A 115,343-nucleotide genomic window follows, 5' to 3' on the forward strand; every position below is an offset into this window, starting at 1 on the left:
CGAACAGCAAAACAAAAATCTGAAACTTTACAAGGGCTGGAAGACGGTAAAATGGATATCGTTATTGGTACCCATCAATTGGCTTCAGATAAAGTAAAGTTTAAAGATTTAGGCTTATTAATTATTGATGAAGAACATAAGTTTGGAGTTTCTGTAAAAGATAAACTCAAAACAATGAAAACTAATGTTGATACCTTGACATTGACTGCAACGCCGATTCCGAGAACTTTACAGTTTTCTCTAATGGCTGCACGAGATCTTTCGGTGATCAAAACGCCACCACCAAACAGACAGCCGGTTGATACGAATATTATTGGATTTAGCGAAGAAATTATTCGTGATGCGGTTTCTTATGAATTGCAGCGTGATGGGCAGGTTTATTTCATCAATAACAGAATTGAAAACCTGAAAGATATTGCAGGTTTGATTCAAAGATTGGTTCCTGATGCAAGAGTTATTACCGCACACGGACAAATGGAAGGGAAGCAAATGGAACAGAACGTCCTGGATTTTATGGATGGAAAATATGATGTTTTGGTCGCAACTACGATTATTGAAAGTGGAGTAGATGTTCCGAATGCGAATACAATTTTCATTAATGATGCGCAACGTTTCGGAATGGCAGACCTACATCAGATGAGAGGAAGAGTTGGGCGAAGCAACAGAAAAGCATTTTGCTACCTTATTACGCCGCCTTTTGATATGATGACTTCCGATGCTAGAAAACGTTTGGAAGCAATTGAACAATTTTCAGATTTAGGAAGTGGTTTCCAGATTGCAATGAAAGATTTGGAAATTCGTGGAGCAGGAGATTTATTAGGAGGCGAACAAAGCGGATTTATTAATGAAATGGGATTTGAAACCTATCAAAAAATGATGCAGGAAGCGCTTGAAGAATTGAAAGATGATGAAAATTTTGAAAATCTTTTTGAAAATGAAGAAGACCGAAATAAGCTTTTCAAATCGGTAAAAGAAGTCAATATCGATACTGATTTGGAACTGATGCTTCCAGATTTTTATGTTTCGAGTACTGAAGAAAGGTTGTCGCTTTATCAGAAATTAGCCGAAATTGATAATGAAAAAGATCTGGAGAAATTTGAATCTGAGCTGAAAGACCGTTTTGGGAATTTGCCAAGTGAAGCTGTTAACTTACTGAAAAGTGTCGCACTGAAATGGTTGGCTGCCGAAATTGGTTTCGAAAAAATTGTAATGAAAAACGGAATTTTCTTAGGCTATTTTCCAAGTAACCCGCAAGATAAGTTTTATCAGACCGATAAGTTCAGACATATTATTTCTTATTTAACTCAAAATCCTGCACAAGCCCAGTTGAAAGAGAAAGCAGGCAAAGACGGAAATAATCTGATGATGCGAAAAGATAAAGTGAAAAATGTAGATGAGGTGAATGTTTTGCTCAAATCTATTTTAGGAATTTAATACTATAAAATATCAATTGTGAAAGTCTAAAAGCTATTTTAGACTTTTTTTTGTTAAAATATTAAAATAAATCCTTTAGTGTTGAAAATGATTTATATTTGTGATACTAATAACTATATAATTTATGACTAAAAATTTATTAAGAGGTTTCACCGTTTTACTTCTTGGTTTTATGTTTTCATGCGATAACACAACCGCAGATCCAATTAATAATACACTTAATAATCCTGGAGGTTCGGGAAGCAGTGGTGGAAGCGCACCAACAATTACCGGACCTCGAATTTTACACAAGGTTATTGTAAATAATGTGACGAATCATGAATTTGTAACTACTGGAAATGTTTTGGAAAAAGCTATTTTTAAAGAAGAAAGCGGCCCTAATTCTTTCTTAGTTGCAACAACGACATACACTTCAGGAAAGATTACAAGAGTGAAGTTTACGCAGGAAGTTAACGGAGCTGTTCCTACGAATGGTTTGTCATACGATTATAATATTACTTATGATTCAGGTGGGAAAATCAATTATACAACTTGTAATACAATGTTGGGAACTATGCCACATTTCAACATGGAATATACTTATACCTATGATAGTTCCGGAAAAATGACGAAGATTGTGGAAAAGAAAAAAATGGGCTCTACTTACACTCACTTTATTAATTATAACCTTACCAATACAGCAGACAATATTACAAAGCTTGTAACAGAAAACGGAGCGACAAGTGATACAGGTGTTCCCGATATGTCTACAGTGATAAGCTACACATATAATTTCTCTTCTTATGACACAAAAATAAATCCTTATACGACTTTACCTAAAACATTTTTTGTGATGTGGAGTTTGCTGCATCCTAACAATTTTTTTGCTTTATCGGCCAATAACCTTATAGATTTTAGTCTCATATTTCCAGCTCCGGCTCCTGTAATTTCTGGAACATATTTCTATTTATATGATACACAGAATTATCCGGTTTCAGCTCAGTCTCAGACTCAGAAGTATATTTATAAGGCTTTATAATGAGTTTTTTATTGTTAGTTTTGCTAGAATATCAATTAAAATATGATTTTTATACAAAAAAAAATTATATTTGTGAAAAAATAAATAATCCCATTACATAATGAAAAGACTTTTCTATTTTATTTTGCTAATAGCAGGTTTTTCTTCAATACATTCTTGTAAAGATTTGACTGATGAAGAAGGAAATCCACTTTTGGATTTGAATGAAAATACAGGTTTGATTGGGCCAAGAGCTTTATCAAGAGAAGTGACCAATGTTGGAATGATTGCCCAATATCAGTATACAGGTTTGCTTCTTACAAAAGTTATTACAGAAAAGGCGTCTATAACCGATGTAGAATGGAGTGGTGATAAAATCAGCAGGCTTACATTTAATGGTTTTCTAGATTTGGATAACGATGGCACAATAGATTCAGATAGTGTTTCTTATACTCAGCAATATACATATGGTAATTTGAGTAAATTAACAATGATTTCTGAAAATAGAACAGTATTTAGAAGAACTCCACCGCCTGTAGGATCTCCACCAGGTACTCCCTCAGGTCCTTATGTTGTTTTTGCAAAAACAAAATCGATGTATAATTTAACGTATAGCTCTACAACATCAAAATTAGCTTCTATTGTAATGAAAAGGGGTGAAGATATTACTTCTTTTGCTTACACAGATTATACTAAAGCGGTGTACAGCTATTTAGGAGATAATGTATCTTCAGTAGCTAAAGAGGTAGGTAAACTTACTGGTGGTACTGTATTTGAAGATCCTGACAAAAAGTTCGTATTCAATTTTAGCAGTTACGATTCTCAAATCAGCGGATATACTTTATTGCCATTCGAATATAAAGTTTCAGTACTTATATCTACGGATATTAATGATGACAGAGGTTTAATCTTGTCACCAAACAGTCCTAAAAGAGCTTCTGCAACAGATATGATACCAGCGATTCCTGTTACTGTTGTAGTTTCTACTAATTATAAGTATGATCCGCAGACGTATATGACTCAAGGATTTGGAATTAATTATTTCTACAAACCTTTGTAATAAATAATTTTTTAAAATATTTAAACTCAATCCTTTTTAGGGTTGAGTTTTTTATTTTAGAACCCTTAATTTTGCAAAAAAATTCTCATGAAATATTTAATTGTAGGTCTTGGAAATAAAGGCCCGGAATACGAAAATACACGTCACAATATAGGTTTTAAAGTTGCAGAAAAAATTGCTGAAACTTTAGAAGCCCCATTCAATACCACCAATTTCGGTTGGATGGCAGAAGGAAAGTATAAAGGAAGGAAAGTCTTCGTTTTAAAACCGGATACTTATATGAACCTTTCCGGAAATGCTGTAAAATACTGGATGCAGAAAGAAAATATTCCTTTAGAAAATGTCATGATTATTACCGATGATCTGGTTTTGCCTTTCGGAACATTAAGAATGAAAATGAAAGGTTCTGATGCCGGTCACAACGGACTTAAAAATATTCAGGAAGTATTGCAGACTCAGAATTATGCAAGGCTCCGTTTCGGTATTTCTGCCGAGTTTTCTGAAGGAAGACAGGTTGATTATGTTCTTGGAACTTGGAATGAAGAAGAACGTGAAAAACTTCCTGAAAGAATAGAGAAATTTTCGAAAGCTTGTCTTTCTTTCGTTTTTGCAGGAATTAATAATACAATGTCTGCTTTTAACGGAAAATAAAAAACAAGTTCGGGCGGAAGCTTTGCTTCCGCCCGAACGATTAATGAAAGATGAATGTTTATTATAACCAAGTTACAACGCCGGTTTCAACGTCATAGTTAGCTCCAACTATTTTAATTTTGCCTTCTTCTTCAAGTCTTTTTAAAGTAGAACTTTGCTTGCGGATCTCATCAATCGCGTTTTTTACATTATGTTGGTTCAGTCGTTCCAAAAGATCCGCATTCGCAGAAGAACGTTCTTCACCATCTTCAATGATTGTATTAATGATTGGATCGAAATGACCGATCAAATGGTTCAGGTTATCCATTCCCAATCCTTCGATTTTAGCAGCATCAAGTCCGCCTTTTAAAGCTCCGCATTTTGTGTGACCTAAAACGACAACCAATTTAGAACCTGCTACGTTACAGCCAAATTCCATAGATCCTAAAATATCCTGATTCACAAAATTTCCTGCTATTCTGATACTGAAAACATCACCCAATCCCTGATCAAAGATTAATTCTGCAGAAGTACGGCTGTCGATACAGCTTAGAACCACTGCAAAAGGCCATTGTCCTTCGCGTGTAGCATTTACCTGCTCCAAAAGATCTCTGTTTGCCTTGAGGTTACCTACAAATCTTTGATTTCCTTCTTTTAAAAAGTTTAATGCTTTTTCAGGAGTAATCGTAGATTGAGTTTCAGATGTATGTGCTTTCATATATTGATTTATTTTTTGAATTATTATTAAAATTAAAGTTAAAAAAAATTGATGAGCTTACATTGCTCTTTTATGGGTAATGACGATGTGAGAGTCTTCATCGGTTTCGTAGTCTCTGTACGAAGTTTTGAAGCCTAATAGTTCCACATTAATATCTTCTTCTTTCGCTCGGATGTTGGCAAAATCCTGAATCATTTCCAGTACATCTGTTGCGATATATGATGTTCCTCTCGCATCAATCTTTACCGTTGAGTTTGATTTTATGTTTTTCAATGTCTTTTTAATAGCAGCTTTATTCAGGAATGATACCTCTTCTGCCAATTTCATCGTAATGCCATCTGCATCAATCAGTTTTTCTCGGCTTAAATAATAAGCACGTTTCATATTTCCTTGCAAAATATAGAAAACCGAGATTGCCAAACCAATTCCTACTCCTTTCAGCAAATCTGTAGCAACAATAGCAACTACAGTCGCTACAAACGGTATAAACTGGAATTTTCCTAAATGCCAGAAATGTTTGAATGTAGCCGGTTTTGCCAATTTATATCCTACCAAAAGTAAGACTGCTGCAAGCGTTGATAAAGGGATTAAATTTAAAATAAAAGGAATGGTCAATACACAAACCAATAGCAAAACTCCGTGAATCATTGCTGAAACTTTCGAAGTCGCTCCTGCATTAGCGTTTGCTGAACTTCTTACCACAACCGATGTCATTGGCAATCCCCCAATAAATGAACTGATTAAATTTCCGATTCCTTGAGCTTTTAATTCTAAATTGGTATCAGTAATTCTTCTCTGAACATCTAATCGGTCTGAAGCTTCTATACAAAGTAGCGTTTCAATTGATGCAACAATTGCAATAGTTGCTCCTACGATCCAGACTTTAGGATTAAGAAAACCGTTAAAATCGGGAAGTATTACCAAATTTTTAAAATCATCAAGACTTTGAGGAACGGGTAAAGAAACCAAATGCTCTGTACCAATTGCTAAAGAACTTCCTGACATTTTAAATGCTTCATTCAGTAAAATTCCCATTGCAACGGCAACTAATGCACCCGGTAGCATTTTTAATCTTTTTAATGCTGGAATCTTATCCCAAGCTAAAAGTACTCCAACAGAAACCAAAGTAACGATGATTGCTCCGGGATGTACAGCGCCCATTAATTCACTGAAATAATTAAAATTGATTCCGTTGGAAAATAATGTTTCATTTCCTTCATAGTCGTTATCAAAACCTAATGCATGCGGAATTTGTTTGATAATGATAATAATTCCGATAGCAGCAAGCATTCCCTCAATTACATTATTTGGAAAATAATTGGAAATACTACCTGCTCTGATGAAGCCTAAAACTAATTGTATAAGACCAGCGATAATACCGGCACAAAGGAATAATTCGAAAGCTCCAAGATCTGTAATTGCAGTTAAAACGATTGCAGTAAGCCCTGCAGCTGGTCCTGAAACCGAAATATTAGAATTACTGAGTGCTCCAACGACTAAACCTCCTACAATACCCGCAATTACACCGGACAATGGTGGTGCACCAGAAGCTAAAGCAATTCCTAAACATAGCGGAAGGGCTACTAAAAACACAACGAGGCCTGAAGGGAAATTTTCCTTTATTCCTCCAAATAATGACTTTGATTTTTTCATGATATTGAAAAATGATAAATGTAACCGATTGATATTTAATTATAAAAAGTATAATTAAAGACATCAGTGATAAAAATTGAATTAATTAAAAAGGGCATCTATTCAACATCAAATCTGATATGAACAATTGCTAATGTATTTCAATTAAGCTTCCGGAGGTGGAGAAAATATGGTAAGAAATGGCGAAAGATGAAAAGAATCATCAATCAGCACAAAAGATCTGCGCTCGAGATCAGGCTCGAAAAACTTCAGAAAATCATGTACGTTTAAAGTCTTTGGTAAAGTCTTTTCGTAAACCGTAAATGATGAATAATGAGAGTGGGTTTCTTCTTCATTTAAAATTACATTCGTTCTCTGTATCTCCCAACCAAAAACCGCAGCGATGCTCGGCAAGGCTGTGAAGTTTAGGATAAACAGTAATGTAATAATACTCCAGAATTTCATTCACTCAATTTTTTAAAGAAAGATTATTTCTTTCTGTTCATAACCCAATCAGAGCTTGTAAGATTGTAAATCTTCTGAATGTCTTTTAAGATTTCCTCAAAATCAATTTCAAGATCGATAATTTTACCTGTTCTTAGGTCAAAAACCCAGCCGTGAACAATAGGATACTCTTCTAAGATATATCGTTCCTGTACACAGGCCATTTTAATTACGTTGATACATTGCTCCTGAACATTAAGTTCTACAAGCCTGTCATAACGTTTACTCTCATCATCGATAGAATCTAGTTCTGCTTGGTGCAGTCTGTAAACATCACGAATATTTCTCAGCCAAGGATTCAAAAGTCCTAAATCCTGAGGCGTCATCGCTGCTTTTACACCGCCGCAATTGTAATGTCCGCAAACTATAATGTGTTTTACCTTCAAGTGCTCTACTGCATATTGTATAACAGCTGTGGAGCTCATGTCTAGGGTATTAACAACATTGGCAATATTTCTGTGGACAAAAACTTCTCCCGGTTTTGCTCCCATGAGTTCTTCTGCTGTCGCTCTGCTGTCTGAACATCCTATGTAAAGGTATTCAGGATTCTGAGTTTTTGCTAGATCCTCAAAGAAGTGGGGATTGTCTGCTACTTTAGATTCTACCCATTTTCTGTTGTTCTCAAAAATAACTTCGTACGAATTCTTCATTAATTAAATTTTAAAGATTATAATTATTTATTTCGTTTAAATTATTTTCGAATTCAATAGACTGAATCAATAATTATGCAAAAATATTAATTTTATAGAATTATCAATCATTTTTAACAAAGTTTAATATAGATAAAAATATGATAAAATTCAGGTTTATACCCTATTGTTAATATATCCTTCGGTAGCATTTTCATTTGGATAAACCTTTGCAGGATTGCCTGTAACCACCGAATTATCCGGAATATCAAAATTCACATACGCATTCGGAGCGATTAAAACATTGTTACCGATATTTATTTTTCCTACAATCACTGCGTTCGGACCAATCCAAACCTCATTGCCAATTACAGGATGACCTTCATTTTTACCTCTGTTTTGCTGTCCGATTGTTACACCTTGAGCAATATTACAGTTTTTCCCTATTATCGTTTTAGGATTAATTACTAAACTTCCCCAATGTCCTAAATAAAAACCTTCTCCAATCTGAGTTTCAGGATAAATCTGAAAACCATATTTGATTTGGAAATGTCTTAAAACAACTTTCCAATAAAGTCCTAAAATAGGGGTCTTACTATACTTTTGAGTTTTTCTTAAAATATAAATAAAATGTAAATTAGGGTTGACACATTTCGTCAAAATTTTAAAAGTAGAAAGCCATTTTCCACTTTCCCGGTAGAAATCTTTTTGTATAGTAGAGTAGTCTGCCATAGAACAAATTTAAAAAATCTAAATGGTCTTAAAGGCAAAAAAGAACAAAAATTAATCTACAAGTCATCAATAATTGAAATGATTTTCTGCACTGAGTTTTCAAGATTAAATGGCATCTCATAATCTTTAAGATTCTCTGTGTATTTTTCAAAATCCTGAGATTCTATCAAAGCTTTTTTCATCCCTGAATAAATTCCTTCTTCAGAATTTTCAACAATTAAGCCTAATTCACCATCATTCAGCATTTCTCTTACGCCTGAAACTTCTGTAGCAACAATTTTCTTTTTTAAAGTAATAGCCTCAAACAAAACGGTCGGGAAACCTTCGTATCTTGAACTTAAAATATAAAAATCAGCCTTGTTAAAATACGGATAAGGATTATCTGTAAAACCCAGCATTGTTGCAGTTTGATCAAGATTGAACTCGGTTTTAAGGTTTTTGATATTTTCAAAATCATATCCGTCGCCAATAATCAGTATTTTGTGTGTAAAACCTTCGTCTAAAAGTTTTTTATGCACTCTCAAAAGCCTGTCAAAACCTTTTTGAGGAAATACAGTTCCTACTGAAATAAAAGTAGGAATTGTCTCGTCAAACTCATAATTGATAACAGGTTTTTCGGCTTTTGTTAAAATTTCTTCAGTATCTAAAGGATTGTAGATTTTAACGATTTTTTGTTTCTCGGTTTCGTTTTCGGCTAATTCAAGAAAAAGTGTTTCTATTTTTTTGGAAATCACCATGATTTTATCAAAAGCGAAGAATTTTTTAATCTCAGTTTTTGTGTATTCTTTCACTTGGGAAAGGTCATTATGAATCCAGACTATTTTTTTTGAAGATTGAAGCGGAGAATTAAGAATTTCATCTCGCATTCCGTGAATCGCTGCAAACTCGATATCGTATTTTTTTCCTTTTAATTTTCCGTTATAAAGAAGAGTAGGGAATTTTTTTAACGCAGTCTGATAAATAACTCTTGCTGTCTTTTTCGGAATATCCTGAATTCTGTTGGTGGTGATCATTTCTCCTTTGTTCAGATAAATGATGTTAATCCAATTGGGAACTTCGCTCAGATATTTCCCGGAATATAAATTTAAAAGCAAATCAATCTCATATTGATCCTGCGGTAGATTTTTCAGAAAAGTTACCAATACTTTTTCTGCACCACCGTGACGAAGTGAACCAATACGAATGAGGATTTTCTTTTTCATTAAAATCTTAAATATTGAATGATTTTTTTCTCGAAGAACTGATGAAGTAAATAACTAAACCCAAAGATTATAGAAAGCATAAAGATATAAAACAATAAATTATAAACCGGATTCTCTAAAAAACCGGGTTTTAGATTAAGATATTCCATCAAAAATTTGTGTACAAACGGATGGAATAAGTATAAAGAAAATGAAATGTTTCCTAAAAAATAAAGAGGTTTAATAACCTTATCTTCTGCATGAAGATCGTAAGCAAATATTATAAAACAGCAAATTCCTATAATTATCATCTGGAGATAAAAATTTGGAATCTTAAAAATTTCTAGCTGAATGAGTAAAAGGATAATAAAACCTAATATTCTTAAATATGGATGTACAGCGAAAACTTTGAAAGAATTTAAAAGAAGACCAATGAGTACCCCAACAAAAAAATAAGAAATAATAGGACTTGCAATAAGTTTCATATAAGAATGGTCAAAACTTAAATGATGGAGGGTGATTTGAATAACAAAAAATAAGCATAATGCCCAATATCTATATTTCTTAAAGAAAAAGCATAAGGCAAAAACGAGATAAAAAAACATTTCAAAATTTAATGTCCATCCCAGGTAGAGAATAGGGAAATTGCCAAAAGGAATAAAAAGTAGAGATTTAATAATTTTTATACAGCTTACATAATTAATAGAGTAAAGAGGATAAATAAAAAGAAAAAACCAAGCTAATGTAAGAACAGTATAAAGTGGTGAGATTCTTATAATTCTTTTTTTTAGGAAAGAAACGACGTTTTTAAATGGGTTTTCAATATTTAAATTTTGCGTTGTATAAACCATAATAAATCCACTGATAACAAAAAAAAATTGCACTCCATATTCACCTGATGGAAAAAGCATCTCCCCAAAATTGCTTGTAATCGTATTATCTAGCCAGCCTTTTGTATGGAAACCGCAAACCATGAATGCGGCAATTCCTCTTAGGTATTGAATATTAAGTAGTTTTTTGTTATTCATCGATAGTATGTTTTCAGATGGCTTTTCTTAGTTTACTTAATTTGAGTAAAAAAGACTTGTACATTTTTAAGATAAGCAAATTCTTGATTTTGATGAAAAAATACAGAATTTTTTGTTTTTTATTGCCATACTTATAGTGAAGTGAGGTAATCGATTTTTCTAAATTGGAAAAGTCTTCTTTTTGGTTTTTAAGATTTTTGTGGATGTTTTGATCTATTCCGGCTTCTAAAATATCCCAGTCGATAGCGTAGAAGTATTTTAACGTAGAGTCTTTTGTAATTTTTGCCCAATTTATGAATTGAGATATTGCATGATGTACTTCAATGTAGTTTTTTACAGGATAATTTCTTTTAGTGCTTAAAGATCCTTCCGTAATTCTGTAATGGTACTTCGCATCGGGTAAAAATCGAATAAAATCTGAGTGCTTTATGTATTCAAGAAAAAAGATAAGATCTTCACCATAGGTTACATTTTTATCAAAAAGAATATTGTTTTTCTGAATGACAGATTGATCATAGAACTTGGCCATTGGCCCGCCACAATATAACAAATCATTATCAGTAAAAAGAGGATCTATATCTGTTTTTATGCTATAGCTTTTGTATTTATAAATGTTTTTTAAAGTGCCGTTTCTATTCAGACTTTGAATAAGCAAAGTATTATTGTTTTCAAAATTGGATGTAAAAATCTCTAAGTAATCAGAATCTACCCAATCGTCAGAATCTATAAAGCAAATCATCTGACCGGAAGAAGCTTTAATACCTGTATTTCTAGAATCGCTTACTCCGGTATTGATTTTATTGATTAAAACAATCCGGGCGTCTGATTTTTTATAGGTTTCCATTATTTCTCTAGAACTGTCGGTTGATCCATCATTAATTAAGATTAATTCAAGATTGCTGTAGGTTTGAGATAATATAGAATCGATACATTTCTCTAAATATAAAGCACTATTATAAACAGGAACAATTATTGAAATGAGCATATTAAAAATTTAAAATTGTTTTCCATTCCTTCAAAGCTGTTTCTTTTTTCCATTTTTCCGAATCTTTAAAGCTTGTTTTTATTAAATTGTTGAGTCTTGTGTTGTTTTCAATTACAGAGGATAATTTTTCAATAAAAAGCGATTGATTATTTAGCGGAATTAAAAAGCCGTTGTTTTGATTAATAATATCTGATGGGCCATAATTACAATCGTAAGAAATAAGTGCATTACCACAGAACATTGCCTCTAGTAATACCATTCCAAATGCTTCATTTACACTTGTAAATAGGAAGATTTTACTTTTTAAGAGTTCGTTTTTGATTTCGTTAATTGGCAAACGACCTGTAAAAGTAACTTTTGATGCTAACCTTTTTTCTTCAACTTGTTTTTTCAAATTTTCCATTTCAGGGCCTTCACCAATAATTTTAAGATGAAAGTCATTTAAATTTATTTGTGAAATTATAGTAATGATTGCACTCACATTTTTTTCTTGATCCAATCTTCCCACATAAATCAACTGGTTTATTTTACTTTCAAAATCAACATTTTTGATGCTTTCAAATGGTTCACCTATAATATTCGGAATTAAATAGGAATTGGGGTTGAGTGTTTTGTAATAATTAAAAGATGCTTTATTAATGCAAACAATTCCAGCTAAGTTTTTATATTTGGGTCTTAATAAATCTCCCCAAATTTTACCACCCACTTCAAAATTAGAGTGCTCCCAAGCAAATGTTTTAGATGCGATTGTTTTATTTACAGAGATTTGTGCAGATAATTTGTACCAGCATGAAATGATAACATCAAATTGAGAGTGATTTTTTTTCAGCCATTGGTTCATCATATCCCATTGCCCAAAATCATAAACATATTTTTTAAGATTGTATCTGTACCTGAATTTTTTTAAATATTTATCCAATAATGGATTGACCTTGTCAAAACCCCAATGTCTAAAAGAATCAACCGTATGAATTTTAATTTTTGGATTAATTTCATAAAAAGTGTGGTCTCCTTCCATCAAAAATAAAATACTTATATCATAATCGTTTTCACAAAGTTCATTTGCAAGATTGATCATAACTCTTGCAACACCACCCGGTTTCAAATTTTGATAATAAATAAAAAGTATTTTTTTTTGCATTCTAAATGAGTTTTGAGAATGGGTAAAGCAGATTTGCCAATACTTTCATTTCAGTGGATTTCAATTCTGAAGTTATTTTTTTTAAAGATCTGCCGTCAACTTTTGAAAATTTCAGATAACCTCCCAGATTTCTTAGAACCGGCATCGGATTGCTCCAAATTTTTGAACTGTACGTATTCAGAAATGCTTTGTAATTTTCGGCAAGGCCAAATGCATTTTTCTTATCATAAAACTGATTAGCGAGGGACTGCTCGTCATCTTTGTCCCGGAAATAAATTCTCGTTACTTCATTAGTGCAGTAATGAAAACCCAGTTTATCAAACTGAAACTGGAAAACTCCTTCAGGAATAAAACCTTTTCCTGAGAGATTTTCAAAATTCAGCTTCATCTTTTTATAAATATCTGTTTTTCCCATTCCCCATTTGTCACCTTTGATTTTGTATTTATATCGCATATCAAAAATACTACAAATGAATGGATCTTTAGGAAATCGGTCTCCAACTATATTTCCAAATTGATCTTCACAAAGTGTTGATACAAATACAATATTTTGATCGTCGTTAATCTGCTCCCATGTATTGACAAGAATTTCCATAGAATCTTTTGGCAAGGCATCATCAGAATCTAAAGGTGAAAAATATTTGCCTTCTGCAAGGTCAATTCCACGGAAAAAAGTTAAAAACTTATGTTGATTTTCCTGATGATAATATCGGATTTTGAAATCAGATATTATCTGAAATTCTTCAACGAGTTCTTTCGTTTTGTCAGTAGAGCCATCATCGATGATGAGCCATTCGAAATCTTTAAAAGTCTGATTCTGTAAAGATTCAAATACCCTCGGTAAAGTATGCGCTCGGTTATAAGTAGGCGTAAGAATGGTGACTAATGGTTTTTTCATCCTTTAAGTTGATATTGTTTCTGAAAAACAGAAGTTACCTGATTGTAAATCTTTTCATTATCAAATTTCTCCACAGACTTCTCCATATTTCTTTTATATTTCTCTGTCATCTCAGTGTTTATGAGAAATAGTTTCATGCCTTCATAAATAGAGTTTTCATCTGGTTCTACAAGATAACCATCAAAATTATGCTCAATCATTTCTGGAATTCCGCCTACGTTTGTACTTACAATCGGAATATTTAATCCCATTACTTCTCCGATGGTTAAAGGATAAGATTCAGACTCTGAAGGTAAAACAAAATAATCAGAATTTTTTATATAAGGATAAGGGTTTATCTGGCTGTCGAGAAGAAGAAATGTACTTTCCACATTAAGATCTTTTGCCTGCTTTTTTAAATTTTCCATCTCTGCTCCACCACCAATTACGACAATAGAATGTAGAAAACCTTCGTCTAAAAGCCTCTTGTGTACTTTCATCAAGGTGTGATAGTTTTTACGACTATGCAGTCTTCCCATAGATGAAAATACAGGAGCTGTATCGTAATGAACAGGAAATTCTAACGCTTTTACCTTGACTTCATCTATTTTTATAGAATTATAAATGATAGAACTTTTAGGATATTCAATCTGATATAAATCTTTGATAACATCGCGGGTTTGCTTAGAACCAAAAATCACCCAGTCAAATTTTTTGAGCGCATTAATTCTGCTTAAAACTCTTTTCTGGTCAGGATCGTAGCCTACATCGGTATGAAACCATGCTATTTTTCTTGATTTTAAAGGGCTTGATAGGATGTTTTCAAATTCTGCATAGGTAGGAGCAATTTCAAGGTCAAAATCCTTTTTAATGATTCTGCGGTATAGTATTTTAGGATTATTTCGGTAAAAAGAGAGAATTATATTTCTTTTAATAAGCTGTAAGGTTCTAAGAAATTTATTGCTGCTCATATCTTCTCTTCCTTTTTGCAGAGTGATGAGATCAATGTCTTTAGGAATACTTTTTCGAAGTTCTCCCTGGTCAATCGTCAGAAAAAAAGTAATGTCAAACAAGTCTCTTGGTAGATTCTCCAACAAATCGAGAAGTACTCTTTCTACTCCTCCCATTTCCATGGAGCGATGACGGAACAGAACTTTTATTTTGTGAGGCATTTGTGTATTTTAAAAAAAATTAATCCTTAAAGAAACAAATATAAGACTGTTTGTGCAATTCTTTTGTATTTTTACCCCTTAAAACATAACTGTATGAGTAAAGTTTCAGAAATTACAAGCACATTTGTCGCTTATCTTAAACGCCCAGATCTTTATCCCGAACTAAGACGGAAGATATGGAAAAATATATTCAACCGTTCATCTGGTTTACGAGGTAAAGAAGAAGCAGAAAAATGGTGCCAAAGCATTGCTGTTTCTGAAAAAGATTTCATAGAAAATATATTGAAAATAAGCTTTGTTCCTTTTGAGAATATTTTCCCTCAAGAATATCAAAATGCATTAGAAATACAGGAAAAAACACCTGTGAAAATGGGAGGTGCCGGTTCTTTGAGTGTTATTTATTACATCAATGAGTTTGCAAAAGCTCAGAGTTCTATTGAAACAGGAGTTGCTTATGGTTGGTCTTCTTTTGCGGCTTTGGCATCTTTAGTTTCTAGAAATGGCACACTTTACAGTTCAGATATGCCTTATATTCTACAAAATCAAAGTGAAGATTTTGTAGGATGTGTAATTCCTGAAAAATACAAAAGCAACTGGGATCTTTACGGATTTGCAGATAAAGAATCTCTTCCTAGAATTTTTGAAAAAGCAAAAACTTTTGATGTTGTACATTACGATAGCGATAAAACCTATGACGGAAGAATGTGGGCTTACAAGATTCTATGGGATAGATTGAGAAATGGAGGCGTTTTTATGAGTGATGATGTGGGAGATAATGCGGCATTTAAAGATTATTGTGAACAAAATAACCACAAACCTCATATTATTGAGTTTGACGGTAAGTTTGCCGGAGTTATTATAAAAGAATAAAGAAAAACCACAGATGATTCTGTGGTTTTTTAGTTTATAAAAATTTTCGTTGAATTTTTTTGAAAATGCTATTTTGTTTTACTTTCAAAAATCCTGGGAGATTTTCAATGTCGGTTATTTTTTCGCCATATAAACTATTAATTTTCCTCCTTTTTGTAGTATCTAAAATAGTTTGATGCCAGTTTTTGTGCAGTTTTTCTTTCTTGGAAGATTCCTGGGAAACTCCTTTTTCATGTATGCGATAATAGTAAAGCGGCGCTTTTACGAATTTAAAATTACCAATTTCGTAAAGTTTTAAATACAAATCCTGATCGACAGCTGAGGTCAGTTTATCATTAATCCCCGAAGTTTTATAATACGCTTCTCTTTTGAATGTGAAAAAATGAGTCGCTTCAAAAAAAACATTAAAAAATAATTTATTACCGTTTTTAATTGCACGAGAATGTGAAAATAATTTAATAGGGTTTAGTTTTGCATCGCATTCATAGAATTGAGAATACACCACAATATTATTTTCAGTGTAGTTTTCTATAATAGTCTGTAGAGCATTTTCTGTTAAAGTATCGTCGGGATCAACAAATCCGCAGATTTCTCCTGAGGCTAAGTCAATACATCTTTTTTTTGTAAGACCTACACCGCTGTTTTCTTCATTTTTAAAAACTTTAACTTTTGAATTATCTTTTGTAAGTTCTATTATTTTCTCATAAGAATCATCTGTAGAACAGTCGTCAACAAGTATAATTTCGTATTCCTGATAGGTTTGTTTTAGAATACTGTCATAGCATTCTGTAAAATAGTTATAATTGTTATAATGTGCGACAAGAATGGAAAATTTAATCATAGGAGAAGACAATAAATGGTTACTAAATTATGGTGCAACTGCTTTTAGTATCGTTTGGGTAACGGTATCAAGATGTTTATTCAATGAAAAATTTTGGTGAATGAATTCTTTGCCATAATCTCCAAATTCTCTCATAACATTTTGGTTTTCTAAAAGAAAAATCATCTTTTCTGCCATTGAATCTAAATCGTGTTCATCAACTAAAAACCCCGTTTTACCATCAATTATTGTATCGATAATTCCGCTATGTTTGGTTGAGACTACAGGCAATCCGGCTGCAGAAGCTTCTATAATTACTACAGGTGTACCTTCTGCATCTCCATTGGCTGCAGTTACAGAATGCTGTATAAAAACACTACTTTTTCGGAAGAGTTCCAATTGGTCTTCCTGATTAATCCAGCCTACTAATTCTACTCGCTCTCCAATTTTTAATTCTTCAATTAATGTTTTGCATTCTTCGAATAATTCTCCGTCACCTGCAAAAACTAATTTTGCATGAGGAAATTTTTGAAGAACTTTTGCAAAGGCCTTAATGCTTATTTGAGGAGCTTTTGTTGCTGTAAAACGGCCAATTGCTAAAAATTGGTATGCATCATATGTCGGATTAATTTTAAAAAAATCCTCTTTTGCTCCAATAGGAGAATATATTATTTGTTCATCTTCGAATCCAAAATTCTTCAGCTTAGGAATCATGTTTTTTGCTACAGGAATTACGTAAGATTTATAATTTGCCAGACTTTCGTAATTTTTTTTATTACCATCTACCACATCCTTTTTATTAATCTCATATCCTAAAACATTAGCAACTATCGGGATATTTAATTCTTCACAGATGCTTTTTACAGCGGCGGCGGTATTTAAATAATCTGCAACAACACAGTCAATTTTTTCTTTTAAGAGAATTTTCTTAAAACGTTTTTTGATAAGTATTTCCAGCCTTTTTTGATTCATTAAAGACAGAACGGTAAATAAATATCTTATTATTTTTTGCCTCTTAAGACTCGTGTTTAAATAAAAATAAGGAACAAAACCTCCAAAAAGAACAACTTTCTCAAATGGTAGTTTATCAATGTAATTTTTCACAAAAGGACCCATAGGTTTATTTAGACCTGGGGTGACAATTAAAATTTTCAGATTTTTCATTGTGTTTTATTAGATATCAAGAATTTGCCTGTAATAATCTTTAGTCATTATCATTTATTCTTTTGAATATGTTTATATCTTTTGCATTAAAATTACAATAATTTGTAAAAATATCAAAATTGAGGGACAAGTACTATTTATTGATAGTAGATGACAAATTTTCAGATAAGCAGTTCCCAGTTTCGAAAATATGACTAAAACATATTGATTTTAAGAGAATAATTACAAAAAATCATGTAGGTTTGTTTTAGCAGCAGAAATAAAATTTAGATTTATTTCTATATTTTTGTCTACAATCATTTATTAAATTCCCTCTATGCAACCATTAGTAACCGTTTCTATTCCCGTTTTTAAATGTGAAAAGTTTATCATCAGATGTCTGGAGTCTGTCAAAAATCAAACATATAAAAATTTAGAAATTGTTCTTGTTAATGATTGTACACCAGATAACAGTATGTTTCTTATCAAAAGTTTTATGGATGCCAATCTGAATCTCAATATTAAAATTATAGAACATCAGGAAAATTCGGGACTTTCTGTCGTAAGAAACAATGGGATAAAAGCAGCTACAGGAGAATATCTGTTTTTTTTGGATAGTGACGACGAAATTACAGCAGACTGCATAGAATTATTAGTTGAAAGAGCGTTGAAGACCGATGCTCAAATTATTATAGCGCAGAATCGATGGATTAACACTTTTGATAATACCACAAAAGATTTCGGGTTTCCTACCATCGCAGAAAAAAAATATTACGATAATCATCTTGAAATATTTTCGGTTTATAGTAAAGGAGGATTTCCTTCATCCTCATGGAATAAACTATATAAAAGAGACTTTATTGCCGACAACGAAATTTATTTTGTGCCGGGATTATTTGCGCAGGATGAGTTGTGGTTTTTTCATTTATTACTCAAAACAGAAACTTTGGCAATTATTGACAATATCACTTATCTGTATTATCTTCATGGTGAATCGGTTATTTTTAACAGGAAAAAGAAAAATTTTGAAAACTACCTTACCATTCTTGAACATCTGACCAAATCTTATAAAGAGGAAAAGAATCTGTTATTAAAAAGTCTTATTAAAAGTAAAATTGTTCTTTTCAAAGAGATGGTTCTAGTGATGCAATGGAAAGCATTAAAAGACAGAGAATATCTGAAAACCAACATTTCCAGAATGCAAAAACTAACAAGGTTAAATCTTGTGGATTATTTCAGTTCAAAATTCACTGTAGATGTTAAAAAGAAAAATTTTTTCCAAAACTTACCAGCTGATTTTTCTTTAAAGCTTTTTATCTGGCGTTTTGAGAGATAAAGTTCTATTTTTTGTACTTATAAAAAGTAAATAGCAGGGAAAAATCTGATAACAATAAAGTGTTGTAAATTTTTGCAAAACTGCGAAACTGAAAAGTAACAATTTTCTTATCTAATTCGGTATAAGATTCCTGAAGTCTCTTTTTTTGCAGTAATTTTTCTTCAGAATTCATGTTTTTAGAAAAGTGATGAAAGATTTTAATTGCGTTGACTAGGTTTTTATATGCAGTAAATTCAAAAATAGGACGGCGATCATCATAAATCCCTTTTTCTTTAAATAGTTTACGAAGTAAATAATCTGTTCGGGCAAAATCAATTTTTTTAGGAGAAATCAGTTTTGATGATGAATCAGAATGTATGTAATGAGTATAGACAGCATCACAACTTCCTATAAATCTCGCTTCTTCCAAAATAAGTCTTTCAACAATTTCGTCACCATTCAAAAGGGGTTCTGTAAAACGATAAGAGTGAGATTTAAAAACTTTTTTTCTGTACAATCCTCTGATATGATTGTCATATCTACCTACAGTGTCTTTCATAATCTGAGATCCTGTAAATTTTTTAAATTCAATTTTTTTTAAGTCAGATTGATAAATATTGTGTGTGTTTTTTATTTTTCCGTCAGTAAATTTTGTAATAACAATAGGACTTACAATATCAAGCTCGGGGTGAGTTAAAAATGTTTGGTAACATTTTTCGATGGTATCAAAATCAATGAGATCATCATGGTCAAACAGGAAGATAAATTCTCCTGTTGCCTTATCCTGACCGTAGGCTTTAGAATATTGTGCATACCTCTGATTTTCTTTTGTGTAAATTTTAATTCTTGAGTCTTTTTTTGCAAAATATTCAAGATCATCTAATGTAGAATCTGTAGAACCATCATTTACACAAATGAATTCAATATTTGAATAAGTCTGATTCAGAAGGCAATTCATAGAAGATTTTACAAAATCTCCCAACTGTACAGAGTTGTAATATGTTGTGATAATTGAAATTAAAGGTAATGCTTGCATATTTGTACAAATATCTAAAATTAATTGATTACTCATGTAAAATTAAACTGTTTTAATTGATATAAAAAGCTTTACATCGGTTCCTGTTCTATAAATAAGTTTTAAATTTGTGATATAGTAATGATCTATGTGTGGAATTTCGGGTATCGTAAAAAATAATATTATAAATGATGATTTTTATAGAAAAAGTCTAAAAAACATGACCAATTCTATGATTCATCGCGGTCCGGATGATGAAGGACATGAATATTTTCAAAACTGTTTTTTAGGTTTCAGAAGATTGGCAATTGTTGATCTTTCAAAAGACGGGCATCAACCCATGTATTCAAATTCAAAGAATGAATGCATTGTTTTCAACGGAGAAATCTATGGGTATCGCAATTTAAAAAAGGAGATGAAAGGATATCCTTTTAAAAGTAATACAGATACAGAGGTTATTTTATCATTATATCAAAAATACGGTTATGATTTCCCAAAACATCTCAACGGAATGTTTTCTATGGCAATCTGGGATGAAGAAAAACAACAATTATTCTGCGCTCGAGACAGATTTGGTGAGAAACCTTTTTATTATGCACTAGGGAAAAACGGAGAATTTATTTTTGCTTCAGAAATTAAAGCAATTTTGGAGACTGGTTTGGTAGATGCCGAATTAAATGATGAAGCAATCTTTCATTTTCTTCGCCATATGTATGTTGATAGCCAACAGAGTATTTATAAAAATATTAAAACATTAGCACCAGCTCATCAACTCATCTACAGAAATGGAGAAATTGAAATTTTTGAATACTGGAATTTTCCAAAAGAAGAATTGCAGATCTCTGAAGAAGACGCAATTATTAAATTTAAAAGTTTAGTTGAAGAGTCTGTCGAAAAACAATTGATTGCCGATGTGAAAGTGGGCGCATTTTTAAGCGGAGGCTTAGATTCCGGAACGTTAGTCGCGCTATCTTCTAAGCATCATCCCAACCTTACCACTTTAGGTTTTGAATATCAGGGAGAATGGAACGAAATGCCTGAAGCAAGAAGTATTTCACAGAAATATAATGCCAATCATCTTGAAGTTTCTTTGAAAGATGATGAAATCCCTAAAATATTGATTGAGGTTTTAAAAAAACTCGACGAGCCACTGGCAGATACCGCTATTTTAGCCACATACACTATTTGTAAAGAAGCTGCAAAAAATATGACCGTTGTAATCACAGGAAATGCCGGTGATGAGCTTTTTGGGGGGTATAAATGGTATCAGAAAGAAAAAGAAATTTTAGATAAAGGGAAGGCAAGTAAAGTATTGCTTCCTTTGTATAAAGTGGGCTCTACTGTAAGTGAAAAGGTAGGCTTCTCAAAAGGACAAGATTATTTTTTAGATAAAATATTCAGAGCAAAGTTCCCGGATATTATTTCTTATCAGACAGAAAAAGTGCATAATAATTTCACAAAAAAAGAAACAAATTTACTTTTAAAATCATATTCAGATTATCAGCATTCATACAATTTTAGAATGGATAAAACCAATCTGAATATTGCGATGAAAATGGATCTTACCAATATAGTACCGGGAGATTATATGGTAAAAGATGATCGTATTGCGATGATGCATTCTATAGAACTAAGAACTCCTTTTTTAGACAAAGATTTAGTTGAATTCTGCTCTGTACTTCCTGCGAAATATAAAGTTGATGCTCAGCAGACAAAAATTATTCTTCGAAAAGCTTTTGGTACCTTGTTGACAGAGAACATTCTTAACAAAAAGAAACAAGGCTTTGGTGCTCCTGTTGAAAAATGGTTGAAAATTCCTGCTATGGAACAGCTTTCATCAAAAATATTAAAAAACCCGGCATCAAAAATTTTTAATAAGCTCGATTTTTTACAGGTTCAAAAAAACTTAAACTATAATTATAAACATTGGTCTCTACTTGTACTAGGAATCTGGATGGAAGAGCATTGATTTTTACATTACAGCGTAATATTTTTTTAATATTCCTAATAAATAAGTTTCCTTGTCGATAAGATTATTTTCATTAAAATAACTTTCAATATCAGGAATATTAATGTCATAGCCTGAACCACTTTTTAAGAGATTGCTCTTGATTTTTTTGTCGTAAAATTTTTCTACGATCTCCAAAATTTCAATGATTGAATAATTTTTCGGATAAGCAACATTGATAATTTTATTCAAAGATTGATTTTTTAGTAAATCAAAAGTGACATTTCTGATGTCATCAACATCGATGAGGTTGCGTGTTGCTTTGGTATGAACGTTAATTGTTTCATCATTCTTAACGGCTTTCACAATATAATTCATGAGAAGATTGGGGTTTCCGCCTCTTCCTACGGCATTGCTTACTCTTAATATTAAAAACTGATTACATGATTTTTTAATCAGCTGCTCCATTTTCAATTTATGAAGAACATAATCGCTTCCGGTTTTAGAAGAATCATAAATGCTACAGGTAGAAAAATAAACAAATATTTTATCTGAATTTTCTGTAATCGTATTTTTAATAAGATTTTCCTCACGTAAAAATTCTTCGATTCTTGTTTCTAAAGAGTTTGAAACTCCGGATGCAAAGAAAATCGTGTTTTCTCTGTCATGAGCTGTAAATAATGATGCAATAAGGCCTTTTCCGACAATCATTCTATTATTTTTTTTACGATTCGTTCCGAAGATTTTCCGTCGCCGAAAGGATTGTTTTCACTTTTAAAAATATATTCTTCAGGATGATGATAAATTGCGTTGAAGCTTTGTTTAATTTTTTGAATATTGCTTCCTACCAAAATACCACATTTACAAGTAATAACTTCAGGCCTCTCAGTCTCTTCTCTCAAGATCAATATGCGTTTTTGTAAACTTGGTGCTTCTTCCTGGATACCTCCGGAATCTGAGATAATGATTTTAGACCTTGCCATTTTTGTGATGGCTTCCAGATAGGAGAGGGGCTCTGTAAAATTGACATTTTCCGGAATACCGTTCTCAAAAACTTCTAAAATGATTTTTCTAGTATTGGGGTTAGGGTGCAAAGCCCAGTCAAATTGAATGACCGGATTTTCTTCAGCTAATTCTTTTATTGCCTGAGCGATGTTTCTCAAGGGCTGACCAATATTTTCTCTTCGGTGAGCGGTAATAAAAACACGATTCTGATATTCTATTTGGATCTGTTCTTTTTGAGTTACGTATTTTATCATGTCAACAATGGTATTGCCCACTAAAGAAATTTTATGTTCAGAGATATTTTCGTTCAGAAGGTTTTGCTTTGATAATTCTGTGGGAGAAAAATTAACATGAGTAGTCAAAGAAACAACACGTCTGTTAAACTCTTCAGGAAAAGGTAGATTAATATCAGACGTACGAAGCCCGGCTTCAATGTGATAAAATTTTCTTTGTTCTAAGAAAGCCACCATAGATGATGCCAAGACGGTAAATGTATCGCCTTGCGCAATGATTTTTTGAATGTTTTCCTGATGAACGAGATTTGATATATCGTTGATGAGTTTTGCAATAAGATTAGAATTACTGAATTCTAAAGACTGCACAGATAGCTGGAAATCGGGCATAACTCCGAAGCTTTTTTCCATTTCTGTTAAAAGAGAGTCATGCTGCCCAGTGTTGACAATGGTAATGTTCTGTTGAATTCTATTAAACTCATTGATAATAGGAAATACTTTCAGAAATTCTGGACGCGTCCCATAAATAATTGCAATTTTTTCGGTCATCAATTATATTTTTGTAAAAATACTAAAACTTATGATTTGATACGTTTTAATATATGTTTAGCCAACATTCTTAAAGGAAATTGATTGAGAATTTCATCAGCCGAAAATTTCTTCATATTGTTGACGACATTGTGTATTTCTTTTTTCCCATTTTCCATTTCTACAATATTTTTTAAATGAAAATGAGCGCTTACAAAATCTTTGAAAGGATTAGGAGTATCTCTTTCATGCCATGTTCCCACGAAATGATGACTTGCATAATTCTTAGGCAAATCGAGACAGAAGTAGGTCGATGGATAAATTACAATTCCGTCTTCAAGCTCTTGATATTCGTCCCGATTAGCGTCTACTTTATATTCTTTCACCAAAAGATCCGATACGAAAACTGTATTGGTGGTAAGATCAAAATCTGTTTTTTTGTTGTAGAAGTCTAAAACTTTTTTTGGCCATGGATGTCCTGCTTCTGTACCCCAAAGTGCAGTAAACGGAGATCCTTTAATTTCGAACCCCGAAAAAGCTCGGTGAATGAGAAATTCATCTAAAGAAAACTTTACTTCTACATCGATATCCATGTAAATTCCGCCTTGTTCAAACAATGCTAAAGCTCTTGCATAATCTGATACAAATGCCCATTTTTTCTGTTCGGTAGCTAAACGAACGTATTCACAGCAATTGATGTCAAAATTGGTTTCATTCCATTCTATAATTTCATAATCCGGAAGGTTTTTCTTCCATGAGTCTAAACATATGAAAAAAGAATCTGGTTTTGGTTTTCCACCAAACCAACAGTAATGTATTTTTTTTGGGATCATTGTTATCTTTTTACAGACATATATAAAAATATTCCTGCAGTTATTATTTTATTTCTATTTTTATCAAAAATCCAGCGATGTTTTGGATGACCTCTGAAAGTACCTTTTATCTCAAGACCTTCTAATACATTTTCAATTTTTTTATTTTCTAATATATCATCATAAATAATAGAAAGGTCGTGAGTGTTTTTAAATCTGCTGATAAGATTTCCTAATATTTTATTGTCGTAAAAATGATGAATCTCAACCAAGATGTCTGTATTTTTTTGCCATACAAATTTCTGTGGCTGTAACAAAAAATCTTCTGCACCTTCGCAGTCAATAAGTAAGAAATCTATTTTGTTATTCCATCTAAGTAGAATCTCTTCTGAAGCTTCACCAAAGGTATGATAGGGTTTTAGATTATTTGCTTCAACCCAAGAGTCAATAAGAGGCTGGAAATTTGAATCCATCTCAAAAACATACATGTTTTCTGGTCTTAAGAGATTGCTTAAACCTGCTGGATAATAACCTTTGTGACCACCAATTACCATTATGTTTTTTATGTCTTTATTAATTAGATCAGAGAAAAAACGATGCAGAGCGTATTCATATAAACCAAGTGCTTCTGCTAATTTTAAACTAGGTTTTAAAATATCCGGAATAACTAAACCTGCAAAAGGACCGGTGTAAATCTGATTGCCTGTTTTTTCTAGAACAGTAATAGTTGTAGCATTTTCTGAGAGTGATTTCGAAAATATATTGTCTTTTATTTTTGTTAGAATTTTCATCAGCTTTTGGTAATTTGGTTATTGAGTAAAATTTACTTTCAATATTATTTTAAAAATCTGGTTTCGTAAAGAATGTCTTTTATTAGGCTGTAGTTTTAAAAAAATATTTTTTAAGAAAATAATTAATCATATAAATTTTTATTTTAACTCCTTTAATTTTATTTATTTTAGAAATAAAACTTTTGTTAGTCAAATTTTCATAATCCCAATAGTTCTTTGCAAACATTTTTCTGTTTTCTAACGGGATTTTACAATTGTTCGTCTTTTCTTTATATGCCAACGCCGCTCCTTTAGGATTGTCGATTAATTTCTTCTTTCCCTGCGCTGTCAAACCATCGGGGATGTATTCTGCATTGACAATTGATTCAAGGATATATAAAAATTTATACATTTTATCCATTCGGTTAAATACAACAGATTCTAACATAAATTTCTCTTTTATAAAAGTAGGATATTCAAACCTTTTAGCTAGCTCAGTTTTGAAGATTAGGGTAACTTCACCATGTATTTTATATCTATAAATCATTTCATAAGTGGAGGCAACAGTTTCTGCGGTAATTTTATTATTGGCAGTATTTTGGTTTAAAATATTTATTGGCGAAGCTAATGCAATAATATCTTTTATATTATCTATTGATGGCAGTTTGGTGAAAATTGTTTCGATCGCATTATTTTCTAAAAAATCATCACTGTCAATGGTCGCAAAATATGAAGTGTTAATGTTTCGAAGAGCAGTATTAATGGCAACATGTTTACCCTGATTTTCCTGATATATGTAGGTGATTTTAAAGTTTGCTTTGCTCTTAAAGTCTTCTACTAAATCTTTAGTATTATCAGAAGAACCATCATCTACAATGAGCCATTCAAAATGATTTGAAGTCTGAGCTTGCAGGCTTTCAAATAATTTTGGTAAGGTATATGCTCGGTTATAGGTTGGAGTGAAAATAGTTATCATGACGTTTTAGCCAATAAATTTATAAGTTTTGTCTGAAATAGAATCTTTATATGCTGTCTTAATGCTATGCCTCATATTCTGTAGAAATTTAAGAATTTCTCTAGAGTTTTTAACTTCTTTTCGGTTTCTCAATAAAGTGTATTTTAACGTTTTATTTTTAAACTGCCTAATAAGTCGGTCTATATCTGTCGGTTTATTAGGATTGCTGCACCATACTGTATATTGACGCTGAAGAGAAACTATTTCTTCGTCGAAAGCACTTGCTGGTCTGTCTTCACGATCATGGTAGATATAAGTGTCTGGAACAACGCCTATTTTCATTTTAAAATATTGCACTCGGTGGCAATAATTATCATCTTCACCATAATGAAAAAATGCAGGACTGAAGCCTCCGATAATTTTGAGCGCTTTTTTGGTTAAAAGCCATGCAGCGGCACATATAAATGGAGATTCATAAATAGTTTTTTTGGTATTGCTTAAAACATAATCGTCATAAAAACCATCACAATAATAGGGTGATACAGATTTTGCAAAACTTTTATCGAGCTTTGTTCCGTTACCATTTAGATGAATGGGGCTTATGACGGCATATTCTTGATTTTTTAATGATGTGTTTATTAATTTTTCTATGGTATTTGTTTCTACATAAGCATCCTGATTAAGCAGAAAGAAAAATTCACCACCCAACTCTACAGCTTTTTGTAGGCCTAGGTTATTTGCTCCTCCAAAGCCTAGATTTTCAGAGCTTTCAAGAAGTATAACAGAAGGGAAATTTTTCTTGATGTACTGAACACTTTCATCACTTGAATGATTGTCGACAGCTATAATCTCAACCGATGTAGAAGAACTTAATAAACTGGTAAAACATTGATGTATCCAGTTGTTTTTCATCCCATTGTAAATGACTACCACAGTAAAAATTTTCATGCAATTATTATTTGTATGATTGAGTGTAAATTTTGTTCATTTTTCCGCTATTATCAAAATTCCAGGAGCTTGATGAATTCGCCGTTTTTTGATAAAATTCTTCTTCTTCCGTAAGATTATTCATGTCTTTATACCATCCACCGTGCATTGAGGTATATAATCCTGCAATACGTATTCCTTTAATAAAATCTTTTTGCTCTTTGTAAAAATAGCCGGGTTTGTATAGCGCAAAAGTAGTGTCAATAGACGCTTTGTAAACTTGCGGCTCCAGTTCTGACTGCCAAAATTGTTGTTCCCAAGAAAGGACTTCATTTTTTAATGGAAAAGAATCAGGAATATCATCAATTCTTAATGCCATCCCTACTTTTGTAGTCGCTCTGAAGTATTTATCTAGAATAGTTAACATTTTTGATGGAAATTTTTCTGGAAGGTTTTCATTCGGAACAATATCTGCGTCTGTAAGAAAATAATATCCTTTGGCATACTGATTAAACAGTTCAGGTTTCTGATAGAATACTTTGTGACCTAAATTTTCATCAAGGTAGTGTATCGTTATTTGATTTGCTATGCTTTTGTAATATTCTAAAAGAGGAGGGTAAGATGATTGATTATCAATGATGATAATGTTTTCAAATTTTCTATCCAATAAGAAAGAAATAAGCTTTTCTAAATAATATAATTGATTAAAATTAATAATAATAACAGGAATTGATAAAGGGTTTTTTCTCTGTTTTTTTAATAATGAATCAGTAAGAATAGAATATTTATAAAATAGATATTTGTAATAATTTTTTAACCTGTTCATCATCACTATTTGTTTTTCAGATTGACCTGCTTTACTATTTATTAACCAAGTGAGTAAAGGGTGTTTCTTTACAAAGGTATTAATTAAAGATTTTTAAAAAGTAAAATATCACTTTCTATCATTTCTTTACATAAAGATTTTACATCATATTTAGGAGCCCACCCCAATTTGGTATTGGCTTTAGTAGGATCACCGAGCAATAGGTCTACTTCCGTAGGTCGATAATAATTAGAATCTATTTTTATAATTTCTTTTCCTATTGGAAGCTGGTATTCTGGGTTAGAACAAGACTTTACTTTTCCCACTTCGTTTTCAGCTTCTCCGGCAAATTCTAATTCAATTCCTAATTCTGCAAATGTCATTCTTACAAAATCTCTGATATAAGTTGTTTTACCTGTTGCAATTACATAATCTTCTGGAGTATCTTGTTGCAACATAAGCCACATGGCTTCAATATAATCTTTTGCATGTCCCCAATCTCTCTGTGCATTAAGGTTTCCTAGGTATAAGATATCTTGTAAGCCCAAAGCAATTTTTGCGGCACCCATGGTGATTTTTCGGGTAACAAAAGTTTCTCCTCTTCTTGGAGACTCATGGTTGAATAATATTCCATTGCAAGCGTACATTCCATAAGCTTCACGATAGTTTACTGTAATCCAATAGGCATATATTTTTGCAACGCCATAAGGTGAACGAGGGTAAAACGGAGATTTTTCGTCATAAAAACCTTTTTCATTTTTGTTCTCAGGTAATCCACCATAGAGTTCAGACGTTGAAGCCTGATAAATTCGTGTTTTGTGAGTAAGTCCTAAAATTCGTATGGCTTCTAGAAGCCTTAGGGTACCGATGCTATCTGTGTTGGCAACATATTCGGGAGAATCAAAACTTACTTTTACGTGGCTCATGGCGCCAAGATTATAAATCTCGTCGGGTTGTACTTCTTGTATGATTCTGATAAGGTTGGTAGAATCTGTAAGGTCACCATAATGTAGTTTAAATTTGACATCTTTCTCATGAAGATCTCTGAATATATGATCTATTCTTTGTGTATTGAATGAAGATGCTCTTCTTTTGATTCCGTGAACTTCATAACCTTTTTCGAGCAGAAATTCTGCCAAATAAGAACCATCTTGCCCTGTTACGCCTGTTATTAATGCTACTTTCATAAGGTTTTATTGTTTTAAAATCATTTTCCCCAGCATTTTTATATTGGTGATTATGTTTCTTTGGGTAATTATTTCTCTCCTGTTTTTTAGCAGAAAAGAAAAGGTTGATAATTTTTTATTTACGGTTTTGCGAAGAGCTTGCAATAATTTTTGCTGTACAATTTTATGCAATTCTTCAATATCATAGATTTTTTGTTGCCCATTCTTAGACTCCAGGTGATTTGCAAAAATAATGAGTTTTCTCAATTCATCATCACTTAGCCTAAATCTATCAACTGCGCCCAATAAAATTTGGCATTGTTCAATATTAAAATCAGAGTTCTCAATACCGATATTTTTCAATTGATTGCCTGTAATTTTCTTGGCATTGTTTACTTGCGTAGAATTTTCAAGTACCGACATATTGGTGTCATGAATACGGTATTGAAGTAAAGATTCTTGAATATTGTAAAACTGTGTAGATGTTACCAGCCTTGTCCATAATTCATAATCCTCAGCAGCCTGAAAGCTTTCATCATACCTGAAATTGCCTACAGCATTTTTTCTCATCATTATTGTAGGATGTCCTACAATACATAAGGCCAATAATTGGATTTTTATACTTTTATGTAACTCAGGATGCTCTATGGTATTATATTCCTTGTTGTTGCTATTGTTAAATGGTGTAAATAATGTTCCGCAAACACCTATTTCAGTATTTTTTTCAAATATAATTAATTGTTTTTCAAATCTTTCAGAATGTGAAATGTCATCCTGGTCCATTCGTGCAATAAATTCTCCCTTGGCAAGATCTAAACCTTTATTTAAAGTTTTTATTAAACCTAAATTTTTTTCGTTTTTGATGTAAACTATTCGTTCATCATCATAAGACCCAATAATAGCTTCAGTTAAGTCTGTTGAACCATCATTGATCAGCAATAATTCAAAATTTGCAAAGGTCTGTTTTAGAATGCTATCAATCGCTTCCTTCAAGTATTTTTCACCATTGTATACCGGCATGATGACTGATATTTTCGGAACTTTTAAATTTTCAGCCATGATTCCGGGATTATATCTTTACAATTATGAATATCAGTTTTAAACCATTTGGATGGAGCAATTACCATCTTAGATTTATAAGAATTTAACCAAGCCCCCCACCAGCTAAAACTACTGTTAGCAATGATATTATGTTTACAATTACTCATAAGTTTAAGGTCTTCATAATTGGTAGAAGCATTATTAAAGTCGACAAAATGAGTAATACTGTTAATTTTCAAATTTTCTTTTGCCCAATCAATATCATCAGAAAAAATAAAAAATACCGGATTTTCTATCTCTTTTTTTATTATTTCAATCGCTTTGTGGTAATAGTTGAGGTCACAAGTTCCATGTACAGCGTTTGCTTCCGGATTACTGACATAATCACCACGTCTTATATGTAAAGAAACAGAATTTTGAGCATTAATCAATTCTAGCATTTCAGTCGTTTCCTTTTTAAGAGGAGAAATAATTTGAAAATCTCTTCGAAGCTGATTTTCAAATCTGATAAAATATTTTTCTGATTGAAAATAGCCTTTTAAGAATATGTTTTTGTGCGTAAATTCAAAAAGTTCTTTATCGTAAGTTAAATCTTGTTCTATATACGGATGGTAAATTTTCTTTTGAGATAAAATAGCTTTTACTTTTTCTAGGATTCTTAAAGGTTCGACAACGCTTTTATTTTTTTCAAGAAAAGCAGAGTCTATGTTGAAATGATTCAAACCATAATCATGAAGTGCATAATTGGTGAAGAGTTGATGATCTAGCACAAGTTTTTCGTGACGAGACAATGCCAAAGCTCTTGCTGTAGCATACTGAAACATTTGATTTCCTAAACCGCCAATGAGTTCTATCGCAACCATTTAATTTATTTACGAAGTAAGTTTTCAAAAACAACAAGGTCTTCTTCTAAAAGCTCAGGATAATTTCCACAATAAAAACCGTTATTATGCATCATATCTGCTCCGGGCATATCGTAAACTTCTTTTACGTATTTTTTGTAGAATGGCTGACTCTGCATATTGCCGGCAATCATTGGGCGAATTTCTACTCCAGCATCAATAAATTTCTGTAAGTAATGGGCTCTTAATTCTGCTGTTTTGCATACAAAAGGAAATGCAAAAGTTGATAAAACATTGATGTGACTGTGTTCAAGAATAATAAAATCGGGGTTTTCGTGAACTATTTTTTCTATTCTTAGATAATTTTGTTCTCTAGAACTGATGTTTTTTTCTAAAAACTGCATTTGGTACTGACCTAGAAACCCTGTAATCTCTGTAGGTCTGAAATTGTATCCAAGGTCATAAAAAGTATATTTAGCTTCAAACTCAGATTGTATTCCAAATTGAGTTCTCCATTTTTTTTGTTGTTCGGCGTTCAGATTTCTGTCCCAACCATTTGCTCTTACAATGCGAAGCATTTCCGCAAAATCATCATCACTTGTGCAGACCATTCCGCCTTCAATAGTACTCATATGATGGGCTACGAAAAATGAAAAACTTGCCCCGATACCGAAATTTCCTGTTCTTCCTTCGGGTAATTCTGTACCTAGAGATTCACAATTATCTTCAATTAATATAATGTTTCTTTCTTCACATATTTGTCTTATTTTATCGATATCTCCGGTAAATCCTAAAATATTGGTGATAAAAAGAGCTTGTAAATTTGTAGTTTCTAATCTTTCTAAAAGATTTTTAGAAGTTGTATTGATTACTTCAGGTGTAACATCAATTACAACGGGTGCCATATTCATTTGAATAATCGGCATGGTATTGGTCGACCATGTCAATGCTGAAAATCCTATTTTGTCACCATCTTTCAGCTTTCCCATATTTTTCAAAGCTTGAAGCATTGCAAGATTGGCACTTCCACCACTGTTGAATAAAACAGCATGTTTGCATTGTTGATATTCAGCAAACTTTTTTTCAAATTTTCCACATTCTACATCCATGCTTAGACGATCTGCCTGAAGGATAAATTCTGCTAAAGCTTTTTTAGTTTCTACTTCATTTAAGAAGGCTTTACGCATTAATGGTATTTTCATCAGTATTATTTTTTTGAATGTCTAGATGAAGCCCAAAAGCAGCATCTTTAATTTCTTTATATCTTTTTATAACCTGGTCGATTCCTTGATCTAAACTAATTTCAGGTTGGAAGCCGGTTTCTGTCATCTTATTTACATCCATGCATTTTCTCAGCATTCCATTGGGTTTTGTGTGGTCCCAAAGCAATTCTCCTTTGTAATCTATTTTCTTCGCAATAGTTTCTGCGAGCTCTTTGATTTCAATGTCGTTACCAGGACCAATATTGATAAATTCGTGCGAGCTATAATTTTCGAACATAAATAAAATGGCCTTTGCACAGTCATTTACATGTAAAAATTCTCTTCTTGCAATGCCTGTTCCCCAAAGGGTGACCGAAGGTGCATTTTCTTCCTTAGCATCAACAAATCTTTTGACGAGTGAAGATAAAACATGAGCATGAGCCAAATCGAAGCTATCATTAGGTCCATAAAGATTACTCGGCATAAGGCTGATGCTGTTGAAACCATATTGCTGATAATAAGTTTCTAATAATTTGATTCCTGCAATTTTTCCGATGGCGTAACCTTCGTTGGTGGGTTCCAGCTTTCCGGTGAGAAGGTATTCTTCTTTCATCGGCTGTGGCGATTCTTTAGGATAAATGCATGAACTCCCTAAAAAAACAAATTTTTTAACATCGTTTTTATATGATGAATTGATGACATTCGTTTGCATGATGAGGTTGTCATACAAGAAAATAGCAGGATTGTCGATGTTGGCTTTTATACCACCTACTTTCGCTGCAATATGAATCACATATTCAGGTTTTTTTCTTTGGAAAAATTCTTCAACCTTCTGTTGATTGGTTAAATCTAATTCCGAATGCGTTGCAGTAATAATATTGGTGTAACCCGCTTCTTTAAATAAATTCAAAGTAGTACTTCCCAACATCCCGCGATGTCCTGTGATGAATATTTTTGAGGATTTATTCATGACTTTCTAGTTTTTATAAAAATCTAGCCTTTTTGTTTACTAACGATTTTTATCGTTTAATTTTGTTTACTATAGATTTGATAAGTGCAGTTGTTGTTTTTTTAATTCTTTCTCGAAATATCCTTAATAAAATTTTATTTAAATCAATAGGGACTGGATTTTCATATCCTAATTTTCTAATTTGATAAATACTATAAATATTAAATTTCTTTAATAATTGAACGGTACTGTGCTCAGATTGAGAGCCTATTATTTTTCGAATATTCCATTTGTTTAAAAAATAAAAATGTTCGAAAATATTTATTTTTTTGTCTTTTTCTACGCTTTTCGTAATTTGAGAAGTGCTTATTCCAATGCTTATGGCATCTGTAGCATCATATTTTAGATTGTTGTTTTTATTAAGTATTTGTACATAAAAATCGATATCTACAAACCATATTGTTTTTGCATCAAATAAAAGAGAATCGGCTTTTCTAAAGATGACAGCACTGGGAGCTCCAATAATATTACCATTAAGAAGGATAACTGGAAACTGTCTTACTTTATTTATTTGTTCTAAAGACGGATTATTGTAATTTATAATTGTTTTTTTATCTACATCATAATTTTTCGACGCAACAAATGCAAGATTACAATCAGGGCTTTCGTCTAGCAAACGCACAAAAATCTCTAACGAATTTTTGTAGGTAAACCAATCATCATGATGAAGTATTTTGATATATTCTCCCTTAGATTTTCTTATTGCCTCGTTCCAGTTTTCAGGAGAACCTAAAGATTTTTGATTTTTAAAATAAAAAATGTTTTCCAGATTAATATTATCAGCCAAATAGTTTTTAATATCTTCGTTCGAAGAATCGTCTGTCACCACCACTTCATAATCCTTATAAGTCTGCATGAGAACAGAATCTAAGCACCTTTTGAACGCTTCAAGATTATTGTAGGTAGGTATGCAAATAGATACTTTAGGCATTTTTTTTGGCGATACAGATAATAAATTCTTTATCATCTAGATTTTCGTGGATGGTATGTGTTTTATAATTTTGATAATAATTTTTTTCAACAGTAAATCCTATTTCGCTTAGCCAGTTTGAAATTTTATTTTCATTGATTTCAAAAGTTAAATGAAAGCCAAGTTTTTTAGCATTTTCAGATTCTTCCTGCATATACGGAACTGAAAATATCAGTTGCCCTTTATTTTTCAAAGCTTTATGATAAAGACTTATTAATTTAAGGATATTTTCTTCAGTGAAATGTTCTATTGTTTCAAAAGAAACGATGGTGTCAAATTTATTTTTAAAATCAATTTCTAACAAGTTTTTGTTTTCAAAAGAGACGTTTTGAATATTTTGATATCTTTTTTTTATCTCAGAAATCACTTTTTCGTTGAGGTCAATTCCGAGTACACTGTTTGCTTTTTTACTTAAAATAGCACTTCCATATCCGGTGCCGCATGCAAAATCTCCGCAATCACAACCTTGCTGGATTATTTTTTCTGCGAATAGATACCTTTGAACATGGTTCTGCTGATACAAATCTAGTTTTGAAATATCTAAATTGTCAGAATATGTAAAATCTACTCTTTCACCACCGTCGCCCAAAGGATTGTTTTTGTCGAAATCGTATGGTTCGTTTTTTTGATCTAACCTTAAGATGGATTTTATAATTTTTTTTATTTTATTCATTACTTTACTTTTTTCAGGTATCCGTTTGTGTTAAAAGTGGCATTTTTACCAAAAAAACTTGTCCATTTAAGATCGATTTCAAAACTTTTATTCTTCTTAAGAAATTCTTTTATTGCTTTATTGGGGCCTCCCTGATAATCTTTACTCATTCCAAGTTTATCAATTATCCCATCCTCAACAATAAAGTATGAGTTTAAATTTACTAAGTCATTAAATTTATCAAGAGATTTTTTCACATCTTCATAGGTATGAGAACCATCATCGATTACTAAAATCTTTGAGAATTTTTTGGCTTCCTCAATATCATATTGTTCAAATCCTTCGGTAAATAATTTAATTCTAGGATGATCAATAATTCGTTGATCTTTTTCCATCTCAATAATATCTATTGTATGAATTGTACCATTACCTAATGCATCCAAAATAGTCGCATAGTAATAAGCAGACCCACCCCTGTTGGTGCCTATTTCTATGATTAAGTCTGGCTTTACTTCCCAAATCAACATTTGATAAATTACATAATCAAATGGACACCTAATCATAGGGATGCCATGAAACAAAACTTTGTGATGTCCTTTTTCAATACTTTTTACCGAAAAATCTATCTTATCACTATAATTTTCAATTTTCTTTGTAAACATATGTGGTTATTTAATTTGAAGAATTTAAGATTTTATCCATTCTTGTGGCAATATTATGCTTCCTTGAGCTTGCTCATTAAGTATTTTCACATAATTTTCATCGAAAGATTCTACCTTAATAATTAATCCCTTATCGTAGTAATCGAAAGTTTTGTCACCATTTCCGATATAAATCTCAACTTGATAAGTACCTAGTCTGAGTGGAAATTTCGGAATACTACAAGATATTATATTTTCTCCTACATTTAGATTGAATTTTTTATCAAAATGCATTGAAAATGGAGTCATAATTCGAGTTCCCATATTGTCATTTATTCCGAGACCAATTACAATATTCTCTAAATTTTGTTTAGAAAATATTGTAAACTCGAATTTTACATCTGCTCCACAAATGATACCCAATTTGTCGTTGGAAAATATTTTGAGTCCAGTCAAATAAGCTATGTTTTCAGTATTTGGAGTGATTTCTTCTGACAAATCACTCGTGGTAGAATAATATGATATAACATCATTGATTTCGCCTGAGAATTTTGATTTTCCATTTTCTAAAAGAATACCATAGTTGCATAATGTTTGTATTGCTGCCATATTATGACTCACAAAAAGAATGGTTCTTCCTTCGCCTTTTGTGACATCACCCATTTTCCCCAGGCATTTTTTCTGAAATTCGGCATCACCAACAGCTAAAACTTCATCTACTATCAAAATTTCAGATTCTAGGTGCGCTGCAACGGCAAATGCCAAACGCACATACATTCCTGAAGAATATCTTTTTACGGGAGTATCAATATATCTTTCAACACCAGAAAAATCTACAATCTCATCAAATTTTCGGGTAATTTCTTTACGAGTCATTCCTAAAATTGCTCCGTTAAGATAAATATTTTCACGACCTGTCATTTCAGGGTGAAAACCTGTTCCTACTTCCAATAGGGAGGCAATTCTTCCGTTGGTATATATTTTTCCGGTGGTAGGTTTGGTCACTTTGCTGAGGAGTTTTAAAAGAGTAGACTTTCCGGCTCCGTTTCTGCCAATAATTCCTACGGCGTCGCCTTGCTCAATCTCGAAGTTAATATCACGAAGAGACCATACATAATCTGAGCTTCCTTTGGTAGAACGGTCGTTGGATTCGCCAATTTTAAGATAAGGGTTTTCCTTTCCTCGTATTTTGTGCCAAAATCGGTTGAGGTCATGGGTTAAAGTTCCCGTACCTACTTGCCCTAGTCTGTATTGTTTTGATATATTTTCTGCCTTTAATGCAAGCATGTAATTTGATTTTAAATAAATTTAATTAATCTTCTTTAATAATGTAATTTTCATTACTCATTACTCATTACTCATTACTCATTACTCATTACTCATTACTCATTACTCATTACTCATTATTCATTATTCATTTTAAACCGTATCAATGAAAGTTTTCTCAGATTTATTAAAAACGACGATTCCCAACATTAATATTATGATGATAAAAGAAAAGCTTATCAATAATCTTGTCAAGTTAAAATCTCCTGAACCGATAAAACCATATTTAAAACATTCAAAAATAGGAGTGAGCGGATTTAGGTCTGCTAAGTAACCATAGCTTCCTAACTTTTGTTTCACCAATGACGTCGGGAGAATGACAGGAGTAAACCACATGAATAAACTTACGCCAAATCCTAATAATAAAGATAAATCTCGATATTTTGTTGTTAATGAAGAAAATATCATTCCTAATCCTAATGAAAATAATGCAAGAAATAAAATTAAAACAGGAAAGAAAAATGCCCAAGAATTAGGTTGTACTTCTCCTCTGTAAATGTAATAAGCGAGTACAATCCAAAATAAAATTAGCTGGATGCCGAGCCGCATAAAACTAGAAATAATCGTAGAAATTGGAGTAACCAATCGGGGAAAATATACCTTACCGAAAATTCCGGCATTTCCTGTAAATACATTAGAAACGCTAAGCATTGTGGTACTGAAGTATCCCCAAAGTGTATTTCCTGCCAAATAAAATAATATAGGTGGAATGCCGTCAGTAGGTAAGCTTGCTATGTTCCCAAAAACAAGTGTGAAAACGATGGTTGTTAAAATAGGATTGATGAAAAACCAAAGCGGGCCTAAAACGGTCTGCTTAAAAGAAGAGATGAAATCTCTTTTTACAAACATAAATACCAAATCTCGGTATTGCCATACTTCTTTTAAATTGAGTTGAAATAAAGAGTGATGAGACCCTATTGTTTCTGTCCACTTTTGCTGTGGTTCATTCATTTGTGGGAGTTTTTACAAATTTAAAATAATTAATTGATTTTCAGTTTGCTGAATCTTAAAATATTCTTCATATTCAAACAAATGTATAGCTAATATATTAATTATTATTCTTTAAACAAAAAAGCTACTAATCTCAGACTAGTAGCTTTATGTATTTTATGATGTTTTTTATTTATTTACCAGCTTTTTAAGATATTCGCCATATCCGCTTTTACCATATTTGGTTGCGGTTTCTAATAGCTTTTCTTCGTTGATAAATCCATTTCTGAAGGCAATTTCTTCAATGCAACCGATTTTGAAATCCTGTCTTTTTTCAATGACGCGTACAAATTCTGAAGCATCATTCAAAGAATCAAAAGTTCCTGTGTCTAGCCAGGCGGTACCTCTGTCGAGTACCCCCACTTCCAATTTTCCTTTCTGTAAGTAAACGTTGTTAATGTCGGTGATTTCAAGCTCGCCTCTTGGGGAGGGTTGGATGTTTTTTGCAATTTCTACCACTTCATTATCATAAAAATACAATCCCGGAACTGCATAATTCGATTTTGGGTGTGTAGGTTTTTCTTCTATAGATACTGCTTTCAGGTTTTTATCAAACTCTACAACACCATATCTTTCGGGATCTGCAACATGATAGGCGAAAACAACACCTCCATCGGGATTGGTCTTGTTTTTTAATAAAGTTCCCATTTCAGAGCCATAGAAAATATTATCACCTAAAACCAAGGCAGCAGAATCATTGCCAATAAATTGATCTCCTAGGATAAAAGCCTGTGCCAATCCATCCGGACTTGGCTGAACAACATATTCTATATTGCATCCCAATTGAGATCCGTCACCTAAAAGTTTGATAAATCCTGCCTGATCATGAGGGGTTGTGATGATTAAGATATCTCTGATTCCTGCTAAAAGCAATGTGGAAAGAGGATAATAGATCATCGGTTTGTCGTAAACAGGCATCAGCTGTTTGCTTACGGCGATGGTAAGAGGGTAAAGTCTTGTTCCGGAACCTCCGGCTAAAATAATACCTTTCATCTTGTGTGTTTTAATTATACTGTTTTTCGTAATATTTCTGGTAATCTCCGCTGGTTACATTTTCAAGCCATTCCTTGTTTTCCAAGAACCAGTCGATTGTTTTTCCTAATCCTTGTTCGAAAGTTACAGAAGGTTTCCAGCCTAATTCTTGATTTAGTTTTGTTGCATCAATCGCATAACGTTTGTCATGACCTGGTCTGTCTTTTACATAAGTGATCAGTTTTTCAGAATGACCTGCAGGGTTTCCAAGCTTTTCATCCATCTGTTTGATTAATTCTTTTACCAAATCAATATTCTGCCATTCGTTGAAGCCTCCGATATTGTAAGTTTCTCCTGTTTTAGCATCATTAAAAATCTGATGAATCGCTTTTGCGTGATCGATGACGAATAACCAGTCTCTTGTATATTTTCCGTCACCATAAATTGGTAAAGGCTTTTCATTAATAATATTAGAAATACAAAGAGGAATCAATTTTTCAGGAAAATGATTTGGACCGTAATTGTTTGAACAGTTAGAAATAATAAACGGCATTCCATAAGTATTTCCGTAAGCTCTTACCAGATGGTCTGAAGCTGCTTTTGATGCTGAATAAGGAGATTGCGGATCGTAAGAAGTGGTTTCTAAAAAGAATCCTGTTTCACCTAGGCTTCCGTAAACTTCGTCTGTAGAAACGTGGTAAAAAAGATTTGTTCTTTTTTCGTTTGGAAATCTTCCGTGTGTGTGATCCGGGTTTAGTGTCCAGAATTCTTTACAAAGATTCAAAAGATTGGCAGTTCCGTTAACGTTGGTATTAATAAATGCCATCGGATCTGTAATGCTTCTGTCTACATGACTTTCTGCAGCTAAGTGGATAACCGCGTCTGGATTATATTTTTCAAAAACCTTTCTTAGCTCTTCAGGTTTTGTAATGTCTGCTTTTTCGAAAACATAGTTAGGCTCATTTTCAATATCCTTTAAGTTTTCAAGATTTCCGGCATACGTTAGCGCATCAAGATTGATGATGGTAGAATCCGGATTGTTTTTTACAAACTCTCTTACAACGTGTGATCCGATAAATCCGGCTCCGCCTGTGATGATGATGTTTTTCATATAGATAAAATGCGTTTCACCGTAAGCTTTTGGCTTTTGGTATTCATTTTTATTTTTATTTGAGTCTTTTTACTTTTTCCTTGGCTTTTATTGAATCGTTTTTCTTCCGATACTTTTATAATAGAATCCATTTTGCTCAGGAACTTCCAGGGGATACATGTTTCTTCCGTCGAAAATAGCTTTATTATTCATCTTCTTAGCCATTATTTCAAAGTTAGGGTTTTTGAATTCCGGCCATTCTGTAGCGATAAATAATGCGTCAGCTTTTTCTAAAGCATCATACATGGTTTTTGCGTAAGATATTTTATCTCCTAATAATTTTCTTACATTTTCTTCTGCAATAAGATCGTAGGCAACAATTTTAGCGCCTTTTTGAAGAAGTAAATTGATGTTATCTAATGAAGAGGCTTCTCTAATGTCGTCGGTATTTGCTTTAAAAGCTAATCCCCACATTGCAATCGTTTTGTCTTCAAGGTTTCCTCCGAAATATTTTTCAATTTCAGAAACCAAAATTACCTTTTGCGAAATATTGACATTTTCTGTTGCTTCCAAAATCTGGAAATTAAAATTATCGTCTTTTCCTGATTTAATTAAAGCTTTAACGTCTTTAGGAAAACAGCTTCCGCCATAACCTATCCCTGGAAATAAGAAACGGTGGCCGATTCTGTCGTCGCTTCCCATTCCTAATCTTACTTTATCTACATCTGCACCTACTTTTTCACAATAATTGGCAATTTCATTCATGAACGTAATTTTTACGGCTAAAAATGAGTTAGATGCATATTTTGTAAGCTCGGAAGATTTCTCATCCATAAAAATAATAGGAATTCCGGTATTGGTAAATGGCTGATAAATTTTTGCCATAATTTCTTTAGCTTTCTCTGAGCTAGACCCTACAACAACTCTTGCCGGATTCATAGAATCTTCCACCGCAAAACCTTCACGTAAAAACTCAGGATTTGAAACCACATCAAAATCAATAGCCGTCTTTGCAGCAATTGTTTCTCTTACTTTGTCGGCTGTTCCTACAGGAACGGTGCTTTTATTAACAACAACTTTATATTCAGTCATGAGTTCACCAATGTCATTGGCTACTTTTAATACGTAAGATAAATCTGCTGAACCGTCTTCTCCGGGTGGAGTAGGAAGGGCAAGATAAACCACTTCACTTTTATCTAAAGCCTCCTTTAGGTTTGTGGTGAAAAACAATCTTTCAGATTGAATATTTCGGTGAAACATTTCTTCAAGATTAGGTTCGTAAATAGGAACGATGCCGTTTTTCATCCCTTCTACTTTTTTTTCATCAATGTCAACACAATAAACCGAATTGCCAAGTTCTGCAAGGGTAGTTCCTGTAACCAAACCCACATAGCCTGTTCCTACTATTGTTATATTCAAAATATATGTTTTTATAAAATTCCTGACAAAAATACTAAAAATTGTTTCACAGTTCTTTTTAATAAACAATATCTTATTTAAAGATGGCAGTTAAATAAGATATTATAGTAAGTATAGGTTTCATGACGATAAAGTGTTGTTGTTTTTGATTAATTCTTATTCTGTTGATTATGAAGTGTATTTGTGTGTTTTATAAAAATGTCATATATTTGCAGGAGATTAACGGAAAAAATGGAAAGGCTTCTAAGAGAAAGCCTTTTTTCGTACTGTTAAATCAGGATTAAATAATATATGGAGTTTAGAAAAAATATTGAAACATTATTAAATGATTTCCTTCAGACAAGAGAAGATCTATTTCTTATTGATTTGAAGTTTTCTGCATCAGATGATATTACAGTGATATTAGACGGTGATCAAGGTGTTACTGTGCAGGATTGTTTGGATGCAAGCCGCGCAATAGAATTTAATATGGATCGTGAAGAGCACGATTTTAGTCTTCAGGTTATGTCTGCAGGGTTAAGCGAGCCTCTATCTACTCCGAGACAATTTCAGAAGAATATCGGAAGAGAGATTGAAGTTTTGTTGACAAATTCTTCAGAGATTGAAGGTGAGCTTGCAAAAGTAGATGAAGAGAAAATTACTCTTGTACTGCGTTACCGAAAACCGAAAGAAGTAGGTAAAGGTAAGGTAGATGTAGAGGAGGAAAAAGAAATTCCTTACTCTGAAATAAAAAAAGCTTTAGTAGTACTTAAATTTTAAAAGAAAAAAAGATAAATGGATAATATAGCGTTGATTGAATCCTTTGGTGATTTTAAAGACGAAAAGGGGATCAGTAAAATTGATCTAATGGCAATCATTGAAGATTCTCTTAAAACTTTGTTGAGAAAAAGATTTGATTCTGATGATCATTTTGATGTAATTGTAAACCCTGATAAAGGTGACTTTCAGATATTTTTAAATAAAACCATCGTTGAAGATGAAATGTCTGAAGATGATGACTTAGAAATTGAAATCACTGAAGCTAAGAAAATAGATCCTACTTTTGAAGTAGGTGAAGATTTTACCATGGAAATTCCGGTAGCGCAGTTGGGAAGAAGAAATATTTTGACGCTGAAGCAGATTTTAGCAACAAAATTGCAGGAGCATAACAATGCGATGTTGTATGATCAGTTCAGAGACAGAATTGGGGAGATTGTAATTGGAGAAATTCACCACATTCGTCATAAGCACGTGATCTTGTTGGATGATGAAGGAAACGAGTTTATCTTGCCTAAAGAAAATCAAATTCCGGCAGACTTCTTCAAAAAAGGAGAAAATATCAGAGCAATCGTTGAAACGGTAGATTTTAAAGGTTCAAAACCGCAAATTATCATTTCAAGAACGGCTCCGAAATTCTTAGAAAAATTATTAGAATTAGAAATTCCTGAAATCCAGGATGGAACAATCATTCTTAAAAAAGCGGTGAGAATTCCTGGTGAAAAAGCGAAAATAGCAGTTGATGCTTACGACGACAGAATCGATCCTGTAGGAGCTTGTGTTGGGGTGAAAGGTTCTAGAATTCACGGTGTCGTAAGAGAATTAAGAAACGAAAATATAGATGTAATTCAGTGGTCTAAAAACCCTGAGATTATGGTGAAGAGAGCTTTAGGAAATGTTACCATCAATAAAATTGACATCAACGAAGAGACCAATTATGCTTTGGTTTATACTCCAGTTGAAGAGATTTCTAAAGTAATCGGGAAGCAAGGACAAAATATCAGATTGGCTTCTTGGCTTTCAGGATACGAAATCGACGTGTTCAGAGAGGCGAGCGAAGATGATGATGTTGACTTGAGAGAATTCAATGACGATATCGAACAGTGGATTTTGGATGAATTTAAGAAAGTGGGTCTTACGACTGCAAAATCTGTCTTAGATAAAGATACAGCAAGTCTTTTGAATATGGTAGACTTAGAAGAGGAAACCATCAATGACGTGAAACGTATATTGAAAGAAGAATTTGAAGATTAATTTTTAGAAATAAATTTTAATAACAGTAAAAAAGAATACTTTAATTTTAAGAATTAAAAAAAACAGTAAATAATATAAATGCCAAAAATAAGATTAAATAAAGCGGTTAAGGAATTTAACATATCGATGTCTAGGCTGGTAGAGTTTTTACAGTCTAAGGATATTGTGGTTGAAAACAATCCTAACGCTCAATTAGAAGAAGCGGCATATTCTGCATTGGAAGCTGAGTTTGCCAAAGACGGTGAACAACGTAAAGCTTCCCATGAGGTGGTTATTTCTAAAGTTCCGGAAGAGAAACTGGAAATGGAAGAAAAGAAAGCACCTGAAGTAATAAGAGCTAAAGCTAATACAAAACCAGAAACCAGAATTTTAGGGAAAATAGATCTTGAACCTAAAAAAGCTGAACCTGTTGCAGTAGAACCAACTCCTGTACCAGCTGTGCCTGTAGAAGAAAAGAAAGAAGAAAAAGTAGAAGTGAAGGAGGTGAAAGAAGAGGCTAAAACTGTAAAAGAAGAAGTGGTACCGGTTTCTGAGGTGAAAACTACTCCTGAAAGACAAGAATTCAAGGTTTTGGATAAAATTGACCTTTCTCAAATTGAAGGAAACAGAAACAGACCTGTAAAAAAAGATAAACCTAAAACAGAAGAGGTGAAAGCTCAACCAAAAGCTGCTGAACCTGTTAAAGAAACACCAAAACCGGTTGAAAAACCTGTAGAAAAAGTGGAAGAAAAAAAACCTGAACCTACTAAAGAGGAGCCTCAGGAACCTCAAAAAATAGAAACTGTTTATCAAAAACTTGATGGTCCTAAGATTGTTGGTGAAAAAATTGACTTAAGTCAGTTTGCACCAAAACCAAGCTCAGGAGCTAAAAAGAAAAGAAAAAGAATTGAAAAGCCAGGTGGTCCTAATCAGAATACGGGGAACAACCAACAAGGTGGAAACAATCAGCAAGGTGGTCAAAACCGTCCACAAGGCCAAAATGGTCCGGGAGGAAATCGTCCACCAGGACAAGGTGGTTATCAAGGGAACAGACCTCCAGGACAAGGTGGTCAAAACCGTCCGGGTGGCCCAGGAGGCAACCGTCCGCCAGGTCAAGGTGGTCCAGGAGGAAACCGTCCACCAGGACAAGGTGGCCCGGGTGGAAACCGATTCGGAAACAATAGACCAGGACAAAGAACTATGCCTGTCGAATTAACCGATGAGCAAGTTAAAAATCAAATCAAGGAAACTCTTGAAAAATTAACCAATAAAGGAGGTAAATCTAAATCTTCTAAGCATAGAAAAGATAAGAGAAGTTTCCGTAGAGAGCAAGACGAGCGTCAGCAGGAAATAGATGCTGCAGACAGAACATTAAAAGTAACCGAATTTATCACTGTTGGTGAATTGGCGAGTTTAATGAATGTTTCTCCTACAGAAGTTATCTCAGCTTGTTTCTCTTTAGGAGTAATGGTTACGATGAATCAAAGGCTGGAAGCTGATACTTTATTGTTGGTAGCTGACGAATTTGGATTTAAAATTGAATTCTCAGACGCTGATCTTGAAGATACAGATTCTGAAGATGATATCGATACAGAAGAAAGCCTTGTTTCAAGAGCACCAATTGTAACGGTAATGGGTCACGTTGACCACGGTAAAACGTCACTACTAGATTACATCAGAAAAACCAACGTTATCGCAGGTGAATCTGGTGGAATTACCCAGCATATCGGTGCATATAATGTGAAATTGGAAAATGGTCAGAGAATTACATTCTTAGATACACCAGGTCACGAGGCCTTTACAGCGATGAGAGCGAGAGGCGCACAAGTTACCGATATTGCAATTATTGTTATTGCTGCGGATGATGATGTAATGCCTCAGACGAAAGAAGCAATTTCTCACGCACAGGCTGCAGGGGTACCAATGATTATTGCAATCAACAAAGTAGATAAGCCAAATGCAAACCCAGACAACATCCGTCAACAACTTTCAGGAATGAATATCTTGGTGGAAGAATGGGGTGGAAACGTTCAGGCGCAAGAGATTTCAGCTAAAATGGGTAACAATATGGATATCCTATTAGAGAAAGTATTGCTACAGGCAGAAATGCTTGAATTGAAAGCTAACCCTACCCGTGCTGCACAAGGAGTTGTAATTGAAGCTTCATTAGATAAAGGTAGAGGATATGTAGCAACGATGTTGGTACAAACCGGAACTTTAAAAGTTGGAGATTATGTAGTAGCAGGTAAAAACCATGGTAAAGTAAAAGCTTTGCTTGACGAAAGAGGGAAAAATCTTGAAGAAGCAGGTCCTTCAATTCCTACAACAATCTTAGGTTTAGATGGAGCACCTACAGCAGGTGATAAATTCCGTGTTTATGCCGATGAGAGTGAAGGTAAAGCTATTGCGAATAAGAGAGAGCAATTACAAAGAGAGCTTTCTATCAGAACGAAGAAGCATACAACACTTGAAGAATTGGGTAGACGTATTGCTTTAGGTGAGTTTAAAGAATTAAACATTATCCTTAAAGGTGACGTGGATGGCTCTGTAGAAGCACTTTCTGATCAGTTACAAAGATTATCTACAGAAGAAATCAGTATCAATATTCTTCACTCAGGTGTAGGACAAATTACTGAATCTGATATCAACTTAGCGGCAGCATCTGATGCGATTATCATCGGATTTAATGTAAGAGCAGGAGCAAATGCTAAAGATCTTGCAGACCGTGAAGAAATTGAAATCAGAACCTATTCTGTAATCTATAAAGCTATTGACGAAGTGAAAGAAGCGATGGAGGGAATGCTTTCTCCGGAAATTCAGGAACAAGTTATTGGTAATGTTGAAATCCGTGAGGTATTCAAGATTTCTAAAGTAGGAACTATTGCAGGTTGTATGGTTCTAAATGGAAAAGTAACAAGACAGTCTAAGGTAAGATTACTAAGAGATGGTATTGTGAAGTTCGATGGTGAGCTTGAAAGTTTAAAACGTTTCAAAGACGACGTAAGAGAAGTTACAAAAGGCTATGAGTGTGGATTAAACCTTAAAGGGTACAACGACATCGAGCAATATGACATTCTTGAAGTATACGAAGAAGTTGCTGTAAAGAAGAAATTAAAATAGTAACTTTCATTTCATAATAAAAAGTCGGTATTCAAAATTTGAATACCGACTTTTTATTAAATATTGTACTTTATTAAGTTTTTAGCTTTGTTGATTTAGAAAATTAACGAGTTTTATTAAATCTTCTTCTTTGTTCAATTTTATTTTATTTTCTTTAATGAATGCATTAATCTGATTCTTTAGATTGGGTAAAGCTTCAATGATTTCTTTTTGATTTTTTGGCTTTTTAATGAATTGATTACCAATACTAATATAGTATACAGGATTTTGTTTTATGAATTCAGCGGGTTTAGAAGAAGCATAAGAATTTATTGCGAGTGCTTCGTCTTTAAAAATCGTTTTTTCTTTTTTATATAGTGCTATTTTTCCGGATACTAATTCAAAGAAATATCCTTGTAAATTATCATTTGTTTCTAAATTTACAATAGTTTGCAATGGTTTTTTAATTGTAATTCTTGAAAGTTCTTTTTGTTTTGGAACTATTTGAATATTTTCACCTTTTTTAAATTCAACTTCGTCTTTGTAACTATTATACCTTACAGGGACTTCTTCATAATTGTCGGCTAATTTTGCCATTTTGAAATCTGTGTCTGCATAAGGAGTTCCAATTATATCCTCATATTTTAAAGTTTTTCCATTGGATGTGACACTTTTTGTTGGGAAAAATTCATAGCCCATACCTTGATTGACTTGTTGAGTTTGCTGACTGTAGACAAATACGCTAGAAGTAATTGCTAAGAATTTAAAAAATGTTTTCATGTTATTTTATTAATACCAATAAAAATAATATAAATAACTATATTATTGATAGGTTTTAATGCGAATTCTTTTAATTTGTATTAATTCTAAATTATTTAATTCGTGTTGTATATAATTTGTTAAAGCTAAGGTGATTTGTCGTTTATTTTATCTTTTGATATGGTTTTTCATGGAAATTTTGTTGAATTGTTTTTGTTTTTACTTGTTTATAGAATTTTACTAAAAAAATAATAAGTGAGTATGTGAAAAAATTTGCATATGTTAATATTTATTAACATATTTGCTAATTAAAAATATTAAAATTTTGTTAATATGAATGTTAAATTACGTGTATTAAGTGCTGGAGCTTTGTTCTTTATCGGGCAAGTAGCTTTTGCGCAGGCAACAAAAAATGATTCCGTTCCTTCAAAACCGTCAAAAGAACAGAAGATTGAAGAGGTTGTTGTTTTAGGGTATAGTAAAACAGCGACGAAAGCTAGCTCAACTGCAGCGTCTACAACTATTAGCGCTGAAGCGTTGGAGAATCGTCCCAATACAACATTTTTGAATTCACTTCAAGGAGCGGCACCAGGTTTGTCAGTTAACTCAAGCTCTGGTTCTCCAGGTTCAGGTAAAATTGATATCTTAATTAGAGGTGTTGGTTCATTAAACGCATCTACAGATCCTTTAGATGGTTTGTCTAGTTCTTCTTCGCAATTTAGAAACTTGAACCCTAACGATATTGAAACTTTGAGTATATTGAAAGATGCTCAGGCAACTTCAATTTATGGTAACAGAGGTGCTAATGGGGTTGTTGTTATTACGACTAAATTCGGAAAGTATAATTCTGGCTTGAAAGTCTCTTATGATGCATTAACTTCATTCTCACAATATCCAAAGCCTTCTTATAATTTGGCTAATGCTAAAGAATTGCTTAAAATTCAACAAATATATGGGCAGGGTGGTAATGGTGTTGGTATGAGTGATGATGATATCAATAACTATTCTACAGATACAGATTGGACGAAAGAGTTGATGAGAGTAGGGATGACACAACAACATAACTTAGGTTTAACTTATGGAGGCGAGAATTTGTCTGTGTTTACCTCAGTAGGCTATTTGAAGAACGAGGGGATTATCAAAGGAACAGATTTTGAAAGATTTACTTTCCGTAATAATATCAATGGGCAATCGAAAAATAAAAGATTTACTTACTCAGCACAATTAGCTGCTGCTTATTCTAAAAGAAATCAGTTAGATCAGGAAGCGAATGCTACTGCTTTAGCAGGGAATATAGCACAAGACGTATTGTTAGGAGCTGTGTTGGGCGATCCAACTTTGCCGAAGTATCCATTTCAGAACGGTGCTGAAATGTTTGCTACTATTGGTCAAAACTCTGCTGTATATAGACCATATGTATTGTATGATAACATGAGAGGTGGTGTGCGAAATTTATATGCAGAAACTTCTGTAAATGCTAACTTACGTGGGAGTTATAAAATTACCGATAACTTAACATTTACCAATAGATTAGGAATAGATTTTAAAGAAGAAGATAGAACTTTTGCTAGATCCCCACTAGGATATTTGTCAAATAGTGTGGCAGCTTCTACAGGAGCTAAATATGGGGGTATTGAAACTCTATCAAATTTTAAAGATTTAACGATTAATAACGTTTCTAACCTTACATTTAATAAATCGTTTGGAGATCACGATTTGACTGTTTCAGCTTACTTAGATTATTATAAAGGACATTATTTGTCTAAGTCTCAAACACAAAATGGTCTAGATCCTCTATTATGGTCATTTGGTGCAGGAAAAGGATATATTCCTTTTAGTGCTGCTAGTCCAAGCTTCTATCAGCCGTCAGTTTCGGCAAGTAAAATTAATGCTGGTACATTTGCAGCGTTTGGTACGGTAGATTACGACTATGCTGGTAGATACGGATTTAGTGGTACATTAAGAAGAGATGCGACTTACAGATTTGAAGATAAAAACAAGTGGGATACTTTCTGGTCAGTTTCTGGTAGATGGAACATCGACAAAGAAGAATTTATGGCTGAATCTAAATTTAGAATGTTAAAGCTTAGAGCTTCTTACGGTACGCAAGGGAATCAAAATATTCAGGTTGCGACAAATAATCAAAACCCTTCTTATCTTAGACCTCTGCAATATATTGATAATTATACTGGTACACCTTCTATTGGAGGATACCAAAACTTGTATGGATATTTATTCTCTAAAGGTAACCCAGATTTAAGATGGGAAAAGCAATCAATGGCGAATATTGGTTTAGACCTTAACTATAATGGAATTGTTGAAGGTACTTTTGATGTTTACCAAAAAACGACAGATCGTTTGATTAATAATATTGCTATTTCAGCCGGTTTAGGTAATGGTTTTAACATCATAGGTAATAACGGTAAGTTAGAAAACAAAGGGATAGAGGCTTCTTTAAGAGGTAATATTATCAGAAAGCAAGATATAAAATTATCTGTTTGGGCAAACGGAGCTTACAACAAAAATACAGTAAAAGCTTTACCGAAAGAAGATTTTACTGGTAACAACGTACAAGCGGTTGGAGGACCAGCATATCAATGGTATTTATATCAGTATGCAGGTGTTAATCAAGAAAATGGAGAACTACTGTTTGTAGGTAAAGACGGACAAATTACTGAAACGCCAACTGTGGATGATAGAGTGGCTACAGGAAAATCTATTTTCCCTAAAGTATCTGGAGGTTTTGGTGTAGACTTAGATGTAAAAGGTTTCTTTTTTAACGCAATGTTCTCTTACCAATCTGGAGGTTGGATCAATGATAATATGGAGAGTTGGTTGTTAAACCCAGCCTATGCTACTCTCGGTATTAATGTTTCTAAAGACTTGTTAAATGCTTGGACACCTGATAATACGAATACAGACATTCCTAGCTTAACTGCAAACAATCAAGGCCAAGAGGATGACTCTGATCGTTATCTACACAAGACAGATTTTGTAAGACTGAAAAACGTTGCTATTGGGTATAATCTTAGTAAAGAAATGCTTAGAAATTTACCTGTGAGAAGTGTAAAAGTATTCTTACAAGCAGAAAACTTATATACTTGGTCTAAATGGAAAGGTTTTGACCCAGAACCAATTACTCAACAATCATTGTCAGTATATCCAAACCCGAAGGTATATTCGGTTGGGGTAAATGTTGAGTTCTAATTAATTTAATAATTTTATCATGAAAAAAAATATAAAATATGCTTTTTTTATTGGAGCAGCACTTTTAGGGGGTAATTCTATACTTACAAGTTGCTCTGATAGTTATGAAATTGTACAGCCGGGAGAAACGCATGGAGAAGACATCACTACTGTTGATGGAATGAATAATTTTCTTATTGGTTCTGTTTACGGTTTGCTAGAGCCCACTAGTGCTAATTATTTAACCGCAGTAGTTACAGACGAAGTGCGTCAAGGTATTGGTAGTGGTGGTCAAGAATGGCAATTACACAGGCATTTTATTGATCCTAGTGATGGCTATACTGGGACGATTTGGGTAAACAACTATACAGTAATCAACAGAGTAAACCGTCTTTTAGAGATGGCTGAGCAAATTACTCCTGCTACAGCAGCACAGGCGACAGCTTACAAGAGAATTCTTGGTGAAGCAAGAGCAGTAAGAGCGTATTGCTATCTTCAGTTAGAAACTTATTTCTCAACGGATATGAAAGATGAGAACGCTTTAGGGGTTATGTTGGTTACAACAGCTCCAAGCGATTTGAATTTTTCGGCACCAAGAGTTACCAACAAGGTTATCTACGATTTTATCAATGCAGATTTAGATTTTGCTAGAGCTAATGTTGTAACTACTGGAAGTAATGTTAATAGGTTTTATATAAACACAAGCACAGTAAATGCTATTGCAGCAAGATTTAACTTGTATCGTGGTAATTATCCTTTGGCTAAACAATATGCTCAGTCTGTATTAACAAGTTCTGGTATTAGTTTAACAACTGCTAATCCAATGACGAATGGTACGTCGGGACCTAACATAGGTTCAAGTGCTTGGAATGCTGCTTGGTACAGTGCTTCTGCTGCATTTACCCCATATAGAAGAATGTGGGCTGATTTAGAAGGTGGCGAGGTTATATTTGGTCTTAACCGTCTTGCTCCAGGTTCAGGTAATGCAATTGGAACCGTCTATAACACTAATACTTCAACTATTTCTGGAGGTGTAATGTGGTTTTGGGGTGTTAATACGTTTAACGAGTTCTATGGAAATACAAACGATGTAAGAAAATATGCATATTTAGATCCATCGTCACTACCATATTTGTCAGCTCATTATTATGTAATCGACAAGTATCCTGGTAAGGTTGGTAGTGCAACAAGAAACGATGTAAAAGTCTTTAGATTATCTGAGATGTATTTTATTCTTGCTGAAGCTGCAGTTGAAGCAGGAGATTTTGCAGGAGCTGCAAACTACATCCAGCAGGTAAGAGTAGCTAGAGCGTATACAGGTACACCTACTACACCTGCGTATACTAGCAAACAAGTAGCATATAAAGATATTCTTAAAGAAAGAAGAATAGAATTGGCTTTGGAAGGTCACCGTTATATCGACTTAAAAAGACTAGCAGCTACTGCTGGTGTTACTATGGATAGAAATGCAGCAGATGATATCGAAGGTTTCGTCTCTCAAAACTTACCAAATGGAAGTTACAAATACACATTACCTATTCCTCTCGCAGAAATAACTGCGAATCAAGGAATATCAGGACAACAAAATCCTGGATATAAATAAATTTGGTTCTACCAAAACCCCGTCAATCGACGGGTTTTTTTTTGCCTTTTATTTCTTACTTTTGCTGTACAAAAAATATTCATGAAATACCTTTTTCTAATCATATTTTTCATCGCTTCCTTTATTAAGGCTCAGGTTATTGTCAATAAAACAGACTCTAACATGCTTGAGAAAAAGCTAAAAGACACCTTAGTAATAGATTCCGGGAAAAAAGATTCTCTTAAAATTTTTAAACCGACGATTAATGATTATCAGTATCAGACTCAGTTTTCTGAAAAGAAAATCTTTGATACAGCGATGACCTTCAACAAATCGTATATTTTTTCTCAGTATAACAACAGAGATAATTTTGGAAGAGTGCAGTTTGCAAACATCGGATCGGGATTCAACCCTTTATCTTATGAAGTGAATGCCGAACAAAATCTTTCTCTATTACCGACAAACAAATCGTACGGTATTTTAGGAATTAACGACATCAAATATTATGATGTAAAAACTCCGACTGCAACTTTTATTTATCATACAGCAATGAAGAATGGCGCTGCTTTGCAGTCAACTTATACCCAAAATATAGGGAAAAGATTCAATTTTGCTTTAGATTATATGGGACTTCGTTCTCAAGGGTTTTACAGAAACTCTTTGTCAGCAAATAATAATACTTTATTCTCGGGACATTATACATCCAAAACCGGAGATTATGAATTGTTTGCCCATTACCTTCATCAGAATATAAACAATCAGGAGAATGGTGGGATTGTTAATGATGATCTTTTCCAATCGGGAGATAGTGAGTTTAAAAACCGTGACAGAGCTCTGGTGAATTTAGCATCATCCAGCTCACAATATTCCTACCGAAGATATTATTTGAGTCACCAGTTTACTCCTTTTAATGCTGAAAAATTTCCTTTTAGAATTCGACATACTATTTTTAATCAAGGGAATAAATATTATTATAACCAAGGTAGTTTAGAGCCATATTGGTATACTTCTGAAGCAGAAATTGTTAATGGTTTTCCTCTTGCAACTAAAAAGTATTCAAATAATTTTAGCAATACTTTCAGTTTGGTTTTTGATAACGAACGTTTCAAATTAGATGCCGGTTTAAGATATCAGATGCTGAAATTCGGAGTAGATCAAATTACATTACCAACTCTTGAAATTCCTTCTGAAATGAAAGAAAACAGATTGGGGGCGGTCGGAAATTTACAGATCAAACTTTTTGATAAATTCCAAGTCAATTCATTCTTGGAAATTTCAAAAGGAAACCAGTTCGGAGATTATTTAAAGACGACAAACAATATCAAATTTGAGCCGATTAAAGATTACTTTGTGAATGCAAAAGTAAATTTCCAAAGCTCATATCCGTCATTTAATTATCTTGCGAACGCTTCGGCGTACAACAATTTTAATTATTTCCTTAGTGATGCAAAAAATCAATCGGTAACGGAAATTGGGGGTAATGTTAATTTAAAATGGTTCCAAACTCAACTTTTTGCCAACTATTTTAGAATAGATAATTATACGTATTTTGATGCTGCAGCAATGCCAAGACAAAGCGCAAACTCTTTAAATATTTCTCAAATTGGAGGTGATGCTACATTCAGCTATGGAAAGTTTCACTTAAATACAAGATTACAGTTTCAAAATGCTTTAACCAATAAAGAGTTGTTGCCAATGCCATCTTTTATAGGGAGAGCCAACTTTTTCTTTCAGTCTAAGGCATTCAAAAATGCGGCAGAAATTCAGGCTGGATTGAAAGTGTATTACTTCTCAAAATTTGCTACACGAGAATATTTCCCGATTCTTAACGAATATATTTTACCAAGCGCAGATTCTTTCTCAATCGGAGGACAGCCAATCGCAGACTTGTATGTTAATATGAAAGTGAAAAGAATGTTTTTCTTTATCGAAGGTCAGCAAATAGGAACGGTCGTTTCACCAAACAAATCATATGCATTCCCACATTATCCGGTCTATGATTTTAGACTAAATATTGGAATTTTATGGTATCTGTTCAACTAAAATTAAATCAGGTTGAAAACAATAAATAAAATAGCATTCAGCGAAATCGAAAGTATTCCAAAATTGGTAAAAGATTTCCTGAATCATGATATAGAGGGATTTGAAGCACATACTTTTTCGCTTGAAAATTTTGCTCAACAAATTCATTTAAAACAAAACTCTTTCGGATTAGAAAAAAGAGAAATTCTATCTGAAACGATAAAATCACAACTTTCAGATTTTAAGTTGTCTTCTAAACAGACAGAAAACTTAGAAAATCTTAAACATAAAAATACATTCACGATTACAACCGGGCATCAGCTTAATCTGTTTTCCGGGCCTGTTTTTTTTATATACAAAATTCTTCAGACGATAAAAACCTGTACGTATTTACAGCAAAATTTCCCTGATTTTAATTTTGTTCCGGTGTATTGGATGGCTTCTGAAGATCATGATTTTGCGGAAATTAATCATTTTAAAACCGAGAATAATTATTACGAAATCAACGAAAAGTCTGGTGGTGCAGTTGGAAAAATTCATGTAAATGATACTTTTTTCATTTCCGAATTTGAGAAAGAATTTAAAGATTCTGTTTTCGGAACTGAGTTGATTTTAATGCTGAAGGAAGCTTACAAAGGTGGTAATACTTTAACGAAAGCAATTCAGACTTTGGTCAACAGATTGTTTTCAGACTTTGGTTTGTTGATTGTTGATGGAGATTCAAAAGCACTGAAAAATCAAATCAAAGATGTTTTTAAAGATGAGCTGGAGAATTTTAGCTTACATAAAAGCTCAAAAGATAAAGTTGATTTTCTGACAGCTAAATACGGTAAAGTTCAGGTAAATCCGCGTGAAATTAATTTATTTTATCTTTCTGAAACTCGCGACAGAATAGATTTTGACGGCAAAAATTATATTGTTGTAGATAAAAATATTCAGTTCACAAAAGAGGAAATTTTAAACGAACTTGAAAACTATCCCGAAAAGTTTAGTCCAAACGCTTTGATGCGACCTGTTTATCAGGAAACGGTTTTACCAAATCTTGCTTATATCGGCGGGAATGCAGAAATTATGTATTGGTTGGAACTGAAAGATTATTTTACTGAACTCAATTTGCCTTTCCCTATTTTAATTCCAAGAAACTCAATGTTGTTTTTAAAAGAAAAGACATTAGGTAAAATTGGAAAACTCAATTTGAAAATAGATGATTTTTTCCAAAATTTCACAAAAATTACCAATGACAAGATTTTAGATAATAATGAAATTCTTAATTTGCTTAATGAAAAAGAAAATCTTCTGACGAAACAGTTTTCAGAATTGAAAAATGCAGCAGAATCAACCGAAAAATCTTTTGGTAATTTAGTAGAAGCTGAAGAAACAAGGCAGCTGAAATCATTCGAAAGAATGAAAAAAAGACTTCTTCGTGCTGAAAAGACAAAACAAAATGAGCTGTTGGAGCGTTTAGAAAATCTGTTTTTAGATGTTCATCCGTCGAAAACGTGGCAGGAAAGGATATATAATTTTTCTGTATTCTTTGCGGATTTCGGATATTCATGGATAGAATTCTGTCTGGAAGAAATGGTGGTAGAAGATTCAAAATTAATAATTGTTGCCATTTAATTTTAAAGAAGTATTTTTGTAAATTATAATATCGAAAATGATTAAGAGGTTTTTTGTACTATCTGGTTTATGTATGTTTCTAAGTTTATCTGCTCAGAAAACACACACGGTTATAAAAGGTGATACTCCCTACAATATTTCTAAGAAATACGGAATTACTGTAGATGAGCTGTTGAAGTGGAATCCTAAAGTAAAAGACGGAAAACTGGCTATTGGAGATGTGGTTACCGTAAAAACGGGAACTGCAAATGCGGTTGCTACAAAAGCTCCTGCTGGAAGCACTTCTTCGCAGACAGGAAAAATCATTCTTCAGCCTAAACAAACTGTTTACGGAATTACAAAACAGTATAGAATTTCTGAAACTGATTTGAGAAAGCTCAATCCAGAGCTAGATTCTCACATGAAAATCGGGGACGAAATCACTTTGCCTCTTGATAGCATCAAAAAATATGGTGGAAATCAGGCAGTAGCTACTACAGTGACAAAACCTGTGGAGACTGTTACTGAAACTGCTCCGGTAAATAATAACAAAACTAAAATAGATTCCGGGAACGAAAGGTCTTCGGCTGAAAATTCTCATTCTAATCAGGATGAATATGCTACGTATACCGTTGAACAAGGCGATACCGTTTTTTCAATTGTCAATAAATTCGGAGTTACAATCGACGAATTAATTGTATTAAATCCTGAATTATCAAAAGGATTAAAAGCCGGAATGATTTTAAAAATCAGAAAGCTGGATGCTGCTTACATCAAAAAGAATGGCGATGCATTAAGTGTTGTTTTGATGCTTCCTTTCGGATACAGTACCAATGAAACTCAGTATCGTGCGATGGCAACCGATTTTCTTACCGGTGCAAAATTAGCAATCGAAAGAAATGCTTCTGCCGGACAGAAATTAGATATTAAAATTGTTGATTCTGGTAATGAAGCTTCATTTAAAAGCTCTTTATCACAAATTAATCCAAATAATACCGATTTAATTATTGGACCTTTCTTCAAATCAAATGTTATTGATCTTTTAGATTTTACTAAAACTCAAAAAATACCTGTTGTAGCTCCATTTGCCAACTCACCAGAATTATATAATTATAGCAATCTGATTATTGTTGAAACCAACAATCAAACTTATGCCGATAAAATTGCTGAAGAAGTAAAATCGGTATACTCTAATCAGAAAATTTATGTTGTTGCAGACACCAAAAAAGAGAATGCCAATTATCTGAAGTCTAGCCTCGAGAAAAATGTTAAAAATGCTCAGGTTACTGTTGTAAATACAGCTTCGGAAATACAATTGGATCAAAATATGATGACAGGGCAATCTGCTCCCGTTATTGCAATTTTGGCAAGTGATAATGATACGGTAGGCGAGGCTTTTTCAAATAAAGTCATTGCTTTATCAAAAGAAGTGCAAGGTATTAAAGCATTCAGTATGTATGCTGTGCCGAGTTTCGATAAAAAAGTTGATGAATTGAGTCAGGCAAGTTTGGTTTATTTAATGGACAGAAAAATCAATACTGACGGAAGTTTTGAAAAAGAAATCTTAGCCGCGTACAAATCAAAATACTGCAAAACTCCAGGTAAATATGCCGTGATTGGTTTTGATGTAGTCAACGATATGCTGACAAGAGAAAACAAAAAAGGAGAAATCTTTAAACAAATCAATAAAGTACAGACTCAGTTGGCTACTAAATTTGAATTTGTAAAGTCTAAATCAAACGGAGCTTATGTAAATACAGGCTTTCGTGTGATCAGACTGGTTCCTTAAAATTCTTTAAGGACTCTATTTTTAAATTATAATTGATATTTAACTTTAAATAAATAAATGAAAGCACTTATATTTCCTGGTCAGGGATCACAGTTTGTTGGTATGGGACAAGAATTATACGACTCCCGTAAAGACATTAAAGACCTGATGGAATCTGCTAACGAAATTTTAGGTTTTGATATTCTTTCCCTTATGTTTAGGGGGACAGATGAGGATCTTAAGAAAACTGAGGTTACACAGCCTTCAATATTCATACATTCTGTTGCGGCATTAAAAGCGGTAAATGGTCTTGGTGCTGAAATGGTTGCAGGTCACTCTTTGGGAGAATTTTCTGCGTTGGTTGCCAACGGAGTTTTATCTTTTGATGACGGTTTAAAACTTGTTTCTGAAAGAGCTAAAGCAATGCAGGCTGCTTGTGATGCAAACCCAAGTTCTATGGCTGCAATTTTAGGATTGGATGATGCTAAAGTAGAAGAAATTTGTGCATCAATCAGCGGAGTAGTAGTTCCTGCAAATTACAACTGTCCTGGGCAATTGGTAATTTCAGGTGAAACGGTTGCGGTAGAAGAAGCTTGTATTAAATTAAAAGAAGCGGGTGCCAAAAGAGCACTATTACTACCGGTAAACGGAGCTTTCCATTCACCATTAATGCAACCTGCACAAGAAAGATTGGCTGCTGCTATTGAAAATACTAAATTCAGAAAAGCAACAATCCCTGTGTATCAAAATATTACGACTACGGCTGTTACAGACCCAGATCAGATTAAAGCTAATCTTATCGCTCAATTAACGGGGCCTGTAAAATGGACGCAGTCTGTTCAGAATATGATTAAAGACGGTGCTACAAATTTTGTAGAAGTTGGTCCCGGAAAAACACTTCAGGGATTAATCAAGAAAATTGATAGCGCAGTAGCATCTGCTTCTGCTATCTAAATAAATAAAATGGGCGAAATATATTCACCAGGAAAGCTTATGCTTACTTCAGAATATTTCGCTGTAGACGGAGCTCTTGTCCTAGCGGTACCCACAAAGCTAGGACAGGAGTTTTTTTTTGAAGAAAAGCAAGACGGGAAATCTATTATTTTCTGGGAAGCTTATCATCAAAACAAATTATGGCTAAAAGCTGTCATTGATTATAAAACATGGCAGATTCTTGAAACCAATATCAATCAAAGTGCAGAGTTTATTCTTAAAACTCTCAAAAACGTTCAGAGTCTTTCTGAAACTAAATTTAAAAGCACCGATACCTATCATTTAAAAACAAATCTTCAATTTCCATCAGATTATGGTCTGGGAAGCAGTTCTACGTTAATGAACAATCTTGCTGAATGGTCAGAGATTGATCCTTTCCATTTAAATTCTATAAGTTTGGGTGGAAGCGGATACGATATTGCAGTTGCTAATGCAAAATCTGCGGTGTTGTTTCAGAATAGACCTGAAATACATTTTGAAAAGATAAATTTCAATCCAAAATTTAAAAATGAGCTGATTTTTATTCACCTCAATCAAAAGCAAGATAGCCGCGAAGCAATTCAGCTTTACAGATCAAAAATAAAGTCTCAAATTGTGGTAGATGAATTTTCAAATCTCACAAGAAATATTTTGTTATGTGATGAATTGGAAAATTTTTCAGAACTAATGATGATACATGAGCAAAAAATTTCTGATTTTATTGAAATTCCGACAGTTAAGTCTAGGTTTTTCTCAGATTGCCCGAGTTTTGTCAAAAGTCTAGGCGCTTGGGGAGGAGATTTTGTAATGAGCTCAAAATTTGTAGGCTTTAAGGACTATTTTTGGGGAAAAGGTTTTACTACTGTTTTTGAGTGGGATGATTTAATCGATTGTTAATCAGTTTTTTATATCTGTCATTTTTTATTTGTCATTTTCGCTTATATGTTTATATTTATCCACGTTTAACAATTTGTTAATATTCATAATGTTAAACAGGCAAAAAGAAAAAGAAAATATAAGTAAAATGAAAAACGCTAAAATCATCCAAGATTTACAAAAATTAGGAATTAAAGGAGATTACGAATTAATTTATAATCCTTCATATGAAGAGTTATATCAAGCGGAAGTTTCACCTGAAAATCAGGGTTTTGAGAAAGCTGAGCTTACAGAATCTGGTGCAGTTTCTGTAAAAACCGGAATTTTCACTGGTCGTTCGCCTAAAGACAGGTATATTGTTCAGGATGATGTTACAAAAGATACTATTTTCTGGGATGGTAAAGTAAATTTGCCTACAACACCTGAAATTTTCGAATCATGTAAAGATTTGGTATTGACTCAACTTTCTGATGCGAAAAAGATTTATGTAGTTGATACTTTTTGTGGAACGAATACCGACACAAGACTAAAAGTAAGATTTATTGTTGAAGTGGCTTGGCAGGCACATTTCGTTACGAATATGTTCATCCGTCCTTCTCATTTTGAGTTGGAAACTTTCGGAGAGCCAGATTTTACAGTAATCAACGGATCAAAAACTACAAACCCTAACTGGGAAGCACAAGAATTAAATTCTGAAAACTTTGTAATGTTTAACCTTACTGAAAAACTTCAGATTATTGGGGGTACTTGGTATGGTGGTGAAATGAAAAAAGGAATGTTTGCAATGATGAATTATTACCTTCCACTAAAAGGAATGGCATCAATGCACTGTTCTGCAAACGTAGGAGAAGAAGGAGATGTAGCGTTATTCTTCGGACTTTCGGGAACAGGAAAAACTACTTTGTCTGCAGATCCTAAAAGATATTTAATTGGCGATGACGAACACGGTTGGGATAACAACGGAGTTTTCAATTACGAAGGCGGTTGTTATGCTAAAGTAATCGATTTGTCAGCAGAAAAAGAACCGGATATTTTCAGAGCGATAAAAAGAGATGCACTTCTTGAAAACGTTGTAGTACACGACGGTGTTGCTGATTATACAGACGGATCTATCACTGAGAATACAAGAGTTTCTTACCCGATCTATCATATCAACAAAATCGTTTTACCGTCTAAAGCAGGTCACGCAAGTAAGATCGTTTATCTTTCTGCTGATGCTTTTGGAGTATTGCCTCCGGTTTCTATTTTAGATGAAAACCAAGCTCAATATCACTTCCTTTGTGGGTATACTTCAAAATTGGCTGGAACTGAAAGAGGAATAACTGAGCCTGAACCATCTTTCTCACCTGCATTTGGAGAAGCGTTCTTAACATTACACCCAACAATGTATTCTAAAACATTGATTGGTAAAATGAAAGAGCACGGTGCAAAAGCTTATTTGGTAAACACTGGATGGAACGGTACGGGAAAAAGAATTTCATTAAAAGATACAAGAGCGATTATTGATGCTATCATCGATGGATCAATCGAAAAAGCTGAAAAAATAACTATCCCTGTTATGAATTTAGAAATTCCAACTTCATTGCCAAATGTTTCTGAAGGAATTTTAGATCCTAGAGATACTTACAGCGATGCTGCAGAATGGGAAGAAAAAGCAAAAGATCTTGCTGCAAAATATATCAAAAACTTCGAGCAGTATTGCAATACTGACGAAGGTAAAAAGCTGATTGCTTCTGGGCCTCAATTGCAGGAACAGACCATTTAGAAATAGTGAAGAAAGGCTCATCAATTTGATGAGCCTTTTTTATTTTTCGTTAAACCAAGTTTTTCCTTTGTTTAACTTTTCGATGAAGTCCGTAAAGGATTTTCCAATTTCAATGTTGTATTCTGGATCTAAATCGATGTAAGTTGATAATATTATCTTGTAATTGCTATTTTCAATAAAGTGAATTCCGATAAATTCTCCATTTCCATTATCACCAATTGCAATTGTATTCGGCAAATTCTCCAAAATTTGATAATCAGTATTCCAATCTATCAAGTTTTCTAAACTCCACAATCTTACAAATTCTTTACCTATAAAGTCTTCATTTTCATCATACTCAATGGAGTAATCTTTGTAGTCTTGTGGTAAATCAAAACCTATTTTATCTTCAATCGTTTTAAAATTAAAATCAAGCATTTCAGCTCGTTTAATCCATTTATATTTCGACAAAATTGTATTAATGAGACTCATTCATTATAAGCTTAAGGTTTCAAACTCAAAACCGCCAATCGATATCCTTCCATCCCAAAGCCTGACAAAACTGCATTCGTATTTGCAGCTGTCACAGATTTCTGACGGAATTCTTCTCTTTTATAAATATTGCTGATGTGAACTTCTACTTTCGGTTTCTGGATATTCTTTAAACAGTCCGCGATTGCATAAGAGTAATGCGTGAAAGCTCCGGGATTAATAACAACTGCATCAAAATCATCTACCTGAAGTCTGTTAATCAGCTCTCCTTCAATATTCGACTGATAATAATTCAATTCGTGAGAAGTAAATTCAGACTTTAGTTTTTCTAAATAATCTTCCATAGAAACACTCCCGTAAATTTCAGGTTCTCTCGTGCCTAACAGATTCAGATTAGGACCATTTATAATTAAAACTTTCATAGTATAAATTTAGAAAGTTTTTTTAATAAGTCGAAAGCTTTTCTATTTTAAATCATTTTTTAGAATTACATTATTTTTAATGATATTTGTCATATTTAAGAATTTGATAATTTGTATAACTTCCTATTTTGGTGTTTTTTAAGAATTAATTAACTTAATTTTTATTAAAAAATAATTGCAAATCACAAAGTCTACTTGTTTTGTAGACTAATTGTTTTTAGATTTGCAAACATATTTCGATCGGCTTATAAAGAAAGATGGAGGGAACTGACCCTGTGAAGTCTTAACAACCTGCTTTGTGCAAGGTGTTACATTCAGCCTTTAAAGGAAAAATAAGCAATTGGTTCATCGTATTTATCGATGCCCTTTGTTGTCTTTTCTATAAAGGGTTAATTTTTAAAATTTGATAAATGAAATGAATTATGGTTAACAAAAATTTAATTAATTCTAAAGCTTGGATTCCACCTGTTGCAGTATTTTTCTTAGGAATAATCAACATCAATGGTCAGGAAGCAAAAAAAGATACACTTCGCGAACAGGATATAGATGAAGTAGTAGTTGTCGCTTACGGAAAAGCAAAAAAAACAAGTTACACAGGTTCTGTGGCAACAATTTCTAGTGAAAAAATAAACAACAGACCCGTTACCAATATTACCAAAGCTTTGGAAGGACAGGTTCCAGGTCTTCAGGCGGTAAGTGCTTCTGGGCAACCTGGTGCAACGGCATCTATCCGTATTCGTGGAATTGGCTCGGTGAGTGCTTCAAGTAATCCTTTGTTTGTCGTAGACGGAATTCCTTTTGATGGAAGTATCAACTCAATAAGTCCCAATGATATTGAATCGATCAGTGTTTTGAAAGATGCTACGGCAAGTTCGCTTTATGGTTCAAGAGCAGCCAACGGAGTAATAATTATTACAACAAAATCCGGAAAAAAGGGGGAAGCTAAAGTAAATTTCAATATCAGTCAGGGTTTTTCTACAAGAGCGGTTAAAGATTACGAGCAGGTAAATACAGATCAGTATTTTCAATTGTATTGGGAAGCTTTGAGAAATGGCTACAAATCAAGTCAGGTTAATTCTCAACAGGCGGCACAAATGGCGAGTGATGCTTTGGTTTCCGGAAGCAATGGTTTAGGAATAAATCCATACGGATCAAATTATGCAAAACCTGTAGGAACTGACGGTAAGCTTTTACCTGGAGCTACTGCTTTATGGAACGATGATTGGAGAGATATTCTTCAGAGAGTGGCGGCAAGAAGTCAGGTAGATTTAGATTTCAGTGGAGGGAGCGAAAAAAGCAATTATTATTTTTCATTAGGATATCTTGACGATAAAGGAATTGCCATTGGATCAGGCTTTACAAAATACAGTACAAGACTTAAAATCAATTCTGAAGTCAAAAAATGGTTAAATGTTGGGGCTAATTTAAGTTATACCAACAGTCTTCAGGAAGCACCGCCTTCTTCAGATTCCAGAACGGATAATATCATTAATGCGGCAAGAGTAATTCCTTCTTTTTATCCTTATTATGAAAGAAATGCAGACGGAAGTCACAGGTTAGATGCGAACGGAAATTATATTTACGACTTTGGAAAATACCGTCCTACAAGTGCTTTACAAAATCAAAATGCTGCAGCAACGTTGCCTTTAGATAAAAATGAAAACCGTGAAGATAACTTTTCCGGAAAAGGATTTTTAGATTTTACTTTCTTACCGGAATTAAAGTTTAAATCAAGTTTCTCCGTTGATTTGGTTAATTATAATGGTCATTTTTATTCAAATCCTTTGATCGGGCAGGGAAGCGAAATCGGTGGTTCGGTAACAAAAACAAACTCCAGAACGCTTTCTTATACGACCAGTAATATTTTGACTTTTGATAAAAAAATCAATCAGCATCACTTTAATATTTTAGCAGGACAGGAGTTTTATCATTACGAATTTCAAACCATCTCAGGAAGCAGAAGCCAATTTTCACTACCATATTATTACGAACCAGATGCGGCAGCTTTGTTAGGTGGATTTAGTGGAAACAGTGATAAATTGGGACTTTTAAGTTATTTAGGAAAAGTGGAATATGATTTTCAAAATAAATATTTCGTTTCCGGATCGGTAAGAGCAGATGGTTCTTCGAGATTTTCACCTGAAAACAGATGGGGAACTTTCTGGTCAGTTGGTGGATCATGGAAGGCTTCAAGCGAAAATTTCATTAGAGATTTAAATATTTTCGATCAGTTGACGCTTCGTGCAAGTTATGGTGGCCAGGGAAATGATAAATTGAGCACATATTATGCATATCAAAGTTTATATACATTTTATAACAATCTTGGTGAAGGGGGTACGGTTGCAAGCAGACTTCCGACCCCGGATCTGAAATGGGAAACGAATCTTAACCTGAATGTAGGATTAGAATTTGCCATTTTGAAAAACAGAATTAAAGGAAATGTAGAATATTTCCAACGTCAGAGTAAAGATCTTTTGTTTGATATGCCTTTGGCTCCTTCCGTTGGTTTTAGCGGTTATCAGGCGAATATCGGTGAATTAAAAAACACAGGTTTTGAATTTTCTCTATTTACAACGCCTGTTAAAACTGATGATTTTCAATGGGATGTTGATGTGAATCTAAGTACTTTAAACAATAAAATCACCAAACTTCCGAAAGGTTCTATCGTGAGCGGAACAAAACTATTACAGGTTGGAGGTTCTATCTATGATTTCTTCATTCCTGAATGGATGGGAGTTGATCCGACTAACGGAAATCCACTTTGGAAAACAATTACAACTGATGCAAACGGAAATACAGTAGAAGGAACGACTTCAGAGTATGCAAAAGCGACAAAAACTTTGCAGGGTTCTTCTTTGCCTAAAGTAATGGGTGGTCTTACAACCAGCATCAGATATAAAGATTTTGATTTTTCAGGATTATTGACTTTCAGTTTAGGTGGTAAAATTCTGGATAACGATTATACAATGTTGATGCATAACGGAAGTGCAGCAGGAAGAGCATGGAGCTCTGAAATGTTAAACCGATGGACTCCTGAAAATACCAATACAGATGTTCCCGCTTTAAGCACAACAACCAATAACTGGACTTCAGCTTCGTCAAGATTTTTGTATTCCGGAACGTATGCAAGAATTAAAAATGTAAGCTTAGGATATACACTTCCTTCAGATTATTTTGAAAAAATCGGATTGAAAAAACTGAGAGTTTACGTTCAGGCAGAAAATCTTTTCACATTCTATAAACATAAAGGAATGGATCCTGAGCAAACTTTAGACGGAACAACGTACTACAGATATCCTGCAATGAGAACGGTAACTTTTGGTGTGCAGGCTACTCTTTAAAATATTTAAAATCTTACATATGAAAAAATTAAAATATATATCTTTTGCTTTAATTGCTGCAGTTTCTCTGATAAGTTGTGAAAATGACCTTGAAACTGCTCCGACAAATCAGGCAGATGAAGCCGAAATTTTTAAGACTGCCGAAAGTGCCGAAACAGTGATCAACGGAACCTGGGCAAAATTTAATGATGACGGAACAACGTATGCCAATATCGGATATTCGACGGTTTTAAGAACCAGCGATGCAATGGGAAGTGATGTTGCTGTTTTGACCAACAAATATGGTTTTCCATCGGCTTATGCATTCACTGATTTGGTGAATAATACGGGAGGTAGATCACTTTATATCTGGACATCTTTGTATTCTGTTATCAATAATATGAATAATGTGATTGCTAGAATTGATGCAGCAGAAGGAACGCAGGAAAAGAAAAATCAGGTGAAAGGCCAGGCAAAGGCTTTACGCGCTTTCTGTTATTGGAATCTTGCCAGTTTCTATCAGTTCAGTTATTTGAAAGATAAAAACGCACCAACGGCTCCTATTTATACAGAACCTGCAACCACCAATTCTGTAGGGAAGAAAAAAGCGACTCTTGAAGAAATTTATACTTTAATTAAAAGTGATTTGACAGACGCTGATCAACTGCTTCAAAATTATACAAGAAATAATAAAGATAAAATCGACCGTTCTGTAGTCAACGGACTTTTAGCAAGAGTTTATTTAAACACTGGCGAATGGACAAACGCAATCGCTTCTGCCAAAATTGCAAGAACGGGATTTCCTTTAATGAATACCGAAAAATATAAAGAAGGCTTCAATGACATTACCAACGGAGAATGGATTTGGGGACATGCTCAAACTCAGGAACAGTCTGGTGAAAGCTATGCATTCCACTTTTTAGATGTTTCATCTTCGGGAAGTTATTATTACAGTTTTATGGCGGATCCTTATTTTAAAGATTTGTTTGATACGAATGATATCCGTTCTTCATTATTTTCATGGGACGGATTACCAGGAAGAGAAGGGCTTTTGAGATATGCTAAATTTAAGTTTAAAGCTAATTTAATTGCCGATATCGTTTTCATGAGAGCTGCAGAAATGTATTTAATTGAGGCGGAAGCTGAAGCAAGAAGCGGAAATGTTGCCAATGCTGTTACAGTTTTAAACCAATTAAAAACAGCCAGAAACGCAAATGTTTATAATGGTTCTCTTGCACAGAATGATGTGATTAAAGAGGTTTTAATTGAAAGAAGAAAAGAGCTTTTTGGAGAAGGTTTTTCTCTGTCAGACATCATCAGAACACAAGGTAAAGTAGAAAGAAAAGCTTTTGTAAACACAAACGGGCAACCTATTCAGGTACAGATCACAACTCCGGATGGTACCGTGAAGACCGTTAATGGAAGAGGACATTCTATATTCGCTTTTCCAGATCAGTCGGCTTTTGCACCCAACAGCAGATATTATTTGTTTTCAATTCCGCAGAAGGAAATTGAGAACAATCCAAATTTATAGTTTTGATTTTATTTTTGAGTCTTTGTAGCAATGCAAAGGCTCTTTTTTTATTTAAAATATAAAAAACACATTCTAAAAAAAGCTAACTTTGAAAGGCTTTCACGAAGGGAAGCTCAATATCATGAAGCAAGAAATCGAAAATAAACTCATCGACAAGAATACCAAACCTACAAGCATGAGGATTTTGGTGTACGATTTTTTAAGCTCACAAGAGACCGCTTTATCTTTGTCTGAAATCGAAAATTATTTTGAAAATGCAGATCGCACAACGATTTACCGAACTTTAAAAACATTTGAAGAAAAAGGAATCGTTCACAGCATTCAGGAAAATACAACAACGAAATACAAACTCTGTCACGATGACTGCGACGAAAAAACGCACAAAGACTGGCATCTCCATTTCTATTGTAAAATTTGCAAACAGACGACCTGCAAAGAAGATATTTCTTTTCCGGAAAGTATGAAAACCAATTTCAGAATTGATGAGATAAGACTTTTTGCAAAAGGTATTTGCGAAAACTGTCTTGAAAGTTTGCAATAGTATTGCATTCGTATGAGCACTACATTTGTTAAAAATTATTTGTTATGGAAGAATGTTGCAGTACAAAACCTAAAAAAGAGCACAACCATGAAGGTCACGACCATGATCATTCTCATGAGGTTCAAGATAAATCAACGCTTCAGCTTTTTTTGCCCGCAATTGTATCATTTGCTTTGCTTTTGATTGGAATTACGTTTGATAATTTCATTGAAAACAATTGGTTTAATGGTTGGCTTCGCCTCGTTTGGTATTTGGTTGCCTACATTCCTGTAGGACTTCCTGTTTTAAAAGAAGCGTATGAAAGTATTATTAAGGGCGATGTTTTTTCAGAGTTTTTCCTAATGGGAATTGCTACCATCGGTGCGTTTGCGATTGGAGAATATCCTGAAGGTGTTGCCGTAATGCTGTTTTATTCGGTAGGTGAAGTTTTTCAGGCAATGGCGGTTAATAGAGCTAAAACCAATATTAAATCTCTTCTCGATCAGCGTCCCGATGAGGTAACTATTTTAAAAGACGGACAGCCACAAACCGTAAAAGCCGAAAAAGTAAATATTGGAGAAATCATTCAGCTAAAATCCGGAGAAAAATTAGGATTAGACGGAGAACTACTTTCAGAAAAAGCTTCATTCAACACGGCTGCACTCACGGGAGAAAGCAAACCCGATACAAAAATAAAAGGCGAAACAGTTTTGGCCGGAATGATTAATCTGAACACGGTAAGTCAGGTGAAAGTTACGACTGATTATAAAGATAGTAAGTTGAGTAAAATCTTAGAATTGGTTCAGAATGCGACATCGCAAAAAGCTCCAACAGAATTATTCATCAGAAAATTTGCTAAAATTTACACACCGATTGTAGTTTTCCTTGCGATTGGAATCACTTTCTTACCCTACTTTTTTGTTGATGATTATCAGTTTAAAGCGTGGTTATATAAAGCTTTAGTTTTTCTGGTGATTTCTTGTCCGTGTGCATTAGTGATTTCTATTCCGTTGGGTTATTTTGGTGGAATTGGAGCGGGAAGCAGAAATGGAATTTTATTTAAAGGAAGTAATTTTTTAGATGTTTTGGCGAATGTTCAGAATGTAGTGATGGATAAAACCGGAACCATGACGGAAGGTGTTTTCAAAGTTCAGGAAGTAAACTTCGGGAGCGAATTTAATAAAGATGAAATTTTAAAACTCGTCAATGCGCTCGAAAGTCAAAGTACGCATCCTGTCGCAACGGCAATTCATAATTATGTAGGAGAAATAGACCATTCTATTCAACTGGAAAATGTAGAAGAGATCGCAGGTCACGGTCTAAAAGCAACCATCAACGGAAAAGAATTATTAGTTGGAAACTTTAAGTTGATAGATAAATTCAACATCAGTTACGATTTAAAAACCGAAAATATTGTTTATACTTTAATTGCGGTGGCATATGATAAAAAGTTTGTAGGATATCTTACCATCGCAGATTCCATCAAAGAAGATGCTCAGTTAACGATCAATAAACTAAAAGCACTGAATGTAAAAACCACGATGTTGAGTGGTGACAAAACGTCTGTTGTACAATTTGTAGCAAATGAACTGGGAATTCAAAATGCTTTTGGAGACTTACTCCCCGAAGATAAAGTAAATAAAGTCAAAGAATTGAAAGCAAAAAATGAAACTGTTGCTTTTGTCGGAGACGGAGTAAATGACGCACCGGTTGTCGCTTTAAGCGATGTCGGAATTGCAATGGGCGGATTAGGAAGCGATGCTACAATTGAAACCGCAGATGTTGTCATTCAGGATGATAAACCAAGCAAAATCCCAATGGCAATCAATATCGGCAAGCAAACTAAAAAGATAGTTTGGCAAAATATTATCCTTGCATTTACAGTAAAAGCAATTGTTTTGGTTCTCGGAGCAGGAGGTTTGGCAACGATGTGGGAAGCTGTTTTTGCTGATGTCGGAGTTGCGTTAATCGCTATTTTGAATGCGGTGAGAATTCAGAGAATGAAGTTTTGATGAGGTTGGGTGATGAAAGTTTGATGCTTGAAGTTTAGAATCAGACTACAAAGATTTGTAGAAATGTTATCAATAGGGGTGGACTTTAGTCCGCCCTTAAATATAAAATCTCCATTGGCTTTAGCCAAAACTTGTTGTATAAATATATTTTCAAACACCTGCGCAAATCTGTGCAATTTGTGGGAATCTTAAATGGAGAAAATTATCCTCATTAAAAACTTCCATCTTCCAACATCCCGCTTCCAAGCACAAAAACTGACTTTCATCATAAATTAATGCAAAAACAAATTTTGTACACTATATTTGTACTAAAGATTTGATACTTGAAGTTTTTCTTATCCTTTTTCATCGTATTTACCATTGCAATTCGCCCTGTTTTGCCAATGTTAAATTATGCGATCAACTACGATTACATTGTGAAAAACCTTTGTGAAAACAGAAAAATTATAGAATCAGACTGTAAAGGAAAGTGTTTTGTGAAAAAAGAGTTGGCAAAAACCGAAAAGGAATCTAATAATGCACAAAATATTAAGATTGCAGGTTTAGATGTTTTTCTATCCCATGACATTCTATCTTTTTCGAATATCAGTACAGCTGATTTAAAATCAGAAAAGCCTAATTCGAATTATATTCAATTAAATTCTTCAGAATATTTTTCCAGAATATTCCATCCTCCTTTAGTTTAATTTTTTTATACCTGAACTTTTAGTTTTGATTTTTATCAAGGCTTATATTCATATTAATTAAACTTAATTTTAAATTCTATTTAATGAAATCTAAAGTTATCTTAACAGCATTTTTGTCTGTTTCATTACTCGCCTGTGCGCAGGAAACACCTAAAGTAAAGCATAAAAAGAAAAATATTCCTACAAAAACAACTGCTCAAAAAGTAAAATTTGCCAATGCTATCGATCCAATTTGTGAAATGAAAACGGAAGACGATATGAAAGATACGGCAGTCTATAAAAATAAAACGTACGGTTTTTGCAGTAGCTACTGTAAGGATGAGTTTAAGAAAAATCCTGAGAAGTATGTCCAAAAATAAAAAGACTGAAAGCTCCGCAAAAAAGAAGATTATTATTCCAATTGCGATTATTGCATTGTTGTTTTTGGGAATTGGTGTCGGGATGAGTTATTTTAAAAGCAGTCTTTATACCGTGATGAAAGTTCCGGATTTTGAGCTGACTGATCAGAACAATAAAAAGATCACCAACAAAAATATGCTGGGAAAAGTATATTTAGTTGAATTTTTCTTTAGTAAATGTCCTACAATTTGTCCGGTGATGAATACCAATATGAGAGCGATTGAAGATGAAATCAACAATCCCGATTTTGGAATTATCTCAATCAGCATTGATCCTGAAAACGACACACCCGTGTTATTGAAAAGTCATGCGAAAAAGATAGGTGCAAAATCTCCAAATTGGCATTTTCTGACGGGTGATCGAACTTATATTGGAAATCTTGCGGATCAATTTGATATCTACGTCGGAGATAAAGAAGATGAAAGTGAAAACCTCAATCACAGCGGAATGATTGCCTTAGTCGATAAAGAAGGAAATATCAGATGCAGATATAATAAAGAAAATATGCCGATTCTCTATTATTCAGGATTGAATTATGAAGATGCGGAGGGGAAAATCCCTAAATTGAACGGGAAATTTCATCCGGATAGAGAGATTTTAATAGAAGACATCAAGAAACTATTGAAATAAAGTTGAATGATTGAAGTTATATTCGTACTGCGATGACTTCCATCATCCGACTTCCAACCTAAATTAAATGTTTAACCATACAAACAAAACGTTATGAAGATTTTTAAAGTAGCTGCATTTACGGCAGTTTTTGCGGCGCAATTTGCGTTTGCACAATTCAAGCAGACTCCATTACCGTATGCATACAATGCACTGGAAGGTAATATTGACGCACAAACAATGGAAATTCATTATTCTAAACATGCAGCTGCTTATGTTGCCAATTTAAATAAAGCAATTGCAGGAACTCCGCAGGAGAAGCAGACTTTATTTGAAATTCTCTCAAAAGCAGGAACTTTACCAATGGCGGTAAGAAATAACGCTGGTGGACATTACAATCACGAGTTATTTTGGACAGTTCTTACTCCACAAAAAGATACAAAGCCTTCTGCAAAATTAACAAAAGCGATTACCGATGCTTTCGGAAGTATGGATGCTTTTAAAGAAAAAATGGCTAAAGCAGGAGCAGACCGTTTCGGTTCTGGTTGGGCTTGGCTTTCTGTTGATAAAAGCGGAAAATTATTCGTTTCTTCAACGCCAAATCAGGATAATCCTTTGATGGATGTTGTGGAAGAAAAAGGAACTCCAATTTTCGGAATTGACGTTTGGGAACACGCTTATTATCTGAAATATCAGAACAAAAGAGCTGATTATTTAACTGCCATTTGGAATGTAACCAACTGGAAAGAAATCAGCAGAAGATATGATGAAGCTCTAAGCAAAAAATAATCATTGAATTTAATTTGCAGCATATTTCTCACCTTTTTTACGGTACTCAGACCTCTGATACCGTTGGTGGAGTATGCTGTAAATTATCAATACATCAGCGAAGAGCTTTGTGTCAACAGAAAAAATGTTGCACTCAATTGTAACGGGAAATGTTATCTTGCCAAAGAGTTGACAAAAACGAACGATACAGATTCTTCACCTTTACACAAAACAAAAAATTCTGGGCAGAAATTACTTGATATTTATATTCTTCCTGAAATTATCGCAGTCAATACCACAGAAAAGCCAGTCTTTTCTTATTCAAATTTTCTTTACAAAACAGGCTATTCGTTTCTGTTTTTAAAACACATTTTCAGACCACCGGTTTTTTAGTGCATTATTTTAAATCTTGTTTTAATTGTAAAAGTTTTGCATTTGTTTTTAAATTAACGTGTAGTTGTCATTCCGTAGGAATCTCGGCAAACATTTCACGTAATAATTTTTAAAACTCCGCTTAGATTCCTACGGAATGACAAAGTGAGCGCTTGATGCTGTGCAAACTTTTACAGTTTAAAAAATTGAATATTTTACTATTCAATCACTATTTCTATTTAAAATCTCAACTTAAAAAATCAACAATGAAAATTTATAAATTTTTATCATTATTATCTATTGCCTTTACTTTTTTCACAATTACATCATGTAGAAACAGCGATGAAGACGATTCATCACCGGAAACAAAAGGGAAACTTCAGCTCAAGTTCGAAAACGGATTTAATAATCTCGGGGATATTGTTCTCAATCAGACCACTCAAACTTCTTCAGGCGGACAAAAACATCAGTTTTCAACTTTAAAATACGTCATCAGCAATATCAGTTTGATTGACGAAAATGGAAATGAATTTAAATACAACGAAAATAATCCAGACAAAGGTGCTTTCATTATCAATCAGGAAAAAGCAGTTGCCGGAATTGTGTATCTAGATTTAGATGAAATTCCGAAAAACAATTATAAAAAAATAAAATTCGGATTGGGAATCAGTCAAAATGCTTATTTATTGGGACAAAGCGGACAGGCAGAATTCTGGGAAAAAGCTAAAAAGGAAAGTTTGACCTGGTCTTGGGCTGCAGGTTATATTTTCGTAAAATTAGAAGGGAAATATGGAACAGCTTCTGTCAACACCGAATTTATGAATCACACCGGAAACATGGGAAATGTTACCGCCAACAACACTCCGGATCTTTACCGTGAAGTGACTTTGGATCTTCCGACAACAGCAAGAGTTTCAGGAACTATAAAACCTTCAATTCATATTATCGCTGATTTAAACCAATATTTAAGTGGAGAAACTGCTCTAAGCCTTTCATCAACTAATAATATGGCGATGGGTTCTAACCAACATTTGGTGAATGTGACAAATAATTTAACCAAAATGTTTAAAGTAGACCATGTTCACAATGATTAAGAAGATTTTTAAAACAGGGCTGCTTTTAATATCTATTCTAAATTTTATTTCTTGTTCAGATGAGGTGATTCAGCCTTTAGAAAAAGATGAAGTGATAAGTCTTCAGTTTCCGTCTTATTTTCCGGAAATGACTTTCGACCCATCAGAAAATCCTATCACAAAAAACGGAGTAGAGTTGGGTAGAAAATTATTTTATGAAGGTAGATTATCACGTAATAATACGATTTCATGCGGGTTCTGTCATATTCAGGAAAATGCTTTTACCCATCACGGTCATACGGTAAGTCACGGAATTGACGACAGAATAGGAATTAGAAATGCTCCAGCGATCCAGAATATGGTTTTTCTGAAACGGTATATGTGGGATGGCGTGATTCACAATTTAAATGAACAACCGATTATTCCCATTACAGATGTGAACGAAATGGATAGCTCGATGCCTGAAGCGATTTCAAAACTCAGTAAAGATGAGGTTTACAAAAAATTGTTTAAACAGGCTTATGGAGACGAGAATATTACCGGAGAAAAAGTTTTGAAAGCTTTGTCACAGTTTATGGCTACTTTGATTTCAGGTGATTCAAAATATGATCGTTTTAAACAAGGAAAAGAGAGTTTTAGTTCTGAAGAATCTCAAGGAATGGCTTTGTTTCAACAGAAATGTGCATCGTGTCACAGCGGAGAATTATTTACCGATGAAAGTTTTAGAAATACCGGAATGTATTACAATACTCAGTTCAAAGATGCGGGACGACATCGTGTGACGCTTGACCAAAATGACTGGATGAAATTTCGAGTTCCGAGTTTAAGAAATGTAGAATATACCGCACCTTATATGCATGACGGAAGATTTTATACATTGGAAGCAGTGCTCAATTTTTATTCGGATAGTGTAGAAGACAATCCAAATCTAGATCCACAACTGAAACAAAATAATCATATCGGAATCGCGATGAATACTCAGGAAAAACAATTTATTATTACTTTTCTAAAGACTTTATCTGATAAGAATTTTATTACTAATCCAAAGTTTGCGGAATAAATTTTAATTAAAATGAAGAAGATATTTTTAATCTTAAGTCTGGTTCTATTTAATTTAAATCAGGCTAAAACGATCAGTGACAGTTTATCTATTCCAGACGATCTGAGTGAAATTTTATTCAATGAATGTGATGCTTGCGGATGTGCTGCGGGAAATGGATCTTCAGGTTTTGAATCTTTATTGAATCCACAGTTTATCGGTGTTAAATATTTTGCTCAGCATTATAAAGCGAAAGAAAATTTATTTGTCAATGACTTGACACAGGATCAGTATTTCAATACAATTCAGCTTTGGGCGAAAATACCTTTAAGTCAAAGGTTAAGTGTTTATGCAAGTCTGCCGTTTCATTTTCATGAAAAGAAAACTTTGCAGGGCGATATTAATATCAACGGAATCGGAGATTTTAATCTGATGGGAATTTATAAACTGATCAATTCAAAAGATAATAAGCATGAATTGAATGGTGGAGTAGGTGTGAAGGTTCCGTTAGGAAAATTTGATGAAAAAGGTATTTCAGGAGTGAATCCAAGTTTTCAGTTGGGAACAGGAAGTTGGGATTATCAGGCTGTTTTGAATTACAGATTTCAGAAAAATAAAGTGGCTGTGCTTCTCAATACCGATTATACCATCAAAACTGAAAATAAAAAACACTATCAGTTTGGGAACCAATGGAATTATTCGGCTACCGGATTTTACCAAATTGTAGGAACTGAGAAAATGATTTTGTCTGCAAAAGCTGGTTTACAAGGAGAGGTTTATGACCGAAACCGTCAGTATAAAGAAGATCTTCCGAAAACCGCAGGAAGTGCTTTGTATGGAAAATTAGGTTTTGAAGCTTCTTACAAAAAGGTGAGTTTGGGAACAGAATTAATGCTTCCAACGTATACCAATTTGGCAGGAGGAGATATTGAAGCAAAATCCAGATTCAGTGTTTTTATCAATTTTGGAATTTAATTAAAAATAGAATTTTAGGCAGAAAGCTACTTTTTAAAGTAAGTTTTTAAGCCTAAAATTCTATTAAGTCCTCATCAGTTTTGGTGAGGACTATTTTTTATGTCCTTTTATATTGGGTAAAAAAGCGGTGATAATTCCCATTAACGGCAAGAATGCACAGATCTTGAAGACATATTCTATACTGGTGTCGTCAGCAACAGCTCCTAATATCGCAGAACCTATTCCGCCCATTCCAAACATAAATCCGAAAAACAAACCGGCAACCAATCCGATTTTATTAGGCATAAGATCTGTGGCGTAAACTAATATTGCAGAAAATGCTGAAGCAATGATCAATCCTATAAAAACCGCAAAGATGATCGTCCAGAATAGTGAAAGGTAAGGAAGACAAAGTGTAAATGGTGCAGCTCCCAAAATAGAAATCCAGATAATCTTTTTTCTGCCATATTTATCTCCCAATCTTCCCCCTAAAATCGTACCTACGGCAACTGCGGCTAAAAATATGAACAAATAAAGTTGAGAATCTTGTACCGAAACATGGAATTTATCAATCAAAAAGAAGGTGAAATAGTTGGTCATTGAAGCCAGATAAATGTATTTTGAAAACACCAAAGCCAATAAAATACTAATAGAAAATAAAACTTTTTTACGCGATAATTGTATTTCAATGATATCACTTGGATGTTTTTTTGATTTTTTCAGGGATAATCTTTCTGCATACCAGTTTCCTATTCTCCATAATACAATAATTCCGATGAAAGCTGCAATAGCAAACAGTCCTACATATCCCTGTCCTAAAGGAATAATAATTAAAGCAACTAATAAAGGTCCGATTGCACTTCCTGAATTTCCACCTACTTGAAATATCGATTGTGCCAATCCTTTTTGTCCGCCCGATGCTAATTGTGCAACCCTTGAAGCTTCAGGATGAAAAATAGAAGATCCCATTCCGATTAATGCAACAGAAATTAGAATAACATAATATTGATGAGCAGCTGCTAACAAAAGTAATCCTGCCATTGATAATCCCATCCCAATCGCCAAAGACCTTGGATTTGGTTTTTTATCGGTATAAATTCCAACAAAAGGTTGTAAAATTGAAGCAGTAAGTTGAAATACCAATGTGATAATTCCGATTTGAGCAAATGATAAACTGAATTCTCCTTTCAGAATCGGATACAAAGAAGGAATGGTAGATTGAATCAGATCATTCAAAAAATGAGAAAAACTGATCATGAAGAGGATAGGATAAACAATTTTTGTAGTATCAATTGTTTTCGTCGTTATATTTTCCATAGTATTATTTTTATTCATCATATCATCTGATGAATTTTATTAAATTTTTTTAATAAATCTGATCAACAATTTTCTGTGCAATGACAGAAGCTTTCTCTGCATCTCCATTTTCAATAGACAGATAAAGGTCGGTATGTATTTTTTGAGAAATTTTAAATGATTCTGTATTATTATGATGTCTTGTTTCGAAAGAACTCATAATATGCTTGGTTGCTATTTTATAAATTTCTTTTAAAAGATTGTTTCCGCAAGACTCTGCTATAGCTAAATGGAAATTGATATCCGCCTGATAACATTCTGTTGCCAGATTTTCTTCTGCAAATTGAGTTCTTAGATTCAGATATTTTTTAATTGTTTCTAAATCTTCCTCAGTTCGATTGATGGCTGCTTTTGCTGCAATTTTTGAATCGAGCAATGATCGTACTTCTTGCACTTCTTCAATCTGTGCTTTATTCATTTGAGAATCTAATGATTCGTAGGCATTTTTAGAAACGACAAAAGTTCCTACGCCTTGCTGTACATTAAGAATTCCCTGAATGGATAAAATCTTTATCGCCTCACGAATACTGGATCTGCCTACGCCATAGATTTTCATCAGTTCAGATTCAATCGGCAGTTTTTCGCCAATAGCATATTCATCGTTGGATATCCCTTCGATTAATCTTTCCGCAACTTCCTGCGCTAAAGTCTTTCTTTGAATCTGCATTATAAAAACATCATATCATCTGATGAATTGCAAAGATATAATTTAAAAAAATAAATAAGCAAACTTTATTAATGATTTTGTACAGTATTTATAAACGAAAAAAGAGATTTCAAAATATGAAATCTCTTTTTGTAGCCCGTAGGGGAGTCGAACCCCTCTTACCAGGATGAAAACCTGAGGTCCTAACCGATAGACGAACGGGCCATCTACCAATCTGCAAATAAATTTACAGGGTTAGCTTTTTTGTTTTTATAAGTTTCAACTCTTACTTAATTACTCGGTTAGTAGCAATTAAAATTAGTAGCCCGTAGGGGAGTCGAACCCCTCTTACCAGGATGAAAACCTGAGGTCCTAACCGATAGACGAACGGGCCTACTATATAGTTACGCTAATTTATTAACGTGCTTAGTCAATTTACTTTTCAAGTTAGCTGCCTTATTCTTGTGAATAATGTTTTTCTTAGCTAATTTGTCTAACAAAGCGATAACTTTTGGCAATTGCTCAGTAGCTGCTGCTTTGTTTTCTTCGTTTCTTAAAACTTTTAGAGCTGTTCTAGCAGTCTTGTGGTAGTATCTGTTACGAACTTTTCTAACTTCGTTTTGTCTTATTCTCTTAAGTGCTGATTTATGATTAGCCATATCGTTTAAATGTGAGTGCAAATTTATAGACTTTTTTGTTACCCACCAAATTTATTTTTAATTATTTTAAAATATTTTTAGTTTTCTTCTGAAAGGTACTTTTTAAGCTTGTCTAAGGCTTGTTGTACTTTAATATTTTCAGTTTCTTTTCCTAATTTGTTGATGATGTTTTCCAACATAATCATTGCATTATTCCATTCTCCGGTAGAGTTGGAAAAAGTAAGTCCGTCGATGGTTACTTCAAAAATACTTTTTTCTCCGCTCCTGTAGAGTTTGAAACTAATTTTATCATCCTTGCCTGTAATCCCTTCCGTACTAGTTTTTAAATCATACCCTTTCGGGTTAGAGCGAATCTTATTAAAAAGAAGCTGTGCTTCTTGAATTTTTAAATTCGGCATGATGTAAAATTTGGTCGTCTTGTGAGGCCTGTGTTTATTTACTCTCGAGAGAGTAAAGTTTACCAGTTTTTATCCTGTAGACTGATTTCTCAATCATTAAACTTTTGCAAAAGTAATGTTTTTTAGTATTTCAAACAAAATCAAATTTAATCTTGTTTAAAAATTTATTAATATTTACCGCTACCTGCTTGTTTTACAGTCTTTTTATCTGAAAACATTATTTACAATATTTCCGATTTCCATAAAATCATTATGATTTCCTACAGATCGCTTCTCAGAATTTATATTCTCGAATTCCGAAAAAGGGAAGATTAATAAGTAATTTTTATTACTCAAATGTTTATTAAGAAGCTCAGGAATAAATCGCATTTGCGGAATATAAGATTTCATTCCTCTTTTTGCCATTAAGATAATAAGGGCTTCATTGTCTTTAAGTTGGGTCGCTGTTTGCTCGCCGTCTTTCCATGTGTTCATAATAATAAATTCAGCTTCAATATTGGCTTTCTTAACGATTTTCTGTAAAATATTAAGAATCTCTTCTGAAGCATAAAAAGTAATCGTAGCTCCAGAATTTCTTGCAACATTCCAAACCCTCAACAAGGCATGAAAAAATCCGGCTTCTTTATGCGCATTATCAGGGATCATCACCGAATGGTTTGTTATGGTAGCCAAAGGCTGAATTGCGTGATACACCAGAACATTTACATCATCACGCTGTAAATATCCATTGTAAAGATTATCGGTGAAGGAAGGCGAAAAACCTTTGGTGTCTTCTAATCCGATAATAAGATCGGTGATGTTTTGCTCTTTAATTACATTGTTTACGCCATTGATAACATCATTATCATATCTTTTTAAAGGCTGTATTTTCACATCTGCCGCTGCCGCCATATCGGTTGCCTGATGTAAAAGTTTCTCTGCATTTTTTACAGAAGACTCATTTTTATCTTCATTGATAATATTTAAAGCAAATAAGTTTTCTGTATTTGAATGAGCTTTAATTAAGATTCCAAGATTTACCATTCGTTCCACAGTAGATTCGTGGTTTATAGCTAAAAGAATGTTTTCCTGTTCGTGGCTGTTTCCGGAAACGGTTTCTTCATTGTCTTGTTCTGCAATCTTCTGGGCACTCGACATAGAGATGAATGATGAAATTGTGCATGAAATAAGAATCAGTAAGATACTTCCGTTAAGAACGTGCTCATTTAATAATCTAATCGGTTCTCCGGTTTCTGTTTCCGAAATTATAATATTGTAACCAACCATTACAGTAGCTAAAGTTGCTGCTGCAGAGGCCGAGCTAAGACCAAATACGAGCCTGCCTTCTTCTTTGGTAAACCTAAATGTTTTTTGTGCAATAACAGCAGAAATATATTTTCCGCCGATAGATGCTACAAGCATAATTGAAGCAACTTTTATTGTTTCAAAACTGTTGAAAAATACTTTAAAGTCAATCAACATTCCCACACTTATCAGAAAGAAAGGAATAAATATCGCATTTCCTACAAATTCTACCCTGTTCATTAAAGAAGAGGTGTGCGGAATGAGCCTGTTTAAAGCCAGACCTGCAAAAAATGCTCCTATTATTGCTTCAACTCCTGCTAATTCTGCCAAAACTGCAGCAAAATATATCATTACCAATACAAAAATATATTGAGAGATTTTATCATTAATTTTTTTAAAAAACCAACGTCCTATCAAAGGAAAAAGCATAAGAACAACCAAACTGAAAACCAGAAAAGAGATGGATAGTTTTACCCAAAAAGAAATACCCATATCGCCTTGTACCAAACCTACAACTATAGCTAAAACCAATAATGTGGCAACATCGGTAATCATAGTTCCTCCTACAGTAATATTTACGGCTTGATTTTTTGCTATTCCAAGCTTACTGATTAATGGGTATGTAATTAAAGTTTGTGAAGAAAATAGACTTGCAAAAAGCACAGAAGTGAGCATAGAAAAACCGAGAATGTAAAACGCTCCGAAATATCCTAAAATAAAAGGAAAAATAAATGCGTAACCTCCGTAACCTAAACTTTTCCATTTGTTTTTCTTAAAATCCCCCATATCGATTTCAAGACCTGCAAGAAACATGATGTAAAGCAGTCCTGTTGTTCCGGTTACTACAATGCTGCTGTCTCTCGCTAAAACATTAAATCCGTTCGGTCCAATTACTGCACCTGCGATAATTAATCCTAATAAATGAGGGACTTTAATTTTATTGAGTAAAAGGGGTGCCGCAAGAATAATGATGAGCACCAAAAGAAACTTCAAGACCGGGTCTTCAATGGGGAAACTGAGGTTGTGTATACTTAATAGAGTCATCTGTATTTATTTTGTGGAACGTACTAATTCAACCGAGAATTTTGCCATACAATTGTCAACAGCGATGGTTCTTATTCCTTTGATTTTTGTGTCTGAAATATCATTAAGTAAAACATTCATGTCTACTTTCTTTTTAGCCGTAGAATCTGTTTTGAAATTCAATTTGATTTCATTGTTTTCAAACCTTCCTGAGTAAAGTCTTACAAGGTTATTGTTGTTGATAATTTTTGAAAAAAGCTGTAAAGAGTCGCTGGCAAATTCCCAAGTGTCAGTTCTTTGGTCTCCAACTACATAATCACTACAGTTAGATTCTGTACAAATTACTTTTCCTATCCACGAGCCTGAAATTTCTTGAGGCCACTGTACAATTTTTATGGAGTCTGCATCTTTTTTACTGAAAATACTGTCTCTCATTTTTAATAAAGATTGATAGTCGGCTTCTTTTTGGGCGAATGATTTTTCTTTATCCAATAACTGTTTTTCTCTCAAATTAAGAGCGTTTTCTTTGTCTTTGTAATTGCAGCTAACAAATAATAATAAGAGGAAAATTAGGAGTATTGAATTTTTCATAAAAATAAGTTGTAGCTTAAATGTACAAAAAAAATTATAGATAGGGTTGCGTTTTGCCTCCGGGATATATTGTCTAAAACATGAAAATTAAAATTTTAGCCTCTGTTTTCTTGGATTTTTTCCTTTGAGAAAATGAAAAAAATGTATAAAAAAAGCTCTCTATATCAGAGAGCTTTTTGGTAGTCTATAGGAGAATCGAACTCCTGTTGCAAGGATGAAAACCTTGAGTCCTGACCACTAGACGAATAGACCAAATTTTGAGTTTGCAAAAGTATAAATAAACTTTTAAACTTCAAAATTATAGAGTTTATTTAAAATTCTTCTGAATTACGGTATTTTTTATTCCCTTGTCTTCCAGTTCTCTTTGAAGTTTTACAGCATCTTCCAAAGTATAAACTTTTCCATAAGTATAGTAGAACATTCCGTTAGATTTGTTTCTGTCTACATCTTTTAAGGTTTGAAGAATATAAGAATTTGCACTCAGTTTGTCTTTTCCTACATACACCTCGATGTTGTAATAACCGATGCTTAGTTTTTGATTTGGCATAAATCCTACAGCATAAGAATTTCTGAAACCTGCATCTTTAGCTGTTTTAAGATTAATGTCTTTTACAGATGCCATATTTGTTACGCCATAATAGTATTTATACAATCCGTTTTCTTTGATAGGAAGAATATAATTCAATCCTTTTAATTCCGGATCTCCATCGTTGTACTTTACAGGCATAGTCATTAGTAAAATTCTGAAGTCGTTTTTTAAAGCTACTTCTGCAGGTTTTTCAGGCTCAGGCTTTTTGGTGACAATTTGTACCCCTCCTTTTCTGTCTACTGCTTTTTTGTAATCAATAATGGCTTTATAAATATTTTCTGCAGTTTCCTCTTGTCCTTTTTCTGAATTTAAAAATGCAGCATCTTCATAATTATTTACGAACCCTGTTTCAATAAGAATCGAAGGCATGGCGCTTCTTCTCAGAATGTGTAAGTTTTCCTGTTTTACACCACGAGAAAAACGACCGCTTTTTTCAAAGTTTCCTTCTACGAAGCTTCCTACAATTAGGCTGTTTTCAAGATACTTACTTTGCTGTAATTTTAAAGCGATTAAAGATTCTGGTGAAGATGCGTCATAAGATGCAAATGTCTCTTTATCTTTTTCATCGAGATAGATTACACTGTTTTCCTGTTTTGCTACTTCTAGATTTTCTCTGTTTTGGGCAGGACCTTGTACAAAGGTTTCGGTTCCTCTAGCTGTTGCAGAGCGGCTTGGCGAAGAATTGACATGCACAGAAATAAATAGATCTGCTTTGCTTCGGTTAGCAGTATTGGTTCTATCTGTCAAAGAAGGATACTCATCTATCTTCCGGGTGTAAATAACCTTAAACTCTTTATTCTTTTCAAGCATTGCTCCTAATTTAAGAACAATTCCCAATGTAACATTTTTCTCCTGAACAAGGCCTATGTCGGAATAATTTCTGTTGGCTCCGGTATCGCTTCCTCCATGTCCTGCGTCTAAAACTACAGTGAACTTTTTTTGAGCAAAAGCAAAAGAGGTGAAGAATATCAGTAGAAATGCTAAAATTGTTTTAAAATTTAGTTGGTACATCATACAGTTGTAAAAATTATATTAATTTTGAGCCAAATTATATAAAACAAAATTGGACAAAACCGTCTTCAAAAATATATTACAATTTTTAATTATCCTAATTTTTAACAGTTTTTTAGCACAGAACAGTCCTAAAAAAGTAATTAAAGCTACGGTAATTAATGATACTATTTCCAAAAAGGATACCATTGTTGCGCCGAAAGAATCTTTACAAGCTGTAGTAGATTACAAGGCTGATGATATCCGTAGAGATGTACCTAAAAGAATGATTTATCTGAATAAAAACGCTCAGGTAAAATATCAGGATATGCAGATTGATGCAGATTATATTTCTATTGATGAAGAGCGAAGCTTAATTTTTGCCCGTGGAAAATTAGATTCTTTAGGGAAAGTATTTGAGCTTGCTCAAGTTAATCAGGGAGGGAAGAAATACGAAGTTGAAAGCTTTAATTATAATACAAAAACAAGAGAAGCCATTGCTTACAATGCAAGAACTGAGGAAAGTGAAGGTTTGATTGTTGCGGATAAAACGAAAAAGTATAATGATTCAGTTTTCGTCATGCGACATGCAGAATTTACTACCGATTCTTACTATATAGATAAAAAAGATACAAGACCCGATTATCACCTTTTGGCATCTTACATCAAAATGCAGAAAGGGAAAAACAGTTCATCTTTAATTGTCGGTCCGGCACAAATGTATATTGAAGATGTTCCGACGCCTTTGATTTTACCGTTTGCTATTTTACCTTTTTCCAGCAAAAGATCTGCGGGAATTTTGATTCCAAGTTTTGGAGAAAGAGAAGATGTAGGCTTTTTCCTGAATGGAATAGGGTATTATCAACCGATTGGGGATCATTTTGACCTAAAAGTTTTGGCTGATATTTATACAAAAGGAAGTTGGACGGTAAGACCGGAAGTGAATTATCTGAAAAAATACAGATATTCAGGTAACTTCTCCGCAGATATCGGAAATACAGTTCGCGGAATTAAAGGTCTTGATAATTACAGCAAATCAGGAACGTACAGAATAGCGTGGAGGCATACTCAAGATACAAAAGCAAATCCTTTTCTTACATTTTCAGCGTCTGTGGATATAACGAGTACTGCTTTCTATAATAATACTGTAAACAATGCCTTTATTTTGGATCAAAGTGTATTGAGAACTCAGCAAAACTCTACAGTTACCCTTACCAAAAGATTTCTGAAACTTCCGGCAACTATTACGGGTACCGCTTCTTATTCTCAAAATTTTGCTACAAAATTGGCAGATTTACGTTTGCCACAGATGAATGTTGCGATTAATCAATTTTATTTATTTAAATCTAAAACCGGAGTAAGATCTGGGTTGTTAGAAAATATTACAGTAAATACAGGTTTGAATTTATCAAACTTTGTAAGTACAGGAGAAGGAGAGCTGTTTACCAATGCAATGTGGGATAAACTGCAAACCGGATTAAAAAATAATATTGCACTAGGAACTAACACTACTTTTGCGAAGTATTTCACTTTCAGTTTGGGAGCTACAATTGATAATGCTTTAACAACAAAAACGCTTACTAGGTTTTATGATCCTATTCAGAATATAGAGGTTGATCAAATTAATAAGCAGATTGCAGGGTATAGTGTTTTTTCTACAACAGTAAGTGTGCAAACTCAATTGTACGGGCAGGCAAATTTTAAGAAAGGATCTACAATACAGGCGATACGACATATGATGACACCGAGTATCGGTTTTTCTTACTCTCCAGATTTTGGGGGCGAGCAATTTGGATATTTTAAAAATTTCTATAACGCCAACGGAGCGTTAACACCCTATTCTATCTTTGATAAAGGGATTGTAGGATCACCCACTACAGGCGTGGTCGGAGCTTTAAACTACAACATAGGTAATAACATCGAAATGAAGTTAAAGTCTAAAAGTGACTCTACCGGTGTGAAAAAAATGAAGATTTTTGAATCTTTAAATGTAAGCGGAAACTACAATTTTGCGGCAAAAAGCCATCCTTTCTCAATTATCTCTGTAAGTGGGCAGTCTTCTTTCTTTGATAATAAATTAAGTGTAAATACGAGCTTAGCGATTGAGCCATATAAGATTTTATTTGCTCCGGGATCAGATAGCGGGATCAGAACGGAAGATTTTGGCTCATTTAGTGTACAAGGTTTCAACGTGCAGCTTTCTTACCCATTAAGCAGCGAATTGTTTGGCGAGAAAAAAGATTATACCAAAACATATTCTCAAAAAGGAGAAATCAGAAACGAGAAATATTTCTTTGACGATGATAACTATGCCCATTTTGATCAGGCTTGGACGTTAAATGTGAATGCCAACTATCAATACTCAAGAAATTTAACAAGAACAGCAACTAAAATGGCTTCCATAGGTTTGGATGGAAGTTTAAAGCTTACTCCTTACTGGAATATCAATGGTAGTACGCATTATGATATGGTCTCAAAAGAATTGGCGTATACAAGAATAGGTTTCTCAAGAGATCAGCGTAGTTTTACGATTAATTTTAACTGGGTGCCTTTTGGTCAATATAAAGTGTATGATTTCTTTATCGGTATTAAAGCAAATATATTAAGCGATGCATTGAAGTATAAAGACAGAAGTTTTACTCAGCCTAATGCACCTTTCTAAAGTCATATTGATTTTACAATATAAATTTTATCTTTGCACCCAAAATAAACTATATTCAAATCATAAAGGGTTTGGTATGATTTTTTAAAGTAAATAAATCTAAATATGAAAACAATCATCAACACAGTAAACGCTCCTGCAGCGATTGGTCCTTATTCTCAAGCAAATCTTGCCAACGGAGTTTTGTATATTTCAGGTCAGATTCCGGTAGATCCTGCAACAGGTAAGCTGGTAGAAGGAATAGAAAAGGAAACACATCAGGTAATGAAAAACCTTGAGGCAATCCTTACAGAAGCAGGTATGACGTTTAAAAATGTTGTTAAGGCAAGCATTTTCCTTAAGAGCATGGATGATTTTGCGGTAATGAATGATATTTATGCATCTTATCTTGATGCTGAAAGCTTCCCGGCACGTGAAACAGTACAGGTTTCTTGTTTGCCAAAAAATGTGGATATCGAAATTTCTATGATTGCACATCAGGATTAATGAATTTTATAAGAAATACATTTGCAGTTTTGGTAGGTCTTGCTATTGCAGGGCTTATTATCACTCTTGGTATAAGGGCTTTTCCAAAGTGGGTTACCTTTGATGCGTTTGCTCCGTTTGAGCATTGGCAGAGATTTTTAGAAAGCATGAAAAATAATGATGCTTTCTTTGGCTTTTTGCTTTTTATTTCAGGGTTAGGAACTACGGTAGGTGGGGTCGTTACTGCTATGATTGTAAAATATGCAAAAGTAGCTTATGCAATTCTTATTGGTTTCATCATGCTATTCATTGCAATGCTTGATGTCATTATTCTTCCTTATCATCCTACATTTTATAAAATTTCTATCTTCCTGGTCTTTTTTCCATTTGCTTGGATGGGCGGTAAGATTGTAGAAGTTATTTATGAAAGAAATAAAAAGAAAAGAATTGCTGAAAGAATAAATAAAAAGTGATCTTTTAAAACATAAAAAAACGCTGCAGATTTTAAAGTCTGCAGCGTTTTTATTTATCAGTTGTTTGCTTATATTAAGGCATTTTGAATCCTCTGGTATAATTTCTACCATAGTCGTCCATATATTTTATCTGAACTGTTCCTGAGAATTTATTCAATATACTTTCAACATCTTTTTGAGAGTTGACAGGTTTTCCATTAATGTCTGTAATGATATAGTTGTCAACAATTCCTGCTTTAGCCATTTCGCTGCCTTCAATTACATTTTTTGCAACAACTCCGCTGGTAAGTCCATAATAGGATTTTGTTCTTTCATCTAAACTTTGGAACTCTGCACCTATTTTTTCAGTTACGGTAAGGTCGGCTTTCGTTCTTGTAGAAGTTCCACCCTTTTGATCTTTTAGTGTAACAGTTGATGTTGTTTCTTTTCCGTTTCTTGAGTAAGTAACCTGTACTTTATCACCTGGTCTTTTACTTCCGATTGCGATAGATAAATCTGCAAAATCCGTAATGTTGGCTCCGTCAATTTTAGTAATAATGTCTCCCACTTTCATTCCGGCATCTTGTGCACCGCTATTGTCAGGAAGACCTGTAATATAAACTCCAGAACCTGTTTTAATATTGGTTTTCTTCTCTCTGTTGTAAAATGCAACCTGTTGGTCGTTAGACAAATCTAAAGAATTTACACCTAAGAAACCTCTTTGTACAATACCGAATTTCTTAATATCCTCAATAATCTTTCTTGCTAAATTCGCTGGAACCGCAAATCCGTATCCTTGATAATACCCGTTGGTAGACGAAATAGCGGAGTTAATTCCAATCAAATCTCCATTTACATTTACCAATGCTCCTCCTGAGTTTCCAGGGTTAATAGCGGCATCGGTTTGAATGAAGCTTTCAATAGGGTTTGTTGCTTTACCTTGCCCACTCAAAATTCCTATTCCTCTTCCTTTTGCAGAAATAATTCCTGCGGTAACGGTAGAGTTCAACCCAAGAGGGTTACCTACTGCTAAGACCCATTGCCCAACTTCAACATTGTCAGAATTAGCAAAATTTAAAAAAGGAAGTCCTTTTTCTTCGATTTTTAATAAAGAAATATCAGTATTGGGATCAGTACCCACTAAAGTTGCGATATAAGATTTTTTGTTGCTTAAAACAACTTCAAGCTTATTTGCTCCCGCTACAACGTGGTTGTTTGAAATAATATATCCATCAGGAGAAATAATTACCCCTGAACCTAAACCAGAAGGTATATTCTCTGGTGTTTGCTGCTGTTGCTGTTTCTGTCTTTGCTGACCTTTTCCTCCAAACGGATCACCAAAAAAGAAATCAAACAAATCCTGATCTGATGCCCTGCTTGATGCCCTGTTCTGATAATTTTTTATGGTTACTACAGCAGGAACTGTCATTTTTGATGCTTTTACAAAATCGTCACCAACGGTAGCGGTATTCATTCCAACAAATGAGGCGTTAGTAGATTTTGTAAAATAAGATTGATCACTGTTATTAGAATCGTGACTTAAATATTGTTGTACGCCAACAGTAGTAGCTCCGGAAAGAACGCCTACAACGGCAAAGGGTAAAAATTTTTTAAAAGTACTTTTCATTGTCTGTCTTTTTTATTTATAGTAATATTGAACACAAATTTAATGTTAAATAAGTATGCAATTACTATGCTGTGTTATTGTTTTAACTAAAATTTAACGAGTGTTGTATCATTTTATGCCTTAAGTCATAATTCGTCTGATATTATTAACAAAGCTTAAGAATTAATTAAAAAAATGACTGACAATTTTACCATACTACCCAACGTGTGATAATTATCACTTTGATTAACTCATCTAAAAATTCTTATCTTTGCAAAAATAATTTTCTCACTTAAACTGTTTATAGCATGCAACTGTATAACACCTTAAGCGCAGAAGAAAGAGCTCAACTTATTGATGAAGCTGGTAAGGAACGTCTTACATTGTCTTTCTATGCGTACACTAATCTTTCAGATCCCCAAAAATTTCGCAACGATTTATTTATAGCTTGGAACGCACTCGATGCATTGGGGCGGATTTATGTTGCCCACGAAGGTATTAATGCCCAAATGAGTATTCCTGCTGAAAATTTTGAAGCTTTCCGTGATACATTGGAAGTGTACGATTTTATGAAAGGTATTCGTTTAAACGTCGCAGTTGAGCAGGATAATCATTCTTTCTTGAAATTAACGATTAAGGTAAGACATAAAATTGTTGCCGATGGCTTGAATGATGCTACTTTTGATGTTACCAATAAAGGAATTCACTTAAAAGCGCAGGAGTTTAATGATTTACTTGGAGACCCAAATACTATCGTGGTAGATTTTAGAAATCATTACGAAAGTGAGGTTGGCCATTTTGAAGGCGCTATTACTCCGGATGTGGAAAACTTCAGAGAAAGTTTGCCGATTATCAACAATCAACTACAAGATTTTAAAGAAGATAAAAATCTTTTGATGTACTGTACCGGTGGGATTCGTTGTGAAAAAGCGAGTGCATATTTTAAACATCAAGGTTTTAAAAATGTTTATCAGTTAGAAGGCGGAATTATTGAATATACTCGTCAAATCAAAGAAGAAAATATTGAAAGCAAGTTTATAGGTAAAAACTTTGTGTTTGACCACCGATTAGGCGAAAGAATTACCGACGATATTATTTCTCAATGCCACCAATGTGGAAAACCTTGTGATAATCATACTAACTGTGCTAATGATGCTTGTCATTTATTATTTATACAGTGTGATGATTGTAAAACGGCGATGGAAAACTGTTGTTCTACAGAATGTTTAGAAATAACACATTTGCCTGCTGAAGAGCAAGTCGCTTTAAGAAAAGGATTACAGGTTGGAAATAAAGTGTTTAGAAAAGGAAAATCTGATGCTCTGACCTTTAAAAATTCAGGAGATCTACCTAATAAACCTTTAGCAAAAGTTGATTCTAAAAATATTCGTCAGAAAATTGCCGTTAAAAAATCATTGCTTGGGAAAGCAGAGCATTACTATACAAAGTCAAAAATTGCACAGTTTTTACTTGAAAATGGTGAGGTTGCTGTAGGAGATAGGGTTTTGGTTTCTGGTCCGACGACAGGAGAACAAGAAATTACCATTACTGAAATATTTGTTGATGGAAGCTCTTGTAAAACAGGAAAAATCGGCGATCAGATAACTTTTGAACTCCCGTTCAGAGTTCGTTTATCAGATAAAATATATAAAATTTTAGGATAATTAATCTTCAGATTTATTATGATATAAAGGTTGCGTTCCTATGGAGCGCAACCTTTTTTTTATTGAATTAAATGTTATTGAAAAACTCTGTAAGAGTTTTATCTGTGTAGAAAGATGTTATAAAGTGTTATAACGAAATTTTGCGCTCTGTAGGAGCGCTATCTTCTAACTGTTTTATTGGTATAACGCTATTTTTTATAAATTTGAATATGAAAAAATCAGAAATCAGAAAAATATATTTTGAAAAAAGAAAAAGTTTGTCGCAAGATGAGATTTCCTTTTTGTCTGAAAAGATTTTTGCCAATTTTATAAATTATTTTAAACCAATTTCAGAACAAAAGGTTCATATTTTTATTCCGATTGAGAAGTTTAAAGAAATGAATACTCAGATTTTTATTGATTACTTCTTAAACAGAAATATCAAAGTTTATGTTCCCAAAATTGTAGATACAAAACTTATTTCTGTGAAAATTTCCTCTGATACCCCATTTACAATTAATAATTGGGGAATTTCTGAGCCTCTTTCAAATGAAGATTCTGGAGTTCTAGATTTCGATTTTGTGATTACACCTTTACTTTATTGTGATTTTAAAGGAAATAGAGTAGGCTATGGAAAGGGTTTTTATGATCAATTCTTTGAAAATATTTCAAAAAGCACAAAAAAAATCGGAGTTAATTATTTTAACCCCGATGATATGATTGATGATGTCTGGGAAAATGATATTCCCTTAGATTATCTGGTTACGCCTACAGAAGTGCTGTCTTTTTCCAGCAAGTCTGAATAGAATTTAATAAAATAAAATTTAAATTCTTTATTTTTTTCTGTCGCTTTAGAGACCAATGTATATTGTGCGCTTCTCTCAAAATTTCCAATCGATTTATTTTTATCGCCAATATATTCTACATTAAATTTTGCAAAATCTAAAGTGTCTTTATCAGTAATTTTCTTAAAAACATTAATGTTGCTTACTTTCACCTTCTTTACTTTTAAGCTTTCAAGTTCTTTAAACAATCCCTGAAAGGTTGTAGAATCAGATTTTTGAAAATACTTCTCAATTTTCGAGTAAATAGCAGTATCTATTTCTGTCTTTTTATTTCCGGAAAGATAAAGAGTTGATAAATCAAGTACATCCTGTACTTTTTGCAACGTAATAGAATTAATTGCCTGTGTACTGTCCATTAAAACATTGATATTGTTTGTGTTTCTTAGTTTTTCAAGATCGCTTACGTTGTTGTTCTCTTCTTTTTTTGTGCAGGCAATCATGATGACACCAAGAAGTATCGTTAAAAACAAAAAGTTATTTATTGTTTTCATGGTTTGAGATTTTAAATTTGATAGATACTATTTTTCCTTTATCTTTTTTCATTTCAATAACGTTCAGGTTTTTTAGAGAAGTCGTGGGTGTCGTTACTAAAGTAATATAATCCTGCTTGTCTAACGTTTCAAGACCGTAAATATCACTGTCGTAAACCTGTGTTATCGTAGCTGTGTTGCTGATGAGGTTTTCCAGCTGTTTTCTTTTCTGTTTGATGAGTTGTTCAGAGTTGTCTCCGTTAATATCTTTTATAGAAAAATAATAGAGGGCCATTTTATAGTCATCCGGTTTCAACTCTATTGTTTCTTCTTCTGGAGCATTTTCAAGATTTCTATTGACTTCAAGATCTTCATAAACTGTAGAGCTAATCTGCATTTTCAGGGTTTTATCCTTTGTTGGATATCTAAAACATTCTCCAGGTTTAATTCTATATAAAATTGGAGATTCATTTTCTTTAATGACTTTAATTTCAATATCACGCTGAACATTTAGATTTCTATCGGCATCCGTAAAACAATACACATAAGTTTTTTGAAAAATTTCATCCTTAAAACCTAAAAGTCCCAATAAAATAACAAAAACTGATGCTGCACCAATCCAAGCTGCTCTTTGATAGTTCTTTTTTAATGGCTTTGCTTCTGGTATTTGCGAAGATTCTAAAATAGGTTGTTTTTTTTCAATCGTTTGATTTTCAGTGTTGTTTTTTTGTAAAACTATGTTTTCTTCGTTGTTAGATACTGGTTTTTTAGGTTCTGCTTCAGTTTTAGGTAAGTTTAATGCACTTGAAATAGTTTTTTCTAATTCTTTCAGTTCATCGTCGCTCAAATCTTTCTCATCACTTAATAACTCTCCTGCGAAAAGATGGTTTTTTTTAAAATCATACCAAGAGTCGTAACCCGCATAAATACTCAATAAATTAAGCATATCAATACGAGGTAATTTTGAAACCGGAGAAGATTTAAAATAAGTGTAAAAAGATTTTTCACTGATGTTACCTTTAGCCTTTTTCCTAAGGTCTTCCTGAAAATATATAATATCAATACCCTTCCACTTAGATATTTCATCATAAGAAGGGGTATATTCTTTCAAATATTGAGCTTGAACGTCCTTTTTGAGCTGCTCAAAATGTAAGAGGTCTAAATCTGTCACTTTATAAAAAAGTAGTTAAATTGTTGATTATCAGTATTTGTTATTTGTAAAACTGTTTTACAAAGTTATTACAATTATTTTTCATAAACAAATTTTATATCTGCTATACCTTTGTCTTGTTCAAATAACCGAACAGAGGAAAAGATTTAAAAAACAATATTAACAAAATTAAATTTAATTTATTATGAAAAAGTCATTATTCGTAGCTGCTATCGCTGTTATCTCTTTAGTTGCATGTAAAAAAGGAGAACCTACAACTGGAGCTGATTCTTTAAACGCTAAAGCTGATTCAGCTACTGAGCAAATCGATTCTACTGCAGGTGCTGCTAAAGATTCAATTACTAAAGTTGCTGATTCTGCTACTAAAGCTATCGATTCTACTGCTAAAGTTGCTGCTCCAGCTGCTCACTAATCAGTTACGATTGAAGAATAAAGAACCGTTTCGCTTAGTGAAACGGTTTTTTTTATGTCTTATTATTAAAAAAACAATTAAGACTTTTTCTGTCTTAAAGCTTCATAACATGTAATGGCTACAGCATTACTCAAATTTAATGAGTCAATACTTCCGGTCATCGGTATTAATGTATTCTGACCTTTACCATACCAGAAATCACTCAATCCTGAATGCTCTGTACCAAATAAAACCGCAGAACGTTTTGTGAAATCTCTTTCAAACATGTCTTTGGAAGTTTCATCCATAATGGTTGTGTAGATACTGAAGTTGTTTGTCTGTAAAAATTCATAGACTTCGTTATTGTCAGCCTGAAAAACTTCCATTCCAAAAAGACATCCTACACTTGATCGGATTACATTGGGATTATAAAAATCTGTTTTTCCGTCAGCAACAATCAAAGCGTCAATTCCGAAAGCTTCGCAACTTCTTAAAATTGCACCTAGGTTTCCTGGTTTTTCAACACCTTCAACAATAATTACGGTTGAATTTACTTTTAATTTAAAGTCATTCAGATCAGACTCTTTCGTTTTATAAATTCCAATAATCCCTTCTGAACTTCCGCGATAAGCAATTTTTTCGTAAACTTTATCACTTACCAAATGAGTTTTTTCTTTAGGAATATTTCCTTTGAAAATGTTTTCACAAATATAAAATTCTACAGCTTCAAAATCATACTTCTGAGCTCTTTCATTTTCCTGTTGCCCTTCAACGACAAATACCTCCGATTTTTTACGAAAACGGTTGTCTGTAAGAAGTTTTGTGATGTGTTTTATCTTTTCGTTCTGAAAACTTTCGATGATCATAGTTGATAAATGATTGATAATTATTGCAAAAATAATTTTAAAAAACCATTTATTAATTATAAATCATCATTTATACTGCTTATCAGACTTTGGGGAAGCTCTTTTTTATTTTTAATTCCTAAAGATTTCAATTTTTGCGTCTGGATAATCAGGTTGTCGTTTCCTGTGGATAATTGTTTGAAAGCATCATTGTAAACATTTTTTGCGAGGTCTAAATTTTTCCCCACCTTTTCAAGATTTTCTACAAAACCTGCGAACTTATCATATAGTTTAGCTCCACGATCGGCAATTTCCATAGAATTTCTGTTTTGATATTCTCTTTTCCAAAGATCCGCAATCAGCTTTAAGGATGTAATCAGATTGCTAGGATTTAAAAGTAAAATTCGTTTTTCATACGCAAAATTCCAAAGGTTTTGGTCAGCTTGCATTGCAGCGATATAAGCGGGTTCGCTCGGAATAAACATCATGACAAAGTCTAATGATTTTCCGTAATCGTCATACGCTTTTTGACTCAATTGACTGATGTGAGTTTTGATGGAAGATAAATGTTGGTTGACTTTAATTTGATAGATGTCTGAATCTGTTTCATCAACCAATTCTGTAAAAGCGGTCAAAGAAACTTTAGAATCGATAATCACATTTCTTTCATCGGGATATTTTACAACTGCATCAGGACGCATTTTTTTACCTGAAAATTCTGAAAATAAGGCTTTGTTGTCTTCGTCACGAAGTTCATGCTCCAGAAAATATTCTCTACCTTTTACCAATCCTGATTTCTCTAAAATACTTTCCAGAATCATTTCGCCCCAATTTCCCTGAGTTTTGCTTTCGCCTTTCAGGGCTTTGGTTAGTTTTTTAGCATCTTCCGAAATTTGTTGGTTGAGCAAAGCCAATTCTTTCACTTTTTCAGCGAGAGAAAAACGTTCTTTATTTTCCTTTTCATAAGCTTCGTTGACTTTGTTTTTTAGATCATTGATTTTCTCCTGAAAAGGTTCAAGAATATTTTTAAGATTATTTTGATTAAGGGTTGTGAATTTTTCTGTTTTTTCTTCTAAAATTTTGTTGGCCAAATTTTCAAACTGCAGTTTCCCTTCTTCCTGAATTTTTTTAACTTCATCTTTTTGAGTTTCTAAAGATTCATACAAACCTTTATTTTGAGCCGTTAATTCTGAGTTTTTAGCATATAAGTGCTGTTTTTCGTTTAAAATCAATTCAATTTGAGTGTTTTGCTTTTGATTTAAAAGCTTTTGGTCGTCAAATTGTGTTTGAAGAAAAGTGTTTTCTGCTGAGATTTTTGAGAATTCGTTTTTAAGGTCGTTCGATAAATCAGATTGTTCAAGATTTATTTCTTTCTGGATTTTAATCTGTTGATTTAAATCCTCAATTTTAGCGCTAGAATTTTCTAAATCAGCTTTCCCTTTGATGTATAAGTGATTCATTTCATCATAAGAATTTCTCGAAACCATTGTAGATTTCAAAATAAAATAAATAATGACAGCACCGATAATTCCTCCTGCAAAACATCCAATGATTAGATAAGTGATTTCCATAGTTCAAAATTACAATTTTTTGTAAATTTTCCCAATCGGGACGTTATTTAAATTATATTTGATTTTACTTTCAAATACTCAATAATTACTGTGATGATAATGTTAATTGATCCTTTTAGTCTTTTGTTTTTTTGCAATCGCAAGTTTAATTATTTATATGGCAGGATTTTATTTTGCCTTTAAAAATAAATTAGGAATTCTAGGTTTTCTTACAATTTTGTTCTTTCCTTTAATTGGTTCTTTAGGAATTATTTTTTACTCATTGAATGAGAAGTCTATGACAGATCAAAAAATATAGAGAAAGCGTTAGTTTATTTTTGTTTTTTCTAAAATTTCAATATTTTTCACGACATCACTACTTTCACATTTTTTCAATTCTTTAGCGAGTGTTGAAGAGAGTAATTTGGGGTTTAAAATCTGTGAAGCAACTTTGGCAGCAGCATAGTCTACAATATTAATAACCGATTCTTTTAAAAAATTCGGAGTATTTGATGAAATTACCGCCGTTGCCCAAGAAGTGTCTCTCGCTTTTGAAATTGCAAAATCTAAAACTGCATTGTCTTTTCCATTAGAAAGTTTGTCGATGAGATTAATTGGATAACAGATTTTATTTAAAGAATCCTGAACATTCTGATTAATCGATGCAATAACCGAATTGATGTTTTCAAAATCTTTTTTCAATGGATTAATTTTTCGGTACGGCATAATTGATGCTGCGGAAATTCCCAGATCTAAATTGATGTGCGCATTCATACCGAGAAATATATGCTGAAGGATCAGAAGGTCTTTATTTTTCGCGGCTTCAAAAGCTAAATACCAAGAATTTGTACATTTCTTTCCTTTGCTATAGTTTTCCCATGCATCTAAATATCTTGTCGCAAAATCGATGTCGAGCAGAGTCATTCTCGAATTGTCTTCAAATTTTTTCTGCTGAATTCCTTTTAAAACCTGAGCAGTCATCATTCTGTAAGTACAAGCAAAATATCCTATCGGACTTTGGTCTGCTTTGCTCCAGAGAATAATTTCGTCTAATTTTTTTAAGACTTCTTCGATGGTTTTCATATTGGATTAGTTTTAATTAAAGATAAGAAAAAACCTCGCAGATTTGCGAGGTTAAGCTTTTAGTTATTCTTGTAAAATGTGAATTTTATTTTGTTGTTTTTTATATATAAAATTCCTGGTGTAGAATTTTGGAAATAAAGTTTTTGATGAGTTTCTGATTCTTTTAAAATCTGTGGAGAATCATTTAAAATTAATCCGTCTAATGTTTGTACTGTTTTGAATTTATTGTTCTCAACTTTTGAAATAGTTATTATGTCGTTTTTGTAGTTTTTTAGTACTGAATATAAATTATTCTTATAAACAAAACTTGTCAAAATAGATACACCTACAGAATCTACAATTGTCTTTGTTTCTAAATTGCTTTTAGTTTCATATTCTCTTGTTTCAATTTCCGGATGAAAAAGAGGTAATTTTAAAGTCAATTCCATTTTCTCAGGATTTATGATTTCCAAGATAGAGGATCTTGCATACAAGTGAGTAGATACGTTTGAAATATAATATTTATCACCAATTTTATTTACTGAAACTGTACAAGTAGATTGTGCATAACGAATTTCTCCATTGTGTTTATTTTTAAAATAAATTGTTCCACCCCATTCTCCGGAACAGCTATTCCATACTTCATATTTTTCATCTTGAAAAACTAATCCGTAAGGTTTTTGGTTTTTTATTTGTTTTAGTTCTTGTACAATATTTCTATCAACAGTTTCTGTGGTAAATTCAAAAACTTTGGGTTCTTTATTGCAATTAATTAAAACCAACAGAAATAATAGGATGCAATAATATTTCATTGAAAAAAGATTTAAGGATTTTCTTTAGAAATTTCATCATGATGTTTCAAATACAAAGGCAACGCTGCTGAACCATACCAAGGAAATATTTCGTAATTAAAAATTCCGGAAGCAACGGCGGAATCGGTTTTTACCCAAGATTCAGCCTCTTCTTTTGATTTGGTGTTGAAGATGAATATTCCGCGGTAATTTTCTTTATTCTTTTCTAAGAACGGTCCGGCAATAATGATTTTTCCTTCTTTAGCTAGTTTGCCGATGTTTTCCATATGACCTTTCATTAGCTCTGCTTTTTTCTCTTTGTCATCTATTTTTGCAGTGCCAGTTGTGAGTATAACGATGGTGTAAGCTTTCATTCCGTATTTATCTGCTCCCAAAGAATCTGCCAGTTTTTGATTGAAACCTATTTTGGAATCCCCAGAAGTTCCATCTTTTCCGGGTTTTCCGTTTTGAGCTTTGGTTTGAATGGAGCAGGAGATTAAAGTGAATGTAATTACGATAAGTAGAAATAAATTTTTCATTATCTTAAATATTTTTAATCTTTAATTCTCAAAAACTCTTTTGCAAGTTCAATCATTTTAGGGTCACCAGTGTATTTTCCATGTTCATCAGATAGCTTTACGGTAGGAATCCATTCGTTGTTGAGAGATTGTACACCTATAAGTTTCATGACGATATTCATTGGTTTTAAACCTACATCATTGGTGAGATTGGTTCCTATCCCAAAAGAAACTCCGATTTTAGCTTTACAGTAATTGGTTATTTCTTCTACTTTTTCGAGATTTAAAGCATCAGAAAAAATAATATATTTAAATAAAGGATTGATTCCGTGTCGTTTGTAGTGAGCAATCGTTTTATCGGCAAATTCTAATGCATCACCACTGTCGTGACGAACACCGTCGAAAAGTTTTGCAAATTTTTTATCGAACTGCTGGAAGAAAACGTCTGTCGTATAAGTATCTGAAAGAGCAACTCCCAAATCCCCACGATAAACATCAACCCAATGTTCAAGCGCTAATTCGTTAGCCATTTTAAATCCAAACTCAGCTCCGTGAAACATAAACCATTCGTGAGCGTGCGTTCCAATTGGTTTTACACCATATTTCATGGCGAAATGTACGTTGGAACTTCCTATAAAGGTAGAATTTTTTTTCTGGGTTAAAGCTTCCATTACCAGATTTTGTACTTTATAAGAGTGTCTTCTTCTTGTCCCAAATTCGGCAAACGTTACACCTAATTTATTTAATGAATCTGCTTTTTCCAAGGTTTTGGCCATTACGACTTCGTTAGAATCTCTTTCCATGTGGTTCATTTCGTAATGCAATTCGCTAATCAAAGCCAATAATGGAACTTCCCAAAGGATCGTTCGGTACCAAAGTCCTTCAACAGTAACTGATAAGTCATTTCCAGTTTGTACAATTTTTACTTCAGATGGATCGTAATGATAGCCTTCGAGAAAATCTAGATAGGGTAGGTTTAAATAAGGGCAAGTTTTAGCTAAAAACTTTTTTTCATCTTTAGTCAGTTTGAGTTCTGCCATTTTATTTACAGTTTCTCTTAAAGCATGATCAAAACCCTCAGGGAAATGGTGTTTTCCACGATTGATAAATTCGTATTTTACAATTTGACTTGGAAAAAGTTTTACCACGGCATTTTGCATGGTAATTTTATAGAAATCGTTGTCGAGAATGGAGTTAAACGTCATATTTTGCATATTGTGTAATTTTAACACAAATTTAGTTTATTTAAAATAAAAATCGTCTAAATGTAAGACGATTTTTTAAATATTGTAATGTTTTTTGTCTGGTTTTTACTTCCCTAAATAAGAATTGTACATCCAGACTTCTTTTTCCTGCTCGGTAATGTAGTCGCTCATTTGTGAGTTGGTACCTTCGTCACCGGCTTTGTCTGTAATGTCTAAAAGCTCTCTTTGTAGATCGATAACCACTTTAAAAGAATTTAGGATAATTTCTACACTTTTATTACCATCGGTAACTTCTTTACTTTCCTTAATGGTAGAAACCTGAAGATAATCTGAATAATTATGGGTCGGAGTTGCTCCTAAAGTTAATATGCGTTCTGCGATTTCATCTATTTTTAATACTAAACTATTATATAGCTCTTCAAACTTAGGATGCAGTGTGAAAAATTGTTCTCCTTTAATATTCCAATGAGAACCTCTTGTATTCTGATAAAATACAGAATAGTTGGCAAGTAATACATTAAGTTTTTCTGAAATGTTTTGGCAGTCGGTTTCTTTTAAACCAATAATGTTAGCGTTTTTCATATGTATATAATTTATTTTTTAAGGTCATATGGAATCGCTCATATCTCCAGTATCGTTTATAATAGCAAATGATGGCGATTTCATAAGTTTATTTTTTGATATCTCTAAGTTAAGGAAATATTGTGCCGAAATTAGAAGGATTTCATAGAAGATAACTATGGGAGATTTTTTCAATATAGTTTGGATTGACTTGTTTGATTCTAAAATAATTTCAATGAAGATTAAGCAGTTAAATATTGAATTAAGTAAAATAAATCAAGAAATAGATGTTTTCAAAGTTAAAATTGGGGTTGAATTTTGAAGCTGTGAAATTTTTTATAATTTCCTGTACGTCTCTGTTTACTGTAAATTGTATGTAATCATAAGGTTAGTTTAAAATAAATAAAGATTATTATTTCTACATAACTACTTGTCAATTAAAAAATTATTATTAATTTTGCACCCTAAAATAAAAGCAATTAAATGCCTACTATTCAACAATTAGTTAGAAAAGGAAGAGTCGCACTTACCAAGAAGAGTAAATCGGCTGCACTTGATTCTTGTCCACAAAGACGAGGTGTATGTACGAGAGTATATACTACCACACCTAAGAAACCTAACTCTGCACTTAGAAAAGTTGCAAGGGTAAGACTTTCAAACGGTAAAGAAGTTAACGCCTATATCCCAGGTGAAGGACATAATCTTCAAGAGCACTCGATAGTATTGGTACGCGGGGGGAGAGTAAAAGATTTACCAGGAGTTAGATACCACATCGTAAGAGGTGCGTTAGATACTGCTGGAGTAAGCGGAAGAACTCAAAGAAGATCTAAGTACGGAGCTAAGAGACCTAAGCCAGGTCAAGCTGCAGCTGCACCGGCTAAAGGAAAGAAAAAATAATCATTAAATAAGGTACAGAAACAATGAGAAAGACAAAAGCGAAAAAAAGACCGTTGTTACCAGATCCAAAATTTAATGATCAATTGGTAACTAGATTCGTAAACAACTTGATGCTTGACGGTAAGAAGTCAATCGCATTCAAAATATTCTATGATGCATTAGATATCGTAGAAACTAAAAAAGGAGAAACTGAAAAGACTGCCCTTGAAATCTGGAAAGATGCATTAACTAACGTTATGCCTCACGTAGAAGTACGTTCTAGAAGAGTAGGTGGAGCAAACTTCCAGATTCCTATGCCAATCAGAGCTGATAGAAAAATTTCTATGGCAATGAAATGGTTAATTAGCTACTCTAAAAAGAGAAATGATAAGTCTATGGCTTTGAAATTAGCTAATGAAGTAGTTGCCGCTTCAAGAGAAGAAGGTGCTGCTTACAAGAAGAAATCTGATACTCACAAAATGGCGGAAGCTAACAAAGCTTTCTCTCACTTTAAATTCTAATTAGAAATGAGTAGAGATCTTAAATTTACAAGAAATATTGGTATTGCTGCGCACATTGATGCTGGTAAAACTACCACTACAGAAAGGATTTTATTCTATACGGGAGTAAACCATAAAATTGGTGAAGTACATGATGGTGCTTCTACAATGGACTGGATGGAGCAGGAAGCTGAAAGAGGTATTACAATTACTTCTGCTGCAACTACTTGTTCTTGGAATTTCCCTACAGACCAAGGTAAGAAATTACCTGAAACTAAACCTTATCACTTCAACATCATCGATACACCAGGACACGTTGACTTCACAGTAGAAGTAAACAGATCTTTGAGAGTATTGGATGGTTTGGTATTCTTATTCTCTGCAGTAGATGGAGTAGAGCCTCAGTCTGAAACAAACTGGAGACTTGCTGACAACTACAAAGTTGCAAGAATGGGATTCGTAAACAAAATGGACAGACAAGGTGCTGACTTCCTTAATGTGGTAAACCAAGTTAAGACAATGTTAGGATCAAACGCAGTTCCAATCGTTTTACCAATCGGTGCTGAAGAAGATTTCAAAGGTGTTGTAGACTTAATTAAAAACAGAGCGATCATCTGGGATGAAGCAGGACAAGGAGCTACTTTCGAAGTAGTGCCAATTCCTGAAGATATGAAGGCTGAAGTTCTGGAATACAGAGAGAAATTAGTTGAAGCTGTTGCTGATTATGATGATACTTTGATGGAGAAATTCTTCGAAGATCCAGATTCAATTTCAGAAGACGAAATCAACGAAGCTCTTAGAAAAGCTACTATCGATTTATCTATTATCCCAATGACTTGTGGTTCTTCATTCAAGAATAAAGGAGTACAGTTTATGTTGGATGCAGTATGTAAATACTTGCCTTCTCCATTGGATAAAGATGATATCAAAGGTACAGATCCAAGAACAGATCTTGATATTACAAGAAAACCATCTGTAGATGAGCCTTTCGCAGCTTTAGCATTTAAGATTGCTACCGATCCTTTCGTAGGAAGATTAGCATTCTTCAGAGCATACTCTGGAAGACTAGATGCAGGTTCTTATATCTTGAACACTCGTTCAGGAGATAAAGAAAGAATCTCTAGAATCTATCAGATGCACGCTAACAAGCAAAATCCTGTAGAATATATTGAAGCAGGAGATATTGGTGCAGCGGTAGGTTTCAAATCTATCAAAACTGGTGATACAATGTGTGATGAGAAACACCCAATCGTTCTAGAATCGATGGTTTTCCCTGATCCGGTAATTGGTATTGCTGTTGAACCTAAAACTAAGGCTGACCAGGATAAAATGGGTAATGCTTTAGCTAAATTAGCTGAAGAAGATCCTACTTTCCAGGTTAAAACTGACGAAGCTTCTGGTCAAACGATTATCTCAGGAATGGGTGAACTTCACCTTGACATTCTTGTAGATCGTATGAGAAGAGAATTCAAAGTTGAAGTTAACCAAGGACAGCCTCAGGTAGAATACAAAGAAAATCTTACAAAAGTTGCTCAGCACAGAGAAGTTTACAAAAAACAATCTGGAGGTAAAGGTAAATTTGCTGATATCGTATTCGAACTAGGTCCAGCTGACGAAGGTAAAGTAGGTCTTGAGTTTATTAATGAGATCAAAGGTGGTAACGTTCCTAGAGAATTTGTTCCTGCAATTGAAAAAGGCTTTAAAGCTGCAATGAAAAACGGTCCTTTGGCTGGTTTCGAAGTTGAAGGTATTAAAGTTACTCTTAAAGACGGATCTTTCCACGCGGTGGATTCTGATGCTCTTTCTTTTGAATTAGCTGCTAAATTAGGATTTAAAGAAGCGGGACGTGCTGCTAAGCCAGTAATTATGGAGCCTATTATGAAATTGGAGGTTGTAACTCCGGAAGAATATATGGGTAACATCATTGGTGACCTTAACAAGAGAAGAGGTACGATCAGTGGACAAGAAGAAAAGAACGGTGCCGTTGTTATCAAAGGTTCAGTTCCATTGTCTGAAATGTTTGGTTATGTAACTACTCTAAGAACACTTTCATCAGGAAGAGCTACTTCTTCTATGGAATTAGAGAAATACCAAGCTACTCCTCAAAACGTTGCTGAAGATATCATTGCTAAAGCAAAAGGTTAATTTTTTAAAGTACAAGAAATGTCACAAAGAATCAGAATAAAACTAAAATCTTACGATTACAACTTGGTAGACAAGTCTGCTGAGAAAATCGTAAAAACGGTAAAGGCTACTGGTGCTGTTGTAAACGGACCAATTCCATTGCCAACGAATAAGAGAATCTTCACAGTATTGAGATCTCCTCACGTAAACAAAAAAGCAAGAGAGCAGTTCCAATTATCAGCTCACAAGAGATTGATGGATATCTACTCTTCTTCTTCTAAAACTGTTGATGCTCTAATGAAATTAGAACTTCCTTCAGGTGTAGACGTTGAAATTAAAGTGTGATAAATTTGCTGGAAGATGGAAGTCTGATGACGGAAGTTTGAAAGCAACACCTTAAATATTAAATCCCTTTTCGAAAGAAGAGGGATTTTTTTGTTTTAAATTTTGAAAATATCTTAACTAAATATTTAGGGAGAAATTTAAATTAATTCAAAAAGTATTGATATTTTTGATTAAAATTAAAATATGAAAAACCTGATTTTATTATTGTTTCCTTTAATCATTTCAGCGCAAACACATCGATTCGTTTATCAGTTTCACTATAAATTAGATTCAACAGCAACAGAATTGGCTGCAGAAAATATGATTTTGGATGTCAATCCTGATAATATTAAATTTTATCCTTATTCTTATGCCGAAACAGATTCTTTAAATATTATTAGGGATCAGAATGTATCGAGATGGGACGATCATCTTCCTGCTATTATTAGAAAAAAAGATTCTTTTGAAAATACTTCATTGGTTTTATTGAATGATTTATTCTCTTTAAAATCAACAGACAAAATGAATTGGAAACTTCTGAATGATACAAAAATTGAAGGGCAATATACTTTACAGAAAGCAACGACAACTTTTGGTGGAAGAAACTGGATTGCCTGGTTCTCTAAAGATATTAATCTCAGTGAAGGCCCATACAAATTCCGTGGACTTCCGGGATTGATTTTCGAGATTGAAGACGACAAAAATAACTTTATGTTTAAACTTTCAAAAAGTATGAAGTTTCCTACAACGTATGAAGCCAAATTCCTTGAAAGTTTTGCTGGGAAAAAACCACTTTCCGTGACTGAGAAAGTCATTGCAAAAAAACAGTTAGAACTTTACAATAATCCGCTACAGGATATTGCGGAAGCCTTTAAATCTAATACAAATCCTGAAAATACCTTTTATGTTTCGAGTGTTCAGATAAAAAGTTTAGACCAGCTAAAGGGAATGTCTGATGAAAGAAGAAAAGCAATGCTTAGAGAAAACAATCCAATCGAAATTGATAAAGCGATAAAATACCCTGTATATTAAAAGACAATCCTGTATTTTTGGAAATTCATTAAAAACGAAGTGTTTTTTGGCATAAATTTAACATAAGTGATAATTGTCACTCGATATAATTTATTTAGAATTAATAAAAATAATATTTTTGTTTCAAATTTATGAAATGAAAAAAACGGTATCTGTTTCATTGCTAATTTTGGGAGTAGCTTTTTCTAAAGCACAACAAAAAGCAAATGATACAATCAGAAAAGAAACCACGATTGAAGAAGTAGAACTTTTTGGAGAGAGAAACAAACAACCGGAAGGTTTGGAAGTAATTACAAGATTGCCTCTTAAACCGAGAGACCAAATTCAAAGCATCTCTGTAGTTTCTCACAAAGTAATTGAAGATTTGGGTGGTCTTACCGTAACCGATGTTGCAAAAAATATTCCTGGTGTTACTCAGTTTGGAAGCTATGGCGGAACTAGAGAAAGTATGTCGATAAGAGGATATCGTGGAGTTCCTGTTTTGAAAAACGGAGTCATGATGGATTCTGATTTCCGTACCGGAGGAATGCTTACCGATATGCAGGGCGTAGAAAGTATTCAGGTGATTAAAGGATCTGCAGCGGTAACTCAAGGAATTGGTGATGGTCTTGGTTCTGCTGGAGGAGTGATTAATGTGGTGACTAAAATTCCAAAATTTATTAATGAAACTAATGTTGGTTTCAGATACGGAGGTTGGGACTTTTACAGACCGACAGTAGATTTTCAAAGAGTTTTAGACAATAAAGGTAAAATTGCGGTTCGTTTGAATGCAGCTTATCAAGACAACAATAGTTTCAGAAGATTTGTAAATACAGATCGTATTTATGTAAATCCATCAGTAGCTTTCCGTCCGGACGACAAGACGGAGATTGTTGCCGAAATGGATTACATGAAAAACAATACAACTCCCGATAGAGGAACGGTAAATTTAGCAAAAGGAGATACTGAAGCTATTTATCAAATGCCGGGAAGAAAATTTTTAGGTTTTTCAACTGACAATGCAGCTACTGAGACCTTTAATTTCTCTACAACAGCAACAAGAAAACTTACCGATAAATTGAAAGTAAGAGCTGCGTTTATGAGTTCTTCTTATAATACCAATATCGTAGGGGCAGCTTTGGCTCCAATCGATCGAAATAATCCAAATGAAATTAGAAATAGAACTTTGGCAAAATCTGAACGTGAAGATTTAAATAAAGTTTTTCAATTTGATTTCATTGGTGCAGATGTAATGACAGGTTTTATGAAGCACACTTTTCAGGTTGGTTTTGATTGGAAAGAATCTGATGTAACTACAACTTCTTATGATTCAAAAGACATTGACGAGATCAACGTTTTGAATGATATTAATAATATTCTTCCTTCAAATATTGATGCTATAAACTTTACTTTGGTTAAAAAAGACCCTATCGTAAACACATTAGCTCCAACCTTAGGTTTAATGGCTCAGGATGTAATTACTTTTAATAAATACTTAAAGGCGCATTTAGGATTACGTTACAGCAGATTGAATGGTTCAGATAAAGACAAAAACTACGCTTGGAATCCATCTTTCGGATTGATGATATCGCCAATTGAAAATATGAATGTCTTTGGTTCATATACTACGACTACAGGTTTGCGAAGTGCAAATAATGTTTTGGCAACTGGAGGAACTGTCGGTGCTTCAACAACAAAACAATGGGAAGCCGGAATTAAATCTGATTGGTTAAATGAAAAATTACGTTTCAACCTTACTTTCTTTGATATAAAAACAGATAATTTATCTTATGAAATTTTGAATGGAAACAACAGGACTGGAAAATATGCTTTAGCAGGAGAACTGAAAAGAAGAGGGATGGAAGTAGAATTGATTGGAAAGATTCTTCCTAACTTACAGATTATGACAGGTTGGGCGTATGTAGATGCTCAATATCAGGATAGTCCTTCATTCGTTAATGGCTCTGCCCCGATTAATACCCCGAAACATTCGGCTAATGGATGGTTAAACTATAAATTCAATCAAGGAATTTTAGATGGTCTTGATATTGGAGCAGGTATTTATTATGTAGGTACAAGACCAGTTGATGATTACAAGCAAAAATTTACTATTGCAGAAGGACATGTGAATGGTACACAGCCTGAAGAAAAACCATTCAATATGCCAGATTACACAACAGTAGATGCACAGGTTGGATATAAATTTAAAAATGGTTTAGGCTTAAGAGTTTTCTTAAATAATATCTTTGATTCTGTAGGATACAACTCATATTTCAGAGGTGGTTATATCGACCAGATTCAGCCGAGAAATTTCTCAGCACAGATCAATTATAAGTTTTAATAGATAATTTTCAAGTAATAGTTTTATCTATATCGGGAGAGTCTCTGAAGTTTTTCAGAGGCTTTCCTTTTTCTAAGGAATGATAAAAAGTTATTGAGCTCTTGTCTTTACAGATGCGTGTTTTTTTGTTACTTTTAATAAAAAAATAATGGCAACATCAGATAGCAGTGTTTTCGAGAGATTTTCAAATTGGGCAACCAAATTTACGGGCAGTTCGTATGCGTTTTTGGGAGCGGTTGCCATCGTGGTCATTTGGGCAGTTTCCGGACCGGTTTTTAATTATTCCGAAACTTGGCAGTTAGTCATCAATACCGGAACAACAATTATTACTTTTCTGATGGTTTTCCTGATTCAGAAATCTCAAAATAAAGATTCTAAGGCTATTCAAATTAAATTAAATGAACTGATTGCTGCCAACGAAAAAGCAAGTAACCGGATTGTTGATATCGAAGATCTTACCGAGAAAGAACTCGACCAGCTACATTGTTATTATGAAAAACTCGCTGATTTCGCTGAAGAAGATGAAGACATTCATGCTTCACATTCTATAGATGCCGCGAAAAGAAATCAGGATTATAAGCATGAGTTTTTTAAAAGAAAGCATGAAGAATGGCTATCGAAACAAAAGAAGTAATTTTTAATTTATCACACCGAAGTGTTTTTTTAAAACAATAAATTAGAGCAAATTAATTTTTCATCTTACTTTTGTGTCTAAAGTTATCTTATATGTTGAAGGTTTTTATTTCAATTTTGATTTTTTGTTCAGCTTTAATTTCTGCTCAGCAAACTAAAATTCTCGGTGATTTTTCGATGAAAGCATCATCTTACAGTGCAAAGGTTTTTGAGAAGAGCAATCTTAATATTTATTATCAGTTTAAATTTTTAAAGGACGCAAAGGTTTCTCAAAATCCGAGAGAAGGGTTGTGTGTTTTACAAATTGGCGAAAACTATTCTAAGTTCAGCGATACAAAAACATTGCAGAGAGATTCTATATTCGAAAAATTTTCTCATCTCGAAAGTGTCGGAGCAAAAGAAATGAATCAACTTTTCATGTACAATCCTTTATGGAATATGGAAAGTTTAAAATCGGTAGCCGATAAAAAAGTTACTTATCAAAAACGATACAAAACAAAATACGAGTACGAAGAACTTCAGCCGGAACTAAAGTGGCAACTTCATAACGAATCAAAAAAAATTCTTGATTATAGCTGTAAAAAAGCAACCGTAAAATATCGGGGAAGAGAATTTGTCGCTTGGTACACAACGGAAGTTCCCATAAACAACGGTCCGTATGTTTTTGAAGGATTGCCAGGTTTAATTTTAGAACTTGAAGATTCAGAAGATAAGTATCATTTTACAGCAGTTGGAATTGATAAAAAGCCAATGGATATTTATTTACGAAACGATAAAGAAATCCTGAAAATAAGAAGAGCAAAGTTTAGAGAGGTTGAGAAAACGTATCATGATAATCCGGGTGCTTTTCATGGCAAAGCTTTAAACGAGGATGGTTCACCGATGGTTGTTAGATCAAAACCTCTTCTTTACGACCCTTTTGAATTAGAATAAAAATTAAAGCCTTACAAAATCTGTAAGGCTTTAATTTTATAATTTATCGCTTCATAAAATAATCAAAATAGGTACAACTTCCCAAAAGTTCTCGGGCGGTTTCTGTATTTGAATATTGAGATTTGAGCTGAGCAAAATAGGTTCTGTATTTTTGGTTTTTCAGATCACCCATTTGTTTTTCGTGAGCATCATTTTTCTCAGACCATTTCGGATCAGCATAATCAATGTTCGCTTGGTTTTTAGCTTCGTACTGATAATATTTTCCCTGTTCTGCACTTGCCATCTGGAAAAGAACTCTTGCTTTTTGTTCTCTATCACTTGAAAGGTCATATGCTTTTTTGTAATAATTGATCGCTAAATCAAAATTATCAGGTTCTATAAAAGTAGTGTACGTAAAATTCTTGTAATAATACTGATACGGGTTTTCTCTTTTTGTATTCCAGAAATCATATTTTCCGCCATTGCTGTTGTCAATATCCATCACAAAAAGCTCTCGGTAATACCCAAGAATTGATGTGTTATATAAGAGATTTCCGATCAGCTGATTGGCTTGAGCTGCTTTTGCATCTCTTCCGTTTCCTATTTTTTTGAGCTGAATTAATGCATCGGCCAATTCAAGTTTATTCATTTTGGGTTTAATAAATGGAAACGCGGTAAAATCTTCAGCCTTCATACTTTCTGCTTCAGGACTTTGGTAGCTTTCCCAAACATTATGACCAAAAACTAAACTCGAAATCCCGTTGTAACCATCATAATTTTCACCATTGTAAACCAGTTTCTCATATTTTCCGGTTTCAGGATTGTATTTTTCGTAATTGTCCCGCGGGATTCCTGCAAAGCTTACGGCTTTCTGATAGTATGATTTAGCTTTGTCAAAATCTGCCGATCTCATCGCTCTGTCACCATAAATATTGGCAAAGAAAGCATCAATGTTTCCTACTGCATCAAGGTTTTTGGCGATAATTTGCTGCTCAAACTGGGTCTTATTCGGTTTTCTGTAAAACTCTTCAACGCTTTTCACTAAATTTGAATTTGGGTTGTACTGAAGATCAGAAAGCTTATTATTCATCAGGTAAGATTTTCCGTCTTCGCCTTGAAGGAAATAACGGTTGGCTAAAACATCTTTCAGGAAATCTTTTGTGGAAGGTACTTCACCGTAATAATCGTATTCATTGATTTCTGAACTGTCTTTTTTAACCGTTGGTTTTTCAACAAAATATTCAGCATAATCTTTCATTAAATGATCTTCATAATCCGCATCAATTTTAGGTTGCGAAACAATATCATTCAGCACTTTCATTCTCTTGATTTCTTCAAGATATTCTGGGTTGCTGGTTTTTATATCTGCTAAAATTTCGCTGCTATGTTCATAATCTTTTTTAAGGAATTTCAAATATGCATCTGCAATCTGCCAATATTCATCTTTAGATTTTTCTTTGGTTTTGGCTGTGAATTTTTCCAGATCGTCTAAGAAATTTTTCTGATTTTCATTCTGAGAATAGTAATAAGAATTGTTCTTTACATACGTTGGAATCCTGTCCGGATTTGCAAATAGATCATCATTGCTTTGCTCAGATTTATCATTGGTCTTATCAGATTTCTTACCGCCAAAAAGGTTTTTAAAGAAGAGAACTATTTTCTGCCAGAAACTCAGTTCCTTTTTCTTGACTTCCGGTTTTTCTGCGGTGGTATCTTTTTTAGCTGAAGTGGAGTTGGAATCTTTTGAAGCATAATAATACGTCGGAAGATAATTTCGTTCCAACTCGTTGATGCTTCTTGCTGCCATTACTTTCAAAATTTCAGAATCAGGATCAATGTCGTACATCTTTTCCATCATCGGAATGGGGTTGGTAAAATCTTCATAGCCTAAAAGAAAATACGCCATGTTTTTTTCCTCATTCGTTCCGGCTCTTTTCATAATATTGTTGAAAGAAGCAGTATCTGAAAGTTTCATCGAAACAAAAGAAGATTCTTTACGGCTTTTAGAATTCATAAAAACCTGAAAAAAATTCCAGTTGGCCTCAGTTCCCATTTCCAAACCTCTTTGCGCTCCGGCCAATTGATCGAGCGCCATATAATAAGGTGCACCTTTTAACGAAATAGGTTGTACATATTTTTTGAATGCCTCCAAAGCCGCATCAAAATTTCTCGTGTAATGATTAAATCTCACCAACTGATAACCGTAACGCTGTTTAATTTCGGGATTTTTGGCTGCAGCATATAATGAGGTAAGTGCCGAAATGGTTTTATTGTAATCTAATTGAGTGGCATCTTTATCACTTTCATTTTCTCGGTAATAAAAAGAATCCGGACTTTCTACATAATTTATTTTCATGTAGGGTTCCAAATATTTTGCCTCGATTAAATAATCTATCGCTTCACGGTATTTTGCATAAAATCCTGTCCCTAATTTTTTTAATAACTGATTATTAGGATTGCCTTTTTTCAGATCATTCAAATCTGCCATTGAGATTTTATTCACCAGATAATCGGTCTCTGTATAACTAAGCTGATTGCCGAAGAATTTCTTCCAAGACTCAATGTTTTCATTAGGAATCTGAGACGGTTTGTAATTGGTGTAAAATCGGTCAGAATAGTTATGTAAAAAAGGCAGATACGATTTGTCTTTTATAATGCTCTGTGTGAAAAGATTGAAATAATCATAATCCGGATCAGACCATGCACAAGCTTCAGTTTTCGTGTAGAAAAGCGATACTACAGCTATGGATAGAATATACTTTTTCATATTTATTTTTAGTGTTTTATTTATTTTTTTGTTTTTGGAAACTTCCATCATCAAACTTCCTGCTTCTATCTATTTAAAATTTCGTCCTTCTACAAATTTACTATCTAATTGATAATATATGATGTTGTAAGTGCTGATTTTTTTGTCTAAAAACTCTGTTGCGCTATTAAGTTGCTCTTGCGAAATCTCTTCCACTTTTATTTTGAAGCCTTTGTTTAAGAAATTTCCAAAATAAAAACCGTCTTTTAAAATTTCAACTTCGTGATCAGAAATCTTTTTGAAATTAGGATTATCTAAATCTTTTGCAGAAAGTGCATTAATGAGTTTGTGCTTTCCTAAATGATTGGTCACAATTCCCCAGGAATATATCGGAAGTGCCACTTCAATTTTCTTTATAGGATAATCTTCCAATTTCGATAAATAACTTTTCATAATATTCAAATCTAAAATCGAATTTTTATCTGAATTTTCCAAAGGCGAGGAAGTGGAGTAGCACATCAGGTACACTTTTTCAACGGGTGGAATTCCTGTAAGAATTTTATCTTTCACCTGATGAAGTCGAAGGGTACAAGTGATGTCTTTTCCGGAAATCTTTTTTAATTCTTTTAAAAATTCAAAATAATCATCTTTTGTTCCTGCCGTCCAATCGCAATCGATTTGAATTTCGTTATTGATTTTTAATTGATAATCTTTGGCTTTCTTTTGAATGAGCTGATGAATACTTTCTGCCAGAAAATGTATTTCTTCTTTTTGAATATGCAGAAAAGTTTGATTTGTTATAAACACAGTCGGTACGATCTGCTTATCTGTTTCAAAACTTTTATCTTTTGTAATCACTGCAACAGGCTGGAATTTTCCACCGACTTTATCTACATCAAAAAAACGGGTATACAAAAACGGATCTGTAGATTCATTCAACGATTTTTTTTCAGTTTCATTCAATGCCAGATGAGTTTTCCAGTAATAGAATGAATATGAATGAGTTTTTACTTTGTTACAAGAAGTAAGCAAAATAATGGCAAAAAGAAGTGATAAGACTTTCATTATTTATAAAGAATACTTTCGCAGTTACAGTTTAGTTCTGCCATTTCAGAAACAGGACAGCAGTCATCAGATTTTTTGATGTTGCCGGTTTCATCGGTAAGGTAGATTTTTTCTTTATCAAATTTCACATAGAATGTTTCATTATACGTTTTAAAATGTACCTTCATTACCTTAGGATTATATTTTCCGGCAATGATCTCTTCTTTGGTTTCTTTTTGGTCTGCCTGATTGATTTGCAGAAAGCCAAAATGAACGTTTCCGTTTTTCTTTACATCTAGATAATAGGCGGACGTTCCAGAACCACTTGCACCGTCTTCAATATTGAAACTTCTTTTTCCTGTAAACGGAATAGCAGTCTGGGCAAAAGAAATGATTCCGAAGAATAAAATGAATGTGGTGAAAATATTTTTCATATTAATTTTTTCTCAAAATTAAAAAATTATTCAGAAGAAATTCTTTTCAAAATCCTTTCAAATCTCTAAAGGATTAAAAATCAAAATATTTACAAGAAATTTTTGTCAAATTAAATTTTATTCATACATTTGCACACTCATTTTAGGGGAGGAATATGCCCAATTCAAACTTGGTAATTATTTGAGAACCCGAAAAATGAAGGTGAATACAAGAAAATTTTATAACATATTATATAAATAATGTCAGGTATTATTGGAAAAAAAATTGGGATGACTTCTCTGTTTGACGAAAACGGCAAAAATATGCCGTGTACCGTTATTCAGGCAGGTCCTTGCTCAGTTTTACAGGTCAGAACCATTGAAAAGGACGGATACAAATCTGTTCAGTTAGGTTTCGATGACAAGAGTGAAAAGAACGTTGGTAAAGCGTTAGCCGGTCACTTTAAAAAGGCTGGTTCAACTCCTAAAGCTAAGTTGGTGGAATTCTACAGAGAATTCGTAGACCAAGTTACTGTAGGTGTAGATGTAACTGTAGATTTATTCGCTGAAGGTGAATTTGTTGACGTAACAGGTACTTCTAAAGGTAAAGGTTTCCAAGGTGTTGTTAAAAGACACGGATTTGGAGGTGTAATGCAAGCTACTCATGGTCAGCACAACAGACTTAGAGCTCCAGGTTCTATCGGTGCTGGATCAGATCCTTCAAGAGTATTCAAAGGAATGAGAATGGCAGGTAGAATGGGAGGTAAGCAGGTAACTGTACAAAACCTTCAAGTATTAAAAGTGGATCAAGAACAAAATCTTTTAGTAGTAAAAGGTGCTGTTCCGGGAGCTAAAAATTCTTATGTAATTATCAGAAAATGGAATTAGTAGTATTAAATACATCAGGAAAAGAAACCGGAAAGAAAGTAACTCTAGACGAATCTATCTTCGGAATTGAGCCAAACAAGCACGCGGTTTACTTAGAAGTAAAACAATATCTTGCTGCACAGCGTCAAGGTACTCATAAATCAAAAGAGAGAAGCGAAATTACTGCTTCTACTAAAAAACTTAAGAAGCAAAAAGGATCTGGTTCTGCTAGATATGGTGATATTAAATCTCCTACTTTTAGAGGTGGAGGTAGAGTATTCGGTCCTAAGCCAAGAGACTATAGATTCAAATTGAATAAAGCTCTTAAGAGATTAGCTAAAAAATCTGTTCTTTCTCAGAAAATGAGAGACAACAGCATCAGAATTGTTGAAGGTTTAAGCATTGCTGCTCCTAAAACTAAAGATTTCATCACGGTATTGAATGCTTTGGCATTGAATGACAAGAAGTCTCTATTCATTTTGGCTGATACTAACAAGAATGTATATTTATCTTCAAGAAACTTACCTAAAACTAAGGTGATGAAATTCAACGAAATTTCTTCTTATGACCTTATCAATGCAGGTGAGATCGTTTTCTTAGAAGGTGCAGTTGAAAAATTCCAGGAAAATTTAAAGAAATAAATCATGTCACTAATTATTAAACCAGTTATTTCAGAAAAAGCAAACTATCTTACAGATTTAAGAGGTGCTTATTCTTTCTTAGTACAACCTAAGGCGAATAAAATCCAGATTAAAAATGCAATTGAGCAAGCTTACGGTGTGAAAGTAGCAGACGTTAGAACCATGATTTATGCTCCTAAAGTTTCTTCGAAATACACGAAAAAAGGTCTTCAAGTAGGAAAGACAAACAAATTGAAAAAAGCAGTTATTACTCTTGCTGAAGGAGAAGTAATTGATATTTTTGCTGTAAATTAATTATTAATTATAAATAATAGTAATGTCTGTTAGAAAATTAAAACCTATCACCCCAGGACAGAGATTCAGAATTGTAAACAATTTTGAGGAAATTACTACTAACAAACCAGAGAAATCTCTAACTGTTGGTATTAGTAAGTCAGGTGGACGTAACCAAACTGGTAAAATGACCATGCGTTACACCGGAGGTGGACACAAAAAGAAATACAGAATTATCGACTTCAAAAGAAACAAGCATGATGTTGAAGCAACGGTAAAAACTGTAGAATATGATCCAAACAGAACTGCTTTCATCGCTTTAGTGGAGTATGCAGACGGAGAGAAGAGATATATCATCGCTCCAAACGGTATCAAAGTTGACCAAAAAATTATTTCTGGCGAAAGCGTAGAACCGAACATCGGTAACGCAATGAAATTGAAAAACATTCCATTGGGTACTGTAATTTCTTGTGTTGAAATGAAGCCTGGTCAAGGTGCTATTTTAGCAAGAAGTGCTGGTTCTTCAGCTCAGTTGACTTCAAGAGACGGAAAATATGCAATCATTAAATTGCCTTCAGGAGAATCTAGAATGATCCTTACTGAGTGTTATGCAATGATTGGATCTGTATCTAACTCTGACCACCAGTTAACTGTATCAGGTAAGGCTGGTAGAAGCAGATGGTTAGGTAGAAGACCTAGAACAAGACCAGTTGTAATGAACCCTGTAGATCACCCAATGGGAGGTGGTGAAGGACGTTCTTCTGGAGGTCACCCAAGATCTAGAAACGGTATGCCGGCTAAAGGTTACAAAACTAGAAAGAAAAACAAAGTGTCTAACCGTTACATCGTATCTAAAAGAAAATAATTATGGCAAGATCACTTAAAAAAGGACCATTCATTCACTATACTTTAGATAAGAAGGTTCAGGCAAATGTAGAGTCTGGTAAGAAGACTGTTATCAAAACTTGGTCTAGAGCATCAATGATCTCTCCAGACTTTGTAGGACAAACTATTGCTGTACACAACGGGAAATCTTTTATCCCGGTTTACGTTACAGAAAACATGGTTGGTCATAAGCTAGGCGAATTTTCTCCAACAAGATCTTTCAGAGGTCATGGTGGTAACAAAAACAAAGGAAGCAGATAATCATGGGATCAAGAAAAAGAGAAAGTGCATTAGCACGTAAATTAACAAATCAAGATGTAGTAAAAGCATTACACAATGATTGCCCTTCATCTCCAAGAAAGATGAGATTAGTAGCTGATATCATCAGAGGGGTAGAAGTTGAAAAAGCTTTGAGCATCCTAAAATATTCGAAAAAAGACGCTTCAAACAAATTAGAGAAAGTACTTCTTTCTGCGATGGCTAACTGGCAATCTAAGAACGAAGGTGCAGATATCGAAGAAGCTAACCTTATCGTTAAAGAAATTTTTGTAGACAGTGCAAGACAATTGAAGAGACTAAGACCAGCTCCACAAGGTAGAGGGTACAGAATCAGAAAAAGATCAAACCACATTACACTAATCTTAGGAACAAAAGAAAATTAATTCAAGGTATGGGACAGAAGACAAATCCAATTGGTAACAGATTAGGTATCATCAGAGGATGGGATTCAAACTGGTTTGGTGGTAAAAACTACGGTGACAGAATCGCTGAAGATTACAAAATCAGAAGATACCTTGAAGCAAGATTATCTAAAGGTGGTATTTCAAAAATTTATATTGAAAGAACACTTAAATTAGTAACTGTAACAATCACTACTGCTAGACCGGGATTGATCATCGGTAAAGGAGGTCAGGAAGTTGACAAGTTAAAAGAAGAATTGAAGAAACTTACTAAAAAGGATATTCAAATCAATATTTTCGAAATCAAAAGACCTGAGC

108 protein-coding genes, 3 tRNA genes and 1 riboswitch (2 of these 112 cut by a window edge) are annotated in these 115,343 nt (G+C 33.5%); of the genes, 51 read left to right on the plus strand and 60 right to left on the minus strand.

What is annotated here, in order from left to right:
• The 4 genes from mfd to pth all read left to right on the plus strand — a co-directional run.
• Positions 1-1,434, plus strand: partial view of a transcription-repair coupling factor gene (mfd, locus tag B5X64_RS02220; protein ID WP_079463694.1) — the 3' end only. 1,929 nt of this gene lie to the left of the window's left edge; only the last 1,434 of its 3,363 coding nucleotides appear in the window; its start codon lies beyond the left edge, outside the window; its stop codon occupies positions 1,432-1,434.
• A gap of 124 nt (positions 1,435-1,558) precedes the next feature.
• Positions 1,559-2,452 carry a hypothetical protein gene (locus B5X64_RS02225; RefSeq protein ID WP_079463695.1) on the plus strand — a complete coding sequence of 298 codons (894 nt, stop codon included), beginning with the start codon at positions 1,559-1,561 and terminating at the stop codon, positions 2,450-2,452.
• 100 nt (positions 2,453-2,552) lie between these two features.
• Positions 2,553-3,491 (plus strand): hypothetical protein, encoded by a 939-nt coding sequence (locus B5X64_RS02230; RefSeq protein ID WP_079463696.1) that lies wholly within the window; start codon positions 2,553-2,555, stop codon positions 3,489-3,491.
• An 87-nt stretch (positions 3,492-3,578) separates the two neighbouring features.
• Positions 3,579-4,142 (plus strand): aminoacyl-tRNA hydrolase, encoded by a 564-nt coding sequence (gene pth, locus B5X64_RS02235; protein WP_079463697.1) that lies wholly within the window; start codon positions 3,579-3,581, stop codon positions 4,140-4,142.
• Between the two features lie 61 nt (positions 4,143-4,203).
• On the opposite strand, the gene B5X64_RS02240 is transcribed toward pth, so the two are convergent.
• The 11 genes from B5X64_RS02240 to B5X64_RS02290 form a co-directional block, all read right to left on the minus strand.
• Positions 4,204-4,839 (minus strand): carbonic anhydrase family protein, encoded by a 636-nt coding sequence (locus tag B5X64_RS02240; protein ID WP_079463698.1) that lies wholly within the window; start codon positions 4,837-4,839, stop codon positions 4,204-4,206.
• Positions 4,840-4,896: 57 nt separating this feature from the next.
• The gene (locus B5X64_RS02245; RefSeq protein WP_079463699.1) at positions 4,897-6,492 is read right to left on the minus strand and encodes a SulP family inorganic anion transporter; all 1,596 of its coding nucleotides are present in this window, start codon (positions 6,490-6,492) and stop codon (positions 4,897-4,899) included.
• A gap of 144 nt (positions 6,493-6,636) precedes the next feature.
• On the minus strand, positions 6,637-6,936 hold the full coding sequence (locus B5X64_RS02250) for a hypothetical protein (protein ID WP_074230873.1): 300 nt from the start codon (positions 6,934-6,936) through the stop codon (positions 6,637-6,639).
• 23 nt (positions 6,937-6,959) lie between these two features.
• Entirely contained in the window at positions 6,960-7,625 is a 666-nt protein-coding gene (locus B5X64_RS02255) for a carbonic anhydrase (protein ID WP_079463700.1), read from the minus strand.
• 156 nt (positions 7,626-7,781) lie between these two features.
• Positions 7,782-8,336 carry a serine acetyltransferase gene (locus tag B5X64_RS02260; protein ID WP_079463701.1) on the minus strand — a complete coding sequence of 185 codons (555 nt, stop codon included), beginning with the start codon at positions 8,334-8,336 and terminating at the stop codon, positions 7,782-7,784.
• 56 nt (positions 8,337-8,392) lie between these two features.
• On the minus strand, positions 8,393-9,538 hold the full coding sequence (locus tag B5X64_RS02265; RefSeq protein ID WP_079463702.1) for a glycosyltransferase: 1,146 nt from the start codon (positions 9,536-9,538) through the stop codon (positions 8,393-8,395).
• A complete protein-coding gene (locus tag B5X64_RS02270) occupies positions 9,538-10,545 on the minus strand; it encodes an acyltransferase family protein (protein ID WP_079463703.1) in 1,008 nt (335 codons plus the stop codon). The genes B5X64_RS02265 and B5X64_RS02270 overlap by 1 nt, the downstream gene beginning before the upstream one ends.
• Before the next feature lie 13 nt (positions 10,546-10,558).
• Positions 10,559-11,530 (minus strand): glycosyltransferase family 2 protein, encoded by a 972-nt coding sequence (locus B5X64_RS02275; protein ID WP_079463704.1) that lies wholly within the window; start codon positions 11,528-11,530, stop codon positions 10,559-10,561.
• 1 nt (position 11,531) lies between these two features.
• Positions 11,532-12,671 carry a glycosyltransferase gene (locus tag B5X64_RS02280; RefSeq protein WP_079463705.1) on the minus strand — a complete coding sequence of 380 codons (1,140 nt, stop codon included), beginning with the start codon at positions 12,669-12,671 and terminating at the stop codon, positions 11,532-11,534.
• A gap of 1 nt (position 12,672) precedes the next feature.
• A complete protein-coding gene (locus B5X64_RS02285) occupies positions 12,673-13,569 on the minus strand; it encodes a glycosyltransferase family A protein (RefSeq protein WP_079463706.1) in 897 nt (298 codons plus the stop codon).
• Entirely contained in the window at positions 13,566-14,720 is a 1,155-nt protein-coding gene (locus B5X64_RS02290; protein WP_228418693.1) for a glycosyltransferase, read from the minus strand. The genes B5X64_RS02285 and B5X64_RS02290 overlap by 4 nt, the downstream gene beginning before the upstream one ends.
• A gap of 93 nt (positions 14,721-14,813) precedes the next feature.
• On the opposite strand from B5X64_RS02290, the gene B5X64_RS02295 reads away from it, so the two are divergent.
• On the plus strand, positions 14,814-15,590 hold the full coding sequence (locus tag B5X64_RS02295) for a class I SAM-dependent methyltransferase (protein ID WP_079463707.1): 777 nt from the start codon (positions 14,814-14,816) through the stop codon (positions 15,588-15,590).
• A gap of 34 nt (positions 15,591-15,624) precedes the next feature.
• Here B5X64_RS02295 and B5X64_RS02300 read toward each other — a convergent pair whose 3' ends face one another.
• Entirely contained in the window at positions 15,625-16,431 is an 807-nt protein-coding gene (locus B5X64_RS02300; protein WP_079463708.1) for a glycosyltransferase family 2 protein, read from the minus strand.
• A gap of 27 nt (positions 16,432-16,458) precedes the next feature.
• Positions 16,459-17,574 carry a glycosyltransferase gene (locus B5X64_RS02305; protein WP_079463709.1) on the minus strand — a complete coding sequence of 372 codons (1,116 nt, stop codon included), beginning with the start codon at positions 17,572-17,574 and terminating at the stop codon, positions 16,459-16,461.
• Between the two features lie 316 nt (positions 17,575-17,890).
• Between B5X64_RS02305 and B5X64_RS02310 the strand changes: the two genes are divergently transcribed.
• Positions 17,891-18,889 carry a glycosyltransferase gene (locus B5X64_RS02310; protein ID WP_079463710.1) on the plus strand — a complete coding sequence of 333 codons (999 nt, stop codon included), beginning with the start codon at positions 17,891-17,893 and terminating at the stop codon, positions 18,887-18,889.
• 4 nt (positions 18,890-18,893) lie between these two features.
• On the opposite strand, the gene B5X64_RS02315 is transcribed toward B5X64_RS02310, so the two are convergent.
• Positions 18,894-19,940, minus strand: coding sequence for a glycosyltransferase family A protein (locus B5X64_RS02315; protein WP_079463711.1), 1,047 nt, complete (start codon positions 19,938-19,940; stop codon positions 18,894-18,896).
• 91 nt (positions 19,941-20,031) lie between these two features.
• On the opposite strand from B5X64_RS02315, the gene asnB reads away from it, so the two are divergent.
• A complete protein-coding gene (gene asnB, locus B5X64_RS02320) occupies positions 20,032-21,852 on the plus strand; it encodes an asparagine synthase (glutamine-hydrolyzing) (protein ID WP_079463712.1) in 1,821 nt (606 codons plus the stop codon).
• A gap of 3 nt (positions 21,853-21,855) precedes the next feature.
• Here asnB and B5X64_RS02325 read toward each other — a convergent pair whose 3' ends face one another.
• The 20 genes from B5X64_RS02325 to B5X64_RS02420 form a co-directional block, all read right to left on the minus strand.
• On the minus strand, positions 21,856-22,542 hold the full coding sequence (locus tag B5X64_RS02325) for an NAD-dependent epimerase/dehydratase family protein (protein ID WP_079463713.1): 687 nt from the start codon (positions 22,540-22,542) through the stop codon (positions 21,856-21,858).
• Complete coding sequence (gene wecB, locus B5X64_RS02330; RefSeq protein ID WP_079463714.1) at positions 22,539-23,618, minus strand: non-hydrolyzing UDP-N-acetylglucosamine 2-epimerase; 1,080 nt, start codon at positions 23,616-23,618, stop codon at positions 22,539-22,541. The genes B5X64_RS02325 and wecB overlap by 4 nt, the downstream gene beginning before the upstream one ends.
• Before the next feature lie 29 nt (positions 23,619-23,647).
• A complete protein-coding gene (locus B5X64_RS02335; RefSeq protein WP_079463715.1) occupies positions 23,648-24,430 on the minus strand; it encodes a glycosyltransferase family 32 protein in 783 nt (260 codons plus the stop codon).
• A 2-nt stretch (positions 24,431-24,432) separates the two neighbouring features.
• Positions 24,433-25,200 carry a hypothetical protein gene (locus B5X64_RS02340; RefSeq protein WP_079463716.1) on the minus strand — a complete coding sequence of 256 codons (768 nt, stop codon included), beginning with the start codon at positions 25,198-25,200 and terminating at the stop codon, positions 24,433-24,435.
• A gap of 82 nt (positions 25,201-25,282) precedes the next feature.
• Positions 25,283-26,155 (minus strand): glycosyltransferase family 2 protein, encoded by an 873-nt coding sequence (locus tag B5X64_RS02345; RefSeq protein ID WP_079463717.1) that lies wholly within the window; start codon positions 26,153-26,155, stop codon positions 25,283-25,285.
• Between the two features lie 6 nt (positions 26,156-26,161).
• The gene (locus tag B5X64_RS02350) at positions 26,162-27,082 is read right to left on the minus strand and encodes a glycosyltransferase (RefSeq protein WP_079463718.1); all 921 of its coding nucleotides are present in this window, start codon (positions 27,080-27,082) and stop codon (positions 26,162-26,164) included.
• Positions 27,083-27,089: 7 nt separating this feature from the next.
• Positions 27,090-27,890 (minus strand): glycosyltransferase family 2 protein, encoded by an 801-nt coding sequence (locus B5X64_RS02355; RefSeq protein ID WP_123921007.1) that lies wholly within the window; start codon positions 27,888-27,890, stop codon positions 27,090-27,092.
• Between the two features lie 80 nt (positions 27,891-27,970).
• On the minus strand, positions 27,971-29,053 hold the full coding sequence (gene gmd, locus B5X64_RS02360) for a GDP-mannose 4,6-dehydratase (protein ID WP_079463720.1): 1,083 nt from the start codon (positions 29,051-29,053) through the stop codon (positions 27,971-27,973).
• Between the two features lie 6 nt (positions 29,054-29,059).
• Positions 29,060-30,091, minus strand: coding sequence for a glycosyltransferase family 2 protein (locus tag B5X64_RS02365; protein ID WP_079463721.1), 1,032 nt, complete (start codon positions 30,089-30,091; stop codon positions 29,060-29,062).
• Positions 30,076-30,936, minus strand: coding sequence for an alpha-1,2-fucosyltransferase (locus B5X64_RS02370; RefSeq protein WP_079463722.1), 861 nt, complete (start codon positions 30,934-30,936; stop codon positions 30,076-30,078). Before B5X64_RS02370 ends, B5X64_RS02365 begins: the two co-directional genes overlap by 16 nt.
• Positions 30,937-30,941: 5 nt before the next feature.
• On the minus strand, positions 30,942-32,117 hold the full coding sequence (locus tag B5X64_RS02375; protein WP_228418696.1) for a DegT/DnrJ/EryC1/StrS family aminotransferase: 1,176 nt from the start codon (positions 32,115-32,117) through the stop codon (positions 30,942-30,944).
• The gene (locus tag B5X64_RS02380; protein ID WP_079463723.1) at positions 32,095-33,087 is read right to left on the minus strand and encodes a GDP-L-fucose synthase family protein; all 993 of its coding nucleotides are present in this window, start codon (positions 33,085-33,087) and stop codon (positions 32,095-32,097) included. The genes B5X64_RS02375 and B5X64_RS02380 overlap by 23 nt, the downstream gene beginning before the upstream one ends.
• 49 nt (positions 33,088-33,136) lie before the next feature.
• Positions 33,137-34,057 carry a glycosyltransferase family 2 protein gene (locus B5X64_RS02385; RefSeq protein WP_167370491.1) on the minus strand — a complete coding sequence of 307 codons (921 nt, stop codon included), beginning with the start codon at positions 34,055-34,057 and terminating at the stop codon, positions 33,137-33,139.
• Entirely contained in the window at positions 34,050-34,769 is a 720-nt protein-coding gene (locus B5X64_RS02390) for a class I SAM-dependent methyltransferase (protein WP_079463725.1), read from the minus strand. The genes B5X64_RS02385 and B5X64_RS02390 overlap by 8 nt, the downstream gene beginning before the upstream one ends.
• The gene (locus tag B5X64_RS02395) at positions 34,769-35,410 is read right to left on the minus strand and encodes a CmcI family methyltransferase (protein ID WP_079463726.1); all 642 of its coding nucleotides are present in this window, start codon (positions 35,408-35,410) and stop codon (positions 34,769-34,771) included. Before B5X64_RS02395 ends, B5X64_RS02390 begins: the two co-directional genes overlap by 1 nt.
• Before the next feature lie 24 nt (positions 35,411-35,434).
• On the minus strand, positions 35,435-36,676 hold the full coding sequence (locus B5X64_RS02400; RefSeq protein WP_079463727.1) for an ABC transporter ATP-binding protein: 1,242 nt from the start codon (positions 36,674-36,676) through the stop codon (positions 35,435-35,437).
• Positions 36,677-36,808: 132 nt separating this feature from the next.
• On the minus strand, positions 36,809-37,666 hold the full coding sequence (locus tag B5X64_RS02405) for an ABC transporter permease (protein ID WP_079463728.1): 858 nt from the start codon (positions 37,664-37,666) through the stop codon (positions 36,809-36,811).
• A gap of 168 nt (positions 37,667-37,834) precedes the next feature.
• Entirely contained in the window at positions 37,835-38,698 is an 864-nt protein-coding gene (rfbA, locus tag B5X64_RS02410; protein ID WP_079463729.1) for a glucose-1-phosphate thymidylyltransferase RfbA, read from the minus strand.
• Positions 38,699-38,708: 10 nt separating this feature from the next.
• Positions 38,709-39,788 carry a dTDP-glucose 4,6-dehydratase gene (gene rfbB, locus B5X64_RS02415; RefSeq protein WP_079463730.1) on the minus strand — a complete coding sequence of 360 codons (1,080 nt, stop codon included), beginning with the start codon at positions 39,786-39,788 and terminating at the stop codon, positions 38,709-38,711.
• Between the two features lie 87 nt (positions 39,789-39,875).
• The gene (locus tag B5X64_RS02420) at positions 39,876-41,186 is read right to left on the minus strand and encodes a UDP-glucose dehydrogenase family protein (RefSeq protein ID WP_079463731.1); all 1,311 of its coding nucleotides are present in this window, start codon (positions 41,184-41,186) and stop codon (positions 39,876-39,878) included.
• 291 nt (positions 41,187-41,477) lie between these two features.
• On the opposite strand from B5X64_RS02420, the gene rimP reads away from it, so the two are divergent.
• The 3 genes from rimP to infB all read left to right on the plus strand — a co-directional run bounded on the left by rimP (position 41,478) and on the right by infB (position 46,295).
• Positions 41,478-41,945 (plus strand): ribosome assembly cofactor RimP, encoded by a 468-nt coding sequence (gene rimP, locus B5X64_RS02425; protein WP_079463732.1) that lies wholly within the window; start codon positions 41,478-41,480, stop codon positions 41,943-41,945.
• Between the two features lie 15 nt (positions 41,946-41,960).
• Positions 41,961-43,196, plus strand: coding sequence for a transcription termination factor NusA (nusA, locus tag B5X64_RS02430; protein ID WP_079463733.1), 1,236 nt, complete (start codon positions 41,961-41,963; stop codon positions 43,194-43,196).
• A 78-nt stretch (positions 43,197-43,274) separates the two neighbouring features.
• Positions 43,275-46,295, plus strand: a complete 3,021-nt coding sequence (gene infB, locus B5X64_RS02435) for a translation initiation factor IF-2 (RefSeq protein ID WP_079463734.1) — start codon at positions 43,275-43,277, stop codon at positions 46,293-46,295.
• An 81-nt stretch (positions 46,296-46,376) separates the two neighbouring features.
• Here infB and B5X64_RS02440 read toward each other — a convergent pair whose 3' ends face one another.
• Positions 46,377-47,054, minus strand: coding sequence for a hypothetical protein (locus B5X64_RS02440; protein ID WP_079463735.1), 678 nt, complete (start codon positions 47,052-47,054; stop codon positions 46,377-46,379).
• A 348-nt stretch (positions 47,055-47,402) separates the two neighbouring features.
• On the opposite strand from B5X64_RS02440, the gene B5X64_RS02445 reads away from it, so the two are divergent.
• The 8 genes from B5X64_RS02445 to pckA all read left to right on the plus strand — a co-directional run bounded on the left by B5X64_RS02445 (position 47,403) and on the right by pckA (position 60,803).
• Positions 47,403-50,240, plus strand: a complete 2,838-nt coding sequence (locus B5X64_RS02445) for a SusC/RagA family TonB-linked outer membrane protein (protein ID WP_228418699.1) — start codon at positions 47,403-47,405, stop codon at positions 50,238-50,240.
• A gap of 160 nt (positions 50,241-50,400) precedes the next feature.
• A complete protein-coding gene (locus B5X64_RS02450; RefSeq protein ID WP_228418717.1) occupies positions 50,401-51,822 on the plus strand; it encodes a RagB/SusD family nutrient uptake outer membrane protein in 1,422 nt (473 codons plus the stop codon).
• Positions 51,823-51,903: 81 nt separating this feature from the next.
• Positions 51,904-53,844 carry a putative porin gene (locus B5X64_RS02455; RefSeq protein ID WP_079463738.1) on the plus strand — a complete coding sequence of 647 codons (1,941 nt, stop codon included), beginning with the start codon at positions 51,904-51,906 and terminating at the stop codon, positions 53,842-53,844.
• 12 nt (positions 53,845-53,856) lie between these two features.
• Positions 53,857-55,443, plus strand: a complete 1,587-nt coding sequence (gene bshC / locus B5X64_RS02460) for a bacillithiol biosynthesis cysteine-adding enzyme BshC (protein WP_079463739.1) — start codon at positions 53,857-53,859, stop codon at positions 55,441-55,443.
• Positions 55,444-55,480: 37 nt separating this feature from the next.
• A complete protein-coding gene (locus B5X64_RS02465; RefSeq protein WP_079463740.1) occupies positions 55,481-57,211 on the plus strand; it encodes an amino acid ABC transporter substrate-binding protein in 1,731 nt (576 codons plus the stop codon).
• Between the two features lie 57 nt (positions 57,212-57,268).
• Positions 57,269-58,144 carry an ACP S-malonyltransferase gene (fabD, locus tag B5X64_RS02470; RefSeq protein ID WP_079463741.1) on the plus strand — a complete coding sequence of 292 codons (876 nt, stop codon included), beginning with the start codon at positions 57,269-57,271 and terminating at the stop codon, positions 58,142-58,144.
• A gap of 9 nt (positions 58,145-58,153) precedes the next feature.
• Entirely contained in the window at positions 58,154-59,059 is a 906-nt protein-coding gene (locus tag B5X64_RS02475; RefSeq protein ID WP_079463742.1) for a GYDIA family GHMP kinase, read from the plus strand.
• Between the two features lie 127 nt (positions 59,060-59,186).
• Positions 59,187-60,803 (plus strand): phosphoenolpyruvate carboxykinase (ATP), encoded by a 1,617-nt coding sequence (pckA, locus tag B5X64_RS02480; RefSeq protein WP_079463953.1) that lies wholly within the window; start codon positions 59,187-59,189, stop codon positions 60,801-60,803.
• Positions 60,804-60,842: 39 nt separating this feature from the next.
• On the opposite strand, the gene B5X64_RS02485 is transcribed toward pckA, so the two are convergent.
• Entirely contained in the window at positions 60,843-61,220 is a 378-nt protein-coding gene (locus tag B5X64_RS02485) for an SMI1/KNR4 family protein (RefSeq protein ID WP_164463457.1), read from the minus strand.
• A gap of 65 nt (positions 61,221-61,285) precedes the next feature.
• Positions 61,286-61,696 carry a type II 3-dehydroquinate dehydratase gene (locus B5X64_RS02490; RefSeq protein ID WP_079463744.1) on the minus strand — a complete coding sequence of 137 codons (411 nt, stop codon included), beginning with the start codon at positions 61,694-61,696 and terminating at the stop codon, positions 61,286-61,288.
• Positions 61,697-61,938: 242 nt separating this feature from the next.
• A riboswitch (SAM riboswitch) is annotated at positions 61,939-62,035 on the plus strand.
• Between the two features lie 83 nt (positions 62,036-62,118).
• On the opposite strand from B5X64_RS02490, the gene B5X64_RS02495 reads away from it, so the two are divergent.
• From B5X64_RS02495 to B5X64_RS02550, 12 genes are all read left to right on the plus strand, one after another.
• Positions 62,119-65,037, plus strand: coding sequence for a SusC/RagA family TonB-linked outer membrane protein (locus B5X64_RS02495; RefSeq protein ID WP_079463745.1), 2,919 nt, complete (start codon positions 62,119-62,121; stop codon positions 65,035-65,037).
• A 19-nt stretch (positions 65,038-65,056) separates the two neighbouring features.
• On the plus strand, positions 65,057-66,550 hold the full coding sequence (locus tag B5X64_RS02500) for a RagB/SusD family nutrient uptake outer membrane protein (RefSeq protein ID WP_079463746.1): 1,494 nt from the start codon (positions 65,057-65,059) through the stop codon (positions 66,548-66,550).
• Between the two features lie 121 nt (positions 66,551-66,671).
• Entirely contained in the window at positions 66,672-67,091 is a 420-nt protein-coding gene (locus B5X64_RS02505; protein WP_079463747.1) for a Fur family transcriptional regulator, read from the plus strand.
• A gap of 44 nt (positions 67,092-67,135) precedes the next feature.
• A complete protein-coding gene (locus tag B5X64_RS02510) occupies positions 67,136-69,082 on the plus strand; it encodes a heavy metal translocating P-type ATPase (protein WP_079463748.1) in 1,947 nt (648 codons plus the stop codon).
• A 323-nt stretch (positions 69,083-69,405) separates the two neighbouring features.
• Entirely contained in the window at positions 69,406-69,768 is a 363-nt protein-coding gene (locus tag B5X64_RS02515; protein WP_079463749.1) for a hypothetical protein, read from the plus strand.
• An 83-nt stretch (positions 69,769-69,851) separates the two neighbouring features.
• Complete coding sequence (locus tag B5X64_RS02520) at positions 69,852-70,127, plus strand: YHS domain-containing protein (RefSeq protein WP_079463750.1); 276 nt, start codon at positions 69,852-69,854, stop codon at positions 70,125-70,127.
• Positions 70,114-70,797, plus strand: a complete 684-nt coding sequence (locus B5X64_RS02525) for an SCO family protein (protein WP_172459133.1) — start codon at positions 70,114-70,116, stop codon at positions 70,795-70,797. The genes B5X64_RS02520 and B5X64_RS02525 overlap by 14 nt, the downstream gene beginning before the upstream one ends.
• 93 nt (positions 70,798-70,890) lie before the next feature.
• Complete coding sequence (locus B5X64_RS02530) at positions 70,891-71,565, plus strand: superoxide dismutase (protein WP_079463751.1); 675 nt, start codon at positions 70,891-70,893, stop codon at positions 71,563-71,565.
• A 3-nt stretch (positions 71,566-71,568) separates the two neighbouring features.
• Positions 71,569-71,937, plus strand: a complete 369-nt coding sequence (locus B5X64_RS02535) for a hypothetical protein (protein WP_079463752.1) — start codon at positions 71,569-71,571, stop codon at positions 71,935-71,937.
• A gap of 245 nt (positions 71,938-72,182) precedes the next feature.
• Positions 72,183-73,010 (plus strand): MbnP family protein, encoded by an 828-nt coding sequence (locus tag B5X64_RS02540; protein ID WP_079463753.1) that lies wholly within the window; start codon positions 72,183-72,185, stop codon positions 73,008-73,010.
• On the plus strand, positions 72,994-74,049 hold the full coding sequence (locus tag B5X64_RS02545) for a cytochrome-c peroxidase (RefSeq protein WP_079463754.1): 1,056 nt from the start codon (positions 72,994-72,996) through the stop codon (positions 74,047-74,049). The genes B5X64_RS02540 and B5X64_RS02545 overlap by 17 nt, the downstream gene beginning before the upstream one ends.
• A gap of 12 nt (positions 74,050-74,061) precedes the next feature.
• Positions 74,062-75,003, plus strand: coding sequence for a transporter (locus tag B5X64_RS02550; RefSeq protein ID WP_079463755.1), 942 nt, complete (start codon positions 74,062-74,064; stop codon positions 75,001-75,003).
• A 90-nt stretch (positions 75,004-75,093) separates the two neighbouring features.
• Here the strand turns inward: B5X64_RS02550 and B5X64_RS02555 are convergent, their stop codons facing one another.
• The 10 genes from B5X64_RS02555 to B5X64_RS02600 form a co-directional block, all read right to left on the minus strand.
• The gene (locus tag B5X64_RS02555) at positions 75,094-76,299 is read right to left on the minus strand and encodes an MFS transporter (protein ID WP_164463456.1); all 1,206 of its coding nucleotides are present in this window, start codon (positions 76,297-76,299) and stop codon (positions 75,094-75,096) included.
• A 49-nt stretch (positions 76,300-76,348) separates the two neighbouring features.
• The gene (locus B5X64_RS02560; RefSeq protein ID WP_079463757.1) at positions 76,349-77,005 is read right to left on the minus strand and encodes a FadR/GntR family transcriptional regulator; all 657 of its coding nucleotides are present in this window, start codon (positions 77,003-77,005) and stop codon (positions 76,349-76,351) included.
• Between the two features lie 132 nt (positions 77,006-77,137).
• Positions 77,138-77,209: transfer RNA gene (locus B5X64_RS02565), tRNA-Glu, on the minus strand.
• A gap of 97 nt (positions 77,210-77,306) precedes the next feature.
• Positions 77,307-77,378 (minus strand) — tRNA-Glu (locus tag B5X64_RS02570).
• Between the two features lie 10 nt (positions 77,379-77,388).
• Positions 77,389-77,643: a 30S ribosomal protein S20 gene (gene rpsT / locus B5X64_RS02575; protein ID WP_048501176.1), complete on the minus strand. Its 255-nt coding sequence runs from the start codon at positions 77,641-77,643 to the stop codon at positions 77,389-77,391.
• A gap of 77 nt (positions 77,644-77,720) precedes the next feature.
• Complete coding sequence (locus B5X64_RS02580; RefSeq protein WP_066679875.1) at positions 77,721-78,041, minus strand: hypothetical protein; 321 nt, start codon at positions 78,039-78,041, stop codon at positions 77,721-77,723.
• Positions 78,042-78,245: 204 nt separating this feature from the next.
• Positions 78,246-80,369, minus strand: a complete 2,124-nt coding sequence (locus B5X64_RS02585) for a cation:proton antiporter (protein ID WP_079463758.1) — start codon at positions 80,367-80,369, stop codon at positions 78,246-78,248.
• A 6-nt stretch (positions 80,370-80,375) separates the two neighbouring features.
• Positions 80,376-80,939: a hypothetical protein gene (locus B5X64_RS02590; RefSeq protein WP_079463759.1), complete on the minus strand. Its 564-nt coding sequence runs from the start codon at positions 80,937-80,939 to the stop codon at positions 80,376-80,378.
• A gap of 177 nt (positions 80,940-81,116) precedes the next feature.
• Positions 81,117-81,191: transfer RNA gene (locus B5X64_RS02595), tRNA-Glu, on the minus strand.
• A 55-nt stretch (positions 81,192-81,246) separates the two neighbouring features.
• Positions 81,247-82,539: an N-acetylmuramoyl-L-alanine amidase family protein gene (locus B5X64_RS02600; protein WP_111944980.1), complete on the minus strand. Its 1,293-nt coding sequence runs from the start codon at positions 82,537-82,539 to the stop codon at positions 81,247-81,249.
• A 52-nt stretch (positions 82,540-82,591) separates the two neighbouring features.
• On the opposite strand from B5X64_RS02600, the gene B5X64_RS02605 reads away from it, so the two are divergent.
• From B5X64_RS02605 to B5X64_RS02615, 3 genes are all read left to right on the plus strand, one after another.
• A complete protein-coding gene (locus B5X64_RS02605) occupies positions 82,592-85,180 on the plus strand; it encodes a putative LPS assembly protein LptD (RefSeq protein ID WP_079463760.1) in 2,589 nt (862 codons plus the stop codon).
• Positions 85,181-85,285: 105 nt separating this feature from the next.
• The gene (locus B5X64_RS02610) at positions 85,286-85,666 is read left to right on the plus strand and encodes a RidA family protein (RefSeq protein WP_066679870.1); all 381 of its coding nucleotides are present in this window, start codon (positions 85,286-85,288) and stop codon (positions 85,664-85,666) included.
• Positions 85,666-86,118, plus strand: a complete 453-nt coding sequence (locus tag B5X64_RS02615; protein WP_079463761.1) for a hypothetical protein — start codon at positions 85,666-85,668, stop codon at positions 86,116-86,118. Before B5X64_RS02610 ends, B5X64_RS02615 begins: the two co-directional genes overlap by 1 nt.
• A gap of 73 nt (positions 86,119-86,191) precedes the next feature.
• Here B5X64_RS02615 and B5X64_RS02620 read toward each other — a convergent pair whose 3' ends face one another.
• Complete coding sequence (locus B5X64_RS02620; protein WP_079463762.1) at positions 86,192-87,724, minus strand: trypsin-like peptidase domain-containing protein; 1,533 nt, start codon at positions 87,722-87,724, stop codon at positions 86,192-86,194.
• Between the two features lie 287 nt (positions 87,725-88,011).
• Between B5X64_RS02620 and trhO the strand changes: the two genes are divergently transcribed.
• Positions 88,012-89,367, plus strand: coding sequence for an oxygen-dependent tRNA uridine(34) hydroxylase TrhO (gene trhO, locus B5X64_RS02625; RefSeq protein WP_079463763.1), 1,356 nt, complete (start codon positions 88,012-88,014; stop codon positions 89,365-89,367).
• 209 nt (positions 89,368-89,576) lie between these two features.
• Positions 89,577-90,152 carry a 5-formyltetrahydrofolate cyclo-ligase gene (locus tag B5X64_RS02630; RefSeq protein WP_079463764.1) on the plus strand — a complete coding sequence of 192 codons (576 nt, stop codon included), beginning with the start codon at positions 89,577-89,579 and terminating at the stop codon, positions 90,150-90,152.
• On the opposite strand, the gene B5X64_RS02635 is transcribed toward B5X64_RS02630, so the two are convergent.
• Both B5X64_RS02635 and B5X64_RS02640 read right to left on the minus strand, forming a co-directional pair.
• Positions 90,101-90,682, minus strand: coding sequence for a hypothetical protein (locus tag B5X64_RS02635; RefSeq protein WP_079463765.1), 582 nt, complete (start codon positions 90,680-90,682; stop codon positions 90,101-90,103). The two genes, B5X64_RS02630 and B5X64_RS02635, sit on opposite strands and share 52 nt — an antisense overlap.
• Positions 90,666-91,832 (minus strand): hypothetical protein, encoded by a 1,167-nt coding sequence (locus B5X64_RS02640; RefSeq protein ID WP_079463766.1) that lies wholly within the window; start codon positions 91,830-91,832, stop codon positions 90,666-90,668. Before B5X64_RS02640 ends, B5X64_RS02635 begins: the two co-directional genes overlap by 17 nt.
• Positions 91,833-92,016: 184 nt before the next feature.
• Between B5X64_RS02640 and B5X64_RS02645 the strand changes: the two genes are divergently transcribed.
• On the plus strand, positions 92,017-92,244 hold the full coding sequence (locus tag B5X64_RS02645; protein WP_079463767.1) for a hypothetical protein: 228 nt from the start codon (positions 92,017-92,019) through the stop codon (positions 92,242-92,244).
• A gap of 77 nt (positions 92,245-92,321) precedes the next feature.
• Here B5X64_RS02645 and B5X64_RS02650 read toward each other — a convergent pair whose 3' ends face one another.
• The 7 genes from B5X64_RS02650 to B5X64_RS02680 all read right to left on the minus strand — a co-directional run bounded on the left by B5X64_RS02650 (position 92,322) and on the right by B5X64_RS02680 (position 98,776).
• Positions 92,322-93,089 carry an RNA methyltransferase gene (locus tag B5X64_RS02650; RefSeq protein WP_079463768.1) on the minus strand — a complete coding sequence of 256 codons (768 nt, stop codon included), beginning with the start codon at positions 93,087-93,089 and terminating at the stop codon, positions 92,322-92,324.
• A gap of 56 nt (positions 93,090-93,145) precedes the next feature.
• Positions 93,146-94,639: a DNA recombination protein RmuC gene (locus B5X64_RS02655; protein WP_079463769.1), complete on the minus strand. Its 1,494-nt coding sequence runs from the start codon at positions 94,637-94,639 to the stop codon at positions 93,146-93,148.
• A gap of 306 nt (positions 94,640-94,945) precedes the next feature.
• The gene (locus B5X64_RS02660; protein WP_079463770.1) at positions 94,946-95,701 is read right to left on the minus strand and encodes a DUF5995 family protein; all 756 of its coding nucleotides are present in this window, start codon (positions 95,699-95,701) and stop codon (positions 94,946-94,948) included.
• Between the two features lie 59 nt (positions 95,702-95,760).
• Positions 95,761-96,492 carry a hypothetical protein gene (locus tag B5X64_RS02665; RefSeq protein WP_123921003.1) on the minus strand — a complete coding sequence of 244 codons (732 nt, stop codon included), beginning with the start codon at positions 96,490-96,492 and terminating at the stop codon, positions 95,761-95,763.
• 11 nt (positions 96,493-96,503) lie between these two features.
• Positions 96,504-97,010, minus strand: coding sequence for a YciI family protein (locus B5X64_RS02670; RefSeq protein WP_079463772.1), 507 nt, complete (start codon positions 97,008-97,010; stop codon positions 96,504-96,506).
• Between the two features lie 14 nt (positions 97,011-97,024).
• A complete protein-coding gene (gene pncB, locus B5X64_RS02675; RefSeq protein ID WP_079463773.1) occupies positions 97,025-98,203 on the minus strand; it encodes a nicotinate phosphoribosyltransferase in 1,179 nt (392 codons plus the stop codon).
• A 96-nt stretch (positions 98,204-98,299) separates the two neighbouring features.
• Positions 98,300-98,776, minus strand: a complete 477-nt coding sequence (locus B5X64_RS02680) for a Dps family protein (RefSeq protein WP_079463774.1) — start codon at positions 98,774-98,776, stop codon at positions 98,300-98,302.
• Between the two features lie 462 nt (positions 98,777-99,238).
• On the opposite strand from B5X64_RS02680, the gene rpsL reads away from it, so the two are divergent.
• The 8 genes from rpsL to B5X64_RS02720 all read left to right on the plus strand — a co-directional run bounded on the left by rpsL (position 99,239) and on the right by B5X64_RS02720 (position 107,497).
• On the plus strand, positions 99,239-99,652 hold the full coding sequence (gene rpsL / locus B5X64_RS02685) for a 30S ribosomal protein S12 (RefSeq protein WP_027383325.1): 414 nt from the start codon (positions 99,239-99,241) through the stop codon (positions 99,650-99,652).
• A 23-nt stretch (positions 99,653-99,675) separates the two neighbouring features.
• A complete protein-coding gene (gene rpsG / locus B5X64_RS02690; RefSeq protein WP_027387226.1) occupies positions 99,676-100,152 on the plus strand; it encodes a 30S ribosomal protein S7 in 477 nt (158 codons plus the stop codon).
• Positions 100,153-100,158: 6 nt separating this feature from the next.
• Complete coding sequence (gene fusA / locus B5X64_RS02695) at positions 100,159-102,276, plus strand: elongation factor G (protein WP_079463775.1); 2,118 nt, start codon at positions 100,159-100,161, stop codon at positions 102,274-102,276.
• Between the two features lie 18 nt (positions 102,277-102,294).
• Positions 102,295-102,600 (plus strand): 30S ribosomal protein S10, encoded by a 306-nt coding sequence (gene rpsJ / locus B5X64_RS02700; protein WP_002661363.1) that lies wholly within the window; start codon positions 102,295-102,297, stop codon positions 102,598-102,600.
• Between the two features lie 183 nt (positions 102,601-102,783).
• On the plus strand, positions 102,784-103,611 hold the full coding sequence (locus B5X64_RS02705) for a GLPGLI family protein (RefSeq protein ID WP_079463776.1): 828 nt from the start codon (positions 102,784-102,786) through the stop codon (positions 103,609-103,611).
• Positions 103,612-103,747: 136 nt separating this feature from the next.
• A complete protein-coding gene (locus B5X64_RS02710) occupies positions 103,748-105,931 on the plus strand; it encodes a TonB-dependent siderophore receptor (protein ID WP_079463777.1) in 2,184 nt (727 codons plus the stop codon).
• Positions 105,932-106,079: 148 nt separating this feature from the next.
• Complete coding sequence (locus B5X64_RS02715) at positions 106,080-106,565, plus strand: low affinity iron permease family protein (protein WP_079463778.1); 486 nt, start codon at positions 106,080-106,082, stop codon at positions 106,563-106,565.
• Positions 106,566-106,657: 92 nt separating this feature from the next.
• Positions 106,658-107,497: a GLPGLI family protein gene (locus tag B5X64_RS02720; RefSeq protein WP_079463779.1), complete on the plus strand. Its 840-nt coding sequence runs from the start codon at positions 106,658-106,660 to the stop codon at positions 107,495-107,497.
• 43 nt (positions 107,498-107,540) lie between these two features.
• Here the strand turns inward: B5X64_RS02720 and B5X64_RS02725 are convergent, their stop codons facing one another.
• The 3 genes from B5X64_RS02725 to B5X64_RS02735 form a co-directional block, all read right to left on the minus strand.
• Positions 107,541-110,243 carry a hypothetical protein gene (locus tag B5X64_RS02725; protein WP_079463956.1) on the minus strand — a complete coding sequence of 901 codons (2,703 nt, stop codon included), beginning with the start codon at positions 110,241-110,243 and terminating at the stop codon, positions 107,541-107,543.
• A 69-nt stretch (positions 110,244-110,312) separates the two neighbouring features.
• Positions 110,313-111,287, minus strand: a complete 975-nt coding sequence (locus B5X64_RS02730; protein WP_079463780.1) for a hypothetical protein — start codon at positions 111,285-111,287, stop codon at positions 110,313-110,315.
• A complete protein-coding gene (locus B5X64_RS02735) occupies positions 111,287-111,700 on the minus strand; it encodes a hypothetical protein (RefSeq protein WP_079463781.1) in 414 nt (137 codons plus the stop codon). The genes B5X64_RS02730 and B5X64_RS02735 overlap by 1 nt, the downstream gene beginning before the upstream one ends.
• Positions 111,701-111,940: 240 nt before the next feature.
• Here B5X64_RS02735 and rplC point away from each other — a divergent pair, with 240 nt between their 5' ends.
• The 7 genes in view from rplC to rpsC are tightly spaced (at most 22 nt apart) and all read left to right on the plus strand, a layout consistent with a single transcriptional unit that may run on beyond the window.
• Positions 111,941-112,567 carry a 50S ribosomal protein L3 gene (gene rplC / locus B5X64_RS02740; protein ID WP_066679847.1) on the plus strand — a complete coding sequence of 209 codons (627 nt, stop codon included), beginning with the start codon at positions 111,941-111,943 and terminating at the stop codon, positions 112,565-112,567.
• Positions 112,558-113,187 carry a 50S ribosomal protein L4 gene (rplD, locus tag B5X64_RS02745; protein ID WP_066679846.1) on the plus strand — a complete coding sequence of 210 codons (630 nt, stop codon included), beginning with the start codon at positions 112,558-112,560 and terminating at the stop codon, positions 113,185-113,187. Before rplC ends, rplD begins: the two co-directional genes overlap by 10 nt.
• A 3-nt stretch (positions 113,188-113,190) precedes the next feature.
• A complete protein-coding gene (rplW, locus tag B5X64_RS02750; RefSeq protein ID WP_047442263.1) occupies positions 113,191-113,481 on the plus strand; it encodes a 50S ribosomal protein L23 in 291 nt (96 codons plus the stop codon).
• A 22-nt stretch (positions 113,482-113,503) separates the two neighbouring features.
• Positions 113,504-114,325 carry a 50S ribosomal protein L2 gene (gene rplB, locus B5X64_RS02755; RefSeq protein ID WP_076557463.1) on the plus strand — a complete coding sequence of 274 codons (822 nt, stop codon included), beginning with the start codon at positions 113,504-113,506 and terminating at the stop codon, positions 114,323-114,325.
• 2 nt (positions 114,326-114,327) lie between these two features.
• On the plus strand, positions 114,328-114,606 hold the full coding sequence (gene rpsS, locus B5X64_RS02760) for a 30S ribosomal protein S19 (protein WP_066679844.1): 279 nt from the start codon (positions 114,328-114,330) through the stop codon (positions 114,604-114,606).
• Positions 114,607-114,608: 2 nt separating this feature from the next.
• The gene (rplV, locus tag B5X64_RS02765; protein ID WP_066679843.1) at positions 114,609-115,007 is read left to right on the plus strand and encodes a 50S ribosomal protein L22; all 399 of its coding nucleotides are present in this window, start codon (positions 114,609-114,611) and stop codon (positions 115,005-115,007) included.
• Between the two features lie 8 nt (positions 115,008-115,015).
• Positions 115,016-115,343, plus strand: partial view of a 30S ribosomal protein S3 gene (gene rpsC, locus B5X64_RS02770; protein WP_066679842.1) — the 5' portion only. 419 nt of this gene lie beyond the right edge of the window; the window shows 328 of its 747 coding nt (coding positions 1-328); its start codon is at positions 115,016-115,018; its stop codon lies beyond the right edge, outside the window.

Source organism: Chryseobacterium balustinum (assembly GCF_900168205.1).
In the GTDB taxonomy this organism is placed as follows: Bacteria; Bacteroidota; Bacteroidia; order Flavobacteriales; family Weeksellaceae; genus Chryseobacterium; species Chryseobacterium balustinum.

What these genes read in the sequence shown, in the direction of transcription:
- B5X64_RS02495 (WP_079463745.1), top strand. Translation starts at nt 62,119, where the DNA reads ATGGTTAACAAAAATTTAATTAATTCTAAAGCTTGGATTCCACCTGTT.
- B5X64_RS02580 (WP_066679875.1), bottom strand. Translation starts at nt 78,041, where the DNA reads ATGCCGAATTTAAAAATTCAAGAAGCACAGCTTCTTTTTAATAAGATT.
- B5X64_RS02475 (WP_079463742.1), top strand. Translation starts at nt 58,154, where the DNA reads ATGGGCGAAATATATTCACCAGGAAAGCTTATGCTTACTTCAGAATAT.
- B5X64_RS02705 (WP_079463776.1), top strand. Translation starts at nt 102,784, where the DNA reads ATGAAAAACCTGATTTTATTATTGTTTCCTTTAATCATTTCAGCGCAA.
- wecB (WP_079463714.1), bottom strand. Translation starts at nt 23,618, where the DNA reads ATGACCGAAAAAATTGCAATTATTTATGGGACGCGTCCAGAATTTCTG.
- B5X64_RS02615 (WP_079463761.1), top strand. Translation starts at nt 85,666, where the DNA reads ATGAATTTTATAAGAAATACATTTGCAGTTTTGGTAGGTCTTGCTATT.
- rplW (WP_047442263.1), top strand. Translation starts at nt 113,191, where the DNA reads ATGTCACTAATTATTAAACCAGTTATTTCAGAAAAAGCAAACTATCTT.
- B5X64_RS02540 (WP_079463753.1), top strand. Translation starts at nt 72,183, where the DNA reads ATGAAAATTTATAAATTTTTATCATTATTATCTATTGCCTTTACTTTT.
- B5X64_RS02655 (WP_079463769.1), bottom strand. Translation starts at nt 94,639, where the DNA reads ATGGAAATCACTTATCTAATCATTGGATGTTTTGCAGGAGGAATTATC.
- B5X64_RS02505 (WP_079463747.1), top strand. Translation starts at nt 66,672, where the DNA reads ATGAAGCAAGAAATCGAAAATAAACTCATCGACAAGAATACCAAACCT.
- B5X64_RS02290 (WP_228418693.1), bottom strand. Translation starts at nt 14,720, where the DNA reads ATGCCTCACAAAATAAAAGTTCTGTTCCGTCATCGCTCCATGGAAATG.
- B5X64_RS02370 (WP_079463722.1), bottom strand. Translation starts at nt 30,936, where the DNA reads ATGGTTGCGATAGAACTCATTGGCGGTTTAGGAAATCAAATGTTTCAG.
- rpsL (WP_027383325.1), top strand. Translation starts at nt 99,239, where the DNA reads ATGCCTACTATTCAACAATTAGTTAGAAAAGGAAGAGTCGCACTTACC.
- pncB (WP_079463773.1), bottom strand. Translation starts at nt 98,203, where the DNA reads ATGCAAAATATGACGTTTAACTCCATTCTCGACAACGATTTCTATAAA.
- B5X64_RS02670 (WP_079463772.1), bottom strand. Translation starts at nt 97,010, where the DNA reads ATGAAAAATTTATTTCTACTTATCGTAATTACATTCACTTTAATCTCC.
- B5X64_RS02645 (WP_079463767.1), top strand. Translation starts at nt 92,017, where the DNA reads ATGAAAAAGTCATTATTCGTAGCTGCTATCGCTGTTATCTCTTTAGTT.
- rplV (WP_066679843.1), top strand. Translation starts at nt 114,609, where the DNA reads ATGGGATCAAGAAAAAGAGAAAGTGCATTAGCACGTAAATTAACAAAT.
- B5X64_RS02440 (WP_079463735.1), bottom strand. Translation starts at nt 47,054, where the DNA reads ATGAAAACATTTTTTAAATTCTTAGCAATTACTTCTAGCGTATTTGTC.
- B5X64_RS02260 (WP_079463701.1), bottom strand. Translation starts at nt 8,336, where the DNA reads ATGGCAGACTACTCTACTATACAAAAAGATTTCTACCGGGAAAGTGGA.
- B5X64_RS02305 (WP_079463709.1), bottom strand. Translation starts at nt 17,574, where the DNA reads ATGAAAAATCTGAAAATTTTAATTGTCACCCCAGGTCTAAATAAACCT.
- pth (WP_079463697.1), top strand. Translation starts at nt 3,579, where the DNA reads ATGAAATATTTAATTGTAGGTCTTGGAAATAAAGGCCCGGAATACGAA.
- B5X64_RS02560 (WP_079463757.1), bottom strand. Translation starts at nt 77,005, where the DNA reads ATGCAGATTCAAAGAAAGACTTTAGCGCAGGAAGTTGCGGAAAGATTA.
- B5X64_RS02665 (WP_123921003.1), bottom strand. Translation starts at nt 96,492, where the DNA reads ATGAAATATTATTGCATCCTATTATTTCTGTTGGTTTTAATTAATTGC.
- B5X64_RS02500 (WP_079463746.1), top strand. Translation starts at nt 65,057, where the DNA reads ATGAAAAAATTAAAATATATATCTTTTGCTTTAATTGCTGCAGTTTCT.
- rpsS (WP_066679844.1), top strand. Translation starts at nt 114,328, where the DNA reads ATGGCAAGATCACTTAAAAAAGGACCATTCATTCACTATACTTTAGAT.
- rplB (WP_076557463.1), top strand. Translation starts at nt 113,504, where the DNA reads ATGTCTGTTAGAAAATTAAAACCTATCACCCCAGGACAGAGATTCAGA.
- B5X64_RS02730 (WP_079463780.1), bottom strand. Translation starts at nt 111,287, where the DNA reads ATGAAAGTCTTATCACTTCTTTTTGCCATTATTTTGCTTACTTCTTGT.
- B5X64_RS02525 (WP_172459133.1), top strand. Translation starts at nt 70,114, where the DNA reads ATGTCCAAAAATAAAAAGACTGAAAGCTCCGCAAAAAAGAAGATTATT.
- asnB (WP_079463712.1), top strand. Translation starts at nt 20,032, where the DNA reads ATGTGTGGAATTTCGGGTATCGTAAAAAATAATATTATAAATGATGAT.
- B5X64_RS02380 (WP_079463723.1), bottom strand. Translation starts at nt 33,087, where the DNA reads ATGAATAAATCCTCAAAAATATTCATCACAGGACATCGCGGGATGTTG.
- B5X64_RS02395 (WP_079463726.1), bottom strand. Translation starts at nt 35,410, where the DNA reads ATGTTTACAAAGAAAATTGAAAATTATAGTGATAAGATAGATTTTTCG.
- B5X64_RS02405 (WP_079463728.1), bottom strand. Translation starts at nt 37,666, where the DNA reads ATGAATGAACCACAGCAAAAGTGGACAGAAACAATAGGGTCTCATCAC.
- gmd (WP_079463720.1), bottom strand. Translation starts at nt 29,053, where the DNA reads ATGAAAGTAGCATTAATAACAGGCGTAACAGGGCAAGATGGTTCTTAT.
- B5X64_RS02490 (WP_079463744.1), bottom strand. Translation starts at nt 61,696, where the DNA reads ATGAAAGTTTTAATTATAAATGGTCCTAATCTGAATCTGTTAGGCACG.
- B5X64_RS02255 (WP_079463700.1), bottom strand. Translation starts at nt 7,625, where the DNA reads ATGAAGAATTCGTACGAAGTTATTTTTGAGAACAACAGAAAATGGGTA.
- B5X64_RS02610 (WP_066679870.1), top strand. Translation starts at nt 85,286, where the DNA reads ATGAAAACAATCATCAACACAGTAAACGCTCCTGCAGCGATTGGTCCT.
- B5X64_RS02325 (WP_079463713.1), bottom strand. Translation starts at nt 22,542, where the DNA reads ATGATTGTCGGAAAAGGCCTTATTGCATCATTATTTACAGCTCATGAC.
- B5X64_RS02390 (WP_079463725.1), bottom strand. Translation starts at nt 34,769, where the DNA reads ATGAATAAAATAAAAAAAATTATAAAATCCATCTTAAGGTTAGATCAA.
- rimP (WP_079463732.1), top strand. Translation starts at nt 41,478, where the DNA reads ATGGAGTTTAGAAAAAATATTGAAACATTATTAAATGATTTCCTTCAG.
- B5X64_RS02355 (WP_123921007.1), bottom strand. Translation starts at nt 27,890, where the DNA reads ATGATGAACAGGTTAAAAAATTATTACAAATATCTATTTTATAAATAT.
- B5X64_RS02545 (WP_079463754.1), top strand. Translation starts at nt 72,994, where the DNA reads ATGTTCACAATGATTAAGAAGATTTTTAAAACAGGGCTGCTTTTAATA.
- B5X64_RS02485 (WP_164463457.1), bottom strand. Translation starts at nt 61,220, where the DNA reads ATGCTTGATTTTAATTTTAAAACGATTGAAGATAAAATAGGTTTTGAT.
- B5X64_RS02720 (WP_079463779.1), top strand. Translation starts at nt 106,658, where the DNA reads ATGTTGAAGGTTTTTATTTCAATTTTGATTTTTTGTTCAGCTTTAATT.
- fabD (WP_079463741.1), top strand. Translation starts at nt 57,269, where the DNA reads ATGAAAGCACTTATATTTCCTGGTCAGGGATCACAGTTTGTTGGTATG.
- B5X64_RS02300 (WP_079463708.1), bottom strand. Translation starts at nt 16,431, where the DNA reads ATGATTAAATTTTCCATTCTTGTCGCACATTATAACAATTATAACTAT.
- B5X64_RS02680 (WP_079463774.1), bottom strand. Translation starts at nt 98,776, where the DNA reads ATGAAAAACGCTAACATTATTGGTTTAAAAGAAACCGACTGCCAAAAC.
- rfbB (WP_079463730.1), bottom strand. Translation starts at nt 39,788, where the DNA reads ATGAAAAACATCATCATCACAGGCGGAGCCGGATTTATCGGATCACAC.
- B5X64_RS02590 (WP_079463759.1), bottom strand. Translation starts at nt 80,939, where the DNA reads ATGAAAAATTCAATACTCCTAATTTTCCTCTTATTATTATTTGTTAGC.
- nusA (WP_079463733.1), top strand. Translation starts at nt 41,961, where the DNA reads ATGGATAATATAGCGTTGATTGAATCCTTTGGTGATTTTAAAGACGAA.
- B5X64_RS02230 (WP_079463696.1), top strand. Translation starts at nt 2,553, where the DNA reads ATGAAAAGACTTTTCTATTTTATTTTGCTAATAGCAGGTTTTTCTTCA.
- B5X64_RS02225 (WP_079463695.1), top strand. Translation starts at nt 1,559, where the DNA reads ATGACTAAAAATTTATTAAGAGGTTTCACCGTTTTACTTCTTGGTTTT.
- B5X64_RS02465 (WP_079463740.1), top strand. Translation starts at nt 55,481, where the DNA reads ATGATTAAGAGGTTTTTTGTACTATCTGGTTTATGTATGTTTCTAAGT.
- B5X64_RS02385 (WP_167370491.1), bottom strand. Translation starts at nt 34,057, where the DNA reads ATGCCTAAAGTATCTATTTGCATACCTACCTACAATAATCTTGAAGCG.
- B5X64_RS02510 (WP_079463748.1), top strand. Translation starts at nt 67,136, where the DNA reads ATGGAAGAATGTTGCAGTACAAAACCTAAAAAAGAGCACAACCATGAA.
- B5X64_RS02310 (WP_079463710.1), top strand. Translation starts at nt 17,891, where the DNA reads ATGCAACCATTAGTAACCGTTTCTATTCCCGTTTTTAAATGTGAAAAG.
- B5X64_RS02280 (WP_079463705.1), bottom strand. Translation starts at nt 12,671, where the DNA reads ATGCAAAAAAAAATACTTTTTATTTATTATCAAAATTTGAAACCGGGT.
- B5X64_RS02265 (WP_079463702.1), bottom strand. Translation starts at nt 9,538, where the DNA reads ATGAAAAAGAAAATCCTCATTCGTATTGGTTCACTTCGTCACGGTGGT.
- B5X64_RS02335 (WP_079463715.1), bottom strand. Translation starts at nt 24,430, where the DNA reads ATGATCCCAAAAAAAATACATTACTGTTGGTTTGGTGGAAAACCAAAA.
- B5X64_RS02550 (WP_079463755.1), top strand. Translation starts at nt 74,062, where the DNA reads ATGAAGAAGATATTTTTAATCTTAAGTCTGGTTCTATTTAATTTAAAT.
- pckA (WP_079463953.1), top strand. Translation starts at nt 59,187, where the DNA reads ATGAAAAACGCTAAAATCATCCAAGATTTACAAAAATTAGGAATTAAA.
- rfbA (WP_079463729.1), bottom strand. Translation starts at nt 38,698, where the DNA reads ATGAAAGGTATTATTTTAGCCGGAGGTTCCGGAACAAGACTTTACCCT.
- B5X64_RS02295 (WP_079463707.1), top strand. Translation starts at nt 14,814, where the DNA reads ATGAGTAAAGTTTCAGAAATTACAAGCACATTTGTCGCTTATCTTAAA.
- B5X64_RS02630 (WP_079463764.1), top strand. Translation starts at nt 89,577, where the DNA reads ATGAAAAAATCAGAAATCAGAAAAATATATTTTGAAAAAAGAAAAAGT.
- B5X64_RS02455 (WP_079463738.1), top strand. Translation starts at nt 51,904, where the DNA reads ATGAAATACCTTTTTCTAATCATATTTTTCATCGCTTCCTTTATTAAG.
- B5X64_RS02600 (WP_111944980.1), bottom strand. Translation starts at nt 82,539, where the DNA reads ATGTACCAACTAAATTTTAAAACAATTTTAGCATTTCTACTGATATTC.
- B5X64_RS02555 (WP_164463456.1), bottom strand. Translation starts at nt 76,299, where the DNA reads ATGGAAAATATAACGACGAAAACAATTGATACTACAAAAATTGTTTAT.
- rpsT (WP_048501176.1), bottom strand. Translation starts at nt 77,643, where the DNA reads ATGGCTAATCATAAATCAGCACTTAAGAGAATAAGACAAAACGAAGTT.
- B5X64_RS02585 (WP_079463758.1), bottom strand. Translation starts at nt 80,369, where the DNA reads ATGACTCTATTAAGTATACACAACCTCAGTTTCCCCATTGAAGACCCG.
- B5X64_RS02725 (WP_079463956.1), bottom strand. Translation starts at nt 110,243, where the DNA reads ATGAAAAAGTATATTCTATCCATAGCTGTAGTATCGCTTTTCTACACG.
- B5X64_RS02375 (WP_228418696.1), bottom strand. Translation starts at nt 32,117, where the DNA reads ATGAAAATACCATTAATGCGTAAAGCCTTCTTAAATGAAGTAGAAACT.
- B5X64_RS02450 (WP_228418717.1), top strand. Translation starts at nt 50,401, where the DNA reads ATGAATAATTTTCTTATTGGTTCTGTTTACGGTTTGCTAGAGCCCACT.
- B5X64_RS02270 (WP_079463703.1), bottom strand. Translation starts at nt 10,545, where the DNA reads ATGAATAACAAAAAACTACTTAATATTCAATACCTAAGAGGAATTGCC.
- B5X64_RS02365 (WP_079463721.1), bottom strand. Translation starts at nt 30,091, where the DNA reads ATGGCTGAAAATTTAAAAGTTCCGAAAATATCAGTCATCATGCCGGTA.
- B5X64_RS02340 (WP_079463716.1), bottom strand. Translation starts at nt 25,200, where the DNA reads ATGAAAATTCTAACAAAAATAAAAGACAATATATTTTCGAAATCACTC.
- rplC (WP_066679847.1), top strand. Translation starts at nt 111,941, where the DNA reads ATGTCAGGTATTATTGGAAAAAAAATTGGGATGACTTCTCTGTTTGAC.
- fusA (WP_079463775.1), top strand. Translation starts at nt 100,159, where the DNA reads ATGAGTAGAGATCTTAAATTTACAAGAAATATTGGTATTGCTGCGCAC.
- B5X64_RS02275 (WP_079463704.1), bottom strand. Translation starts at nt 11,530, where the DNA reads ATGCTCATTTCAATAATTGTTCCTGTTTATAATAGTGCTTTATATTTA.
- B5X64_RS02240 (WP_079463698.1), bottom strand. Translation starts at nt 4,839, where the DNA reads ATGAAAGCACATACATCTGAAACTCAATCTACGATTACTCCTGAAAAA.
- B5X64_RS02530 (WP_079463751.1), top strand. Translation starts at nt 70,891, where the DNA reads ATGAAGATTTTTAAAGTAGCTGCATTTACGGCAGTTTTTGCGGCGCAA.
- B5X64_RS02620 (WP_079463762.1), bottom strand. Translation starts at nt 87,724, where the DNA reads ATGAAAAGTACTTTTAAAAAATTTTTACCCTTTGCCGTTGTAGGCGTT.
- B5X64_RS02660 (WP_079463770.1), bottom strand. Translation starts at nt 95,701, where the DNA reads ATGAAAACCATCGAAGAAGTCTTAAAAAAATTAGACGAAATTATTCTC.
- B5X64_RS02315 (WP_079463711.1), bottom strand. Translation starts at nt 19,940, where the DNA reads ATGAGTAATCAATTAATTTTAGATATTTGTACAAATATGCAAGCATTA.
- B5X64_RS02715 (WP_079463778.1), top strand. Translation starts at nt 106,080, where the DNA reads ATGGCAACATCAGATAGCAGTGTTTTCGAGAGATTTTCAAATTGGGCA.
- rpsG (WP_027387226.1), top strand. Translation starts at nt 99,676, where the DNA reads ATGAGAAAGACAAAAGCGAAAAAAAGACCGTTGTTACCAGATCCAAAA.
- B5X64_RS02735 (WP_079463781.1), bottom strand. Translation starts at nt 111,700, where the DNA reads ATGAAAAATATTTTCACCACATTCATTTTATTCTTCGGAATCATTTCT.
- B5X64_RS02635 (WP_079463765.1), bottom strand. Translation starts at nt 90,682, where the DNA reads ATGAAAACAATAAATAACTTTTTGTTTTTAACGATACTTCTTGGTGTC.
- B5X64_RS02520 (WP_079463750.1), top strand. Translation starts at nt 69,852, where the DNA reads ATGAAATCTAAAGTTATCTTAACAGCATTTTTGTCTGTTTCATTACTC.
- B5X64_RS02245 (WP_079463699.1), bottom strand. Translation starts at nt 6,492, where the DNA reads ATGAAAAAATCAAAGTCATTATTTGGAGGAATAAAGGAAAATTTCCCT.
- B5X64_RS02710 (WP_079463777.1), top strand. Translation starts at nt 103,748, where the DNA reads ATGAAAAAAACGGTATCTGTTTCATTGCTAATTTTGGGAGTAGCTTTT.
- trhO (WP_079463763.1), top strand. Translation starts at nt 88,012, where the DNA reads ATGCAACTGTATAACACCTTAAGCGCAGAAGAAAGAGCTCAACTTATT.
- B5X64_RS02650 (WP_079463768.1), bottom strand. Translation starts at nt 93,089, where the DNA reads ATGATCATCGAAAGTTTTCAGAACGAAAAGATAAAACACATCACAAAA.
- B5X64_RS02345 (WP_079463717.1), bottom strand. Translation starts at nt 26,155, where the DNA reads ATGATAACTATTTTCACTCCAACCTATAACCGAGCATATACCTTACCA.
- rplD (WP_066679846.1), top strand. Translation starts at nt 112,558, where the DNA reads ATGGAATTAGTAGTATTAAATACATCAGGAAAAGAAACCGGAAAGAAA.
- infB (WP_079463734.1), top strand. Translation starts at nt 43,275, where the DNA reads ATGCCAAAAATAAGATTAAATAAAGCGGTTAAGGAATTTAACATATCG.
- B5X64_RS02250 (WP_074230873.1), bottom strand. Translation starts at nt 6,936, where the DNA reads ATGAAATTCTGGAGTATTATTACATTACTGTTTATCCTAAACTTCACA.
- B5X64_RS02350 (WP_079463718.1), bottom strand. Translation starts at nt 27,082, where the DNA reads ATGAAAATTTTTACTGTGGTAGTCATTTACAATGGGATGAAAAACAAC.
- B5X64_RS02400 (WP_079463727.1), bottom strand. Translation starts at nt 36,676, where the DNA reads ATGCTTGCATTAAAGGCAGAAAATATATCAAAACAATACAGACTAGGG.
- B5X64_RS02285 (WP_079463706.1), bottom strand. Translation starts at nt 13,569, where the DNA reads ATGAAAAAACCATTAGTCACCATTCTTACGCCTACTTATAACCGAGCG.
- rpsJ (WP_002661363.1), top strand. Translation starts at nt 102,295, where the DNA reads ATGTCACAAAGAATCAGAATAAAACTAAAATCTTACGATTACAACTTG.